The organism is Solidesulfovibrio carbinoliphilus subsp. oakridgensis (assembly GCF_000177215.2).
Classification (GTDB): Bacteria; Desulfobacterota; Desulfovibrionia; order Desulfovibrionales; family Desulfovibrionaceae; genus Solidesulfovibrio; species Solidesulfovibrio carbinoliphilus.
The window spans coordinates 3781888-3894591 of sequence record NZ_CM001368.1 but is presented as its reverse complement, the minus strand read 5'-3'; the positions used below and the strand labels follow the sequence as shown (position 1 = coordinate 3894591).

Annotated in this window: 106 protein-coding genes, 1 tRNA gene and 1 pseudogene (1 of these 108 only partly in view); 51 read left to right on the top strand and 57 right to left on the bottom strand. The window is 67.0% G+C overall.

All coding sequences use genetic code 11. The annotated features are described in order from the left end of the window. Positions 1 to 315: 315 nt before the first annotated feature. The 13 genes from DFW101_RS17075 to DFW101_RS17015 form a co-directional block, all read right to left on the bottom strand. The gene (locus DFW101_RS17075; protein WP_009182765.1) at positions 316 to 843 is read right to left on the bottom strand and encodes a 4Fe-4S binding protein; all 528 of its coding nucleotides are present in this window, start codon (positions 841 to 843) and stop codon (positions 316 to 318) included. Between the two features lies 1 nt (position 844). Then, entirely contained in the window at positions 845 to 1834 is a 990-nt protein-coding gene (gene nuoH, locus DFW101_RS17070; RefSeq protein WP_009182764.1) for an NADH-quinone oxidoreductase subunit NuoH, read from the bottom strand. After that, the gene (locus DFW101_RS17065; protein WP_009182763.1) at positions 1831 to 2988 is read right to left on the bottom strand and encodes an NADH-quinone oxidoreductase subunit D; all 1158 of its coding nucleotides are present in this window, start codon (positions 2986 to 2988) and stop codon (positions 1831 to 1833) included. The genes nuoH and DFW101_RS17065 overlap by 4 nt, the downstream gene beginning before the upstream one ends. A 9-nt stretch (positions 2989 to 2997) precedes the next feature. Then, positions 2998 to 3546, bottom strand: coding sequence for an NADH-quinone oxidoreductase subunit C (locus DFW101_RS17060; RefSeq protein ID WP_009182762.1), 549 nt, complete (start codon positions 3544 to 3546; stop codon positions 2998 to 3000). Continuing rightward, the gene (locus DFW101_RS17055; protein WP_009182761.1) at positions 3543 to 4073 is read right to left on the bottom strand and encodes an NADH-quinone oxidoreductase subunit B; all 531 of its coding nucleotides are present in this window, start codon (positions 4071 to 4073) and stop codon (positions 3543 to 3545) included. Before DFW101_RS17055 ends, DFW101_RS17060 begins: the two co-directional genes overlap by 4 nt. Continuing rightward, a complete protein-coding gene (locus DFW101_RS17050) occupies positions 4037 to 4429 on the bottom strand; it encodes an NADH-quinone oxidoreductase subunit A (protein WP_009182760.1) in 393 nt (130 codons plus the stop codon). Before DFW101_RS17050 ends, DFW101_RS17055 begins: the two co-directional genes overlap by 37 nt. A gap of 55 nt (positions 4430 to 4484) precedes the next feature. Continuing rightward, complete coding sequence (locus tag DFW101_RS17045) at positions 4485 to 5888, bottom strand: NADH-quinone oxidoreductase subunit N (protein WP_009182759.1); 1404 nt, start codon at positions 5886 to 5888, stop codon at positions 4485 to 4487. After that, a complete protein-coding gene (locus DFW101_RS17040; RefSeq protein WP_009182758.1) occupies positions 5885 to 7465 on the bottom strand; it encodes a complex I subunit 4 family protein in 1581 nt (526 codons plus the stop codon). The genes DFW101_RS17045 and DFW101_RS17040 overlap by 4 nt, the downstream gene beginning before the upstream one ends. Before the next feature lie 27 nt (positions 7466 to 7492). Then, a complete protein-coding gene (locus tag DFW101_RS17035) occupies positions 7493 to 9307 on the bottom strand; it encodes a Na(+)/H(+) antiporter subunit D (protein ID WP_009182757.1) in 1815 nt (604 codons plus the stop codon). Then, on the bottom strand, positions 9294 to 9560 hold the full coding sequence (locus tag DFW101_RS17030) for a hypothetical protein (protein WP_009110114.1): 267 nt from the start codon (positions 9558 to 9560) through the stop codon (positions 9294 to 9296). The genes DFW101_RS17035 and DFW101_RS17030 overlap by 14 nt, the downstream gene beginning before the upstream one ends. 105 nt (positions 9561 to 9665) lie before the next feature. After that, positions 9666 to 11159 (bottom strand): monovalent cation/H+ antiporter subunit D family protein, encoded by a 1494-nt coding sequence (locus DFW101_RS17025; protein ID WP_009182756.1) that lies wholly within the window; start codon positions 11157 to 11159, stop codon positions 9666 to 9668. A gap of 3 nt (positions 11160 to 11162) precedes the next feature. Beyond that, positions 11163 to 11471, bottom strand: coding sequence for an NADH-quinone oxidoreductase subunit NuoK (gene nuoK / locus DFW101_RS17020; RefSeq protein WP_009110116.1), 309 nt, complete (start codon positions 11469 to 11471; stop codon positions 11163 to 11165). Then, positions 11468 to 11983, bottom strand: a complete 516-nt coding sequence (locus tag DFW101_RS17015; RefSeq protein WP_009182755.1) for an NADH-quinone oxidoreductase subunit J family protein — start codon at positions 11981 to 11983, stop codon at positions 11468 to 11470. Before DFW101_RS17015 ends, nuoK begins: the two co-directional genes overlap by 4 nt. A gap of 1455 nt (positions 11984 to 13438) precedes the next feature. Between DFW101_RS17015 and DFW101_RS17010 the strand changes: the two genes are divergently transcribed. Beyond that, entirely contained in the window at positions 13439 to 14563 is a 1125-nt protein-coding gene (locus DFW101_RS17010; protein WP_009182753.1) for an NAD(P)H-dependent flavin oxidoreductase, read from the top strand. A gap of 354 nt (positions 14564 to 14917) precedes the next feature. Here the strand turns inward: DFW101_RS17010 and DFW101_RS17005 are convergent, their stop codons facing one another. After that, on the bottom strand, positions 14918 to 15547 hold the full coding sequence (locus tag DFW101_RS17005; RefSeq protein ID WP_009182752.1) for a class I SAM-dependent methyltransferase: 630 nt from the start codon (positions 15545 to 15547) through the stop codon (positions 14918 to 14920). After that, complete coding sequence (locus DFW101_RS17000) at positions 15544 to 16713, bottom strand: BtaA family protein (protein ID WP_009182751.1); 1170 nt, start codon at positions 16711 to 16713, stop codon at positions 15544 to 15546. Before DFW101_RS17000 ends, DFW101_RS17005 begins: the two co-directional genes overlap by 4 nt. A 242-nt stretch (positions 16714 to 16955) precedes the next feature. Between DFW101_RS17000 and DFW101_RS16995 the strand changes: the two genes are divergently transcribed. Beyond that, entirely contained in the window at positions 16956 to 17648 is a 693-nt protein-coding gene (locus tag DFW101_RS16995; RefSeq protein ID WP_009182750.1) for a TerC family protein, read from the top strand. Between the two features lie 73 nt (positions 17649 to 17721). Here DFW101_RS16995 and DFW101_RS16990 read toward each other — a convergent pair whose 3' ends face one another. Next, positions 17722 to 19176, bottom strand: a complete 1455-nt coding sequence (locus DFW101_RS16990; RefSeq protein ID WP_009182749.1) for an NAD-dependent succinate-semialdehyde dehydrogenase — start codon at positions 19174 to 19176, stop codon at positions 17722 to 17724. Between the two features lie 393 nt (positions 19177 to 19569). Here DFW101_RS16990 and nifE point away from each other — a divergent pair, with 393 nt between their 5' ends. The 19 genes from nifE (at position 19570) to DFW101_RS16895 (ending at position 39879) form a co-directional block, all read left to right on the top strand. After that, positions 19570 to 20958 (top strand): nitrogenase iron-molybdenum cofactor biosynthesis protein NifE, encoded by a 1389-nt coding sequence (gene nifE / locus DFW101_RS16985; protein WP_009182748.1) that lies wholly within the window; start codon positions 19570 to 19572, stop codon positions 20956 to 20958. Then, positions 20955 to 22310 (top strand): nitrogenase component 1, encoded by a 1356-nt coding sequence (locus tag DFW101_RS16980; RefSeq protein WP_009182747.1) that lies wholly within the window; start codon positions 20955 to 20957, stop codon positions 22308 to 22310. The genes nifE and DFW101_RS16980 overlap by 4 nt, the downstream gene beginning before the upstream one ends. An 11-nt stretch (positions 22311 to 22321) precedes the next feature. Then, positions 22322 to 23602, top strand: a complete 1281-nt coding sequence (locus DFW101_RS16975; protein ID WP_009182746.1) for a radical SAM protein — start codon at positions 22322 to 22324, stop codon at positions 23600 to 23602. Between the two features lie 236 nt (positions 23603 to 23838). Further along, positions 23839 to 24723 carry a tetratricopeptide repeat protein gene (locus DFW101_RS16970; RefSeq protein WP_009182745.1) on the top strand — a complete coding sequence of 295 codons (885 nt, stop codon included), beginning with the start codon at positions 23839 to 23841 and terminating at the stop codon, positions 24721 to 24723. Next, positions 24720 to 25370 carry a flagellar brake domain-containing protein gene (locus tag DFW101_RS16965; protein WP_009182744.1) on the top strand — a complete coding sequence of 217 codons (651 nt, stop codon included), beginning with the start codon at positions 24720 to 24722 and terminating at the stop codon, positions 25368 to 25370. Before DFW101_RS16970 ends, DFW101_RS16965 begins: the two co-directional genes overlap by 4 nt. Before the next feature lie 627 nt (positions 25371 to 25997). Next, positions 25998 to 26666: a molybdate ABC transporter permease subunit gene (modB, locus tag DFW101_RS16960; protein WP_009182742.1), complete on the top strand. Its 669-nt coding sequence runs from the start codon at positions 25998 to 26000 to the stop codon at positions 26664 to 26666. A gap of 19 nt (positions 26667 to 26685) precedes the next feature. Beyond that, positions 26686 to 27432: a molybdate ABC transporter substrate-binding protein gene (modA, locus tag DFW101_RS16955; RefSeq protein ID WP_009182741.1), complete on the top strand. Its 747-nt coding sequence runs from the start codon at positions 26686 to 26688 to the stop codon at positions 27430 to 27432. 82 nt (positions 27433 to 27514) lie between these two features. Continuing rightward, complete coding sequence (locus tag DFW101_RS16950) at positions 27515 to 28222, top strand: ABC transporter ATP-binding protein (RefSeq protein ID WP_009182740.1); 708 nt, start codon at positions 27515 to 27517, stop codon at positions 28220 to 28222. 206 nt (positions 28223 to 28428) lie between these two features. Continuing rightward, positions 28429 to 29277 carry an alpha/beta hydrolase family protein gene (locus DFW101_RS16945; RefSeq protein WP_009182739.1) on the top strand — a complete coding sequence of 283 codons (849 nt, stop codon included), beginning with the start codon at positions 28429 to 28431 and terminating at the stop codon, positions 29275 to 29277. A 198-nt stretch (positions 29278 to 29475) separates the two neighbouring features. Then, a complete protein-coding gene (locus DFW101_RS20230; RefSeq protein WP_009182738.1) occupies positions 29476 to 30174 on the top strand; it encodes a FadR/GntR family transcriptional regulator in 699 nt (232 codons plus the stop codon). A 155-nt stretch (positions 30175 to 30329) separates the two neighbouring features. Beyond that, positions 30330 to 30698 carry a hypothetical protein gene (locus DFW101_RS16935; RefSeq protein ID WP_009182737.1) on the top strand — a complete coding sequence of 123 codons (369 nt, stop codon included), beginning with the start codon at positions 30330 to 30332 and terminating at the stop codon, positions 30696 to 30698. Positions 30699 to 30867: 169 nt separating this feature from the next. Continuing rightward, complete coding sequence (gene hrcA, locus DFW101_RS16930) at positions 30868 to 31905, top strand: heat-inducible transcriptional repressor HrcA (RefSeq protein ID WP_009182736.1); 1038 nt, start codon at positions 30868 to 30870, stop codon at positions 31903 to 31905. 79 nt (positions 31906 to 31984) lie between these two features. After that, positions 31985 to 32512 (top strand): nucleotide exchange factor GrpE, encoded by a 528-nt coding sequence (locus DFW101_RS16925; protein ID WP_009182735.1) that lies wholly within the window; start codon positions 31985 to 31987, stop codon positions 32510 to 32512. A 137-nt stretch (positions 32513 to 32649) separates the two neighbouring features. Then, positions 32650 to 34563 carry a molecular chaperone DnaK gene (dnaK, locus tag DFW101_RS16920; RefSeq protein ID WP_009182734.1) on the top strand — a complete coding sequence of 638 codons (1914 nt, stop codon included), beginning with the start codon at positions 32650 to 32652 and terminating at the stop codon, positions 34561 to 34563. Between the two features lie 156 nt (positions 34564 to 34719). Continuing rightward, positions 34720 to 36195, top strand: a complete 1476-nt coding sequence (locus DFW101_RS16915) for a penicillin-binding protein activator (RefSeq protein WP_232286103.1) — start codon at positions 34720 to 34722, stop codon at positions 36193 to 36195. Positions 36196 to 36218: 23 nt separating this feature from the next. Then, positions 36219 to 36503 carry an Asp-tRNA(Asn)/Glu-tRNA(Gln) amidotransferase subunit GatC gene (gatC, locus tag DFW101_RS16910; protein WP_009182732.1) on the top strand — a complete coding sequence of 95 codons (285 nt, stop codon included), beginning with the start codon at positions 36219 to 36221 and terminating at the stop codon, positions 36501 to 36503. Positions 36504 to 36602: 99 nt separating this feature from the next. Then, positions 36603 to 38069: an Asp-tRNA(Asn)/Glu-tRNA(Gln) amidotransferase subunit GatA gene (gene gatA / locus DFW101_RS16905; RefSeq protein WP_009182731.1), complete on the top strand. Its 1467-nt coding sequence runs from the start codon at positions 36603 to 36605 to the stop codon at positions 38067 to 38069. 111 nt (positions 38070 to 38180) lie between these two features. Continuing rightward, the gene (locus DFW101_RS16900; RefSeq protein WP_009182730.1) at positions 38181 to 39254 is read left to right on the top strand and encodes a tRNA-specific 2-thiouridylase; all 1074 of its coding nucleotides are present in this window, start codon (positions 38181 to 38183) and stop codon (positions 39252 to 39254) included. Between the two features lie 7 nt (positions 39255 to 39261). Next, positions 39262 to 39879, top strand: a complete 618-nt coding sequence (locus DFW101_RS16895) for a D-glycero-alpha-D-manno-heptose-1,7-bisphosphate 7-phosphatase (protein ID WP_009182729.1) — start codon at positions 39262 to 39264, stop codon at positions 39877 to 39879. A gap of 162 nt (positions 39880 to 40041) precedes the next feature. Here DFW101_RS16895 and DFW101_RS16890 read toward each other — a convergent pair whose 3' ends face one another. The 6 genes from DFW101_RS16890 to DFW101_RS16865 form a co-directional block, all read right to left on the bottom strand. Then, positions 40042 to 40218, bottom strand: coding sequence for a Flp family type IVb pilin (locus tag DFW101_RS16890; protein ID WP_009182728.1), 177 nt, complete (start codon positions 40216 to 40218; stop codon positions 40042 to 40044). 206 nt (positions 40219 to 40424) lie between these two features. Beyond that, positions 40425 to 40931, bottom strand: coding sequence for a hypothetical protein (locus DFW101_RS16885; RefSeq protein WP_009182727.1), 507 nt, complete (start codon positions 40929 to 40931; stop codon positions 40425 to 40427). After that, complete coding sequence (locus tag DFW101_RS16880; protein WP_009182726.1) at positions 40928 to 41695, bottom strand: hypothetical protein; 768 nt, start codon at positions 41693 to 41695, stop codon at positions 40928 to 40930. The genes DFW101_RS16885 and DFW101_RS16880 overlap by 4 nt, the downstream gene beginning before the upstream one ends. 385 nt (positions 41696 to 42080) lie before the next feature. After that, a complete protein-coding gene (locus tag DFW101_RS16875) occupies positions 42081 to 42986 on the bottom strand; it encodes a ChaN family lipoprotein (protein ID WP_232286101.1) in 906 nt (301 codons plus the stop codon). Between the two features lie 60 nt (positions 42987 to 43046). Next, positions 43047 to 44072, bottom strand: coding sequence for a DUF362 domain-containing protein (locus DFW101_RS16870; RefSeq protein ID WP_009182724.1), 1026 nt, complete (start codon positions 44070 to 44072; stop codon positions 43047 to 43049). Next, positions 44059 to 44967 carry a prenyltransferase/squalene oxidase repeat-containing protein gene (locus DFW101_RS16865; protein ID WP_009182723.1) on the bottom strand — a complete coding sequence of 303 codons (909 nt, stop codon included), beginning with the start codon at positions 44965 to 44967 and terminating at the stop codon, positions 44059 to 44061. Before DFW101_RS16865 ends, DFW101_RS16870 begins: the two co-directional genes overlap by 14 nt. A gap of 394 nt (positions 44968 to 45361) precedes the next feature. Between DFW101_RS16865 and DFW101_RS16860 the strand changes: the two genes are divergently transcribed. The 9 genes from DFW101_RS16860 to DFW101_RS16820 all read left to right on the top strand — a co-directional run bounded on the left by DFW101_RS16860 (position 45362) and on the right by DFW101_RS16820 (position 55884). After that, complete coding sequence (locus DFW101_RS16860) at positions 45362 to 46156, top strand: response regulator (protein WP_009182722.1); 795 nt, start codon at positions 45362 to 45364, stop codon at positions 46154 to 46156. Positions 46157 to 46169: 13 nt separating this feature from the next. Next, positions 46170 to 47612: a sigma-54-dependent transcriptional regulator gene (locus tag DFW101_RS16855; protein ID WP_009182721.1), complete on the top strand. Its 1443-nt coding sequence runs from the start codon at positions 46170 to 46172 to the stop codon at positions 47610 to 47612. Between the two features lie 465 nt (positions 47613 to 48077). Then, positions 48078 to 49100, top strand: a complete 1023-nt coding sequence (gene msrB, locus DFW101_RS16850; RefSeq protein WP_009182720.1) for a peptide-methionine (R)-S-oxide reductase MsrB — start codon at positions 48078 to 48080, stop codon at positions 49098 to 49100. A 207-nt stretch (positions 49101 to 49307) separates the two neighbouring features. After that, on the top strand, positions 49308 to 51131 hold the full coding sequence (locus DFW101_RS16845) for a sensor histidine kinase (RefSeq protein ID WP_232286099.1): 1824 nt from the start codon (positions 49308 to 49310) through the stop codon (positions 51129 to 51131). 81 nt (positions 51132 to 51212) lie between these two features. Next, positions 51213 to 52865, top strand: coding sequence for a sensor histidine kinase (locus tag DFW101_RS16840; protein WP_009182718.1), 1653 nt, complete (start codon positions 51213 to 51215; stop codon positions 52863 to 52865). 68 nt (positions 52866 to 52933) lie between these two features. After that, positions 52934 to 53326, top strand: coding sequence for a response regulator (locus DFW101_RS16835; RefSeq protein ID WP_009182717.1), 393 nt, complete (start codon positions 52934 to 52936; stop codon positions 53324 to 53326). Beyond that, entirely contained in the window at positions 53304 to 54224 is a 921-nt protein-coding gene (locus tag DFW101_RS16830) for a sensor histidine kinase (protein WP_009182716.1), read from the top strand. Before DFW101_RS16835 ends, DFW101_RS16830 begins: the two co-directional genes overlap by 23 nt. A gap of 22 nt (positions 54225 to 54246) precedes the next feature. Then, positions 54247 to 54636 (top strand): response regulator, encoded by a 390-nt coding sequence (locus DFW101_RS16825; protein WP_009182715.1) that lies wholly within the window; start codon positions 54247 to 54249, stop codon positions 54634 to 54636. Between the two features lie 339 nt (positions 54637 to 54975). Continuing rightward, a complete protein-coding gene (locus tag DFW101_RS16820; protein ID WP_009182714.1) occupies positions 54976 to 55884 on the top strand; it encodes a PP-loop family protein in 909 nt (302 codons plus the stop codon). A gap of 187 nt (positions 55885 to 56071) precedes the next feature. Here DFW101_RS16820 and DFW101_RS19240 read toward each other — a convergent pair whose 3' ends face one another. Further along, positions 56072 to 57244, bottom strand: coding sequence for an integrase core domain-containing protein (locus tag DFW101_RS19240; RefSeq protein ID WP_009179523.1), 1173 nt, complete (start codon positions 57242 to 57244; stop codon positions 56072 to 56074). 120 nt (positions 57245 to 57364) lie between these two features. Further along, positions 57365 to 58498, bottom strand: coding sequence for a pyridoxal-phosphate-dependent aminotransferase family protein (locus tag DFW101_RS16815; RefSeq protein WP_009182713.1), 1134 nt, complete (start codon positions 58496 to 58498; stop codon positions 57365 to 57367). Between the two features lie 143 nt (positions 58499 to 58641). On the opposite strand from DFW101_RS16815, the gene DFW101_RS16810 reads away from it, so the two are divergent. Next, the gene (locus DFW101_RS16810) at positions 58642 to 58833 is read left to right on the top strand and encodes a hypothetical protein (protein WP_009182712.1); all 192 of its coding nucleotides are present in this window, start codon (positions 58642 to 58644) and stop codon (positions 58831 to 58833) included. 116 nt (positions 58834 to 58949) lie between these two features. Beyond that, on the top strand, positions 58950 to 61520 hold the full coding sequence (locus tag DFW101_RS16805; protein ID WP_009182711.1) for a molybdopterin-dependent oxidoreductase: 2571 nt from the start codon (positions 58950 to 58952) through the stop codon (positions 61518 to 61520). Positions 61521 to 61747: 227 nt separating this feature from the next. On the opposite strand, the gene DFW101_RS16800 is transcribed toward DFW101_RS16805, so the two are convergent. Beyond that, entirely contained in the window at positions 61748 to 61978 is a 231-nt protein-coding gene (locus tag DFW101_RS16800; RefSeq protein ID WP_009182710.1) for a hypothetical protein, read from the bottom strand. A 188-nt stretch (positions 61979 to 62166) separates the two neighbouring features. Continuing rightward, on the bottom strand, positions 62167 to 62676 hold the full coding sequence (locus DFW101_RS16795; RefSeq protein WP_009182709.1) for a hypothetical protein: 510 nt from the start codon (positions 62674 to 62676) through the stop codon (positions 62167 to 62169). A 164-nt stretch (positions 62677 to 62840) separates the two neighbouring features. Between DFW101_RS16795 and serB the strand changes: the two genes are divergently transcribed. The 10 genes from serB to DFW101_RS16745 all read left to right on the top strand — a co-directional run bounded on the left by serB (position 62841) and on the right by DFW101_RS16745 (position 71530). Further along, positions 62841 to 64061 (top strand): phosphoserine phosphatase SerB, encoded by a 1221-nt coding sequence (gene serB / locus DFW101_RS16790; protein WP_009182708.1) that lies wholly within the window; start codon positions 62841 to 62843, stop codon positions 64059 to 64061. 170 nt (positions 64062 to 64231) lie between these two features. After that, on the top strand, positions 64232 to 64909 hold the full coding sequence (gene phoU / locus DFW101_RS16785; protein WP_009182707.1) for a phosphate signaling complex protein PhoU: 678 nt from the start codon (positions 64232 to 64234) through the stop codon (positions 64907 to 64909). Between the two features lie 431 nt (positions 64910 to 65340). Beyond that, positions 65341 to 66132, top strand: a complete 792-nt coding sequence (locus DFW101_RS16780; RefSeq protein WP_009182706.1) for a prepilin peptidase — start codon at positions 65341 to 65343, stop codon at positions 66130 to 66132. Positions 66133 to 66241: 109 nt separating this feature from the next. Further along, positions 66242 to 66583, top strand: coding sequence for a hypothetical protein (locus DFW101_RS16775; RefSeq protein WP_009182705.1), 342 nt, complete (start codon positions 66242 to 66244; stop codon positions 66581 to 66583). 272 nt (positions 66584 to 66855) lie between these two features. Then, positions 66856 to 67194, top strand: coding sequence for a hypothetical protein (locus DFW101_RS16770; RefSeq protein WP_009182704.1), 339 nt, complete (start codon positions 66856 to 66858; stop codon positions 67192 to 67194). A gap of 210 nt (positions 67195 to 67404) precedes the next feature. After that, positions 67405 to 67746, top strand: coding sequence for a hypothetical protein (locus DFW101_RS16765; protein WP_009182703.1), 342 nt, complete (start codon positions 67405 to 67407; stop codon positions 67744 to 67746). A 200-nt stretch (positions 67747 to 67946) separates the two neighbouring features. Continuing rightward, positions 67947 to 69104: an MlaE family ABC transporter permease gene (locus tag DFW101_RS16760; protein ID WP_009182702.1), complete on the top strand. Its 1158-nt coding sequence runs from the start codon at positions 67947 to 67949 to the stop codon at positions 69102 to 69104. Positions 69105 to 69111: 7 nt separating this feature from the next. Beyond that, complete coding sequence (locus DFW101_RS16755) at positions 69112 to 69888, top strand: ABC transporter ATP-binding protein (RefSeq protein WP_009182701.1); 777 nt, start codon at positions 69112 to 69114, stop codon at positions 69886 to 69888. A 35-nt stretch (positions 69889 to 69923) separates the two neighbouring features. Next, the gene (locus DFW101_RS16750) at positions 69924 to 70934 is read left to right on the top strand and encodes an MlaD family protein (protein WP_009182700.1); all 1011 of its coding nucleotides are present in this window, start codon (positions 69924 to 69926) and stop codon (positions 70932 to 70934) included. Then, on the top strand, positions 70931 to 71530 hold the full coding sequence (locus DFW101_RS16745) for a PqiC family protein (RefSeq protein ID WP_009182699.1): 600 nt from the start codon (positions 70931 to 70933) through the stop codon (positions 71528 to 71530). Before DFW101_RS16750 ends, DFW101_RS16745 begins: the two co-directional genes overlap by 4 nt. Positions 71531 to 71812: 282 nt before the next feature. Here DFW101_RS16745 and hydG read toward each other — a convergent pair whose 3' ends face one another. Together hydG and DFW101_RS16735 are read right to left on the bottom strand one after the other, a co-directional pair. Then, positions 71813 to 73249: a [FeFe] hydrogenase H-cluster radical SAM maturase HydG gene (gene hydG, locus DFW101_RS16740; RefSeq protein ID WP_009182698.1), complete on the bottom strand. Its 1437-nt coding sequence runs from the start codon at positions 73247 to 73249 to the stop codon at positions 71813 to 71815. After that, the gene (locus DFW101_RS16735) at positions 73242 to 73517 is read right to left on the bottom strand and encodes a TM1266 family iron-only hydrogenase system putative regulator (RefSeq protein ID WP_009182697.1); all 276 of its coding nucleotides are present in this window, start codon (positions 73515 to 73517) and stop codon (positions 73242 to 73244) included. Before DFW101_RS16735 ends, hydG begins: the two co-directional genes overlap by 8 nt. Before the next feature lie 592 nt (positions 73518 to 74109). Here DFW101_RS16735 and DFW101_RS16730 point away from each other — a divergent pair. Further along, positions 74110 to 74577 (top strand): response regulator, encoded by a 468-nt coding sequence (locus tag DFW101_RS16730; RefSeq protein WP_009182696.1) that lies wholly within the window; start codon positions 74110 to 74112, stop codon positions 74575 to 74577. Between the two features lie 368 nt (positions 74578 to 74945). Here the strand turns inward: DFW101_RS16730 and DFW101_RS16725 are convergent, their stop codons facing one another. The 11 genes from DFW101_RS16725 to DFW101_RS16675 all read right to left on the bottom strand — a co-directional run bounded on the left by DFW101_RS16725 (position 74946) and on the right by DFW101_RS16675 (position 89470). Next, positions 74946 to 76757 carry a carbon starvation CstA family protein gene (locus DFW101_RS16725; RefSeq protein WP_009182695.1) on the bottom strand — a complete coding sequence of 604 codons (1812 nt, stop codon included), beginning with the start codon at positions 76755 to 76757 and terminating at the stop codon, positions 74946 to 74948. A gap of 135 nt (positions 76758 to 76892) precedes the next feature. Continuing rightward, positions 76893 to 78644: a LytS/YhcK type 5TM receptor domain-containing protein gene (locus DFW101_RS16720; protein ID WP_009182694.1), complete on the bottom strand. Its 1752-nt coding sequence runs from the start codon at positions 78642 to 78644 to the stop codon at positions 76893 to 76895. Positions 78645 to 78654: 10 nt separating this feature from the next. Beyond that, entirely contained in the window at positions 78655 to 79422 is a 768-nt protein-coding gene (locus DFW101_RS16715) for a LytR/AlgR family response regulator transcription factor (RefSeq protein WP_009182693.1), read from the bottom strand. A gap of 46 nt (positions 79423 to 79468) precedes the next feature. Continuing rightward, on the bottom strand, positions 79469 to 80467 hold the full coding sequence (locus DFW101_RS16710; RefSeq protein WP_009182692.1) for a cation diffusion facilitator family transporter: 999 nt from the start codon (positions 80465 to 80467) through the stop codon (positions 79469 to 79471). A gap of 76 nt (positions 80468 to 80543) precedes the next feature. Beyond that, entirely contained in the window at positions 80544 to 81893 is a 1350-nt protein-coding gene (locus DFW101_RS16705; RefSeq protein WP_009182691.1) for a sigma-54-dependent transcriptional regulator, read from the bottom strand. Beyond that, complete coding sequence (locus DFW101_RS16700; protein ID WP_009182690.1) at positions 81890 to 83344, bottom strand: sensor histidine kinase; 1455 nt, start codon at positions 83342 to 83344, stop codon at positions 81890 to 81892. Before DFW101_RS16700 ends, DFW101_RS16705 begins: the two co-directional genes overlap by 4 nt. Before the next feature lie 213 nt (positions 83345 to 83557). Next, a complete protein-coding gene (locus DFW101_RS16695; protein WP_009182689.1) occupies positions 83558 to 84781 on the bottom strand; it encodes an aldo/keto reductase in 1224 nt (407 codons plus the stop codon). Between the two features lie 228 nt (positions 84782 to 85009). Further along, positions 85010 to 86740: a 4Fe-4S binding protein gene (locus tag DFW101_RS16690; protein ID WP_009182688.1), complete on the bottom strand. Its 1731-nt coding sequence runs from the start codon at positions 86738 to 86740 to the stop codon at positions 85010 to 85012. Positions 86741 to 86748: 8 nt separating this feature from the next. Next, positions 86749 to 87801 carry a DUF362 domain-containing protein gene (locus tag DFW101_RS16685; protein WP_009182687.1) on the bottom strand — a complete coding sequence of 351 codons (1053 nt, stop codon included), beginning with the start codon at positions 87799 to 87801 and terminating at the stop codon, positions 86749 to 86751. Further along, positions 87801 to 88838, bottom strand: a complete 1038-nt coding sequence (locus tag DFW101_RS16680; RefSeq protein WP_009182686.1) for a DUF6599 family protein — start codon at positions 88836 to 88838, stop codon at positions 87801 to 87803. The genes DFW101_RS16685 and DFW101_RS16680 overlap by 1 nt, the downstream gene beginning before the upstream one ends. Positions 88839 to 88855: 17 nt before the next feature. Beyond that, on the bottom strand, positions 88856 to 89470 hold the full coding sequence (locus DFW101_RS16675) for a hypothetical protein (protein ID WP_009182685.1): 615 nt from the start codon (positions 89468 to 89470) through the stop codon (positions 88856 to 88858). Between the two features lie 252 nt (positions 89471 to 89722). Between DFW101_RS16675 and DFW101_RS16670 the strand changes: the two genes are divergently transcribed. Next, positions 89723 to 90247, top strand: coding sequence for a YchJ family protein (locus DFW101_RS16670; RefSeq protein WP_009182684.1), 525 nt, complete (start codon positions 89723 to 89725; stop codon positions 90245 to 90247). Positions 90248 to 90314: 67 nt separating this feature from the next. On the opposite strand, the gene DFW101_RS20055 is transcribed toward DFW101_RS16670, so the two are convergent. The 7 genes and pseudogenes from DFW101_RS20055 to DFW101_RS16635 form a co-directional block, all read right to left on the bottom strand. Next, positions 90315 to 91328, bottom strand: coding sequence for an autotransporter outer membrane beta-barrel domain-containing protein (locus DFW101_RS20055; protein WP_083838522.1), 1014 nt, complete (start codon positions 91326 to 91328; stop codon positions 90315 to 90317). 71 nt (positions 91329 to 91399) lie between these two features. Continuing rightward, positions 91400 to 91573 (bottom strand): annotated as a pseudogene (locus DFW101_RS20210) (hypothetical protein); the annotation flags it as partial. A gap of 30 nt (positions 91574 to 91603) precedes the next feature. After that, positions 91604 to 92695, bottom strand: a complete 1092-nt coding sequence (locus tag DFW101_RS16655; protein ID WP_157137662.1) for a S8 family peptidase — start codon at positions 92693 to 92695, stop codon at positions 91604 to 91606. Between the two features lie 435 nt (positions 92696 to 93130). Continuing rightward, complete coding sequence (locus tag DFW101_RS16650) at positions 93131 to 93757, bottom strand: calcium-binding protein (protein ID WP_009182683.1); 627 nt, start codon at positions 93755 to 93757, stop codon at positions 93131 to 93133. A gap of 455 nt (positions 93758 to 94212) precedes the next feature. Then, a complete protein-coding gene (locus DFW101_RS16645) occupies positions 94213 to 94455 on the bottom strand; it encodes a hypothetical protein (protein ID WP_009182682.1) in 243 nt (80 codons plus the stop codon). Between the two features lie 388 nt (positions 94456 to 94843). Next, positions 94844 to 95140, bottom strand: a complete 297-nt coding sequence (locus tag DFW101_RS16640) for an RNA recognition motif domain-containing protein (RefSeq protein WP_009109279.1) — start codon at positions 95138 to 95140, stop codon at positions 94844 to 94846. 373 nt (positions 95141 to 95513) lie between these two features. Next, a tRNA-Phe gene (locus DFW101_RS16635) sits at positions 95514 to 95589 on the bottom strand. Positions 95590 to 95735: 146 nt separating this feature from the next. Between DFW101_RS16635 and DFW101_RS16630 the strand changes: the two genes are divergently transcribed. After that, positions 95736 to 96170, top strand: a complete 435-nt coding sequence (locus tag DFW101_RS16630; RefSeq protein ID WP_009182681.1) for a hypothetical protein — start codon at positions 95736 to 95738, stop codon at positions 96168 to 96170. 32 nt (positions 96171 to 96202) lie between these two features. Here DFW101_RS16630 and DFW101_RS16625 read toward each other — a convergent pair whose 3' ends face one another. From DFW101_RS16625 to DFW101_RS16575, 10 genes are all read right to left on the bottom strand, one after another. Beyond that, a complete protein-coding gene (locus tag DFW101_RS16625; RefSeq protein ID WP_009182680.1) occupies positions 96203 to 96607 on the bottom strand; it encodes a YraN family protein in 405 nt (134 codons plus the stop codon). A 130-nt stretch (positions 96608 to 96737) separates the two neighbouring features. After that, on the bottom strand, positions 96738 to 97373 hold the full coding sequence (locus tag DFW101_RS16620; protein ID WP_009182679.1) for a ribonuclease HII: 636 nt from the start codon (positions 97371 to 97373) through the stop codon (positions 96738 to 96740). Between the two features lie 99 nt (positions 97374 to 97472). Beyond that, a complete protein-coding gene (rplS, locus tag DFW101_RS16615; protein WP_009182678.1) occupies positions 97473 to 97826 on the bottom strand; it encodes a 50S ribosomal protein L19 in 354 nt (117 codons plus the stop codon). A gap of 78 nt (positions 97827 to 97904) precedes the next feature. Further along, entirely contained in the window at positions 97905 to 99182 is a 1278-nt protein-coding gene (trmD, locus tag DFW101_RS16610) for a tRNA (guanosine(37)-N1)-methyltransferase TrmD (RefSeq protein ID WP_009182677.1), read from the bottom strand. A gap of 390 nt (positions 99183 to 99572) precedes the next feature. Then, the gene (rimM, locus tag DFW101_RS16600) at positions 99573 to 100166 is read right to left on the bottom strand and encodes a ribosome maturation factor RimM (RefSeq protein WP_009182676.1); all 594 of its coding nucleotides are present in this window, start codon (positions 100164 to 100166) and stop codon (positions 99573 to 99575) included. Between the two features lie 44 nt (positions 100167 to 100210). Next, entirely contained in the window at positions 100211 to 100444 is a 234-nt protein-coding gene (locus DFW101_RS16595; RefSeq protein ID WP_006922264.1) for a KH domain-containing protein, read from the bottom strand. Between the two features lie 150 nt (positions 100445 to 100594). Next, positions 100595 to 100834: a 30S ribosomal protein S16 gene (gene rpsP, locus DFW101_RS16590; protein ID WP_009182675.1), complete on the bottom strand. Its 240-nt coding sequence runs from the start codon at positions 100832 to 100834 to the stop codon at positions 100595 to 100597. Positions 100835 to 100894: 60 nt separating this feature from the next. Further along, positions 100895 to 102385 carry a signal recognition particle protein gene (ffh, locus tag DFW101_RS16585; protein ID WP_009182674.1) on the bottom strand — a complete coding sequence of 497 codons (1491 nt, stop codon included), beginning with the start codon at positions 102383 to 102385 and terminating at the stop codon, positions 100895 to 100897. 159 nt (positions 102386 to 102544) lie between these two features. Continuing rightward, positions 102545 to 102841 carry an RNA recognition motif domain-containing protein gene (locus tag DFW101_RS16580; RefSeq protein WP_009109300.1) on the bottom strand — a complete coding sequence of 99 codons (297 nt, stop codon included), beginning with the start codon at positions 102839 to 102841 and terminating at the stop codon, positions 102545 to 102547. Positions 102842 to 103094: 253 nt separating this feature from the next. Continuing rightward, positions 103095 to 104279: a pyridoxal phosphate-dependent aminotransferase gene (locus DFW101_RS16575; RefSeq protein ID WP_009182673.1), complete on the bottom strand. Its 1185-nt coding sequence runs from the start codon at positions 104277 to 104279 to the stop codon at positions 103095 to 103097. A 242-nt stretch (positions 104280 to 104521) separates the two neighbouring features. On the opposite strand from DFW101_RS16575, the gene DFW101_RS16570 reads away from it, so the two are divergent. The 6 genes from DFW101_RS16570 (at position 104522) to DFW101_RS16550 (ending at position 111255) form a co-directional block, all read left to right on the top strand. Further along, positions 104522 to 106504 carry a peptidase U32 family protein gene (locus tag DFW101_RS16570; RefSeq protein WP_009182672.1) on the top strand — a complete coding sequence of 661 codons (1983 nt, stop codon included), beginning with the start codon at positions 104522 to 104524 and terminating at the stop codon, positions 106502 to 106504. Beyond that, positions 106504 to 107721 (top strand): bifunctional nucleoside/nucleotide kinase/histidine phosphatase family protein, encoded by a 1218-nt coding sequence (locus tag DFW101_RS16565; RefSeq protein WP_009182671.1) that lies wholly within the window; start codon positions 106504 to 106506, stop codon positions 107719 to 107721. Before DFW101_RS16570 ends, DFW101_RS16565 begins: the two co-directional genes overlap by 1 nt. Positions 107722 to 107781: 60 nt before the next feature. Next, on the top strand, positions 107782 to 108516 hold the full coding sequence (locus DFW101_RS19625; protein WP_009182670.1) for a hypothetical protein: 735 nt from the start codon (positions 107782 to 107784) through the stop codon (positions 108514 to 108516). 263 nt (positions 108517 to 108779) lie between these two features. Continuing rightward, the gene (locus tag DFW101_RS16560; RefSeq protein ID WP_009182669.1) at positions 108780 to 109979 is read left to right on the top strand and encodes an iron-containing alcohol dehydrogenase; all 1200 of its coding nucleotides are present in this window, start codon (positions 108780 to 108782) and stop codon (positions 109977 to 109979) included. A gap of 329 nt (positions 109980 to 110308) precedes the next feature. Continuing rightward, positions 110309 to 110746: a hypothetical protein gene (locus DFW101_RS16555; RefSeq protein WP_009182668.1), complete on the top strand. Its 438-nt coding sequence runs from the start codon at positions 110309 to 110311 to the stop codon at positions 110744 to 110746. Positions 110747 to 110748: 2 nt separating this feature from the next. After that, entirely contained in the window at positions 110749 to 111255 is a 507-nt protein-coding gene (locus DFW101_RS16550; RefSeq protein WP_009182667.1) for a hypothetical protein, read from the top strand. Positions 111256 to 111688: 433 nt separating this feature from the next. Here the strand turns inward: DFW101_RS16550 and DFW101_RS16545 are convergent, their stop codons facing one another. After that, positions 111689 to 112704: the 3' portion of an oxidoreductase gene (locus DFW101_RS16545; protein WP_009182666.1), read on the bottom strand. Its footprint extends 130 nt past the window's final position; only the last 1016 of its 1146 coding nucleotides appear in the window; its start codon lies off the right edge, out of view; it ends in the stop codon at positions 111689 to 111691.

Here is a 112704-nt window from a genome sequence, read left to right as displayed (position 1 = left end):
GCGCTGCCCCAGACCCCGCCAGGGCGCCGCCCTGGACCCGCCGGGGGGGATCATCCCCCCGGGCCCCCCGAACGGGGTGGACGGAAATGGGGAAAGTGGGTGGAGCGATGATCGTTGGCGGGATCGCGCCGGTGTGGCCCGTCGCCCCGAGGACGGGGCGAGGAAGAAGTTCTCTTTCCTGGATACTCACGTTTGTGGGCCGCATTTCCCCGGCGGGCTTTGCAGCCGGGGAAATGCGGCCCACAGGACGGGAGGGTCCGGGAGGGGGTGACCCCCTCCCGGCCGCCGGAGGCATTCTTTCTTCTTCTATTCTTCTTATTCTTCTGCCTTTCCCTGCTCCTCGTCGTGGGCCAGACGGCGCAGGCGGGCCATCAGATCGATCTTGAAGGCCTTCCTGTCAAAGGCCACCATGTAGGGATTGTCCGAGAACTTGAGCGAATCGACCGGGCAGGTCTTGGCGCATTGGCCGCACAGGCTGCACAGCGAGAAATCCACGATGACCACGGCCGGGCTCTTGCAGCCCTTCTGGGGGGCCGGACCCATCTTGGCCTCGGCCCCGGCCTCGTCCCCTTCCTTGGCCGGAACCGGACACAGGACGGTCAGGCAGTTGGACGGGCAGGCCTTGACGCAGGCCCCGCAGGCCACGCAGCGCGGCACGTCCGGGGCGTCGTCCTTGCCGATGAGCTCCACATGGCCCCGGAACGAGGCCAGGTTGTCAACCTCTTCCCTGGGATAGATGACCGTGATGCCGGGCTGGCAGATGGCCCGGCCGGTGACGCCAAGGCCGATGACCAGACTTTTGAGCCCGGTGTAGGCTTCCTGGAAAAGCTCCGAAACAGACATGTCAGCCTCCGAATCCGGCCACGATCACGGCCAGGGCAAGGTCGAGCAGGGCCAAGGGCGTCAGCCACTTCCAGCTGAGGTTTAAAAGCTGGTCGAAACGCACGCGGGGGTAGGTCCAGCGCAGCCAGATGATGAAAAAGAGGATGCAGTAGATCTTGACCAGAAACCACATGATCCCGGGCAAAAACGGCCCCTGCCAGCCGCCGAGGAAAAGCGCGGCGGCCACGCCCGAGACCACGATCATGTTGGCGTATTCGGCCAGGAAGAAAAGGCCGAAGCCCATGCCCGAATATTCGGTGTGAAACCCGGCGGTGAGTTCGGATTCGGCTTCCGGCAGGTCGAAGGGGGCGCGGTTGGTCTCGGCCACGGCGCAAACCAGAAAGATGAAAAAGGCCAGCGGATTCTTGACCCCGTACCACTGCCAGGGCCAAGCGCCCTGCTGGGCCGAGATCTGGTAGAGATCGAGGGACCCGGCCGTGATGGCCACGGCCATGACCGACAGGAGCAGCGGCACCTCGTAGGCCACGGACTGGGCCACGGCCCGGGCCGCGCCGAGCAGGCCCCATTTGTTGTTCGATCCCCAGCCGGCCAGACACAGGGACAGGACGCCAAGGCCCGAGAAGGCCAGGATCAGGACCAGCCCGAGGTTCATGCGGATGGGCGCGAGGTCCGGGTCGAAAGGCAGGGGCAGGAAGCAGACCGTCACCGGGGCGAAGGCCAGAAGCGGCGCGGCCCAGTAGAGGATCTTGTCGCTGCCGGACGGGGCGACCAACTGCTTGCCGATGAGTTTGACCGCGTCCACGATGGGCTGCAGGAGGCCGTAGGGCCCGACGTGCAGGGGCCCCGGGCGCAGCTGGGCGAACCCGGCCACCTTGCGCTCGACCCAGACCAGGACGAGGCCGTTTAAGCCCACGAAGGCGAAGATGCACAGGAGGCCGATCACCAGTCGGGTGAGCGGATAGTCGAGGCTGAGTAAAAGATCGAGGTTCATCGGTCTATCTCCGGGATGACGAGGTCAAGGCTGCCCAGGATGGACACGGCGTCGGCAAGGAGCGTGCCGCGCGACAGTTCACTGAAAAGGCTCAGGTTGGAAAACCCGGGAGCCCGCAGCTTCACCCGGTAGGGTTTGGGACCGCCGTCGGAGCGGACGTGGACCAGGATCTTGCCCCGGGCCCCTTCCACGGCATAGCAGGCCTCGCCCTTGGGGGGCTTGACGGTCTTGCCGACCTTGGCCTGGATCGGGCCTTCGGGCAGTCCCTGCACGGCCTGGTCGATGATGTCGCAGCTCGTCGTCAGTTCGTCCATGCGCACCATGTAGCGGGCCATGGCGTCGCCCTCGTTGTAGGCCGGGATGCGGAAGTCGAAGCGGTTGTAGACGCCGTAGGGCTCGGCCCGGCGGGTGTCGACCGGGGCGCCGGAACCCCGGAGGACCGGTCCCGTGGCCCCGTACTTGCGGGCCAGCTCCACGTTCATCTCGCCGATGCCCTCGCAGCGGCCGCGAAGGATCACGTTGTCCGTGACCAGATCGCGGTACATGGGCAGGCGCGAGCGCAGGTGGCGGGTGAATTCCAGGCACCGCGAGGCGAAGTCCGACGGCACGTCGCCGTAGACGCCGCCGAAGGTGAAGTAGGAATAGGTCAGGCGCGAGCCGGTCACGTCCTGGAGGATGTCGAGGATCCGTTCCCGGTCGTCGAAGGCGTACATGATGGGGGTGAAGGCCCCGAGGTCCAAGAGATAGGCCCCCCACCAGAGCAGGTGGGAGCTTATGCGGTTGAGTTCGGTGACGGCCACGCGGATGTACTCGGCCCGCTCCGGAACCTGGACGCCGAGCAGGCGCTCCACGGCGCCGGCATAGGCCCAGTTCCAGGCCATGGCGTGCAGGTAGTCCACCCGGCCCATGTTGGGCATGAACTGCATGTAGGTTTTCTGCTCGGCCATCCATTCGTGCATGCGGTGGACGTAGCCGAGGATGGGCTCGGCGCGCAGGATGTACTCGCCGTCGAGTTCGAGCATGATGCGTAGCACACCGTGGGTGGACGGGTGCTGGGGCCCCATGCTCAAAATGAGTTTGTCGTCGGTCGGCCCCGGCTCGAACCGCATGGACGCGAGGTCGCCCCGGAGTGCCGTCGGATCGAAGGCTTGCATGATTCCTCCTTAGCCCTTGGCGTCTTTTTGGACGGCTTTTGCGGCCGGGGCGGGTTTGGCTTTGGGCTCGGGCTCGGGTTCGGCCAGGCCGCAGTCCACGAGGTAGGACAGGGGCACCAGGTCCGGCAGGGACTTCCTGGCCGAAGCCGCCTTTCGCAGCGGATGCTCGGTGGTGTCCTCGGGCAAAAGCAGGAAGTAGAGGTTCGGGTGTCCGGCGAACCGGATGCCGTAGAAGTCGAAGCACTCCCGCTCGTGCCAGTCCGCGCCCGGATAGATGTCGCTTATGGTCGGCACTTCGGGGGCGTCGTGGGGCACGGTCAGGCGCAGGACGATGCGGTTGGCGCCGTCGAGCAGGCTCAGGTGATAGGCCACCTCGTAGCCTTCCTGCAGATCGGAAGCCATCACGTCTTCGAGCAGGTAGCCTTCCTTGTCGCAGACGGCCACGGCGGCGCGGAGGGTGTCCGCGGCGAGGGTCACGGACAGGGAACAGCCGGTTGTGGCGAAGTCCATGGGCGCCATGCAGACGGCGCCGAGTTTGGCGGCAAAATCGGGAATCATTCTTCGCCTCCCTGGGGCACCTGCCACCAGCGGCGGCCGGTGATCTTCTGTTGGATGGCGAAGAGGCCTTCCAGCAGGGCTTCGGGCCGGGGCGGACAGCCGGGCACGTAGACGTCGACCGGAATGAGGGTGTCGACGCCCTGGACCACGTTGTACTGGCCCTCGATGTTGAAGGGGCCGCCGGAGATGGCGCAGTTGCCAAGGGCCATGACGTAGCGCGGGGCCGGCATCTGCTCAAAGAGGCGCACGACGGCCGGGGCGATCTTCTTGTTGACCGTGCCGGCCACGATCATGAGGTCGGACTGGCGCGGCGACGGGCGGAAGACTTCCGCGCCGTAGCGGGCGATGTCGAAGCGGGCCATGCCGACGGCCATCATTTCGATGGCGCAACAGGCCAGACCGAAGGTCATGGGCCAGATGGACATGGCCCGGCAGACGTCCACGAGTTTCTGGACCGCGGGCGTGCTGATGAGCGCCGGATCGACCGTGTCTACGGCCTGGGCGCAACCTGGATTCTGCGGGGCCATGTGAACACTCCCTTGCGCATGAAGTAGATGATGGCGGCGCCAAGCACCGCGAGAAACACCAACAGTTTGACAGCCGCTTCCATCCCCTGGGGCCTGGCGTACAGGGCCGCGATGGGAAAGAGGTAGAGGATGTCCACCTCGAAGGCCAAGAAGATCAGGGCGTAGAAGTAGTAGTTGATGCCGAACTTGACCCAGGAGCTGCCGTGGGTGGGCACGCCGCACTCGTAGGCCTCGGCCATGGCCCCGCCCTTGGCCTTGGGGGCCAGGACCAGCGATCCCAGGAGCGGACCCGCGGCAAAAAGCACGCCGCCCAGGAAAAAGATCAGTATCGCCGCTTGAAACCAGGTAAAGACCATGCGCCTTTCCCTCCTCTTCCAGTTCTAATGACCGTGCCGCATGAAAACGGCCGTCCTAGGGATGCAGCTGCGTCCCGGCCATGGCCGCCAGATCGTAGAGCGGCGCCGGCATCATGCCGAGCAGCAGCACCAAGGCCGCCAGGACCCCGCCAAAGACCAGCGAACTCCTGGGTATGGCCAGGGCCGGGGCGTCGGATTCGCCGGTGTAGGCGTGCCGGACCATGCCCAGATAGTAGTAGATGGAGATGGCGGTGTTGAGCACGGCCACGATGACCAGCCAGTGGTAGCCCTGGTCCCAGGCGGCCGAGAGCAGGAAGAGCTTGCCCGTGAACCCGGCGGTCGGCGGCAGGCCGACCAGGGCAAAGGCGGCCACGGCCAGGATCATGGCCAGGGCCGGGGCCCGCTTGTACAGGCCGTCGAGGTCGTCGAGGCTCGGGTTCTCGCCCTTTGGCGACATGGCGCACACGACGTAGAAGGCGGCCAGGTTCATGAGGATGTAGGCCAGGCTGTAGAAGGCCGCGGCCGAGAGCCCGGCGGCCGATCCGGCGGCCAGACCGAGCATGACGTAGCCGGCGTGGGCCACGGAGGAGAAGCCGAGCAGGCGTTTCAAATCCCGCTGGACCAGGGCGGCCAGGTTGCCGAACGTCATGGAGGCGGCCCCGAGGATGGCCAGGATGTTGGTCAGTTCCATGTGGGGCGCGAAAAAGGCGGCCAGCCGGACCAGGACCACCACGGCCCCGAGCTTGGGGATGGTGGCCACGTAGGCGGCCGTCTCGTTTTTCGTGCCCTGGTAGACGTCCGGACACCAGAAGTGGAACGGGAAGAGCGCCAGCTTGTAGAAGAAACCGGCCAGAAAGAGCGTCAGCCCAAGGACGGCCAGGGGCGCTTCGCTAAAGCTCCAGGGCGTGGCGGCCAGGGCGGCGATGGAGGTCGTGTGCTTGGCGGCCATGATGTAGGACAGGCCGAAAAGGGCCAGCGCCGTCACGGCCGCGCCAAAAAGGATGTACTTGATGCCGGCCTCGGCCGCCCGCCGGTCCTGGCCGCGCAGCGGAATCAGGGCGTAGAGGCTGTAGGAGGACAGCTCCAGGGCCAGGTACAGGGTGACCAGCTCCACGCACGAGGCCAAGAGCATGAGTCCCCAGGCCGAGAGCCCGAGCAACATGAAGTAGTCCGGCGTCAGGTCGGCGTTGTCCTCTTTCTTGCCGGCCGAGATGCCGGTCACCACGGCGAAGCCGAAGGCAATCACCAGCTTGAAGAACTGGGACAGGGCGTCGAGCTTGTAGGTGCCGTAGAGGATGTCGCCCCGGGCCGACAGTCCGGCCATGGCGACCAGGACGCCGACGCCGGCCGCGGCGGGCAGCCAGGCCATGACGGACTTTTTGCCGCGCACGCTTGCGACGAACAGGGCGCAGACAAGGCCCAAGAGCCACAGTTCCGGCAACAGCGTGAAGATGGTCATGGAAGCTCCTTGCTGGGGGCGTCCGTGGCGCTGGCCACGGCCAGGGATGCGGGCAGTTTCATGCGATCGGCCAGCGGCATGTCATCGGTCAGCCCCATGGCCTGGTTCTTGGCGTGCAAGGCACTGAGCGTCCGCTCGATGGACGGCTCGATGGTGGTGATGGCCAGGGCCGGGGCCAGGCCGATGTAGAAGACCAGGAGCGCCAGGGGGGCGAGGGTCAGCCACTCCCGGACGCCGAGATCCCGCCAGCTCCCCTTCTTGAACGAGGACGGCTCGCCCCAGGTCACCCGCTGCAAAAGCCGCAGCATGTAGGCGGCGGCCAGCATGGCCCCGGGCACGGCCGCGAAGCCAATCCAGGGGTTGCCGGCGAAGGCGCCGATCAGGACCAGGATCTCGCCGACAAAACTGTTGGTGCCGGGAAAAGCCAGGGAGGAGAAGGAGAAGAGGCCGAAAAGGAACATGAAGGCCGGCATGAACTTGCCAAGGCCCTGGTTGTCCACGATCTCCCGGCTGTGGCTGCGCTCGTAGAGAAGGCCGACCATCATGAAGAGGCCGCCGGTGGTGATGCCGTGGTTTAACATCTGGAGGATGGCGCCGGAAACGCCCTTGACGCTGAGTAAGAAGATGCCGAGCGTCACAAAGCCCATGTGCCCGACCGACGAGTAGGCGATCAACTTCTTGATGTCCGTCTGGCCGAGGGCGATGCAGCCGCCGTAGAGGATCGAGGCCACCGAGATGGCGATCATGATCGGCGCGGCCGTGACCGAGGCGGCCGGGGTCAAGGGCAGGCAGAAGCGCAGGAAGCCGTAAGTGCCCATCTTGAGGAGAATGGCGGCCAGGAGCACACTGCCCGCGGCCGGGGCCTCGACGTGGGCGGCCGGCAGCCAGGTGTGGAACGGGAACATCGGCACCTTGATGGCAAAGGCCAGGGCCATGGCCAAAAAGGCCCAGATCTGGAACTTGAAGGAATAGCTCTTTTCCATCAGCTCGGGGATGGAGAAGGTGCCGCCCACCTGCCGGAAGGCCACGATGGCGGCCAAAAGGAGGGTCGAGCCGGCGAGCGTGTAGAGGAAGAACTTGATGGAGGCATACCGCCGCCGGGGGCCGCCCCAGACCGCGATCAAGAGGTACATGGGGACGAGCATGGCCTCCCAGAAGACGTAGAAGAGGACGAAGTCCAGGGCCGCAAACACGCCGATGCAGGCCGAGGTCATAAGCAGCAGGCAGAAGTGGAACTCGGTCACGCGTTTGCTGATGTAGGTCCAGGACCCGAGCACGCAAAGGGGCAGCATGAGCGCGGTCAGGAGAACCATGTAGAGGCTCAACCCGTCCAGGCCCAGGTGGTAGGTCATGCCCATGGCCGGCAGCCACTGGGCCTTTTCCACGAACTGGAAGGCCGGGCCGCTTGGCGAATAAGATAACAGCGGCAGGGCCAGCAGGCATTCGAGAATGCCCGTGGCCAGCGTCACCACCCGCGTGGTCCACTCGTCCCGCCGCCAGACCAGCAAGACGAGGGCGGCGATGAGCGGCAGGACAATGAGCCCCGTCACCACCGGAAATCCGTTTTGCGTCATCATGAAAAGCTCCCTTTGTCGCCTTGGTGGTTAGCCCAGATACCAGACGGCCGCGAAGATCAGCAGTCCCACGGCCACGGCGGCGGCGAGATAGTCCTGGAGCCGGCCGGTCTGGCTGCGGGCCATGGCCGCGCCGCCGACTTCGCGCACTCCCCGGGCCGAGCCGTCGAGCACGCCGTCGATGACCTTGCCGTCAAAGACGTTGGTGCCGAAGGCGGCCACGATCAGGCCCCGGAGTCCCACCTTCTCGTACACATCGGTCCAGACGTTATCGATGGCCGCCGCAGGAACGCTGACCACCTTGACGAATCCCCGGCCGATCCAGCGGTAGAGGAAGTCGAAGTCCAGGTTGCGGCTCGGATGCGGCGGAATGATCTTGCGCATGAGGTAGAAGCCAAGGCCGGTAAAGCCGAGGATGAGGCAGGACTGGAGCACGTGCCAGGGCGTGTAGGGCACGTAATCCGTGGGAAAGGGCAGCAGCGAATAGAGGGTCTGGGGGAAAAGCCCGATGCCGAGGCACAGGATCGAGGAGATGCCCATGCCGAGGTACATGTTCCAGGGAATGGGCTTGAGTTCCACCTCGCTCTTGGGCTTGGCCCAGAAGGCGAAGTACGGGAGCTTGATGCCGACGGAAAGGAAGGTGCCGACGGCGGCCAGCTCCATGCCGAGGGCCAGCCAGGTCCGGTGGGCCTCGGCCGCGCCGGCGATGGTCATGGTCTTGCTGACGAAGCCGTTGAAAAGCGGCATGCCCGAGATGGAGACCGCTCCGACCATGTAGCCGATCATGACCAGCGGCAGGCGCGAGGCCAGGCCGCCGAGCTCGGTCAGCTTGGCCGTACCGGCCGAGTACAGGAGGCAGCCCGCGCCCATGAAGAGCAGGCCCTTGTACAGGATGTGGGCGTAGGCGTGGGCGCAGGCCCCGTCCACGGTCATGGCCGTGCCGATGCCGATGCCGCAGACCATGTACCCGACCTGGGACACGATGTGATACGACAGGATGCGGCGGGCGTTGTTCTCGATGGTCGCGTAAAAGACGCCGTAGAGGCACATGACGCAGCCGCCGATGGCCAGGACCTCGAACCCGGCGTAGCCCCGGGCCAGGACGTAGACGGCGGTCTTGGTGGTAAAGGCGCTCATGAAGACCGCGCCCGTGATCGTGGCTTCGGGGTAGGCGTCGGGCAGCCAGGCGTGGAGCGGCACGAAGGCGGCGTTGACCAGGAAGCCGATCAGGATGATGTAGTCGAAGTAGCGGGCGGCGTCCGGCGCCACGGCCGTGAAGGCGAAGGTGCCGATGGCCCCGTAGCGCAACAGCAGGCCGGCCAGCAGAAAGAGCCCGCCGAAGATGTGGAACAGGAAGTAGCGGAAGCCGGCGGCCGTGGCCTGCTCCGTGCCCCGCAGCCAGATCAGGAAGACCGAGCCGATGCTCATGATCTCCCAGAAAATGAACAGCGTGATGTAGTCGCCGGCAAAGACGCAGCCGAACCCGCCGGCCACGTACAGGCAGGCGGCCATGTGCTGGCCCCGGTCCTCGACGTGCAGGGCGTAGATGAAGCCTATAAGCGCCTGGATGGAGAAGACGCTGGCAAAGACCAGGGCCAGGGCGTCCACCCGGCCCAACTGCAGGGTCTGGCCGAGATAGTGGAGGGTGGCCAGGTCACGGGCGCCGTCCGGTCCCATGGTCAGGGCCGCCACCGAGGCGATGGCCACCACCGGCGGCGCCAAAAGCAGCCAGCGCCAGGCCATGTAGTGCTCGTTTTTCAGGAAGGCCATGACCAGGGCCAGGGCCAGAAAACCGATGGACGGGTGCAGGAAGTGGATGCCTGCGATCTGTTCAAGGCCGGCCATTGTCATCCTCCGGGCGGGCAAGCATGGGATAGACGATCTTTTTGAGCACCACGACCATGACCACGGCGGCGGCCAGGGAGAAGACGGCCCAGAACCCGGGCAGCCCCTCGCCCGCGAAATGCGGGTGGTGGTTGGTGATGACGAAATTGAGGGCCACAAGCGCGGCCAGGACGATAAAAAGGGCTTTCTTCCAGGCCTGGGCGTTGGCCCTGGCCCTCTCCAGCCAGGCCCCAAGCGTTTGCGGTTCCCGCATGGCGTCCTCCTTCCTTCCCTTTGCCCGGGACCGGGCCGTTACGGCCGGGTGCGGGCTTTCCTTCATTGTCAGGACCATTCGTCCGTCAGGGCCCGGCGGCCCAGGCTAGAACTTGCCGAAAGCATCCACGAACTGGGCGAAGATGCCGGGGAAAAGGCCCAGGGTGACCGAAATGAGCGCCGTCAGGCAAAGGGGCACCACCATGACCAGCGGGGCCTCCTTGAAGTGGGAATGGTCCACGCCTGGGGCCGGGGGCCGGAAAAAGGCCCGGTAGATGACCGGCACGAAGTAGCCGGCATTGAGCAGCGTGGAGGCCAGAAGCGCCAGCAAGAGGATGTCCTGGTGGATGGAGATCGCGCCGTTGGCCAGATACCACTTGGTCACGAAGCCGGAAACCGGGGGCACGCCGATCATGGACAGCGAGGCCACGGCAAAGGCGCCGAAGGTGAAGGGAAGCCGGCGGCCGATGCCGTCCATGAGCGGGATCTGCTTGAGGTGCGTGGCCACGTAGATGGCGCCGGCCGCGAAAAAGAGCGTGATCTTGGCAAAGGCGTGGTGGGCGATGTGGAGAAGCCCGCCCTTGACGGCCAGGGGCGAGAGCATGGCCACGCCGATGATGATGTAGGAGAGCTGGCTGACCGTGGAATAGGCCAGCCGGGCCTTGAGGTCCTGCTTGGTCAGCGCGATGATCGAGGCCACGACAATGGTGAAGGCGGCCAGATAGGCGGTGATGAGGCCAAGGCTCAGGTTGGCGAGCAGATCCACGCCGAAGCACGAGAGCATGATGCGCGAGACCGAGAAGACGCCGGCCTTGACCACGGCCACGGCGTGCAGCAGGGCCGAGACCGGGGTCGGGGCGACCATGGCCGAGGGCAGCCAGTTGTGCAGCGGCATGATGGCCGCCTTGGCCAGGCCGAAGAGAAAGAGGAAGTAGGTGATGGTCACCAGCTTCGGATCGGCCCCGGGGGGGAACATGCCGTGGCTGATGTCGGCCAGGTTGAAGTCCAGGGTGCCGCACTGCACGTAGGTCAGGATCATGGCCGGCAGCAGGAAGAGCTTGCTCGTGCCCATGAGGTAGACCAGGTACTTGCGTGCCCCGTGGTAGCCCTCCGCGTCCTGGTGGTGGGCGACCAGCGGATAGGTGAAGACCGTGATGACCTCATAGAAGAGGTAGAGGGTGGCGATGGTGCCGGAAAAAGCCACGCCGACCGCGCCGAAGATGGCTACGGCGAAGCAGAAGTAGTACCGGGTCTGGGCGTGCTCGTTTAGGGAGCGCATGTAGCCGATGTTGTAGCTGGTGGCGAAAAACCACAGGAACGTGGCCACGATGGCGAAGATCAGGGACAGCCCGTCCACGGCGAAGATGATGGAGACGCCGGGAAAGAACGTGACCAGATGGTAGGTCCACACGGCTCCGTCCAGGACGGCCGGCACCATGGACACGACCGCGGCAAAGGCCATGGCCGCGGCGGCAAAGGACACGCCTTCGCGCAGGTCCTGGTTCTTGCGCAAAAACCACAGGGCAAACGGAGCCAGCAAGGTGATGACCAGGGGCGCAAGCACCCGGGCGCTTTCGATGGTGTGAGCGGCGACGGCCATGGACTACCCCTTGAGTTCGCTCGGGGTGTCGGACGCGGCATCCCCGAAGCGTTTGGAAACCACCAGGACAATGGCCAGCACCAGCGTGGCCTCGGCGGCGGCCAGCCCCATGACGAGGAGCGCGCCGAGCTGGCCGAGCACCCCGTCCATGGGGGTGAGTTGGGCGGCGGCCACGATGGACAGGCCCGCGCCGTTTAGCATCAGCTCCACGCCGATGAGCATGCCAATGAGCGTTCGCCGGGCCACCAGGGCATAAAGCCCCAGGCACAGGAGCAGCACGGCCACCACCTGATAGGAAAGCAGCGGATTCATCGGGCGCCTCGCTTTTCAAAGGCCAAAAGGACGGCTCCGGCCATGGCGGCCAAAAGCACCACGGAGATGAGCTCGAACGGCAGGGTGTAGGGTCCGAGCAGCCCGGCCCCGAGCTGGTCGGGACTGACGTTTTTGGGAGTGGCAAAGCCGGGCGTGCCGTGGACGGCGAGAAACGGCACCAGGATGCCGGCCGGCACGAGGAAGGCGGGGATGGCGCGCAGGATGCCGGCGAATCCGGGCCCTTCGGCCTCGCCGCCGTCGGCCGAGGCCCGCGTCAGCATGATGGCGAAGAACATGAGGATGGTGACGGCGCCGACATAGATCAGGATCTGCATGAGGGCCACGAAGTCGGCCAGAAGCAGGAGATAGAGCCCGGCCACGCCGAAAAGCGAAACCACGAGCCCGAGCATGGCCCTGACCAGACCCTGGGCCCCGACGGCGAGCAGGCCGCCAGCCAGGATGATCAGGGTGTAGAAGGCGAAGGCGAACTGGCCAAGATACATTTCATTCATAAGCGCCCCGCTTTTCTCCGCATCACACGGAATCCGTTTACAAGCCGACCCAAATGACAGAATACGACGAAGTTCTTTCTCGAATGCCCAGCAAATCCCGACAAAGACACAGCACAAATCTTCTCAATACCATTCAAACAAGAATTTCAAGACAGACAATGAGCAGAAAAATCAAAAAAGACACAAAAGAAACAAGCTATTCTCTTTTTGTCTTCAGACAAAATACGTCTTACCGACTTTCTTTTACTGCAATTTTCATTTCAAACACGCTATTCTGCAGAGTGCCATTGCGATTGAAACGCATTCTTCACAAAGCAACAGTCACAATGAGGCTGCAGCAAAGACTTCTTCCCGTCAACCCATGACCTATTTTTCACAAAATGCATTGCAGGCAGAGCGGCACTGCAGCGAACATCTTGTATCATGACAATTCTTTCAAGGAGCAGAGGCGCTGGACGTGTTATGTTTCTGCGAAACCGTGCCACGTCAGGCGGGAAGCTTATAAACCCCTTTTCTCGTGCCAGTCAAGAGAGAAAAAGTTACCTTATTGTAGCAGACCCCCCGGCCGGCCGCCAGACCATTACGTCCCCAAACACGCCCACCGCACCCGGCCGCCAGCGTTTCATCTGCCGCAACCCACCAAAACGACAGCGCATCCTCCGCAGGAAACAAAACGTGAAAAATTCCCCCGCGCCGGGGGCGACAAAATGGTCATCGAACCGATGCAGTAAGGAATGCCCGGCGGGCCGGCCGCCGCAAGACTGCCGGACGGCCGGTGGAGGCAGGCAGGTTGACCGGAAAAAGGCAATGGCGCAAAAAAAGCCGCCAGGTGGCGGCGCACGCGAAGGCGGCTGGGAAGGCCATCGGCCGGCCGGGAGAGGGATTGCGAACGCGCCGTTGCCGGAAGCCGGCCCGCACGCCCCGGCCCAGGCGCCCCGCTCCGGGACCGGGGCCAAAAAAGAACGCGCCTCCAGCCCTTGCCCCGCCTCGGCCGCTCGTGCCATAGGCACTCTCGCGCGCGGGCGCGGGCGAAGTCTCGAGAAGGAGGGCGTCCGGCAACGGGCCCACCCTCTCGGCAATCTCGCGGACGGGCCCGGACGAAGCCGCTGCCGGGCGGCCGGGCCAGGGCTTCCCGAACAGTCGGTCCGGCCCGGCGCCTGAAAACAGGCCATTGCCAAAAGGCCTGTCTGGCGTTATGGTAGAGTATTGTTTTATGCAGAAGAAAGGCGCTCCCGCTTTTTTCGCACAACACTCGCCCGACATGGGCGCGCCCTGTTTCCGGACAGGCCCCGGGCCACGCGGGCTGGCCCCTCCCCGAGGGAGCTCGGATCTTTGCCCTCGAGCCGGGGAACGCCGCCTCCCGGGCGTCGGAAGGAAGCCTGGACCACGCGTTGCGACCGTCCTTCCCCTGGGAAGACAGGCAATCCCGCCGCATTTTCAACCTTCGGAGCCCTCTTGTCGTTTCCATCCTTAACCATCGGCGACCTGCTCATTCCAAGGGCCGTCATACAGGGCGGCATGGGCGTAGGCATCTCCCTTTCCGGCCTGGCTTCCGCCGTGGCCGCATGCGGAGGTTTCGGCGTCATATCCGCAGCCGGCATCGGCATGAACGAGCCGGATTTCTCCTCCAATTACATATCCGCCAATAACAGGACTTTGACAAGGGAAATACGGGCCGCACGGGCCGCAACCACCGGGGCCCTCGGCGTCAACATCATGGTGGCCATGGCCAACTTCGCGGACCTGGTCAAAACGGCCATCAAGGAAAATGTGGACGCCATCTTTTCCGGAGCCGGACTGCCGCTCGACCTGCCAAGCTACCTGACCGAAGGCTCGAAGACCAAACTCGTGCCCATCGTGTCCTCGGCCCGGGCCGCCGTCATCCTCTGCAAGAAATGGCTGTCCCGCTTCGACCGCACCCCCGATGCCTTCGTGGTCGAAGGCCCCATGGCCGGCGGACACCTCGGCTTCAAGGCCGAGCAGATCGACGACCCCGACTTCTCCCTGGAGAAAATCGTGGCCGAGGTGGTCGCAGGGGTCAAACCCTACACCGCCCCCAACGGCCGGCCCATCCCGATCATCGCCGCCGGCGGCGTCTACACCGGCGCGGACATCCGACGCTTCATCAAGCTCGGCGCGGCCGGCGTCCAGATGGGCACCCGCTTCGTGGCCACCGACGAATGCGACGCCGACGACCGGTTCAAGCAAAGCTACATCGATGCCACCGAACAAGACGTGGTCATCATCAAAAGCCCGGTCGGCATGCCCGGACGGGCCATCCACAACGACTTCCTGACCAAGGCCGCCGAGGGTGAAAAAACACCTTCCTGCTGCCCCTATCGCTGCATCCACACCTGCGACTACACCAAAGCGCCCTACTGCATCACCCTGGCCCTGGCCAATGCCAAGAAAGGACGCTTCAACTACGGCTTCGCCTTTGCCGGCAAAAACGCCTGGCGCATCGACCGCGTCATGCCCGTGGCCGAACTCATGGACAGCCTCGTGGCCGAATACGAAGCCGCCGAAGCGCTGGACGCCACGGCGGCCCCGGCACCGGCCAAGGCCGTCGTACCCGCATAAATAAAACAAGAATGCCTCCGGCGGCCGGGGGGGATTTCCCCCCGGCCGCCCTGAGCGGGCCCTGCGGCCTCTTCTTGAAAATCCTGTCCGTAAAATTCCTTTAAACTCGCCCCGTCCCCGGGGCGACGGGCCTGTGTGGCCGGAATCGGGTTGGCGTGCTAGCTGGCTTTGCAGCCAGTGTCGCCAACCCGATTCCGGCCACACCGACGCACATCCGCCAACGCCCCCCACCCGCTTCCCACACTCCCGCCCACCCCGTTCGGGGGGTCCGGGGGGCGTGACGCCCCCCGGCCGCCGGAGGCATCTTTCCTTCCCCCCTTCCTTCTCCCTCTCCCCCTCCATCCCTCTTCTCCCTCAGCGCACGCGCCCCAGGTAGCAGAAGTACTGCCACAGGCCGCCGTAGGCCGGGCGGACCTCCTGGCGGACGGTGTCGAACCGGGCGGCCAGGACCGGGAGCAGGTGGCCGTCCAGGCGCACGTGGTTGACGCCCATCCAGGACCGGAACCAGCCGGCCCGGGTGTCGTGGAAATCGGCCACGGCCAGGAGGCCGCCCGGGGCGAGGTGGCGGGCGGCGGCATCGAGGGCGGCGTCCCAGCCGGGGTTGAACATGGTCAGCGCATAGGAAAAGACGATGCAGTCGGTCGCGGCCGGAGGCAGGCTGTCCGGGCCGTAGGCGGCGCAGACGAGGCAGGTGCGCGGGCTGGCCTTGGCGGTGGCCCGGCGCAGCATGGGCGGGCAGAGATCGATGCCGGTGAGGGCGGCCTCGGGGAGAAGCCGGGCCAGGGCGGCCAGATTGCGGCCCGTGCCGCAGCCGATTTCGGCGATGCGGGGGGCGGTGCGGACGGGAGCGGCCTGGAGGGCCGCGGCGGCCTGGCCAAGCAGCCGGTCGCGGCCGAAGAGAAAGCTCCAGCGGGTGGCGTCGTAGATACGGGCGTGCAGCCGGTAGTAGCGCTCCAGGGGATGGGGGGTGGCGGCGGCCGTCATGCCACCACCGCCAAGTGCTGGCTGCCGTAGGTGCCGACCCGGTCGGCGGCGTGGAGCGGCTCGGTCAGTTCCGGGAAAAACCGCAGCCTGGACCTGGCGGCCTGGGGCACGAAGGCGACGTCGAGGCCGGCCGTGCGCATGAGGATCTTGGTCCCGGGCGCGGCGCAGGAAAGGATGCGGTCCCATTCCTCGGCCAGGGCGGCCGGGGCGTGGCTGGCCAGCCAGTCCTGGTGGTCGAGGAGGACGAAGTGGGTGTAGGGGCCGGGATTCTTGGCGAGAAAGCCGGTCAGGGTGTCGGTGTGGGCGGCGAGAAGCGGCAGGCGGTCGCGGATGGCCGCAAAGCGGCTTTCCTTCAGGTATTCTGGGCAGCAGCGGCGGGTGTAGCGGCCGGTCAGGTAGACGCGCCAGAAGTAGTTCTCGGCCATGGGCGGGCCGGTGAAGACGTGGCGGACCTTGTCGCGGACGAAGCCTTCGAGGCCCCCCGGGTGGGAGTGGCGGATGAGGTCGATCTGGGGGCGCGGCACGCCAAGGAGGGCCATGGTCTCGGGCCGGCCGACCAGCCAGCGGCTCAGCCGGTCCCAGAAAACGGGCTCGATGGCGGCGAAGACCCGGCGCTGTTCTTCCGGGCTGCCGGCTTCGAGGAGCCGGGGGATGTTGCGGCGAAGGCCGGGCTTGAGCGCGCTTATGAGCCTGGAGAAGACGAAGGCGGCCAGGCCGGACGCGCCGTGGTAGTAGAAGGACCGCGACAGCCGGCCGGCCCGGAAGTAGCCGATGTGGCGGTCCCAGAAGGCGGCGGCGTAGGCCGGCAGGGTGTGGCGGATGCGGGCGTAGATGCCGGCGCAGGCCGGTCCCCCGCCCTCGCCGAAAAAGGCGTAGAGTTCCTCGAACGTCGCGTGGGCGAAGAGGGCCCGCTTGAGTTCCAGGAGGGCGTTTTGCCGGAAGTTGACGTCCACGCAGTCGACCCGGGCCGGACCGTCCAGGAGGTAGTCCAGGGCGTTGTCCCCGGCCGAGGTGATGACCACCACCCGGGAGTCGGGACCGAGGCCGAGGAGCCGCCGGTCCAGACGCGGGTCTTCCCAGCAGGTGTTGTAGACGAGGCTTTGGCCGTGGATGCTGCCGAAAAGGGCGTCCTGGACGCGGGTGGCGATTTTTTTTGTCATGGGCATGGGGGCGCGGGTTGGTTGGAAGAGGTGATTTTTGCCTGCCGCTTATACGGAAGCCGTGGCTGGAAACGGCGTCGGTCGGGTGACGGGAAGGCGACATTCCCCCTGCCGGCGGCTGCCCCGGCTCCGGCCATTGCCCCGGCCGGCCGCCTCTGGTAGAGCCGGCCCGGCGGCGGCGCGGGCGGACGCGCCGCGAACCCTGGCTGGGGCGGGGCGGCCCGATGGCCGATCGGGCGGGAGCGGACATGCTTGATCTTCTGAACGGATTTGCTTTTTCCCTGGATTTTTTCACGGCGCTCGTCAGCATCGTGGCCATCGACGTGGTCCTGGCCGGCGACAACGCCGTGGTCATCGCCCTGGCCGTGCGCAACCTTCCGCCACGGACCCGGGCCCGGGGCATCCTGCTCGGGGCCGGCGCGGCGGTCATCCTGCGGGTGGCCCTGACCTTTTTCGCGGCCAAGCTCCTGGACCTGCCGTACCTGAAGCTGGTCGGGGGCGGGCTTATCGCCTGGATCGCGGTGAAGCTTTTGACGGATGCGGCGGATGCGAAGGAAGGCAAGGCCTGCACCACGTTTTTCCAGGCCATGATCACCATCGTGGTGGCGGACCTGGTCATGTCCACGGACAACATCCTGGCCGTGGCCGGAGCGTCCCAGGGGAACCTGGCCCTTCTGATCTTCGGGCTCGGACTTTCGATCCCGTTCGTGGTCTTCGCCTCGAACGCCCTGTCCCGGATCATGGACCGCTATCCGGTCATCGTGGTGGTCGGCGCGGCCGTGCTCGGCAAGGTGGCGGCGGAGATGGTGCTGACCGACCCGTGGCTGGCCCCGCACCTGTCGCTTGGCCGCCCGGGCCTCTACGCCGGCGAGATCGTCGGCGCGGCGGGCGTGGTGGCGGTCGGCTGGCTGTGGCACCGGGCCGCCGCCAAGGGCTGCTGACCCCCTTTCGGGTGGGTCCGGGAGGGGGTGACCCCCTCCCGGCCGCCGGAGGCATCTTCGTCCGCCTCCTTCCCTACTCCCCAAGGCCGCCGATGCAGGTGTATTTGAGCACCGCGTACTCGTCGATGCCGTAGCGCGAGCCCTCGCGGCCAAGGCCGCTCTCCTTGACCCCGCCAAAGGGGGCCTCGGTGTTGGAAATGAGGCTCTCGTTGACGCCGACCATGCCGTATTCCAGGGCCCGGGACACCCGAAACGACCGGCCGAGGTCCCGGGTGTAGAAATAGGCGGCCAGGCCGTATTCGGTGTCGTTGGCCAGGGCCACGGCCTCGGCCTCGGTGTCGAACCGGAAGACCGGGGCGATGGGCCCGAAGATCTCCTCGCGGGCAAAGGCCATGTCCTGGGTGGCCCCGGCGATGACCGTCGGCTCGAAGAAGTTGCCGCCAAGGGCGTGGGGCCCCCCGCCGCAGACCACCCGGCCGCCCTTGGCCGTGGCGTCGGCCACCAGCGCCTGCATGTGCGCCAGCGCCTTGCCGTCGATGAGCGGGCCCTGGGTCACGCCCGGCGCCTGGCCGTCGCCGACCGTAAGGCCGGCCACGGCCTCGGCCAGCTTGGCCACGAAGGCGTCGTGGATGCCGGCCTGGACGTAGAAGCGGTTGGCGCAGATGCAGGTCTGGCCGGAGTTGCGGTACTTGGTGGCCATGGCCCCGGCCACGGCCGCGTCCAGGTCCGCGTCGTCAAAGACCAGGAACGGCGCGTTGCCGCCGAGTTCCATGGAGACCTTCTTGACCGTGCCGGCGCACTTGGCCAAAAGCTTCTTGCCGATCTCGGTGGACCCGGTGAAGGAGAGCTTGCGCACGACGGGATTCTCGGTCAGCTCGTCGCCGATGGCCCGGGAGTCGCCGGTCAGGATGTTGACCACGCCGGCCGGGATGCCGGCCCTGCCCGCCAGTTCGCCGAGGGCCAGGGCGGAAAAGGGCGTCATGGAGGCCGGCTTGACCACCACCGGGCAGCCGATGGCCAGCGCCGGGCCGACCTTGCGGGCGATCATGGCCGTGGGGAAGTTCCAGGGGGTGACGATGCCGCACACGCCGACCGGCTCCCGGGTGACCAGGATCCGGCGTCCGGCCCAGGGGGCCGGCACCACGTCGCCGTAGGCCCGGCGGGCCTCCTCGGCGAACCACCGGATGAAGCTCGCGCTGTAGGCGATCTCCCCGGCCGCTTCGGCCAGGGGCTTGCCCTGCTCCAGGGTCATGAGCCGGGCCAGGTCGTCCTTGGCGGCCAGGATCAGGTCGTGCCAGCGCAAAAGCGCGTTGGCCCGCTCCAGGGCGGTCAGGGCCCGCCAGGCCGGCCAGGCCTTCCCCGCCGCCTCGATGGCCCGGGCCGTTTCGGCCCGGCCGCATTTGGGCACCTGGCCTATGGTCTGGCCCGTGGCCGGGTTGTCCACCGCGATTTTTCCGCCGCCGTCGGCCTGGACCCACTGCCCGCCGATCAGACAGGCCTCTCTCCAAAGCTCCGTATCCTGCAACATGCGTTTCCTCCTTGCCCCTCCCGCGTCCCTTTCCGGCTGGCGGAGAGGCGGTGGCTTCCTGTATTCACGAACCTGCCGTGTGTCAAAAAAGGCACAACAAAGTCCGCCAAAGCTTTTTGCGGCCCAAACGGGGCAAAAGGCCCTTTTCCGGGGCCCAGGCCGTCCCGGCTGCGGTTTTGCAGGCTCCCGGGCTCCGGCCTGGCCGTTGAAAAAAAAATTTCCCCGGGCCGGGAGAGGCTCCTTCTACAATTCTGTCGGCGGCCTCCCTACAATTTTGTCTTCGGGTACTTTCCCTTTTCAAAAAGACGTGGAGATTCAGGCTCTTTCCCGCTGGCCCGGACTTTGCTTAGTCCCGCTGTGCCCGACAATTGGTGACCGGATAAAAGGAGCGTTATGGAACAGGCCATTTTCGAGGAACGGCGTGACCAGATCCACCGCACGGGCGAGGGGCCTTTCGAGCTGGCCTGCAACCGGGACAGCCTGGCCGGGGCCGTTTCCCAGCGGGCCTGCGTGTTCTGCGGCTCGCGGGTGGTCCTCTACCCCATCGCCGACGCCCTGCACCTGGTGCACGGCCCCATCGGCTGCGCGGTCTACACCTGGGACATCCGGGGCGCCCTGTCGTCGGGCCCCGAGCTCCACCGCCTGAGCTTTTCCACCGACCTCCAGGAAAAAGACGTCATCTTCGGCGGCGAGAAAAAGCTCAAGGCCGCCCTGCTGGAACTGATCGAGCGCCACAAGCCCAACGCCGCCTTTGTCTACGCCACCTGCATCGTCGGCATCATCGGCGACGACGTGGCCGCCATCTGCCGCGACGTGGCCGCGACCACCGGCATCCCGGTCATCCCGGTCCAGTCCGAAGGGTTCAAGGGCAACAAGCGCGAAGGCTACGCCGCGGCCTGCAAGGCCATGTTCACCCTGGCCGGCACCGGCGACACCTCGGCCATAAGCCCCCTGTCCCTCAATATTTTGGGCGACTTCAACCTGGCCGGCGAGATCTGGATCATCCGGGAATATTTCGAGAAGATGGGCATCGAGGTGGTGGCCAACATCACGGGCGACGGCCGGGTGGCCGACATCAAGCGCTGCCACGGCGCGGCCCTCAATGTGGTCCAGTGCTCCGGGGCCACCATGGAACTGGCCCAGATGATGAAAGAGAAGTTCGGCACGCCGTTTCTGCGGGTCTCCTACCTCGGCATCGAGGACATGGCCGACTCGCTCTACGCCGTGGCCGACCACTTCAAGCACCTCGATCCGGCCATCGTCGAGCGGACCCAGAAGCTGGTGCGCGAGGAACTGTCCGAGCTTTTGCCGAAGCTTTGCGAATACCGCAAGGATCTGGAAGGCAAGAAGGTGGCCATCTACGTCGGCGGCGCCTTCAAGGCCTTCTCGCTGATAAAGGCCTTCCGCCACCTCGGCATGCAGGTGGTCCTGGTCGGGTCCCAGACCGGCACCAAGGAAGACTACGAGGAGCTGGCCGCCATCTGCGACCCGGGCACGGTCATCGTGGACGACTCCAACCCGCTGGAACTGTCCAAGTATGTCCGGGAGCTCGACGTGGACCTCTTCGTCGGCGGGGTCAAGGAACGGCCCATCGCCCACAAGCTCGGGGTCGGCTTTTGCGACCACAACCACGAGCGCAAGGAAGCCCTCGAAGGCTTTGTCGGCATGCTCAATTTCGCCAGGGAAGTCCACGCTTCGGCCACCAGCCCCATCTGGCGCTTCGTGCCCCGGCGCGAGGCCCTGGCCAAGGCCGCGGCCAACGCCATGGGAGAAAGCAAATGAGCGATTCGCCCTACGTCTCCACCACCAACGCCTGCAAGCTCTGCACACCCCTTGGCGCGGCCATCGCCTTCCGGGGCGTGGAGGGGGCCATTCCCTTCCTCCACGGCTCCCAGGGCTGCGCCACCTACATGCGCCGCTACATCATCAGCCATTTCCGCGAGCCCATGGACATCGCCTCCTCGGCCCTCGGCGAGAAGCAGGCCGTCTTTGGCGGCGGCCCGAACCTCAAAAAGGGCATCTTAAACGTCATGTCCAAGTACGGGGCCACGGTGGTCGGCGTGGCCTCGACCTGCCTGACCGAGACCATCGGCGACGACGTGCCGCGCCTTCTGGCCGAATTCAAAAAGGAATTCGCCGACCTGCCCCTGCCGGAAATCGTCCATGTCTCCACCCCGAGCTACTCCGGCACCCACATGGAAGGCTGGCATGCGGCCGTGGCCGCCCTGGCCGGCCAGCTGGTGCGGGAAAAGGCTCCGGCCGAACGGCGGGTGAACCTCATCCCCGGCTTCGTCTCCCCGGCCGACCTGCGCTATTTCAAGGAGATCCTGGCCGACTACGGCTTGGCCGCGACCGTCCTGCCGGACATCTCCGAGACCCTCGACCGGCCGGCGCTCCTGGACTACGAAAAGCTGCCGGCCGGCGGCACGAAGCTCGCCGACATCCAGGCCATGTCCGGGGCCTTGGGCACCATCGAGTGCGGCCGGGCCGACCACCTGGCCGAGACCGCCGGGGCGGGCCTGGCCCGCCGGTTTGGCGTCCCCAACCACCGCCTCGGCATCCCCATCGGCATCCGCGAGACCGACGCCTTTTTCGAGGCCCTGGAGCAGATCACCGGCACCCCCATGCCGGCCAAGTACGCCGACGAGCGCGGCCGGCTGGTCGACGCCTACGTGGACGGCCACAAGTACGTGGCCGGGAAACGGGCCATCGTCTACGGCGAAGAGGACTTCGTCATTGCCATGGTGGCCTTCCTGGCCGAAATCGGGGTCAAGCCCATCCTGGCCGCCACCGGCGCCACCTGCAAGAATTTCAAGGCCGCCCTGGCCGCAGTGACGGCCGGCATTCTGCCCGAACCGCCCGAGGCCCGGGAAGGCGTCGATTTCTTTGATATCGCCGAACAGGCCGAGCACCTGGCCCCGGACCTCCTCGTCGGGCACAGCAAGGGCTACCGCTACGCCAAATCCATGAACGTGCCGCTCATGCGGGTCGGCTTCCCCATCCACGACCGCTTCGGCGGCCAGCGGATGCTCCACGTCGGCTACCGGGGCACCCAGGCCCTCTTCGACCTTCTGGTCAACACTCTCTTGGAACGCAAGCAGGAAGACAGCGCCGTGGGCTACGGCTATCTCTAAAGGAGCGAGACATGACCACCACCAAGGACCTCTCCAAGCACCCCTGCTTCAACAGGGAATCCGCCGGCTCCTGCGGCCGGGTCCACCTGCCCGTGGCCCCCAAGTGCAACATCATGTGCAACTTCTGCAACCGCAAATACGATTGCGTCAGCGAATCGCGCCCGGGCGTCACCAGCGCCGTGCTGACCCCGGAGCAGGCCGTCCTCTACATGGACAAGGTCCTTGAAAAAGAGCCGCGCATCACCGTCTGCGGCATTGCCGGCCCGGGCGACCCCATGGCCAATCCCGAGGCTCTGGAGACGGTGCGGCTTTTGAAAGACAAGTACCCGCAGATGCTTTTCTGCCTGTCCACCAACGGCCTGGCCCTGCCGGCCCATGCCGCCGAACTGGCCGAACTCGGCGTCACCCACGTGACCGTGACCGTCAATGCCGTGGACCCGAAGATCGGCGCGAAAATCTACTCCTGGGCCCGGGACGGCAAGGTCATCCACCGGGGCGAGGCCGCGGCCAGGCTCCTGCTCGAACGCCAGATCGAGGGCATAAAGATCCTCAAGGCGAAGGGTGTGATCGTCAAATCGAACACCATCGTCATCCCGGGCGTCAACGACCACCACGTGCTCGAAGTGTCCAAGGTCCTCTCGGAACTGGGGGTGGACATCCAGAACATCATGCCGATCTTCCCGGTGGCCGACACGCCCTTTGCCGAGGTGGAGGCGCCCTCCTCCGAGATGATAAAAGACCTGCGGGAAAAGGCCGGCGGCCTCGTGCCCCAGATGAGCCATTGCCGGCGGTGCCGGGCCGACGCGGTCGGGCTTCTCTGCAACGACCGGTCGGGCGAGCTGGCCCCGCTGCTCGGCGAATGTTCCCGCACCGCGCCCGGCGCGGACCTGGAGAAGCGGCCCTACGTGGCCGTGGCCACCCGGGAGGGCATGCTCGTCAACATGCACCTCGGCGAAGCCCACAAGTTCCAGATCTGGAAGCAGGAGGCCGTCGGGTTCTCGTTCGTCGAGGACCGGTGGGCCCCGGACCCGGGCGCCGGTCCCAAGCGGTGGGAGGAGCTGGCCAAGGTCCTGTCCGACTGCCGGGCCGTGCTGGTCGCCGCCTACGGCGAGACGCCGCGCAAGGTCCTGTCCGCCTCCGGCATCCTGCCCTACGAATGCTCGGGCTTCCTGGAAACCGCCCTGGCCGAGGTCTACGGCTCCGGCGACCTGTCGCTTTTAAAAAGCCGCAAGAAGGGCCTCGGCAAGGCCTGCTGCGGCAGCGGGGGCGGCGGCGGCGAAGGCTGCGGCTGATCCCCGTCCCTCCCCTTCCGGCAGACCGGCCCGGGCGCGACGCTGCCACGCCGCGCCCGGGCCGGTTCCCTTTTTTTGACACGCCAGCCGGCACGGTGTAGGCTTGCGGCCAATCGCGCAGCATCACCCTCGCTCCTGGCACGCGGCCGCCTTCCATCCGCACGGGCCGCGCCACGAAGAAACTCCAAGCCCATCGATCCACGCTTGTCTTCGTTGATCGACGAGACGGCGCAGCCATGGGAAACGCTCCCTCAGACACGGCTTCCACGGAAGGCGGGCGGCAGCCGACGCTCCAGGCCGCTCCACCGGAACCCTGCCGCATCCTCGGCGTCTACGTCCTGACCAAGGCCGCCCAGACCGGCCACGGCGCGACCGCCCGGACCTACGCCCAGGAAACCCGCTGGTTCGTGCGGCGCATGGGCGACGAAGACTACAGCCTCCAGGCCTTAAACGCCAATTCCATCCCCTCCGGGCCGACCACGACCATCACCAAGGGCGAGCTGGCCCGAAACTACCGGCCCGAACCCGGGTACTACGAAAAACGGTGCCTGCCGTTTATCGAATCGCTCAAAAAGAAGATCGCCCTGGCCGAGAAGCACCTGTCCGAGGACGACCTGGACGGTGCGGAAAAGGAATTCTGCAAGGCGCTTTTGCTCGACGAGAAAAATCCCGAGGCCAACATCGCACTCGGCAAGATCCACCTCCAGAAAGGCGACGGCAGGAAGCTGGCCGCGGCCCTGCGGCGCATCTTCGACATCGACGCCCTGTTCCAGGAGGAGGAGCGCCACCTTTTTAACGACTTCGGCATGCGCCTGCGCAAGGAAGGCCACTTCACCGAGGCCATGGCCTTTTACGGCAAGGCCGTGGAGCGAAACGGGGCCGACCCGCACCTGCACTTCAACATCGCCCGGGTCCTGGCCGACGCCGGGGACACGGACGCGGCCAGGACCCATCTGGAAGAGGCCCTGGCCCTTTCCCCGGACTTCACCGAAGCCAGGCGTTTTCTGGCTCACCTCGGGGACGGCGGGACCGGGCCGGTCGCTGGCGACGCAAAAACCGCCGACACCCACGACGACGCGCCCCTGCCCGACATCACGGCCAAGGGCCGGGTCGGGTCATGACCGCCCCCCTGGCCGCCGGATTCCACTGTCCGCCCGGCACCAAGATGCTCCTCGAAGTGGCCGGCTACGGGGACAAGCTGGCCACGGCCTGCGTGGGCCATGCCCGGGGCCGGTTCGTGGTGGTGCAGATGCCGGGGCAGGCCGACTCCGGCCGCGACGCCCTCTACCAGATGCTCGCCCCGGACAACGCCGCCATCGTCCGCTACCTGCACGAGGGCACGGTGGTCGGTTTCTCCGCCCGGATCATCAAATGGATCCAGGTGCCTTTTCCGCTGGTCTTCCTGACCTATCCGGCCCGGCTCGAATCCCACGACCTGCGCCGCCACCCGCGCGTCTCCTGCTGCCTGCCGGGCAAGGCCGGCCTCGGCGGCGCGGCCGTCGCCGGCATGATCCTCGACCTCAGCCTGTCGGGGTGCCAGTTCTCGGTCCTTCACGACGAAAAGACGCCGGCCGTGGCCATCGACGACAAGGTCGGGCTTTCCTGCGCCCTGTTCGGGGCGCCGTCGCCGGAGTTGTCCTGTTCGGTCAAGCGGGTCGCCCTGTCCGGCCGGCGGCTCGAGATCGGACTCAAGTTCCTGGACGTGCCGGCCCAGACCCGGGACGCGTTGACCCTGTACCTGCAGACCGCCCTGTCCGTGCTCGGCTAGTGCCGCGTTCTCGAAATTCGTGCCTGCGAATTTCGAGAATAACATATTTAAATGCTTATTTTTTAGCGAATGCCACCCTCGGCCCGCCCCGGCTTGCGACAAAAACGTGGCAAGACCCTTCGTTTTTTGCGCTCCGCAGCCGCAGCCTCCCTGGCGTCCGAAAATTTCCCTGCAATTCAAAGCCGTAAGCATGGCATCCCTTTTGCTCTACCTCCCGCAAACCAGCCGGAGGTCCCCATGTTCGCCACCCTGGCCCTGATGCCCCTGACGCTGCTCGCCGTGTCCTTTTGTCTCTGTGTCGTCCCCGTTCCCTGCCCCCTGTCCCGTGACGTGGCGTGGCGGCAACGGGATCGGCCCTGGAGCCGGCCCTGCCCCCAGCCGGGCCACTCTCACTTGAAATTGAAAAGGGGTAACAGCAAAATCGGCAGTCCTGACTGCAATGGGAGGACGGTCCAACGCAATCCATGCGGCCAGACAGGCAAGTGACACCGCTTTCCGGAAAAACGTGAGCCTCTATACATTGCACCATCCTTTCCCTATCCTTGCCAAACGATCGAACGATGCGGACGGCTACGCGCGCCACGAAACCGGACACCGCACGCCCCGCGCCACGAGAGAACAAACCGCATGCTCGACGCCAATGCCCTGCCGCCGCTCCTCCTGACCCTCAAGGTCGCCACCCTGGCCACGGCCCTGGCCACCGTGCCGGCCGTGGCCCTGGCCCGGTTCGCCCAGATCCGGGACTTCCCCGGCCGCGACCTGGCCGACGCCGTCCTGACCCTGCCCATGGTACTGCCGCCGACCGTGCTCGGCTACTACATCATCGTGCTGCTCGGCCGGCGGGGCGTCTTTGGCGCCTACCTGTGGGAGACCTTCGGGGTGTCGATCATGTTCACCTGGGAGGGCGCGGTCATCGCCGCCGCGGTGGTGGCCTTTCCCCTGGTCTACCGGTCGGCCCGGGCGGCCTTCGAGGGCGTGGACGGCAACCTGGAGAACGCGGCCAGGACCCTTGGGGCCACGGAAATCGCCATCTTTTTCCGGGTGTCCCTGCCGCTGGCCCTGCGGGGCCTCATTGCCGGGGTCATGCTGGCCCTGGCCCGGGCCATGGGCGAATTCGGGGCCACCCTCATGGTGGCCGGCAACCTGCCCGGCAAGACCCAGACCCTGTCGCTGGCCGTCTACAGCGCCACCCAGGCCGGCAACGACGGGCTGGCCAACGAACTGGTGCTCCTTATTTCCGTGGTCTGCGTGGCCCTGCTCGTGATCGTGGCCAAGATCGTCAAACCCAAAGCCTGAAGGAAGGAGGATGTCTGCGATGCGTAAACTGCTGCTCACCCTGGCCCTGGTCCTGGCCCTGGCCGTGCCCGCCCGGGCCGCCGACCTGACCGTGTCCGCGGCCGCCAGCCTGACCGACGCCTTCAATGAATTGAAACCGCTTTTTGCCAAGGACCACCCGGGCGTGAACGTGGTCTTCAACTTCGCCGCCTCCGGCACGCTCCTGTCCCAGATGGAGCAGGGCGCCCCGGTCGACGTCTTCGCCTCGGCCGACCAGAAGACCATGGACCAGGCCGTGGAGAAAAAGCTCATCGACACGGCCACCCGGGCCAACTTCGCCCAGAACGCCCTGGTCCTTGGCGTGCCGGCCGGCAATCCGGCCAAGGTCAAGGACCTGGCCTCGCTTGCCACGCCCGGCGTCAGGCACATCGCCGTCGGCAACCCCGACTCCGTGCCCGTCGGCCGCTACACCAAGGCCGCCCTGTCCAAGGCCGGCGCCTGGGACGGCATCGTCCCCAAGCTGGTTTTGGCCGAATCCGTGCGCCAGGTCCTCGACTACCTCTCGCGGGGCGAGGTCGACGCCGGCTTCGTCTACGCCACCGACGCCAAGCAGGGCGGGGACAAGGTCAAGGTCGTGGCCGAGGTGCCGGTGGAGACGCCGGTCAGCTACCCCATCGCGGTCCTGGCCGGCTCGGCCGACAGGAAGGACGCCGCCGCCTTCGTGGCCTTTGTCAAAGGCCCCAAGGGCCAGGAAATCCTGGCCAAGTACGGTTTCAAAAAGCCTTAACCCCCACGGTTCCCCCGGCGGCCCGGCCGCCGGGGGAACCCGGCCACCCGGCCGAAAACCGGCCCGGCCCCGGAGACGCCCCATGCGCATCACCGTCGCCATCCACAAAGCCTACCACGCGGCCAGCCGGGACTTTCACCTGGACGCCTCCTTTGCCACCACCGACAACCGGGTGGTCCTGTTCGGTCCGTCCGGCTCGGGCAAGACCCTGACACTTCGGGCCATTGCCGGGCTCATGCGCCCGGACGCCGGCTCCATCAGCCTGGACGGCCGGGTCCTTTGCGACACGGACAAGCGGCTTTGCCTGCCGCCGCGCGAACGCAACATCGGCTACGTCTTCCAGGACTACGCCCTTTTTCCCCACCTGACCGTGCGCCAGAACGTGGCCTTCGGCCTGACCCCGCTTTTCGGACGGCTCTCCCGGGAAGCCGCCGACCGGGTGGCCTCGACCATGGACCTCTTCGGCATCGCCTCCCTGGCCGAGGTCCGGCCGTCGCGGATCTCCGGCGGCCAGCGCCAGCGCGTGGCCCTGGCCCGGGCCCTGGTCGGCGAGCCCAGGGCACTCCTCCTCGACGAACCGTTTTCCGCCCTGGACATCCCGTTGCGCCAGCGGGTCCGGGTCGAGCTGGCCGGCATCCTCAATCGCCTGGACATTCCGCTGGTCATGGTCACCCACGACCCGGCCGACGTGGCCTTTTTCGGCGGCGACGTGGTCCGCTACGCCGACGGCAAGGTCCTCGACATGCAGCCCGCCGAAGCCATGCGCCGCTCCATGGTCCGCGTGGCCTGAGGCGGAAGAAAAGGACGCGGAAGGACGGGGAGATGGCCCCGGCGGCCAAAGGGCTCTCGCCCTTTGGAATCCCGGGAGGGGAAGACCGGAATGGCGGAAGCCCTTCCCTTGAGTGTGACGCTTGAGGAAACGGACCGCGTTGACGGGTGGGCGGGGGAGGCGTAACCAGCCTGCAATGAACACCCACCCCAACAGCAGGGCGTCTTATGCCTAATTTCAACGACCTCGCCGCGACGTATACCCCGATCACCACCTCCAACCTGGATGCCGTCCTGGCCGTGGTGTCCGACGCCGCCTACCGCGACGGCGCCTCCCTGGTCACGGGCCTCACGGCAAGCGGCCTTGGCCAGCTCGACCTGACCGGGAGCGGCACCGGCACCTACGTGGCCGGCAACGCCGCCTTCGACGCCTGGACCACGACCGTCAACGGCGAGCCCGCCGCCATCATCGCCTTCCGGGGCACGGACGACGTCGACGCCGCCAGCGGAACCAGCGCCGCCCTCGGCAGCGCCGACGCCGCCTACTGGCTGGACACCACCGGCTATTACGACCTGCTCGCCACCGGCGTCGCGGCCTTCGACGCCACGGTCTCCTCCCTTGGCATCGACCAGGTCTACGTCACCGGCCACAGCCTCGGCGGCGCGGCCGCCCAGGCCTACATGGCCGACCACGCCGACACGGCCCAGGCCGACTACCAAGCCGTGGTCTACGGGTCGCTCGGCCTGTCCGGCGGCGACGGGACCTGGGACACGGATGCGCGCGTGACAGCCTTTGCCGCTCCCTCGGACGTCTCCACCGCCCTTGGCGTCCAGACCGCCGGCCTGACGCTTACCGTGGAGACCGGGACATCGAGCGTCGGCTCCGGCCCGGACCTGTCGGCGCTTTTGAGCGACCCGTCGGCGTTTCTGGCCGCCCATTCCATCAGCCTCTACGCCGACGACGCCGCCCGCTACGACGCCATGCTGGCCGGCATCCCGGCGACCGACGTCACCACCTTCGTCTCGGCCACCGCCAGCCTCGACGGCCTGACCCTGACCGTGTCCCCGCTCGGCTAGGCCTTTTCCACCCGCTCCCGGGGCCTTCGGCCAAAGCCGATGGCCCCTTCCGGGCAGGCGGACCATCCCGCCAAGCCCGCTTCCGGCAAGTCCACTTCGTCGGGGCCCGGCCGGCGACGGAGAGCCGGCCTCTTGACAGGACGCTTTTTGCGCCCTATGGAGGGGCGTCCCGTGGACAGATGAGGAGATCATCAGACGATGCCTTCCCGACTGACCCCCGTGCGTTCGCGAAAACTCGGCGACCTCGTCATCCAGCAGATCCAGGAGAAGATCTCCCTTGGCATCTTTGCGCCCGGGGCGAAGATTCCGACCGAACCCACGCTCATGGCCCAGCTCGGCGTGGGGCGCTCCACGGTCCGCGAGGCCATCCGGGTCCTGGTCAGCGCCGGGCTGCTCGAAGTCCGGCAGGGCGACGGCACCTACGTTCTCGACCGGACGACCGGCCACGAGCCCCTCGAATACCGCCTGCGCCGGTCCACGGCCGAGGAGATCCGCGAAGTCCGCCGCATCATCGAGGTGGAGACGGCCCGGCTCGCGGCCCAGAACCGCACCCCGGCCGACATCGACACCATGCGCGAGGCCCTGGAAAAAAAGCGTACGGCCCGGGCGGCCGGCGATTCCCACGGCTATGTGACGGCCGACATCGCCTTCCATACCGCCGTGGCCGCGGCCAGCGGCAACGGGCTCCTGGCCGATCTCTACCGCAGCTTTTCCATGGTTTTTCAGGACTTCCTCGACATCCTCATCGCCGACCGGGGCGTCAACCAATACCAGGACCGCATCCACCACGGCCTGCTCGATGCCATCGCCGACAAGGACCCGGACAAGGCGGTTTCCTTTGCCATGGAAGCCCTCGACCGCACCACCAGCGACGCCAAGGCCCTGGAGGATCGCTGAGGGGTGGACCGGTTGCCGCTTTTTTTGACGGATAAACATCAGATGATCTGATAGCAAGGCCAGACCTGGGCCCGGGCAGGTTTGGCGCGGGCTCTCGGAACGTCGCAACCGGCGGACAGGCCCTCGCGGCCGGCCGCCCCAGACCGGAGTCGTCCATGCGTGTTTCCAAGTCGTTTTTGATGGTGCTGTTCCCGGCTTTCCTCGTCTACTATGTGGCCGTGGCCGACGCCGCCCTGCAGGGCCACCGCCTGTCCGCCCGGCCGGCCGGCCTGGCCGGGATGGGCCGGCTCATCCCGCGCCTGCCCGAGTCGGTGACCGACTCCCTGCGCACGGCCATGGACGGCCTGCGCCAGAAGGTCCTGGCCTCCGGGCTCATGACCGACACCCGGCCAAGCCCCGAACAGGCGCGCCGGGACTTCGCCGCCCTGTGGGCCGATTTGGAAGGCCCCCGGCCGGCCGTGGCCGTCCCGTCCCGGCCGGCGGAGAACCCGGGCTATCCGGTGCTGGAGCCCGGCCAGGACTAGGCCCGGCGCCGCTTGGGCCAAAGCCTCTCCACCCGGCTGGACCTCTTTGGAAGAAATCTTCTATTCCAGCGAGATAGCTTCGATTTTCGGCCTCGTCCCTTGACACCCCCCCTTTCGGTTGTTACCCGTTTGGCACTCTATTCCACCGAGTGCCAAACGGGGATGCGCCATGCCGCTTCTGGAACGCGAACGGGAAGTCCTGACCACCATCATCGAGGCCTACATCGCAACGGCCTCGCCCGTGGGCTCGCGCGCCGTGTCCAAGCAGAGTCCGCTGCGCCTTTCCCCGGCCACCATCCGCAACATCATGGCCGACCTGACCGAGGCCGGCTACCTGGCCCAGCCCCACACCTCGGCCGGCCGGGTGCCCACGGCCCGGGCCTTCCGGTTCTACCTCGACGAGGTCATGCGGCTTCGCCCCCTGGCCGAGACCGACCAGCGCCGCATCACCGACAACCTGGCCACCGCCGGCCTCGAGGTCGGGGAACTGTTGCGCCGGGCCTCGCGGCTCCTTTCCGGGCTCTCGTTGCAGGTGGCCATGGTCATCACCCCCAACCAGGCTGCGGCCCGGTGGAAGCGGCTCGACTTTTCGCTTTTGAATCCCGGGCTGGTCATGGTGCTGCTCGTCCTGCAGGGCGGACTGGTCCGGACCCGGGTCATCGAGGCCGACCCCGGGGTCACGGCCGACGACCTGGTCAGCTACGCCAATTACCTGAACCATCTTTTCACCGACCGGACCGTGACCGAGGTCCGGGCCAGGCTCGTGCGCGAACTCGACGAGGCCACCCGCACCCTGGACGCCTTGTGCCGGCAGGCCCTGACCCTGGCCCGGACCGCCTTTGACCACGAGCGCGAACCCGCAAGCGAAGTCATCGTGGACGGCACTCCCAACATCCTGGGCCAGCCCGAATTCACCGACGCCGGCCACATGCGCGAGCTCATGTGCGTGCTCGAAGAGCGCACCGTCCTGCTCGAACTGCTGGACAAAACCGCAAACGAACTTAAAACGGTGATTACGATCGGCGGCGAGTCGGATCTGGCCGCCCTGGCCGACCTCGGCGTCATCACCGCCCCCTACGGCATGGGGGCCATGTCCCTGGGCGCCATCGGCCTCATCGGCCCTTTGCGCATGGACTACGCCAAGCTGGTGCCGGTGGTGGACTACACCGCCCGCACCCTGACCCGGCTCCTGGACCGGCACCTGTAACCGATACGACACCCTGCGCCAGGCGCGGCCGGCCCTGTCCGGCCTTTTGCCGCGTCCGGCGCTGCATATGGGAGGATCCATGGCCCCTGACGAAAAGCTTTCCGAGGCACAGGCCACGCCCGAAGGCGCGGCCGACACCCCCGCGCCGACCCTCGAGGAAGAGGTCGCGGCCCTTCGCGCCGCCCTGGCCGCCGAGTCCGACCGCCGGCTGCGCAGCCTGGCCGAGACCGAGAACCTCAAGAAGCGGCTCCTCAAGGAAAAGGAAGAGTTCCAGAAGTACGCCACCGAATCCCTCGTGGCCGAACTCGTCCCCGTCCTTGACCACCTCGATCTGGCCCTGGCCCACGGCCGGGGCAACGACGCCTGCAAGGACTTCGTCGTCGGCGTGGACATGACCCGAAAGGCTTTCCTTGACATCCTCGGCCGCCACGGCGTGGCCGAATTCGGCCGGACGGGCGAGCCCTTCAACCCCGAAACCCACGAGGCCCTCGGCATGGCCAGCCTGCCCGATCTGCCGGCCGACACCGTGGCCCAGGTGGTCCAGAAGGGCTACACGCTGCGCGGCCGGCTCCTGCGGCCGGCCAAGGTCATGGTCAACAAGATCTGACCGCGTCCGGGGGCACTTTTTCGCCAATCCCCCCCTTTACTCGAAAAATACGGACCTTATATACCTGCCTGTCTCTCGGAAAAAATCCGTCGCCAGACGGAAGACCATACAGGAACCAACAAGGAGGAAAGGCTATCATGGGTAAAATAATCGGGATCGACCTCGGGACCACCAACTCCTGCGTCTATGTCATGGAGGGCAAGGACCCGAAGTGCGTCACCAACCCCGAGGGCGGCCGCACCACCCCGTCCATCGTGGCCTTCACCAAGGAGCGGCTGGTCGGCGAAATCGCCAAGCGCCAGGCCGTCACCAATCCCGAGCGCACCATCTTCGCCATCAAGCGCCTCATGGGCCGTCGTTTCGACGCCCCGGAAGTCACCAAGTGGCTGGCGCACTGCCCCTATAAAATCGTCGAGGGCACGGGCGGCGACGCCTACATCGAGGTCGAGGGCAAGAAGTACAGCCCCTCGGAGATCTCGGCCATCATCCTCGGCAAGCTCAAGAAGGACGCCGAAGCCTACCTCGGCGAACCCGTGACCGAAGCCGTCATCACCGTGCCGGCCTACTTCAACGACGCCCAGCGCCAGGCCACCAAGGACGCCGGCCGCATCGCCGGCCTCGAAGTCAAGCGCATCATCAACGAGCCGACAGCCGCCTCCCTGGCCTACGGCTTCGACAAGAAGTCCAACGAGAAGATCGCGGTCTTCGACCTTGGCGGCGGCACCTTTGATATCTCCATCCTGGAAGTCGGCGACAACGTCGTCGAGGTCCGGGCCACCAACGGCGACACCTTCCTTGGCGGCGAAGACTTCGACCATCGCGTCATCACCTTCCTGGTCGAGGAATTCAAGAAAGAGACCGGCATCGACCTGTCCCAGGACCGCATGGCCCTGCAGCGCCTGAAGGAAGCCGGCGAAAAGGCCAAGAAGGAACTGTCCACGGCCATGGAGACCGAGGTCAACCTGCCTTTTATCACGGCCGACGCCTCCGGTCCCAAGCACATGATGGTCAAGCTGACGCGCGGCAAGCTCGAATCCCTGGTCCATGACCTGGTCCAGCGGACCGTGGAGCCGTGCCGCAAGGCCCTGGCCGACGCCGGCCTCAAGACCACCGACATCGACGAGGTCGTGCTGGTCGGCGGCATGACCCGCATGCCGCTGGTGCAAAAGGCCGTGCAGGAGTTCTTCGGCAAGGAGCCCAACCGCTCGGTCAACCCGGACGAGGTCGTGGCCATGGGCGCGGCCATCCAGGGCGGCATCCTGGCCGGCGACGTGAAAGACGTGCTCCTTTTGGACGTCACGCCGCTGTCGCTTGGCATCGAGACCCTGGGCGGGGTGTTCACCAAGCTCATCGACCGCAACACCACCATTCCGACCCGCAAAAGCCAGGTGTTCACCACGGCCGCCGACAACCAGCCGTCCGTGTCCATCCACGTGCTCCAGGGCGAGCGGCCCATGGCCGGCGACAACATGACCCTTGGCCGCTTCGAGCTGACCGGCCTTCCCCCGGCGGCCCGCGGCATCCCGCAGATCGAGGTCACCTTCGACATCGACGCCAACGGCATCGTCAACGTCTCGGCCAAGGACACCGGCACCGGCAAGGAGCAGTCGATCCGCATCACCGCCTCCTCGGGCCTGTCGGAATCCGACATCCAAAAGCTCATCAAGGATGCCGAGAGCCACGCCGAGGACGACAAGAAGAAGCAGGCCCTGATCGAGATCAGAAACCAGGCCGACACCCTGGTCTACACCACGGAGAAATCCCTGGCCGAGCTTGGCGACAAGGTCGACGCGGCCACCCGCGGCGAGATCGAGTCCAAGCTCAACCACGTCAAGGAAGTGCTCAAGGGCGAGGATTCCGACGCCATAAAGCGCGCCACCGACGACCTGTCCCAGGCCTCGCACAAGCTGGCGGAAAAGCTCTACCAGCAGAAAGCCGAGGCCGGCGGCCAGCCCGGCGGCCCCGAAGCCGGCGCGGCCGGACCCCAGGCCGGCAAGGCCGGCGGCGCGGACGAGGACGTGGTCGACGCCGACTATACCGAAGTGAAGTAAGGCCCGCGTCCGCGCGGACTTGCCTTCGCGCCCCATTGCGCGTATCGGAAAGCCTGACTCGTCCCCCGGACGGGTCAGGCTTTTTCGTATTGTCCGACGTGCACGGCGGCTCGGCCGCCAAACCCCGGTTCGCCCATGAACGCCAAGGCCATTCCCATGACACCGCGTCTTTTTCCCCGCCTCGCCGCGGGTTTCCTGTTGTGCCTGGTTCTTGCCGCCCTGACCGGTTGCGGCGGCCTCTTCACCCAGCCCGCGCCGCCGCCCCCGCCGCCGGTGGCGCCCCCCGCGCCCGTGGCCCCGACGCCGCCACCCCAGCCCGTGGCCGTCAACCGGGTGGCCGTGCTCCTGCCCCTTGGCGGGCCGTTCCGGGAGCTCGGCGGCAAGGTGCAAAAAGGCATCAAGGCCGCTCAGGACGCCCTGGCCGCCGCCGGCACGCCGCTCGACGTCATCGTCATCGACGCCACCCAGCCCGGCTGGGCCGACAGCGTGCGCGCCTTGCCGCCCGAGGTCACCCTCGTCGGCGGTCCCATGCATCCCCTGACGCTCAAGGAGCTCCAGTCCACGGGGCTGCTCCAGAGCCGGGTCTTCCTGGCCTTCCTCTCGACCCTCGGCGAGGCCCGCGAAGGCATCGACGCCTGGCGGTTTTTCCCGAGCGCCGAGGACGAGATCGACGCCCTCCTGCGCCTGTCTTTGACCGACTACGGCATCACCCAGTTCGGCATCCTGCGCCCCGGCGACCGCTACGGCCAGTCCATGGGCGAGGCCTTCGCCCTGGCCACCACGCGCCTTGGCGGCCAGGTCACGGCCACGGGCGTCTACTCGGCCCAGGATCCGTCCAGCTGGGACGGCACCGTGGCGGAAATGCTCAAGACCGGCGGCGGCCGGCCCGGCTTCGGGGCCGTGTTCGTGCCCGACGAATGGGCCCGGGCCGACAAGGTGCTGCCCGCCTTTTTCCGCAACAAGGTCGAGGACCTGCTGATCCTCGGACCGCAGCTCTGGACCGAGGCCCTCTACCGGGCCGCGGCCTCCAAGACGCAGATCAACATCCAGAACTACCGTCTGGCCGTCTGTCCGGGCGCCTGGTGGCCGGAAAACCAGGGCAAGGCCACCCAGGCCCTGCTTGCCGCCATGCGGGCCGCCGGCGAGGACCATGCCGACCTGTGGGAGGCCGTGGGCTTCGACTTCGCCCGCCTGGCCGCCAGACTCGGCCGTATGCCCCAGGGCGCGGCACCCCAGGAAGTCAGCTCGCGTCTGGCCCAGGCCGCCTCGGGCATGGATTTCAGTATGGCCCCCCTGTCCTACGGCCCGGACGGCAAGGCCCACGTGGCCATGTACCTGTTTCGGCCTTCGGTGGCCGGTCCGGTCCTGCTCGATCCCGAGGGCTTCCGCCAGCGCCTGAACGCCATCCGGCAAAAGGCCCTGGAAAATCCGGCCCCCGAGACCGAGCAGTCCTACGCCCCGGCCCAGGCCCCGGGCGCCGCAGCCCCGGCCGCCGTTCCCCAGCCGCCAGCCCAGCCCGGCACCCTGCCGCCGGCCGCTCCGGCCCGGCCCGTCGTCCAGCCGGCCGTCCCGGCGCCGGCCGAGCCCCAGGCCCCGGTGCCGGCCCACCGGCAGGCCATTCCGGCATCCTGAGACATCCCAAGGAAGACCTTCCCATGAAGATACGCCCCGATGAAGTGGCCAAGGTGGCCAAGCTGGCCCGGCTGCGCCTGGACGACGACAGCCTCGAAGCCTTTGCCGGCCAGATGGACGGCATCCTGGCCTACATGGAAACCCTTGGCGCGGTCGATACCGACGGCGTCGAGCCCCTCTACAGCCCGGTGCTCCACGAGACCCCGCTGCGCGCCGACGTCGCCACCAAGGCCTGCGCCCGCGACCGGATCCTGGCCAACGCCCCGGCCACGGACGGCCAGTTCTTTATCGTTCCGAAAATTGTTTAAGAATGAACGGGGCTCCGCCCCGAGCCCCGCCGGGGGGAATCATTTCCCCCGGACCCCCTCGCTTTGGGGAAAGGGGGATGAGCCAGAAAGGGATTCGTCATGTCCGAGATCGTTCGTCTGTCCCTGACCGAGGTCCGCGACACGCTGGCCGCCACGGAAATAAAGGCCGAAGAGGCGGTGGCCGCCTGTCTGGCCCGCATCGAAGCCACCGAGCCGAAGCTTCGGGCCATCCTGCACCTTGGGGCCGAGTCGGCCCTGGAAAAGGCCCGAGCCATGGACGCCGCCGGTCCGGATCCGGCCAAACGCCTGTGGGGCGTGCCGGTTCTCATAAAGGACGCCATCTGCGTGGCCGACGCCCCGACCACCTGCGCCTCCAAGATCCTCGAGAATTTCGTGCCCTTCTACGACGCCACCTGCGTGGAGAAGTTGAAGGCCGCCGGCGCCATCCTTCTTGGCAAGGCCAACATGGACGAGTTCGCCATGGGCTCCTCCACCGAGAATTCCGCCTACGCCGTGACCGCCAACCCCTGGGACACCAGCCGGGTCCCGGGCGGATCGAGCGGCGGCTCGGCTGCGGCCGTGTCCGCCGGCCAGTGTTTCGCCGCGCTCGGCACCGACACCGGCGGCTCCATCCGCCAGCCGGCCGCCTTTTGCGGCACCGTCGGCATCAAGCCCACCTACGGCCGGGTGTCGCGCTACGGTCTGGTCGCCTACGGATCGAGCCTGGACCAGATCGGACCGCTTACCCGCACCGCCGACGACGCCGCCGCCATGCTGACCGTCATTTCCGGCCACGATCCCAGGGATTCCACCTCGGCCCCGCGCCCGGCCCCGGACTTCGAGGCCCTTCTCGCCGGCGCGGGTGATCTGCGCGGCCTGACCATTGGCTTGCCGGACGAGTACTGGGGCGAGGGCGTGGACGACGAGGTCCGGGCAGGCTGCCAGGAGGCCGTGGACGCGGCCAAGGCCCTTGGCGCCACCGTCGTGCCGGTCTCCCTGCCCCACACGCCCTACGCCGTCGCCACCTACTACATCGTGGCCATGGCCGAAGCCTCCTCCAACCTGGCCCGGTTCGACGGCGTGCGCTACGGCTACCGCGCCCCCGAAGCCGTCACCCTGGAAGAGCTCTACGAGCTGTCCCGGTCCAAGGGCTTTGGCCCGGAAGTCCGCCGCCGCATCGTCATCGGCACCTACGTCCTCTCGGCCGGCTACTACGACGCCTACTACCGCAAGGCCGCGCAAGTCCGCCGGCTGATCCGCCAGGACTTCCTGGACGCCTTCGCCAAATGCGACGTCATCTGCGGCCCGACCTCGCCCTTTGCCGCCTTCCCCATCGGCCAGATGTCCGGCGATCCGCTCCAGATGTACCTGAGCGACATCTTCACCATCTCCCTGAACCTCGCCGGCCTGCCCGGCCTGTCCATGCCCGTCGGCCTCGGCAAGGACTCCGGGCTCCCCATCGGCATGCAGCTCTTCGGCCCGGCCTTCGACGAAGCCGCCATCCTGCGCACCGCCAAGGTGCTGGGGAACGCGCTGCCGCAGCTGCCGCAGCCGAGTGGAATCTAGGAATGAAGATGCCTCCGGCGGCCGGGGGGGATCATCCCCCCGGACCCCCTGAAAGGGAAAAGGGGGGGCCATGGCGCTGCGACCGAAGCTCGTACGCTTACAGGAAAAGAGATGCGGCTGGCCGTTGCCGTAAGCGGCGGTGCGGACAGCCTGCTGTCGCTTGGCCTGCTGCGGGCCGAAGGCCACGATGTGGTGGCCGTGCATGCCCATTTCCTGCCGCCGGACATGAAAGGGCAGGAGTTGGCCCGGGCCATCGAGACCCAGTGCGGCCGGCTCGGCGTGCCCTTTGCCGCCGTGGACCTGTCGCGGGAGTTTGGCCGGCAGGTCGTAGCCCCCTTCATCGCGGCCTACGCCGCCGGCCAGACGCCCAATCCCTGCGCCGCCTGCAACCGGGACATGAAATTCGGCCTGCTCATGGAGGCGGCCCGGGAACTCGGGGCGGACAAGCTGGCCACCGGCCACTTTGCCCGGCTGCAGGAAACCGACCGCGGGCCGGCCCTTTTCCGGGGGGCCGACGACTCCCGCGACCAGAGCTATTTCCTGTCCCTGGTGCCGCGAGACGCCCTGGCCCGGGCCGTCTTTCCCCTGGCCCGCCGGCGCAAGGCCGACCATCCGGCCGCCCTGGCCGCCCTTGGCCTGGCCCCCCCGCTCCCCAAGGAATCGCGCGAGGTCTGCTTCGTGCCCGGCGACGACTACCGGGCCTTTCTCGAAGCAAGCGGCGCGGCCCTGACCGGACCCGGGCCCATCGTCCTGACGGACGGCACCCGACTCGGCACCCACCAGGGCCTGTGGCGGCACACCATCGGCCAGCGCAAGGGCCTTGGCATCGCCTACGCCGACCCCCTCTACGTCCTTGGCAAGGACACGGCCGCCAATACGCTTGTGGTCGGCGTCCGGGCCGATCTCGACGCCACCGCCTGCCGCACCGGCCCGGCCAACCTCCTGGCCGATCCGGCCGGCTGGCCGGCCACCGCCACCGTCCTGGCCCAGACCTGCTACCGCATGCGCCCGCGCCCGGCCCGGGCGGTCCTCGGCCCGGACGGCGGCCTGGCCCTCACTTTTGACGCCCCCGTGGCCCGACCCACCCCCGGCCAGGTGGCGACGGTCTACGACGCGGCCGGCCGGGTCCTGGCCGGCGGCGTCCTTGTGCCGGACACCCTGCCGTCCCCGCCAGACCGGACCTGACAAGCCCATGGCCCCGACCATCCGCAACGTGCTCCTGGACCGCGACGGCACCATCATCGAAGACCGGCACTATCTTTCCAACCCGGACGGCGTGGTCCTGGTTCCGGGCGCGGGCGAGGCCCTTGGCCGCCTGACCCGGGCCGGGGCCCGGCTTTTTTGCGTCACCAACCAGTCCGGCCTCGGCCGGGGCTATTTCAAACAATCGGATTTCGAGGCCGTCCAGGCCCGGCTGCTGGCCCTGCTCGAACCACATGGCGCGGTCCTTGCAGACACGGCCTTTTGCCCCCACGGCCCGGACGACGGTTGTCCCTGCCGCAAACCCGCCATCGGCCTCTTCGCGGCCCTGGCCGGCCGGTACGGCCTCGTGCCGGCGGAAACGGCAGTCATCGGCGACAAGGCCTCGGACATCCATTTCGGCCTGGCCCTCGGCTCGCCGCTGACCATCCTGGTCGCCACCGGCCACGGAACCGAGCAAGCCGCCGCCTGCGGCCTGCCGGGGCTTGAGGCCCCCCTGCTCGTCCTCGCCGACCGACGGCCCGGCTGGCCCCACGTCCTGGCCCGGGACCTGCCGGCGGCGGCCGCCTACCTGCTGGACGAAGGGTTTCTTCCGGCCGCCCTCCCGTGAACCGGGGCCAAATGGCCCCCCCTGCGCCAGACCGGCCCCGCCTCCGTCAGAGGAAGGACTCACGGCCGGACGGCCGCTCCAGCGCCGGCCGGCCTGCCCCTTTTCGCCCCGGGCAAGACATTCACCCGCTCTTTCGACAAAAAACTCCATAAAGATTCGGTTCTAGCCGCCACCCCCGGGAAATGCGTCCTGGGCCTTTTGGAAAAGGGCCCTGACCGAGAGGCCGAAACCGGTCACCACGGCCACGGCCACGCCGGCGACGAGGCTGGCCAGGATGGCGTATTCCGAGCTGGTGGCCCCGGATTCGTCGTTTAAAAACCGCAGGATACGGTCTGCCATGAAGCACCTCGCAAAGTCGGTGTTTCGCGCAAACGGGCGGAAGGATTCGGAGCGGGACAAAGCGGAAAGGCCGGACGACGGTCTGGTCATCCGGGCGAAGGGGGTGAAGAGACGGTAGCGGGGGAGGCCGCCCCTGTAAAGGGCCTTTGGGAAACCGACTCCGGCCGGGACAGGCGTCCCGGCCGGGGCCGGTCAGAGGACGCGGCTCAGTTGGCCTTGCCCCGGGCGGCCTTGTAGGCCTCGGCCTTTTGCCAGCTGTCCTGGCGGCGTTTTTCCTCGACCATGGCCAGGCGGCGGCAGACATCGGCGGCCAGGTCGCCGCCGCCCTCGCCGGCCGGCAGGTTCACGGCAGCCAGATCCTCGGCCATCTGCTTTTCCATGCGCTCGGATTCGAGAAACATCACGTAGGCCAGCGCCAGGGCGGCCTCGTTCTCCTCGGTGCCGTCGCAAAGCATCTCGATCTGGGGCAGCGGCACGGTCTCGAAAAGCCTGTCCACGAACAGGCCAATCCACTTTTCCGTCAGCGACGGCAAAAGGCGCGGCGTGGTCTCGGCCACCACCCGGACCGCCTCGGCCCCGAGATCCGGCCGGGCCATGCCGACAAAGGCGGCCAGGGCCTCGGCCCGGCCGGCGTCGTCGGTGCGGGCCACCCGCCGCAACAAGGCGTTTTTGGCCTGCTCCCAAAGGGCGGCCGTTCTCTGGTCGTCGGTCATGAGACATCCTTGTCCGTGTCGGACTCCCCGGGCGGCAGCACGTCGATGATGCGGCCGGGCAGGGCGTTTTGCGCGCCGAGGGTCCGGCCGTCGGCGGCGATGTGCTTGCGGCCGTCCACGATCACGATGCCCGTGCGTTCGAGCACCTCGCGGCGGAAGGCGTATTCCTCCTGCATGCGCCGGGTCTTGTAGAGAAACCACATGCGCACGAGGTAGCTCAGGCACCAGGCCGCCACCAGCCCGAGCATCACCCACGGGGCGATGACCTCCACGTGGTCCCCGATGCGCAGCAGCATCTGGATGACCGCGTCGAGGTAGTAGAGCGCCGCGCCGAGAAGGATCATGCCGCCAAGGAGGATGATGGTCGGCAGCCCCCGCGACAGGCTGATCAGCCGGCGCAGCCGCTCCGGCATGTAGCGCATGTGCTCTTCGTCCATGGCCGGCTCGCCCTTGAAAAAGCGGGTGAACCCCATGCCGATGATGTTGACCACGAACATGATGGCCACCGGGGCCAGGATCAGGGCCACGGCGTAGGGAATCCAGGGGAAGCGGAACTGGATGGTGCCGTCGGGCAGTTTCTGGGAATTGATGATGCCGTAGCACACGGCGGCGATGGTGACGGCGAATTCCACCAGGATGACCCCGATGGAGAGGAAGGTCAGCAGGTTCTTTTTTTCCCTGTCGGAAAGGGCCATGCCGAAGCCGCCGAGAACGGACGGGCCGGCCTTGGCTTCGGTGGCATCGTTGTCTTGCGGGGTATCCATAGAGTCTTTTCTACCTTGCCGGGCAAGCGGGCCGGCGTGCCATACTCAAACCGCCCCGTGGCGCCCGGCAAGCGGGGGCCACGGGGACGTCGGGCAACGTCGGGGACGAGGTTGCGGGGAAGACCGGGATGGTGACCACTCCTGGCCGCCGGCCCGGCCGCTGCCGGCGGGCGGCGTCCCGAGCGGTTGGCCTGCGCCGATTCGAACGAATGCCGGGAAACGTTTCGCCGTCCACGACGCCCCGAAAGACGCCGTCCGGCAAGGCCTCCCGCCACGGGGAGCCCTCTTCTTTCCCGACATCCCGGCCACGTCATCAGGTAAGGGTAAACCGGCGATATGGCAAGTCCCTTCGGAGCGGTCCGACGGGGTATCCGCCTGCAATCCCTCAGGGAACGGCGGCCAAATAATCGCAGTCCCCAGGGCCCGCCGTGGCCGGCTCGATGCGGCCCGGAATCTCCGGCAGGATGACGCGCAGGGGCAGGTCCGGGGCCAGGCGCCGCACTTGATAGGGCATGCCCCGCTTCCAGGCGTGGGTCGTGCCGCAAAGGACGACCAGGACCCGGCCCGGGTGGGCGGCGAGGTAGTCCCGGGCGAAGACGGCCATGGCCGTGTCCCAGACCACCTGCGCCTCGCAGAAATACCGAAAATCCGTGCCTCCGGCATGGTCGCCGGCCACGCGCCGCAAAAACGCCTCGTAGTCCCGGTCCACCTGGCAGGCCACCAGGGGCAGCCCCCCCCGCTCCTCGGGGGTCAGGGCGGCGAATCCCTCCCGGGCCACCTTGCGGGTCAGGCCCCGGGGGACGTTCAGGCCGACGAGCGGGATGCCCGCCTGCCGGCAGGTCCGGAAGATGTCGCGGTAAAGGGCAAAGGTGTGGCCCCAGTAGGCCGCAAAGGCTTTTTCCAGGACCTCCTCGTCCACCCGCCCGAGGAGATACCCGTCCAGAAGCGCCTGCTCCCCGGCCGGAAACATCTCGAGGCCCACCGACACCCGGGCCCCGGTGGCGGCCACGGCCCGGATCACGTCCAGTTGCAGCCGGTGGTGGGCCGGATCGTCGTGGGTCTCGCCCACGGCCACCAGCCGGCAGCGGGCCAGGTCCTCGGCCACCCGGCCAAGCGGCAGCCAGGCCCCGGTGTGGACGTCGAGCAGGCTGTCCCCTCCCCGGGCGCAGGACCGGCCGGCCAGGAAGGCCGCCACGAGCAGGGCGGCGGCCGCAAAGAGGGAGACCGCCGTGACGAACGCCAGGGGCGCAAGCCGGGACCTCGATGCGGCCCGGCGCGAAAAAAGGGGCAAGGGGCGGCGCATCCCCCCACGCTACCACACCGCCCGGCCGATGCAACCGTCCAGGCGGCCCTACCGGGCCAGCCTGATCCCCTGCTGGGCCGGCACGTAATCGAGCAGGGCGAAATCGCGGCGCACGGCGGCCGGGTCCTCGCCCCGCTGTTCGAGGCGGCCGGCGGCGATGGGTCCGAGCCGGCCGGCCGCCTCGCGCAGGTAGCCCAGGCGGTCCGGGTCGATGCCCATGACCCGGCAACAGGTGGCGTCCACGGCCACGGCCGAGCGGCCCATGACCAGCACCCCGGCCGGGACCGGATCGCCCATGATGGGCCCGTCGCCCTCCATGCCGACGATGCCGTCCACAATGGCCAGGGCCGGACGGACCGTGGCGTTGATGTCCAGGATCGAGGGCTCGATGCCCGCGAAGTGCAGGGCGTTTTTGGGCCAGCCGTAGACCACGCCCGGCATGACGCCGAAAAGGTTTTTCATCGACAGCGTGGCCCCGGCCCAGTGGTGGGTCTTCATCTTGGCCAAAGACACCACCAGGTCCGCCTCGCCGAGGGCGTCCGGCAGCCACAGGTCGCCAAGCCTGCTCCAGCTGCCCTGGTTTTTCACCCGGTGGACGGGCCCGGTGTTGAGGTCCCGGAAGGCGAGCCGGTCCTCGGCCAGGACGTCGGCCAGGCCCGATTCCTCAAGCACCAGCCAGGCGTCGCGGCGGTGTCCGGCCCCCTCGGCCACCACCACCCCGGCCGCGCCCAGGGCCAGAAAGGCTTCGGCCGCGGCCCGGACCACCAGCGGATGGGTGTTGATGTGGCCGGCCCCGGCGTGGGGTTCGACCAGATTGGGCTTTAAAAGCACCCGCTTGCCGGCCACCTCCCCGGGCGTGACGCCGAGCTCCGCCAGGCCCCGGCGCAGGATGCCGCCAAGGTCCGCGCCGTAGTCGGACGCCTTGGCCACAAAGACCGGGGTCTTGGGCCGGCCGTCGACGGCGGTGTCGCAGCCAAGGCCCGCCCCGGCGGCCACGAGGCCGGAGGCGGCCAGCAGCTTGACGGCCTGCCGCCGGGAAAACCGGGGGCAGGCCGGTGTGTCAGGCCGTGTCATGCTTCCCTCCGCCCCACAGGGCCTCGAAACGGCCGCCGCTTCCGGCGGCGGCCAGGAGTTGGGCCAGAAGCGGCGTGTCGTACGGGCCGTAGCGGTCCTGGCGGGCCAGGGCCAGGCGCAGATTGCCGAGCACCTCCGGTCCGGCCTGGCCGTAGGCCCCGAGGCCAAAGGCCCGCCAGGCGGCGGCCAGGGGTGTGGCGGCCGCGCACTCCGGGCCGGCCAGGTAGGCCAGGCTCTTGGCCACGGCCTGCCGGGGCGGGCCGCCGGGCAGGACGGCCAGGGCGGCCAGGGCATGGCCCGTACACTCGGGAATGGGCAAAAGCGTATTCTGAAAGACCCTGGTGTTGCCGTAGTTCCAGCCGCCGTCCGGGAGCTGGCGGTCGAGGAGCATCCGGCCGGCTTCGGCCAGGGCCCCGGCCGGGGGTTCGGCCAGGGCGGACAGGGCCAGCATGGCTTGGGCCGTGGGCTCGACCCAGGAGTGCGTCCCGTCGATCCAGGACCAGCCCTTGAGGCTCGGGTCGTGCCCGAAAATGCCGCCTTCGCTTTTCGGCCAGGTCGCGCCCGGATGCCCGGCCAGCCAGGCGGCGGCGGACCGGACCGGTCCCGCCAAGGCCGGGTCGGGCCGCCAAGCGAGCAGGGCCAGGGCCGTGGGCCAGGCCGCTTCCGGGCGTTCGGCCAGAATCGGCACCCGGCCGTCCGGCCGCTGGGCCTCGGCCAGGGCCTTTCGGGCCCCGGCCACGGCGTCCGGCGCCCGTCCGGCGGCGTAAAGGGCCAGGGCCGCCCAGGCCGTGGCGTCCGGGCGCGCGGCCGCCCCCGGGGCCACGGCAAAGGAACCGTCCGGCAGGGCCCGGGCCAGCAGGGCCGCGTAGGCAGGGGCCAGGTCGTTTGTATCCATCCGGTCTCCGTTGGCTTGGCCCAAGCATAATGCCGCAAAGCTCCGGGGCAAGGGGCGGGGCGGCAAGGCGGGCCTGGCCCGAAGACCAAGCAGGAACCATGCCGGGGCCGCATCCTGGCCGGCCGCGGCCCGGCCCCCAGGGGGCAGGAAAGGTTTGGCCCACACTCTCGTAGCGCAAAAGGTTGGCCCCAGGCCGTTTCGGCCGGCCCGGTCTTCCCGACCGTGGGACCGTATTTTCCGGCCGGTCCGGGACGGCAGATTCCATTATTTATAGACGAGCGCATTCCGGACCATCGACCTTCCTCGCAGGACTTGATATTGGAACATTGTGTGTTACCTTCGGCAAGCCTCGTATGTTGAACCCTGGAATGCCTTTTTGCCCCAAGGAGCGGGTGTGCCCAAAGACGCTCATGGTCTGGATCAGGATTTGCCTTCCCTGGCCGTGCTGGTGGTTGACGACAATGATGTCAACCGGCTGTACATGCTGCATCTGCTGCGCAAGTTCGGCCACCGGCCGGCCACGGCCGGCAACGGCCGCGAGGCCCTGGACGCGCTTTCCCGCGAACCGTTCGACGTGGTCCTCATGGATGTCCAGCTCCCGGACATGGACGGCCTGGCCGTGACCAGGCTCGTCCGGGCCGGACAGTGCGGGACGGCCAATCCGACGCATATCCCCATCCTGGCCCTGACCGCGTTCGCCATGGCCGAGGACCGGGAGCGGTGCCTGGAGGCGGGCATGGACGACCATCTGGCCAAACCCGTCCGCGTGCCGGAGCTTCTGGCCGCCGTGGCCCGCGCCGTCGAACGGAGGCGGCCGGAACGCGACCCCCGATCCCCCGAACCGCCGGCGTTCGACCTGTCGGCCTTCACCCGGGAGAGCCGCAAGGAATTCGCCGCGGAAATGCTCGCCCTGTTTCTGGACCTGGCCGAGCCCAAGGGGAAGGACCTTGGCGAGGCCATCAAGGCGGGCGACATCGAGGCGGCCATGGCCCTGGCCCATGACCTGGCCGGCATGGCCGGACCGTTGCGGGCCAAGCGGTTGCACGAAACCATGAAAGCGCTCCAGGAGGCCTGCCTGACCGGCAACCTGTCCGCCTGCCGCGCCCACCATGCCCTGGCCGACCGGGAACTGGCCACGGTCCTTTGCGCCGTGCGAGCCCACCCCTACCTCTCCTGCGGGACGCCCTGACCGGGCCGACGCCATGGCGAACATCCTGGTCATCGACGATGACGCCTTTTTCCGGGAATTTCTGGCCCGGCTGCTGGCCGCCGAAGGGCACACCGCCGTGCGGGCCGCCACCATGGCCGAAGCGGCCGCCCGGGCCGGGGTCGAGGATTTCGACCTGATCTTCCTGGACGTGCGCCTGCCGGACGGTTCGGGCCTGGACCTCCTGCCCAGGCTTCGTGCCCTGCCGAGCGAGCCCGAGGTGGTCATCATCACCGGGGCCGGCGACCCGGACGGCGCGGAACTGGCCATTTTGAGCGGGGCCTGGGACTACATCGAGAAAAAAGCCAGCCAGGAGGCCCTGCGCCTGGCCTGCCTGCGGGCCCTGCGCTTTCGCGAAAAAAAGCAGGACTCCCTGCCCGTGCGCCGGGCCGGCATCATCGGCAGCGGCCCGGTCATGGAGCGGACCCTGCGCCAGATGGGCCGGGCGGCCAGGAGCCAGGCCAACGTGCTTCTCTTTGGCGAGACCGGCACGGGCAAGGAGCTTTTCGCCCGGGCCATCCACGAGAACAGCCCCCGGTCCGGGGCCGATTGCGTGGTCGTGGACTGCGCGGGCCTGACCGAGTCCATCATGGCCCGAGAGCTTTTCGGCCACCGCCGGGGGGCCTTCACCGGGGCCTCGGGCGACACCCCGGGCCTGCTGGCCCGGGCCCACGGGGGCACGCTTTTTCTCGACGAGGTCAGCGAGCTGTCCCTGGAGATGCAAAAGGGCTTTTTGCGGCTCCTCGAAAGCCACACCTACCGGCCGCTCGGGGAAAACCGCGAAATCCCTGTCGATTTCCGGCTGGTCTGCGCCAGCAACCGCGACCTGCTGGACATGGTCGCGGCCGGGACCTTTCGGGAGGACCTCTTCTACCGCATCCGGGCCGTCACGCTGCGCCTGCCCCCCCTGCGCGACATCCTGGACGAGCTGCCGGAACTGGCCGAGCACCACCTGACGCGCATCTGCCGCACGGCCAAGCTGCCGCTCAAGACCCTGGCCCCGGAACTCGTCGATCTGTTCACCCAGTACCACTGGCCGGGCAACGTGCGCGAGCTGGCCCACGTCCTTGACGCCCTGGTCGCGGCCGCGCCGCTCGAGTCCGAGCTTTTGCCCTCGCACCTGCCGCGCGACCTGCGGGTCCATTTCGTGCGGTCCAGGGTGGCGCGCGGCCAGCGGGAATACGACGCCGGCCAGCCGCCGGCCCAGGCCCTGCCCGAAACCGACGGCCCGGGCCAGGGGCCCGCCACCCTCGAGTGGAACGCCTACAAGCACGCGGCCCACGCCCGGGTGGAGCGGGTCTATCTCGAAACCCTGTCCCGGGCCTCTTCCGGCGACGTGCGCGCGGCCATGAACCTGTCGGGCCTGAGCCAGTCGCGCCTCTACGGACTTTTGCGCAAGCACGGCCTGCGTCTTAGCCTCTCGGGTGGCGTTCGCTGAAAAACATGTCGCTATTTTTCATGAAAAATTAGTTATTTAAATGTCTTATTCTCGAAATTCGTACGCACGAATTTCGAGAACGCGCCACGCGGCTTCTCCCGACACCCCGGCGACGCCACACCTCCCCCGCTTCTTCCGTTTCCTCCGGCCGCCACGGCCCGGCATCCACATTCCTGCCTGACGACTCCTATAAAAGAGGAATCACCAGGCCCTCCTTCGAGGGCTGCTCTTTTTTATCAAACAATACCGGAATATTAAAGAGGAGCCGCTTTGGCCCGGCTTTTGTAAAGAAGGCGCCACCGGGGCGCTGCCTCAAGGACCCCACGGAGCGAACGGTGCCAAGGCGGCTGCCCTCCGCCTCGCGCCCCGGTCACGACGCCAGGCGGACGGGCCGCTGCCGCGTCAAAGCGAAAACCACGGACCCAACCGCCAACCGGGCGGTTGGCCGGGACAAGGACGGAGACCATGCCGAACACCCAGGAAAATCTGTCGCAGGTGGCGACCCTCGCCGGCGGCTGTTTCTGGTGCGTGGAATCCGACCTGGCCAAACTCCCGGGCGTTGTCCGGGTGGTTTCCGGCTACACCGGCGGCACCGAGCCCCAACCCGACTACGAGCGGGTGTCCTCGGGCCGCACCGGCCACTACGAGGCGGTGCAGGTCTTTTTCGATCCCCGGCGGATCAGCTACCGCCAGGTCCTGGACGTCTTTTTGCGCCACATCGACCCGACCGACCCGGGCGGGCAGTTCGCGGACCGGGGCCGGCAGTACCGGCCGGCCGTCTTCTACCATACCGAGGCGCAAAAACGCGAAGCCGAGGCCGCCCTGGCCGGGCTCACCGCCTCCGGCACCTTTGACGAACCCCTGGCCGTGGCGGTCCTGCCCTTCGCCTTTTTCCAGGACGCCGAGGACTACCACCAGAATTACGCCAAGACCCACAAACTCCAGTACGAGACCTACCGGCGGTTTTCCGGCCGGGACCGGTTCCTCGAACAGGTCTGGGGCCCAAAGGCCCAGCCGGCCGCGACCTCCGGGACGAGCGGCGACTGGCGCAGGTTCGCCAAGCCCGATGCCGCCACCCTGCGCCAACGCCTGGCCCCCTTGGCCTACGACGTCACCCAGAAGGAAAAAACCGAACCGCCCTTTGAAAACGCCTACTGGGACAGCAAGGCCGAAGGGCTGTACGTGGACGTGGTGTCCGGGGAGCCGCTTTTCAGCTCCCGCGACAAATTCGATTCCGGCACGGGCTGGCCGAGCTTCACCAAGCCGCTGGTTCCGGAAAACATCGTGACGCGTGAGGACAAACGGTTTTTCTCCACGCGCACGGAAGTGCGCAGCCGCCACGGCGACTCGCACCTCGGGCACGTCTTCACGGACGGCCCGCCCCCTTCAGGGCTACGGTATTGCATGAATTCCGCCGCCTTGCGTTTCGTCCCCAAGGACGACCTCGAAAGCGCGGGCTACGGCGAATTCGGCAAGGACTTCCTATAACTCCGCTTTCCCTCCCCTCCATCCCCCGGTCCCGGGACGGCATCCGCCGTCCCGGGGCTCCCGCCTTTGCCGGCCCCGCCGGCATGTGAAACAGGGAACAAACCACTGGAAAACCCCGGATAGATGGGCTAGTTTTTCTCCGCACCGTGCCGCAAAAGCCCGGGCGGGCCGCCACCACGGCGCCGCCAGCACCGACCGACAGGAGACGTGCGTGCCCAACACCGGGGAACATCCGTGGCCATAAGCGTCAAACACAAGCTCTGGGCGCTTTTCGGCTGCATCCTGGCCGGATTCCTCCTGGTCTTCGCCGTCGACGTCTTCGAAGGCCGCCGCATCGAACGCACCCTCGAACTCGAACGCCTGGCCGTCACCGCCCAGATCGAGGCCCTCGGCATGCGCCGGCAGGAAAAAAACTACTTCCTGCGCCACGACCCGGCCGTGCTGGCCCTGGTCGGCCGCCACCAGCAGGCGGCCAGCCAGTCCATCCGGGCCATCCGCCACCTCGACCCCGAAAACGCCCAGGCCTGCGACGCGGCCTTGCGGCTGCTCGGCGCCTACCAGACCGGCTTTGAAGCCATGGCCGGCAATCCCGACGCCTCGGGCGTGGACGCGCCGGCGGCCCTCTTTCTCGAACGGTCCCAGGCCCTGGAACGGCTGGAGGCCGTCTCCCCGGACCTGCGCCGGGGGCTCGCGCGCCTTGGCCGCCTGGAAAAGCGGTGGCTGGCCGCCGACAACCCCGATTCCCTGCGGCGCCTGGAGGCCGAGGTCGCGGCCCTGCACCAACGGGCCGAGGACGGCGGCCCGGGCGACGCGGACACGGCCACGGCCCTGGCCGCCTACCGGGAGGCCCTTGGCGTCTACGCCGGCCGGCTCGAGGACCTCGGCTCCACCAGCGCCATCTTCGTGGCCGCGGCCAGGGACCTCGAACCCATGACCGAAGCCCTGCGCGCCCACTACGAAACCAGACGCCGGGACATCGCGGCCACGGCCACCCTGGCGGCCTGGAGCATCCAGGCCGCCATCGTCGCCCTGGTGGCCCTGGCCGCCTGGGCCGTGTTCCGGTCGGTCGCCACCCCCCTTTCCATCCTCGGCCGCCATGCCCGGCGGGTGGCCCGGGGCGAGGGAACCAACCTCGATCCGGCCGCCTTTTCCGGCGAGTTCCGGGCCCTGGCCGAAGACTTGAGCCGCATGGAAAGGCATCTGGTCGCCACCATCCTCGACGTGACCCGCAAGGAACGCGAGGCCGCCGAGGAGGCCCGGCGCGCCCGGGAAGCCCGCCGGCGGGCCGAGGACCTAAGCCGCGTCAAATCCAATTTCCTGAGCCTCGTCTCCCATGAACTGAAAACACCGCTGACCTCCATGGTCGGCTTCGCCCAGGTCATGATCCGGCGGCTCGAACGGGGCGTGTTGGCCGACTATGTCGCCAAAAACGCGGACGTGGCCGCTGAATGCGCCCGGTTCCACGAAAACCTGGCCATCATGCTCGAAGAGGGCCGGCGGCTGGCCAAGCTCATCGAAAACGTCCTGGAACTGGCGGCCCTCGAATCCGGGGCCGCCGCCCTGACCATGGGCCCGGTGGCCGTTTCCGACCTGGTGGACCGGGCCGTGGAGCCGTTTCTCGAACCCATGGCCCAAAAAGGTCTGCTGTTTCTGCGCGACATCGAGAGCGACCTGCCGCCGCTGCGCTGCGACCGGGAACGCATCGTCTACGTGCTGCGCCACCTCTTTTCCAATGCCGTCAAATTCACCGAGGCCGGGCAGATCGTCTGCCGGGCCAGGAGCGAGGACGGGATGGCCGTCATCAGCGTGGAAGACACCGGCCGGGGCATTCCCCGGGAAATGCGCGAGGCGGTCTTCGAGAAATTCCTGCAGCTCGGGGACAACCTGACCGGCAAAATGCCCGGACTCGGCATAGGCCTGGCCGCCTCCCGGGCCGTGGTCGAATTCCACGGCGGCCGCATCCGCATCGCCGGCGAGCCGGGGCGGGGCAGCGAAGTGTCTTTTACCGTGCCGCTGTCCCAAGCGGCCTGACGACCGGCGGGCGGGCCGCTTTGCTTCGCCGGAAGCCTTTGCTAGGGTGCGGCTGGCGATTTACAACATCGAGGCGATTCCATGATCCAGGACGAACTCGGCAAGCTGCGCCTGAAACTCGTCGCCATCACGTTGGCCTTCTCCTTCATTCCCCTGTTCAGCCTGGGCCTAGCCCTCTACGACCGCTTTTACGACACCTATTCCGATAAAGTGTACGGCAGCTTGAGCAACCTGGTGGAAAACAAGAAGGTCACCATCGACCTGTTCCTGGCCGAACGGATGGCCCAGCTTTCCACCCTGGCCCAGACCGAATCCTACCGGGAACTGTCCACCGATCCCTACCTGGAACACATCTTCGGCGTGCTCCAGCTGCACGGCAAATCCTTCCTCGACCTGCAGGTCATCGACCAGAACGGCATCTGCGTGTCCTACGTCGGCCCCTACAAGCTGCGCGGCATCGACTACAGCCACGAGGAATGGTTCCACCAGGTCATGGCCAAGGGCATCCACGTCAGCGACGTCTTCCTCGGGTTCCGCAAATACCCCCATTTCAACATCGCCGTCAGCCGCCGCGAGGGCGACAAAACCTGGGTCCTGCGGGCCGCCATCGACTCCGACATCTTCGACTCCCTGGTCCGGAGCATCCACCTCGGCAAGTCCGGCGACGCCTTCATCCTCTCCTCGGACCACGTGCTCCAGACCAAGCCGCGCTTCGGCCACGCCCTCTTCGACACCCTGATTTTTCCGGAGATCCCCCATTTTTCCGGCACCCGGGTGGAAAGCCTGACCATTGACGGCCAGACCTCGCTCTACGCCATGGCCTGGCTCAACCACAAAGACTGGCTGCTGATCATCAAGGACGACCCCCGCGAGGAGCTCCTGCCGGTCCTGCGTGCCCGGTGGCTCCTGATCCTGCTCCTCTCCGGGGGCACCCTGGTCATCATCGGCGGCGCGGTCTTCATCGCCAACGGCACGGTCCGGGAGCTCATCCGGGCCGAGCGGGAAAAGGCCACCCTGGACGCCTCCCTCACCCAGTCGAGCAAGATGGCCGCCCTTGGCAAGCTGGCCGCCGGCGTGGCCCACGAGGTCAACAATCCACTGGCCATCATCATGGAAAAGGCCGGCTGGATGCGCGACCTCTTAGGCGAAGAGGACATCAAGGCCAGTCCCAATTTCCAGGAGTTCGAGGACGCGGTGGCCAAGATCGAATTCCACGTCCGCCGGGCCAAGGACGTGACCCACCGGCTCCTCGGCTTCGCCCGGCGCATGGAGCCGACCCAGGAGGACATCGACGTCAACCTGCTCCTGGACCAGACCCGGTCGTTTCTGGAAAACGAGGCCAGCTTCCGGGGCATCACCTTTTTAAGCGACTACCAGAAAGACCTGCCCCGCATCGCCTCGGACACCTCCCAGCTCCAGCAGGTCTTTTTGAACATCATGGACAACGCCATCGACGCCATCGACAAGAACGGCTCCATCACCGTGACCACCCGGGCCGCGCCCGACGTCCCGGAAGTGGAAATCGTCATCGCCGACACCGGCAAGGGCATGTCCAAGGAAGCCATGGCCAAGATTTTCGACCCCTTCTTCACGACCAAAAAAGTGGGCGAGGGCACGGGATTGGGCCTTACCATCAGCTACAGCATCATCAAGAAGCTGGGGGGCCGCATCGAGGTGACCAGCGAGGAAGGCCGAGGCACGGCCTTCCACATCACCCTGCCGGTCGGCGCGTGAGGCCGGGGAGCGCCAAAACCGGCCCCGACTTGCGGCAATCCGACACCAACCCGCCCCGGGAGGCATGGATGGGACTTCGCGTACTGGCCGTGGACGACGAGGCCGACTTCATCGAGACCCTGGTCAAGCGGTTCACCTACCGCCAGATCCCGGTCACGGCCGCCGCGAGCGGGGCCGAGGCCCTGGCCCACCTGGACCGGCAAGACTTCGACGTGGTCATCCTCGACATGCGCATGCCGGGCATGGACGGCCTGACCGTGCTCAAGGAAATCAAAAAGCGCCACCCCCTGGTCGAGGTCATCATCCTGACCGGCCATGCCTCGGTCGAGGCCGGCATGCAGGGCATGTCGCTCGGGGCCTACGACTATGTGCTCAAACCCGTGGATTTCGGGGAACTGCTCGAAAAAGCCCGCAAAGCCTACGAGCGCAAACAACTCCATGAATCCCAGCGCAACGGCTGACGGCCGCACCCCGCCGCTTTGGCCCCACACGCTCCTCGCGCCGGCCCTGGCCGGCGCGGCGGTGCTCCTGGCCCTGGCCGCGCCGCCCCACGTCGGCGTCGGACTGGCCCTTTTCGCGGGCGCGGTCTGCATCGGGTCGGCCCTGGTCCTGGCCCGGCGGGTGCGGCGCGGCGAGCGGGAGGTCCACGAGCTGGACCTGCAACTCCTCCAGTCCCAGAAGCTGGCCGCCATCGGCGAGCTGTCCTCGGGCATCGCCCACGAGATCAACAATCCGCTGGCCATCATCACCCAGGAACTCGATCTGGTGCGCGAGATCGCCGGAGAGGGCCCGGACGTCACGGCCGCCGACCTGGCCGAGGCCCGGGACTCCCTGGCCGAGATCGGCAGGCAGGTGGACCGCTGCCGGCTCGTCACCCACAAGCTTCTCAATTTCGCCCGCAAGATGGAACCCGTGCTCCAGGAGGAGGCCCTCGACCAGGTCATCGAGGACATGGCCCTTTTGGCCGAGCGCGAGGCCGCGGGCCGGGGCCTTGCCATCGTGCGCGACTACGCCCCGGGCCTCCCGCCCATCCGCACCGACGTGCCGCTCCTGCGCCAGGTGATCCTGAACCTCCTGACCAACGCCCTGGCCGCCACGCCCAAAGGCGGCACCATCACCGTCTCCACCCGGCGGGACGAAAAAACCATCTGCATCGAGGTCCGCGACACCGGTTGCGGCATCCCGCCGGAAAACATGCAAAAAATCTTCAATCCTTTTTTCACCACCAAGGAACCTGGCAAGGGCACGGGCCTTGGCCTGTCCCTGGCCCACGGCATCGTCACCCGCCTGGGCGGAACCCTTGCCGCCGAAAGCCGGCCCGGCCAGGGCGCGGCCTTCACCGTCACCTTGCCCCTCTAACCACCCTACGGAGAACGAGACCATGGCCGATCCCATCCGCGTGCTGATCGTGGACGACGAGGAGCGGTTTCGCGACACCCTGGCCAAGCTCCTCACCCGCCACGGCTTTGCCGTGCGCACGGCCGGCGGCGGCCAGGAGGCGCTGGCCCTCCTTGGCGCCGCCCCGGCCGACGTCATCGTCCTTGACGTCAAGATGCCGGGCCTCTCCGGCCAGGAGGCCCTGCCGCTCCTGCGCGCCGCCTGCCCCGAAGCCGAAGTCCTCATCCTGACCGGACACGCCTCGGTCGACATCGCCTCGGCCATGATCGCCGGCGGCGCGGCCGATTATCTCCTCAAGCCCTGCCCCACCGACGAACTCGAAGGCGCCATCCGCGCCGTCTACGACCGCCGCCAGGCCACGCGGCCCAGGTAAGAGAGGAAGTAATTTAAGATGCCTCCGGCGGCTGGGGGGGATTTTCCACCCCCCCCGGACCCCCTGGACGGGAATAGGGAGAAGCGGACGCGGGAGGAAGGGCGGTCATTTGCGGACGCTCGTCGTCCGGGGGCGGGGCAGAGGGTTGGATTTTTCCCAGCGAAAGCGTAGGAATCCGACAGCGTTTTTTTATGTATCGGGCGCGGCTGCAAGACAAAGCGCCCCGCTCCACCCCTTGAAGAGTTTTTGGGGAGGGTGGGGGTTCGGGGGAGGGAACCCCTTTTTGCAAAAAGGGGTTCCCTCCCCCGATTCCTCTCCCCTCCTGCCAAGGATCTATCCATGAAGTGCAAGCGATGCGGCGAACTGGCGGCGGTGAAGCTGCCGAGCCACCACACCGGCTTTTGCCCGGACTGTTTCGAGCTTTTTTTCCGCAAGCAGGTGGAGACGGCCATCCGCCGCCACGCCATGATACAGCCCGGCGAGAAGGTGCTGGTGGCCGTGTCCGGGGGCAAGGATTCCCTGGCGCTGATGCGCGTCCTGTCCGACCTCGGCCACGACGTGGACGGCCTGCACGTGCACCTCGGCATCCCGGATTCGTCCGATCCGGTCTGCGAGCGCACGGAATCGTACTGCCGGGACAACGGCTTCAGGCTCCACGTGTTACGGACAGCCGAGGTGGGCCTGGCCATCCCCAAGGTCAAGGACGCGGTGCGCCGGCCCATCTGCGCCGTGTGCGGCAAGATCAAGCGCCACTACTTCAACCGTTTCGCCTACGAGAACGGCTACGCCGCCCTGGCCACGGGCCACAACCTGGACGACGAGGTGGCCCGGCTTTTCGCCAACGTCCTGCGCTGGGACGCGACCTATCTCGGCAGCCAGGGCCCGACGCTCCCGGCCGAGGGCAGGTTTGTCCGCAAGATCAAGCCCCTTTACCGCGTGACCGAGTTCGAGACGGCGGCCTACTGCTTTCTAAAGGGCATCGACCACTGGAAGGCGGCCTGCCCCTACAGCGGCGGGGCCAGCTTCACGGGCCACAAGAAGCTTTTCGCCGACCTGGAGGACCGGAGCCCCGGCCAGAAGACGGCCTTTTACGAAGCCTTTCTGGAAAAAGGGAGACCCCAGTTCACGGGCACGAGCCGCAACGGCATGGACACGCTCTACGCCTGTTCCGAGTGCGGCTATCCGTCGTCCGGCGAGGTCTGCGGCGTCTGCCGCATCCGGGCCCAGGTGGCGGCGGCCGGCGCCTGACGCAGAGAAGGCCTCCGGCGGCCGGGGGAACCTTTTTTGAAAAAAAGGTTCCCCCGGACCCCTTCCCAAAAACTTTTGATGGGCTCCGCAAAGGGCGCGGGGATCTGGCCCCCTTCCAGGGGGTCCGGGGGGGTGTGCAACCGGGAACATCGTTGACAGTTTGGACCGGGTACATCCCTGACACTTTTTAGCTGATCAGGGATCGAACCGGAACCACCCGTTTGGGGTCTTTGGGGCAAAACCCGCCGAGCAGGTGCTCTCCAAGATAAACCAGCCAACGATCATCATAATTTCTGGTCAGGCCGATGCGACATTTCGCAAATGCCTCGCCGAGAAAAATCTGCCTGCCTTCCCAGTTGAACATCCCATCCCGGCGAACCGTCCGACTTTCGAAAGAGGAGGGATACTCAAAGCATGGTTCGTTTCGAGGCAGCCGCCGGGACGAAGGCCGGTAGATTGAAGCCGGCGTGGCCTGATCAAGTGCTTCATGGGGACGATGGCTATTAAATCGCTCCCGCCAGGACTCCAATCGTTCTTGTTGCTCCCGCAGATTCGCCGAAGGCGGGATAGTGGCTTCCAGTTTCAAGGTCCGATGCATTCTTTCGTGGCAGCCATTTTGCTCGGGCTTTCCAGGCGCGATGAAGTCCACGACAATACCCAGCTGGAGCCACCAGACGCTTAAGCCGGTCAAACCTGCGATCCCGGTCGAACCAAACGGAGTCCCATTGTCCACGCGGATGGCGCGTGGCAGGCCGTATCGCATAAACACCCGCCGCATCGCCTCTTTTGTTCGTTCAAGCGTCTGCGTAGGAAAGACGTAACACCCTAAGACATAGCGGCTAAAGATGTCACTGATTGTCAAAGGATGGCAAATGCTCCTGTCCTCCAGGCGAAACCAGCCCTTGTAATCCGCACTCCAAACATCATTTGCCTGTTTGGGCTGCCGGAGATCCTCTCGCCGCAACCGGCCTCCTGACTGACGGCGCTTTGCTTTTGTGGCGGTGATCAATCCGTGCCGTTTCAAAATGTCGCCGGCTGTACTTTTGGCCGGTGGGTACTCTATGCCGTGCACATCTTGCAGAAGCCTGACGAGCTTTTTGGGACCCCAGTAGGGATTCTCCTGTCGCAATGCGAGTAATAACGTGACGACTGCATCAGGTGTTTTGTGCGGGCAATGCCGGGCAACGCGGCTTCGTTCCCCAAGCCCTTCCCCTGCCTGATAGCGGCGCAGCCACTTGTAACCCGTTTCGCGACTGATCCCATACTTGCGGCACAAGGCTGCAAATGATTCCCGTCGCTGCGACAACTCCACAATGAACCGGGCGCGTTCTTCCATCGGATTGACCTTTTTCCAGGGCATTGGAGCTTCCTCCTCTGCCCAAAAGTGTCAACCATGTACCCGGTCCGTTCTGTCAATCATGTACCCGGTTCATACCGGGATGATCCCCCCCGGCCGCCGGAGGCATCTTCCCTCTTCTCTCTAACTTAAAAGCACCTCGCGCAGGACGCAGAGGTAGGCGCCGAGCATGTCCGGGCTGATGTCGCCCATGTGGCCGATGCGGAAGATCGGCTGGCGACCGGCCGCCTCCAGGGCTTCGTTGAGCTTCCCGTAGCCGGGATCGAACAGGTAGCCCCGGGCCCGCATCCGTTCCTTGACGGTCTTGAGGTCGGCATGGGTCATGCCCTGCGGCACCAGGGCCGTGGTCACGGTGGGCGAACGGAAGCCGGCCGGGGCAAAGGGCTCGAACCCGGGCAACGACTCCACAAAGGCCACGGCCGTGTCCCGCATGGCCGCATGGCGGGCGAACCGGGCCTCGATCCCCTCTTTTTTCACGATATATTCGAGCTGCACGTACATCTGATTGCCCAGGGCGCCGTTGGGCGTCGACTGGGTCTGGAACTTGGCCGCGGGGCCGAGGTGCGCGAGGATGTCGGTCGCGTGGCCCCGGGCCGTGACGTGGCCGGCCTTGTCGATGGCCGCCGGGCTGACGAAGCCGATGCCGAAGCCGGCGTGGAGCCCAAGCGACTTCTGGGTGGCCGTGCAGTACATGTCACAGCCGGAGGCCGCGATGTCGCTCGGGGCCCCGCCGAAGATGCTGACGCCATCGACCAGGGCCAGGGCCCCGTGGGCCTTGGCCACCCGGCACAGGGCCACGATGTCGGCCGTAACACCGGTCGAGGTCTCGTTGTGGGTGATGGCGACCACGGCCGGCCGGTGCTCGGCCATGGCCGCCTCAAGGGTCGCCGCGTCCGGAGCCTGGCCCGGGGCGACGGACAAAAGGGCCGCCTTCTTGCCGTTTTCGAGCGAAATCTTGTGCCACAGGTCGCCGAACGCGCCGCAGGACACGTGGAGCACGGTCTCATCCGATCCTACCAGCGACCGGATGGCCGCCTCCATGGCCGTGGAGCCCGAGCCCAGAAAGAGGATGGTCCTGTAGTCGTCCGGCAGGTCGGCGATGCGGCCGAGGTCCTCGAAGATGGGCCGGAACCGCTTGGCGTTTTCGCTGTCGCGGTGGCCGAATTCGGCCAGGGCCCCGGCCGCGCGCACCTCGGGCCGGATGTAGGTCGGGCCGGTGATGAAGAGTTTGAGTTCCGGAAAAGGCGCGTCGGTCATGGCAGGATTCCCCCTGTTTGCGGTGAGGCCGGGACTTTACGGCAAAGCGGGGTGGCGGGCAATCCGGTCCTGGCCGGCCGGCGGGCATGGAATCTGCAACATTGCCGTGGGCCGGAAAAATCGGCCAGAAAGGAGATCCGGCCATGCCGCGCACCATTGCCCTTGTCCTTGCCGCCTTTGCCGCCCTGGCGTCCCTGGCCGCCTGCGCCCCCGTGGGCACGGGCGAGCTCGAACGGCTCTATAACCGGGAGAACAACGACCGTCTGACCCAGATCGCGGGCCGGCAGGATTTTCGCACCTTCCGGCAGAAAACGCCGTCCTTCCTGCTGCCCTAAGCCCGCGCCGCACCGTCACGCGCCCCGGTGGCGCCGTGACTCCGCTTGACCTGCCCCGGGCGACCTCCTAGGGGAGATACTGCAGGGTATCTCTATTTTTTCCTATGGAGGCTCCCATGATCGCAGTGACCATAAATGGCCATCGCCACGACCTGGACGTGCCGGACGACATGCCCATGCTGTGGGTCTTGCGCGACGTCCTCGGCATCACCGGCCCGAAATTCGGCTGCGGCATCGGCCAGTGCTGGGGCTGCACCGTGCTGGTCGACGGCAAGCCCCGCCCGTCCTGCGGGCTCCCGGCCAAGGCTGCGGCCGGAACCACTATTGTCACCATCGAGGGCATCCCGGAGGACCATCCGGTCAAGGCGGCCTGGCGGGAAGCGCAAGTCCCCCAGTGCGGCTACTGCCAGCCCGGACAGATCCTGCGGGCCGTGGCCCTTCTGGACGAAACCCCGCGCCCGTCCGAGGCGGACATCGCCAAGGCCATGCGCCGCCACATCTGCCGGTGCGGCACCTACCAGCGGATCAAGGCCGCCATCCTCCTGGCCGCGTCCATCAAGGCCGGCGAACGTCCCGCCCCGCCGCCCTGGCCAACCCCGGCCGAGGCCGACACCCCGGCCGAGACCTTTGCCCTGAACCCGTTCGTTTCCGTGGCCACGGACGGCACCGTGACCGTCCTTTCCAAGCACCTGGAGACCGGCCAGGGCGTGCTGACGGGCCTGGCCACGCTGGTGGCCGAGGAGCTCGGAGCCGACTGGGGCCAGATCCGGGCCGCCCATGCCCCGGCCGACGAGCGGGTCTACAACAATCTCGTGTTCGGCCCCATGCAGGGCACGGGCGGCAGCACGGCCATTGCCAATTCCTACACCCAGTACCGCCAGGCCGGGGCCGGGGCCCGGGCCATGCTGCTGGCGGCGGCGGCCGACCATCTGGACGCGCCGGCCGGGGAGCTGCGGGTGGAAAAGGGCGTCATCCGGCACGAGGCCTCGGGCAGACAGGCCACGTTTGGCGAACTGGCCGCCCGGGCGGCAACCGTCGCCCCGCCGGCCGATCCGCCCCTGACCCCGGCCTCGGCTTTCACCCTGATCGGCACCTCGCCGCCCCGGCTCGACATTGCCGAGAAGGTGTCGGGCGCGGCCCGTTTCGCCCTGGACGTCCGCCTGCCGGGCATGAAGACGGCCGTGGTGGCCCGGCCGCCGCGCTTTGGCGGCAAGGTCGCCTCTTTTGACAAGGCCCCGGCCCTGGCCGTCTCCGGCGTGACCGACGTGGTGGAGATCCCCTCCGGGGTGGCCGTGGTGGCGGAAAACACCTGGGCGGCCCTGGAGGGCCGGCGCGCCCTCACCGTCCAGTGGGACGACGCCGGGGCCGAGACCCGGGGCACGGCCGACCTGCGCCGGGAGTACCTCGCCCTGCTTGACACCCCGGGGGGGGCCGTGCGCCGCGACGGCGACGTGGAGGCCGCCCTGTCCGGCGCGGCCACGCGGCTTTCCGCCGTGTACGAGGCCCCGTTCCTGGCCCACGCCCCGCTCGAACCGCTCAACTGCGTGGCCCGGTTCACCGAGAACGGGCTCGAAATCTACGCCGGCGACCAGTTCCAGACCGTGGACCAGGAAAACGCGGCCCAGGCGGCGGGCCTGGCCGACAAGCGGACCGTCACCATCCACACCCTCTATTCCGGCGGCAGCTTCGGCCGTCGGGCCAACCCCGGTTCGGACTACATCGTCGAGGCCGTGCACGTGGCCAAGGCCCTCGGCAAGAAGGTGCCCATCCATCTGGTCTGGGACCGGGGCGACGACCTGCGCGGCGGCCGCTACCGGCCGATGATGCTCCACAAGGTCGAGGCCGGCCTCGACACCGACGGCAGGCTTGCGGCCTGGCAACACCGGATCGCCGGCCAGTCCATCAACGTCAATACGCCCTTCGAGGGGGCCCTCATCAAGGACGGGGTGGACGTGACCTCGGTCGAGGGCGTTTCGGACATGGCCTACGCCATCCCCAACCTGGCCGTGGAACTCCACACCACGACCGCCAAGGTGCCGGTCCTCTGGTGGCGCTCGGTCGGCCACTCCCACACCGCCTTTGCCGTGGAATCGTTCGTGGACGAGGCGGCCCATGCCGCCGGGCGCGATCCCCTGGACTACCGACGGGAGCTCCTGGCCGGCGATCCGAGGCGGCTGGCCGTCCTCGACGCCGCGGCCAAGGCCGCCGGCTGGGGCGCGCCCCTGCCAGACGGCCACGGCCGGGGCCTGGCCGTGCACCGGTCCTTCGACACCTACGTGGCCCATGTGGCCGAAGTGGCGGCGCAAAAGGACGGCACCTTTGCCGTCACGCGGGTGACTTGCGCCGTGGACTGCGGGGTGGTGGTCAATCCGGACATCGTGGCCGCCCAGATGGAAGGCGGCATCGCCCTTGGGCTGTCGGCCGTGCTGGAGGAGGCCCTGGTCCTTGAGAACGGCGGCGCCGTGCCCGAGAACTTCAACCGCTATCCCATCCTGCGCTTCGACCGGATGCCGACAGTGGACGTGGTCATCCTGCCGTCGGACGCTCCGCCGACCGGCGTCGGCGAACCCGGAGTGCCGCCGCTGGCCCCGGCCGTGGCCAATGCGCTGTTCGCGGCCACGGGCCGACGGCTGCGGCGGCTGCCGCTGCTGGGGGAACAGCCCTCGGACGCACGTTCGGGCGGATAGTCGGAAGCGGGAAGGAACGGGGGCTGCCGGACCGGCCTTGCGGCCGGCGGCCTCCGTGGCGGCGTGTCTGGCCCGATTCGGCCCGGCTGGCCTGGTCGGCCGGGCCGGGCGCGACGCCGCCGTCGCCTGGCGATGGGCGACGGGGCGGCGTTGGTCGCGCTCTCGGAATCCGCAGGGCCGGTTTTCGAGACACTCCGCACGGAAAGCGGCAACGGTCGGGATGCGGTCTAGGGAGCGGGTTTCTCGGCCGGCTCGGAATCCCCGGCCGTCGTGGCGTCGTTTTCGCCGTCGGGAGCCGGCTGTCCTTCGGGGTAGACGATCTGGCCCGTGGCTTCGTCGAAGTACGGCCCTTCCTCGTTGTCCCCGCGCGCGGTCTTGCGCTGGACTTTTTCTTCCTTCTTTTTCTTCTTGGCCAACTCCTTGGCGCGCTTTGCGAAAGTGTAGGCGTTTTTGGCCACTGGTCCTCCAGGTTGGGGGTAGAGGGGCAGGCGGGACGAGCGCCGTCGGCCACGCCCCGGTGAAACGAAAGGAAACGGCGGACTCGAAGCGAAGCCGTTTCTTTTTCAGAATAGCCGAAATCAGCCTTGGGGAAAAGGAAAATCCGCGCAAAAAAAGGGCCGCCCGTTCCGCAGCCGCCGGTCGGCCCTCACTTCACGGCAAACGACTTGATGACCCGGCCGATGACGGACTCGAACAGGGCCCGGGCGGCCGGGTCGTAGGTGAAGGACACCGTGAAAAACACGTCCCCCCGGGCCAGCGTTTTCTCATAATAGACCTTGCCGCCGACGATCCCGGACACCACGAACCAGTCCTCCCGGAAAAGGGTGTAGACCGGCCGCACGCCCAGGGCCGCCAGGCTCTCCTGGTAGCGCCCGCGAAAGGGCGTCTCAAGAGCATTGTAGGCCGCGTACACCCGCATCTCCCCGGCTCCGCCCGGGGCCAGGAACACCTGCCCGTCCCCGGCGTCGGCCTCGCCCTGGGGAGAAAACGCCTTGGGATAGTCGATGGCATAGCCGTATTTGGCGTTGGCGTAGCGGCCCATGGCCGGCGGCTCGCCGGCCCGGACGGCCGGGGGGCAGGCGGCGAGGCAGGCAAGGAGCGCCAGGCAAAACGCCGCCCTGGGCCAGACGGAACCGGGTCGGGCAAAAGGTCTCATGGCCCGAGTCTAGCCGGCCCGGCGGCAAAGGGAAAGGGGGGCGGGCCGGCCGCCGGGGCCCTCCCCGTCTCGCACCGCGTCCGCGCGTCCGGTCCCTGCGTCTTGCCCCCGGATGTGGCCGCCGCCATCTTGCCGGCCGGCCGACCCGGCGCTATAGGCTCCCCATGCACGAGCCCGAAATCATCCTCATCCGCGTCTCCGGCGACGACAAGCCCGGCCTCACCGCCGCCGTCACCGCCGAACTGGCCAGGCACAAGGCTGATGTCCTGGACATCGGACAGTCCGTCATCCACGACACCCTGTCCCTTGGCATCCTGGTCAAGGTCCCGACCGAGGCCGAATCCACGCCCTTTTTAAAAGACCTGCTCTTTTGCGGCCACAAGCTCGGCGTCAACCTGACCTTCACCCCCGTAGCCTCCGAGCACTACGCCTCCTGGGTCGACGCCCAGGGCAAGGAGCGCCGCATCGTGACGCTCCTGGCCCGGCGCCTAAACGCCCAACACATCGCGGCCGTCACCGGCGTCATCGCCCGAAACGGGCTCAATATCGACGTCATCACGAGGCTCTCCGGCCGGGCCGCCCTGGACGAGGCCGATTCCCCCCGCATGGCCTGCGTGGAATTTTCCGTGCGCGGCACCCCGGACGACCTGACCGCCATCAAAAGCGAATTCCTGGCCATTTCCGCCGAACTCGGCGTCGACATCGCCATCCAGGAAGACAATGCCTTTCGCCGCAACCGGCGGCTGGTCGCCTTTGACATGGACTCGACCCTCATTGCCGCCGAAGTCATCGACGAGCTGGCCAAGACCGCCGGCGTCGGAGCCCAGGTCTCGGCCATCACCGAACTGGCCATGCGTGGCGAGATCGACTTCAAGGAGAGCCTGCGCCGCCGGCTGCGCCTGCTGCGGGGACTTCCGGCCGACAACCTCGAAACCGTGGCCAGGCGGATTCCCCTCAACGACGGGGCCGAGCGCCTCATCGCCAACCTCAAGCGCTTCGGCTACAAGATCGCCATCATCTCCGGCGGCTTCACCTACTTCGGCCTGCGACTCAAGGAACGCCTCGGCATCGATTACGTCTTTGCCAACGAACTGGAAATCAAGGACGGCAAACTGACCGGCGAGGTGGTGGGGGAAATCGTAGACGCCGCCAAAAAAGCCGAGATCCTCCGGATGATCGCCGAAAAGGAAGGCCTGTCCCTGCAGCAGGTCATCGCCGTGGGCGACGGGGCCAACGACCTGCCCATGCTCGGCATGGCCGGCCTCGGCATCGCCTACCACGCCAAGCCCGTGGTCAAAAAAGGCGCGGGCCAGGCCATCTCCACCCTCGGCCTCGACAGCATCCTCTATCTGGTCGGCGTGCGCGACCGCGACACGCTTTCGTAACCTGTTCGCCCCGCTCCCGGGCGGAGCCGACAGGACCGGGCCGCGATTGACAGCCCCACGCTGAATTGTCACAGTTCCGGCATGAGTCCGCCACCCCAAACGGTTCGTGACAAGGGTTAACGTCATGGTGCCACGGGACGCAAAGCCCGCGGCAAACCCGGGAGCCTCTCGTGGAAACCCCCCTCGACAACGCCATCCACAAACTCAAGGTGGATGTGCTCCAGATGATGCACCTAGCCCAGGACGCGGTCCGCAAGGCCGTGGCCAGCCTGCTCGAACACAACGCCGGCAAGGCCCGCGAAGTCATCGACGCGGACCGCGAAATAAACGACCTCGAATGCCGGGTGGACTCCGAAAGCCTGAAAATCCTGGCCCTGCACCACCCGGTGGCCAAGGACCTGCGCTTCATCGTCGGGTCCATGCGCATGCTCGTCAACATCGAACGCCTTGGCGACGAAGCCGTCAACATCGCCGAACGCGTCCTCGTCCTCACCACCGAGCCCCGCCAGCCCGTCCACGGCAACCTGCGCCACCTGGCCGACCTGGCCCTCGAACTCACCCGCGCCTGCGTCGGCTGCTACATGGACCTCGACGACGAGGCGGCCCTGCGCATCATCCAGCAAAACGCCGACGCCCTCGACCTCAACGTCCGCATCTTCCGCGACGTGACCAGCGAAATGATCCGCGAAGCCAAACCCGTCGAACGGGCCGTGCAGCAATCCTTCGTGGCCCACAGCCTCAAACGCATCTGCGACCAGTGCGCCAACATCGCCGAATCCACCATCTTCATCCGCAAGGCCATCGACTACAAGCACAAGTGCGGCCTGCCCCAGCCGGGCGGCGTGTAGAAAAAATGCCTCCGGCGGCCGGGGGGATCATCCCCCCGGACCCCTGGATAGGGCGTGCGGGAGCGGGGAGGGCGACGGCCGGGCCGCGTTGCTGGTGGGCGGCGCTTTTTTTTGAATGTCCGGAATGTAAAATTCCTTTAAACTCGCCCCGTCCCCGGGGCGACGGGCCTGTTTGGCCGGAATCGGGCCGGCGTGCTGGCCGGCTTTGCGGCCTGCGTCGCCGGTCCGATTCCGGCCAAACCGACGCACACCCGCCAACGACCACCAGTCCACCCGCCTCCCCATCCCCCGCCCCCCCCGTGCGGGGGGTCCGGGGGGCGTCGACGGCCCCCGGCCGCCGGAGGCATCTCCCCTCCCTCCTCCACCCCTCCCTCTCCCACCCCTCTCCTACCCACCCTTGACGCCGCGCGCCGGGCGCGACACAAGGCGGGATGCCGTCAAACATCCCACTTTCCCTTTTCCCGTATTTTTTCCCGGCGGTTGCGGCCGTGCTGGGGCTGGTGCTCGGCAGCTTCTATTCGGTGTGCGTGTCGCGCGGCATTGCCGGCACGTCGATCGTGCGGCCGGCGTCGCACTGTCCGCGCTGCGGGCGTGGGCTTTCGTGGTGGGAGCTGTTGCCGGTTGTCAGTTATGTGCTGCTGCGGGGGCGCTGCGCCGGGTGCGGGGAGCGGATCTCGCTCCTCTATCCGCTGATCGAACTGACGTCCGGGCTCTGGGCCTGCCTCCTGGCCGTGCAGTTCGGGCCGACGCCGTGGTTCGCGGCGTTTCTGGCCCTGGGCGGGCTTTACATCGTGGCCTCGGGCATCGATTTCCAGGTCTACCTGCTACCGAATTTCCTGACCTATCCGGCAGCGGTGCTCGGCATCGGCATCGGGGCGTTGCATCCGGCGGTCGGGCCGTGGTCGGCGGCCGTTGGCGCGGCGGCGGGCTTCGGGGTGTTCTGGCTTTTGGCCACGGGCTACCGGCTGGCCAAGGGCGTGGACGGCCTGGGCGGTGGGGATGTGAAACTGATGCTGTCCATCGGCGGAGCCCTCGGGGTGCTGGGACTGCCGTATTCCGTGCTGCTTGGCAGCATAGCGGCGCTTGTGGCCAGTCCTTTTTACGTGCGGGGGCAGGGCAAGGGCCGCTCGATGCCTATTCCTTTCGGCCCGTTTTTGTGTTTCGGGGCCATGGTGCAGATCCTCTATGGTCCGGCCCTGTTCCGTCTGCTGGCGGGACGATAGTTTTTGCCCCAAAAAACGACTTCAGGCTGGCTCTTTCCGTTTGTGACGTGGTAGGCAGGAGGCGATGGCCCCTCGACTGTCGCCCAACCTACAGCAAACGGAGGAACCCATGCACGGTTCTCTTGGCCAGGCCCTGCTGCTCGTCGTCTTTTGCCTGATGGCCGGCGGCTGCACGGCCCATCCCCAGCCGTATTCGCCCGACGCGTTTTACGGCGACTGCCTCACCTGGAAAGGCACGGCGCCCTGCGAGGCCGGAAACAAGATCTGCCAGTCCTACCAGGACGTGATCGTGGCCAAGCATCCTTCGGCCGCCGCCTGCCGCGAGGCCTGCAAAAAGGCCCATGACGACCTCTTTTCCGAGCAGACCTCGCTTCAGGCCTGCAGCGTCATCGTCGAGCACGGCAGCGACCTGTGCGAACAGCAGTGCCTGCGCCAGTATCCGGGCCAGTAGCCGGGGGAGCGGAGCCGGCGTAGGCGGCGCCAGCCCCGCGCACCTGACGGCATGGAAGACCCGGTGCCTGCCCAGCCCGTCGGCCCGTTCCCGGGTTTCGGGCCCTGGTGCGGCCAAGGGACGGGAAGGGCCATGGCCCTTTCCGTCTGGCGGCCAGACGTTAAAATTTTCCCGAAAATCTCCGTCGCGCTGGATTTTTCCGAGGGCGGCATGGTAGACGACCGATGTTGGGCCATCTGTTGTCGCCGCACCCCCCGCACATGGAGGATTCGATGCATCACTTTTCTGCCTGCCTTCTGGCCGTGGCTGTCCTTTGCATTTCATCCAACGGTTACGCCCAACCCAGGCTCGACCGTTCCACCCAGTTCATGGGCAACTGCACGGCGGGGTCGAATGTCGAACAATGCGACTCCAGGGAAGAGATCTGCCGGCGTTTCGTGAACGCCTTCAGCCAACCTCGGGCCTCCCTGGCCGCGTGCCGCAAGGCCTGCAAAAAGCTCGGCTACAGGCTCCCCCAGCGCTATGCCTCGCTTCGCAATTGCGGCAACATCATCACCCACGGCGCCGCCCTGTGCGAACAGGAATGCTATCGCAAGTATCGGAAGCAGTAGCCGGGTCCGGGGCCGGAAGGCCTTCTGGCAATCGAATCGCGAAAACGGCTTGGCCAGGATCCATTCCGGCTCCCGCCGCTTCCTTCCCGGTTTCCCTTCCTTCCTCCGCCGGGCGGCCGTCAAGATTCTAGCCTTGAGCGGCCGTTTGATGGTACGTCATTCCGGTCGCGCGCAAGCCTGCCCACAGCCTCGCATCAGACGGAGGAACCCATGCACCGCTCTTGCGTCCACGCTCTGGCCCTGGCCGTCCTCTGCCTGATGGCGGCCGGCTGCGGTCCGATCAAGCCCGCCTCGCCCTCCATCTTTTTCGGCAACTGCATCACCCCGCCCGGTCCGGACCCCTGCGATTCGGACATGGACATCTGCCGGGTCTACCAGGACGTCATCGAGCAGCAATACGCCTCGGCCGCGCCCTGCCGCGCCGCCTGCAACCAAGCCTACACCAACCTGTACGCCCAGAACTACCAGCTGCGAAACTGCGGCTACATGCTGACGCGCGGCACGGACCTGTGCGAGCAGGAGTGCCTGCGCCAGTATCCGGCCGGGAAATAGGTCCCGGGCGCCAAGCGGGCCGGCCCCTGACGGCGCGCTGCGATCCGGGAGACCGGCCGCCGGGAAAGCGGCTTTGCGTCGCGAGCCTGCCCGAATGTTCGGCCCTCGCCGGTTGCATCGGCATTGTCCCTTGACAGCCGCCGCATTCCATTCGATGGAGAGGGGATCGGACACCACATGATCCCGCGACACGCCTTTTCATGACACATTCCTTCGGCACCACGCCAAAGGCCGACAACCCGGCCCGCGACATCACCTTGGCCAACGGGATCCTGACCCTGACCCTGTCCGGGGTCTGGCGTCTGGACCGGCCGTTCCCGCCGCTGGCTCCGGTGAAAGACGCCCTGGCCACGTCGCCCGCGCCGCGAAAGCTCGTGTTCGCGGCCACGGCCGTGACCGGCTGGGACAGCCGGTTTCTGGCCGATTGCCGGGCTGTCCTGGTCCTGGCCCGGGAACGCGGCGTGGAAGTGGAGGTTTCGGGCCTGCCTGAGGGCGCGGCCTCCCTGCTCGACCTGGCCGCCAAAGTGCCCGAACGGCAAGGCGCGGCCCGAAAGACCAGCCATGCCGCGTTTTTGGAAAGCATGGGCGACCTGGGGCTCGGTTTCGCCCAGGGCGTGGTCAACCTCCTGGAATTCCTGGGCGAGGTCACCCTGGCCTGCCTGGCCCTCCTGCGGGGACGCGCGGTCTTTCAGCGCTCCAACCTCGTCACCCTCATCTACCAGGCCGGGGTCGAGGCCCTGCCCATCGTCTCGCTCATAAGCCTCCTCGTCGGGCTCATCCTGGCCTTTGTCGGCGCCATCCAGCTGTCGCAGTTCGGGGCCCAGATCTACGTCTCCACCATCGTCGGCATCGCCATGGTCCGGGTCATGGGCGCGATCATGACCGGCATCATCATGGCCGGCCGCACCGGCGCGGCCTACGCCGCCGAGCTCGGCACCATGCAGGTCAACGAGGAGATCGACGCGCTCAAGACCTTCGGCTTCTCCCCGACCCAGTTCCTGGTCCTGCCGCGCATGATCGCCCTTGTGCTCATGCTGCCGCTTTTGTGCGTCTACGCCGACCTCATGGGCATCTTGGGCGGATTCATCGTCGGGGTCTTCATGCTCCACATCAACCCCATCCAGTACCTGACCCACACCTGGCAATCGGTCCCGCTGGCCAATTTCTGGATCGGGCTGGTCCACAGCACGGTCTTCGGCGTGCTCGTGGCCATGGCCGGCTGCTACCGGGGCATGCGCTGCGGCAGAAGCGCCCTGGCCGTGGGCCAGGCCGCCACCTCGGCCGTGGTCACCGGCATCCTGGCCATCATCATCGCCACGGCCATCATCACCGTGGCCTGCAACATCATCGGCGTGTGAGGCCCCCGTGGACGTCCAGGCACCCGCTTCCGAGCAAAACGCGCCCGCCATCCGCGTCGAAGGCCTGACCATGGCCTACGGCGACTTCGTCATCATGCGCGACCTCGATTTCACGGTGAACAGGGGCGACATCTTCATCATCATGGGCGGCAGCGGTTGCGGCAAGTCCACCCTGCTGCGGGTCCTGGTCGGCCTCAAGGAGCCGGCAGCCGGCAAGGTCCTCTACCAGGAGGGCAGCCTCTGGGACGCGACCCCGGAAAAACGCCACGCCATCCTGCGCCGCACCGGCATCCTCTACCAGAGCGGGGCCCTGTTCAGCTCCATGACCCTGGCCGAGAACATCTCCCTGCCGCTGTCCCAGTACACGCCGCTTAAGCCGAAAGAAATCCGCGAACTGGCTTCGCTCAAGCTCGCCTTGGTCGGCCTGGCCGGATTCGAGGACTTCTATCCCTCGGAAATAAGCGGCGGCATGGCCAAGCGGGCCGGCCTGGCCCGGGCCATGGCCCTTGATCCGGACATCCTCTTTTTCGACGAGCCCTCGGCCGGCCTCGACCCCATAAGCGCCCACCTGCTCGACGAACTGATTCTCGAACTGCGCGACAGCCTGAAAGCCACTTTCGTGGTCGTCACCCACGAGCTGGCCAGCATCTTCGCCATCGGCAACAACTCCGTCTTTTTAAACGTCGACACCCGGACCATGAGCGCGAGCGGAAACCCCAACGAACTGCTCGCCCATTCCACGGACCAGGGCCTTCGCCACTTCCTCACCCGGGGCAAGGAATAGCCCGACATGCGCGGCACCGGAAAAAAGGACCCTCCATGAGCGCCAAAACCAACAAAACCATGATCGGCGCCTTTGTTCTCGGCGCGCTGGTCCTGGCCGTGGGAGCCATCGTGGCCCTCGGCTCGGGCATGTTTTTCACCAAGAAATTCCACTGCATCATGTTTTTCCCCAACTCCGTCAGCGGCCTCGAGGTCGGGGCGCCCGTTGTCTTTCGCGGCGTGCCCATCGGCTCGGTCACGGAGATCAGCATCGAGGCCGACGCCTCGCGCCTGCACTTCTACATCCCGGTGGTGATCGAAATCCTCGACGGCAAGATCACGCTGGCCTCGGACAAGCAGAAGAAATCCAAGGAAACCCTGGTCCAGGTCCGCAAGGAAAGCCCGGACGACCTGCTGACCCAGCTCATCGACAAGGGCCTGCGGGCCCAGCTCGTCACCCAGAGCTTCGTCACCGGCCAGCTCGCCGTCTCCCTGGACCTCATGCCCGACACGCCCGTGCGCCTGGTCGGAGAATCCAATCTGCCGGAAATCCCGACCGTGCCCTCCACCTTCGAAAAGCTGACCGAAACCATCAAGCAGCTGCCGCTCCAGGAACTGGTCGACCGGCTGATCGGCGCGGTCACCGGCATCGAAAAGCTCGTCAACTCGCCGGAACTGGCCCGCATGCCCGGCAAGATCGACTCCGCCCTCAATACCGGCACCGACCTCCTGAACGAGATCAAGAGCAAGGTCGCGCCCCTGGCCCAGAACCTCGACGAGGCCGTGCAGAACTACTCCGAACTGGCCAAGCACCTCGACCGCCGCACCGAGGGCATCAGCTCCTCGGCCAAGGGCGCCCTGGACTCCTTTGACCTCACCCTCAAGGACAGCCGGGTGGCCATCGGCAACTTCCAGAAAATCGTCAACTCCAACTCCCCGACCGTCACGGACCTCAACCGGGCCCTCGGCGAAATCGCCAACGCCGCCCGGGCCATCCGCGAACTTTCGAGCTACCTCGAGCGCCACCCCGAAGCGCTCATCCAGGGCAAGGGAGGCCCCCAGCGATGAAAACCGCACCCCGTTTCCTCGCCGCCTGCATCGCCGCGGCGGCCTGCAGCCTGCCGCTCCTGGCCGGGTGCGGCAAATCCGCGCCCACCCATTTCTATTCCTTGAGCGCCCCGCCGCCCAAAACCGCCGAGGCTCCGGCCGGACCCTGCCTGTCGCTCGGCATCGGACCGGTCGACTTCCCGGCCTACCTCGACCGGTCCCAGATCGTCACCCGCCTCGGCCAGAACCAGATGCATCTGGCCGACTTCGAGCAGTGGATCGAACCGTTGCGCGAGAATTTCCAGCGCGCCCTGACCGATAACCTGGCCGCCCTGGTCTGCGCCAAGCCGCTTGTCACCTACCCCTGGCCCGCCGGCGGACACCCCGACCGGCAGGTCGTCATCCAGGTGGCCAGCTTCGACGGCAGCCTCGGCCAGGAAGCCTGGCTCAAAGCCAGCTGGTCCGTCCTCGACGCTGACGGCAAGTCGCTCACCTGGCGCACCGCCGAATACCGCGAAGCCGCCGCCGGCCCCGACTACGCCGCCCTGGCCGCCGCCCAGAGCCGGCTCGTGGAGAAATTCGCCAAGGACGTCGCCGAGTCGTTGCGCGCGCAGTAGCCAATGCCTCCGGCGGCCAGGAGAGGCTCTGCCCCTCCTGGACCTCTCCGCCGGGGGGGATCATCCCCCCCGGAACCCCCGAACGGGGTGGGCGGGGGATGGGGAAGCGGGTGCGGGGTTGGTCGTGGCCGGGTGTGCGACGTGTGGCCCGTCGCCCGGGGGACCGGGCGAGTTTGGACGTTGCCGTCTCCTCCCCCGCATGCCCCTTTCGGGGGGTCCGGGGGGCGTGACGCCCCCCGGCCGCTGGAGGCCTCTTCGCTTCTCTCTCCTCGCCCCCTCTCCTTAAAAGAACAGGTCCCTCCTGCCGCATTCGATGTCATGGAGCCGTTCGATGGTCAGGTCGCGGATGCCTTCCTTGGGGATGGTCTCCAGGGCTTCCGCAATGCGCTTCTCGCCCACGGCCTTGGTGGCCGGGTCGGCGTAGTCGATCAGGTATTCCTTGAAGGTCAACAGGGCGTTGGGCAGGCAGACGTTCTGGATGGTGCCGTCCTTGGCCAGGCTCATGAAGCGGTCGCCGGTGCGGCCCTGGCGGTAGCAGGCGGTGCAGTAGCTCGGGACGTAGCCGCGCTGGCAGAGCATGCGGATGATTTCGTTGGGCGAGCGCTGGTCGCTCGGTTCGAACTGCTGGCCGTTGTTGGTGTTGCTGGTCGATTCGTGCTCCTCGTGGACCTTCTGGTAGCCGCCGACGCCGGTGCAGGAGCCGGCGCTGATCTGGGAGATGCCGCAGTCGATGAGCGTGTCGCGGAAGTCCGGGTCTTCGCGGGTGGAAAGGATCATGCCGGTGTAGGGCACGGCCAGCCGGATGGTGGCGATGATCTTTTTGAAGGCCTCGTCCGGGACCAGATAGGGGAAGGTGTCGAGGCTGACGGCCCCGGCCGGGCGCATGCGCGGCACGGAGATGGTGTGGGGGCCGACGCCGAAGGTTTTCTCCAGGTGTTCGGCATGGAGGAACATGGCCACGGTCTCGTATTTCCAGTCGTAGAGGCCGTAGAGGACGCCGATGCCCACGTCGTCGATGCCGGCTTTCATGGCCCGGTCCATGGCGGTGGTGTGCCAGTTGTAGTCGTGCTTGGGTCCGGACGGGTGGAGCTTGGCGTACATGTCGCGCTTGTAGGTTTCCTGGAAGAGGATGTAGGTGCCGATGCCCACGTCCTTGAGCTTTTTGTAGTCTTCGATGGTGGTGGCGGCGATGTTGACGTTGGCCCGACGGATGGAACCGTTGCCGTCCTTGACGCTGTAGATGGCCCGGATGGCGTCGGTGACGTATTCGATGGGGCAGTTGACGGGATCTTCGCCGGCTTCCACGGCCAGGCGCTTGTGCCCAAGCGATTCCAGTATCTCGATTTCGTGCCGGATCTCGTCCATGGTCAGACGTTTGCGAAGCTGCTCCTTGTTGCTGCGCTTGTAGCCGCAGTAGACGCAGTTGTTGACGCAAAAGCTCGACAGGTAAAGCGGCGCGAAAAGGACGATCCGTTTGCCGTAGATGGCCTCCTTGACCCGCCGGGCGGCGGCGTACATGGCTTCGAGGAGCGCGGGATCCTCGACTTCGAGGAGCACGGCCACTTCCTCGGCGGTAAGGCCCTTGTATTCGAGGGCCTTGGCGATGATGCCGGATACGGTGTCGGCGTCGCCGGCCTTGGCCTTGGCCGTGGCCAGGGCGGCGGCAATGCGGGCATCGTCTATGAACGCGTCGGTTGTTCGCTGGATATCGTCAATCATGGTCTTGCTCCTTCTGCAAGGTCTTGGTCGTGAGCGCGGATTTGACCGTCACTCCGGGAATATTCCCAAGCCTTCCGGTTAACGAACCGATCTCATCGGTTGTGCCCTCGATAATGAGCGACACCACGCCGACCTGGTATTCCGGCCGGGGGATGCCCATGCGGCCGAGCACGATGTCCCCGTGCTGGCTGATGATGGCATTGACCTTCTCGGAAACGAGCCTGGGCTCTTCGATCACGATGCCGATCACGCCGATGCGCCTGTTCATGGATGCCGCTCCTTGGCCATAAAAAAAGCCCCCTCGCGTCCAAGGCGCAAGAAGGCATGGCGGGTGTCGTTGTACATGGCCTCATCCTCGGCGCGGGGGCGGCCCCTTGCCAGCAGACTTCGGGAGATTCGTTTTCGCCTTCACGTCAGGACGGGTCCCACCGTGGCAGCGGTCAAACCATAGGCCCTTTTCCGGCCTCCCGCCAGTTTTTCGCATAAAAATTTTTTATCATACTGTATTTATTAATTTTTAAATAAAAACATTCCGGCTGTCCGCCTCCGGCGCGGACAAGGCCCGACTTGGGATACCGGCGCCGGCATGGCTGGCCCGGCGTGGGACGCAGTGCGCGCCCGGCCGCCCAAGGATTCCGGCCCGGGCCAAAGGCGGCGGGCTGTCGGGCCACCCGGCCTGTTGCCGGACTCCGGGCACAAGGGATGCGGTCCGGCGGACTGGCCGCGACAGCCGGGCGCCTTGTTGCGGCTGGGGGCGGAATGCCGTAGCGTGCCTGGACGACGCGTGTCGCGAAGCTGCATCTTGTTCACGCACACACCATGAGTCACACCTTTTTATTGCCTGCCGCTGGGCTCCGCCCATGAACCGTCCTTCCGCACTGATGGACGGCGATCCTCCGACCGCCGCCGCGCCGCCGCCTTCCCGGCGACGCCGTTTGCTCCTGGCCGAGGACTCCGAATCCAACCGCGCCCTGATCGGGCTCTTCTTGAAAAACGAACCCTACGACATCGCCATGGCCGGTACGGGCCGGGAGGCGGTGGCCCTTTTCGCGGCCGGTCCCTTCGATCTGGTCCTCATGGACATGGAGATGCCCGAGATGGACGGCTACGCGGCCACCGAAGCCATCCGCCGCCTGGAAGCGGCGACCGGCGCGGCCCCGACGCCCGTGCTCATGCTCTCGGCCCACACCTTCCGGGAGTACGAGGCACGCGGCCGCCGGGCCGGGTGCGACGGCTTCCTGGCCAAGCCCATCAACAAGGCCACGCTCGTGCGGATCCTGGCCGACCTCCTAGCCGCCCGCCCGCCGGCCGGACCCGGCCGCGGCTGACCGGCGACGGCTGTCCATGACGGCCCCAGCCTCTCCGCAGTTGTCCGCCTTTGGCCGCACCGTGGCCTCCGACCGCCTCCCGCCCTCGACCGAGTTTCCCCTCCTTTGCCCGCATTTGGCCGCCCCGCCCGCTCCGGCGGCAGCCCCTCTCTCTGCCCGCTTGAACGCAACAGGCCGCCCAACCGCCGTGCGGCTCCCCCGAACGCAAAAACGGCCGGGACGGTGGCGCCGTCCCGGCCGGATACTCGCAATCGCTTCTTCCCCGCACCACGCTCCCGGCTCCGGCCGAGGGGGTCCGGGGGGGACATGGTTCCATGCTCCCCCGGCGGGGTTCGGGGCAGCGCCCCGATTTCTTCTCTTCCGTCCCGCTATTCCGGGACCGCTTCCAGCACCTTTTCGCCGTAGGCGTCGGTGACGGTCTTGTCCACGGCCAGGAGTTCCCGCCAGCGAAGGACCGTGCCGACGATGACGAAGGCCATGAGCACGAGGACGATCACGGCCAGCGAGGCCAGCAGGTAGAGCCCCTTGGGCAGGTAGTTGTCCATGATCTGCAGGTACCCGGCCCAGACCGTGATGCCGACCATGGCCAGACCCGGCACGGCCGTCATCCAGGCGTAGCGGGCCCGGCCCATGCGGATGATCATGGTGGTGCCGATCAAAAGGCCGACGGCGGCCAAAAGCTGGTTGGACATGCCGAAAAGCGGCCAGATGGTCGAGATGTCGCCGGTGTAGACCAGGTAGCCCCAGGCGAAGGTGAAGATGGCCGAGGTGGAGAGGATGCCCGGCATCCAGTGCTTTTCCTGGAACTTGGGGATGACCTGTCCGATCATCTCCTGGAGGAAGAACCGGCCGACGCGGGTGCCGGTGTCCACGGCCGTCAGGATGAAGACGGCCTCGAACATGATGGCGAAATGGTACCAGTAGTCCATGAGGTGGCTCATGAACGGGATCGACGAGAAGATGTGGGCCATGCCGACGGCCAGCGACACCGCGCCGCCGGGCCGGCCCTGGATGTTCTCGCCGACGGCGGCGGCCAGGGCGTTTAAGTCCACGGTCTGCATGCCGAGCTTGGCGAAGACGGCCGGGGCGGCGTTGATGGCGAAGTAGTCGGCCGGGACCAGGACGCAGGCGGCAATCAGCGCCATCATGGCCACGAAGCCTTCGACCAGCATGGCCCCGAAGCCGACGAAGAGCAGGTTGTGCTCGCTGTCGAGCATCTTCGGCGTGGTGCCGGTGCCGATGATGGCGTGGAACCCGGACAGGGCGCCGCAGGCGATGGTGATGAAAAGGAACGGGAAGACCGCGCCGCCGATGATGGGGCCGCCGCCGTGGACGAACTGGGTCAGGGCCGGCATTTGCAGGTCGGGATGGACCCAGAAGATGCCGATGGTCAGCATGGCGATGGTGCCGATCTTGAGATAGGTCGACAGGTAGTCGCGCGGACACAAAAGCAGCCAGACCGGCAGGACCGAGGCCAAAAACCCGTACACGGGGATGGTCAGCGCGATGGTCGGGCGCGACATGTTGAAAAGCGGGGCGAAGGTCGGGCTCTTGGCGATGTAGGGGCCGACCAGGATGGCCGCGGCCAGGAGCGCCACGCCGATGATCGAGGCCCCGAGCACGTCGCCGTCGCGCCACTTGTGGAGGTAGACGCCCATAACAAGCGCGATGGGGATGGTGGCGAAAACCGTGAACGTGCCCCAGGCGCTGTCGTGCATGGCGTTGACCACGGCGATGGAAAGTCCCGCGAGCGTCAGGATGAGGATGAAGAGCACGGCCACCGAGGCCACGGCGCCGGTGGTCTTGCCGACCTCCCGGGTGGCGATGTAGGCCAGCGACCGGCCCTTGTGGCGCACCGAGGCGAAGAGCACCACCGTGTCGTGGACGCAGCCGGCCAGCACGCAGCCGATGAGGATCCAAAGCGTCCCGGGCAGGTAGCCGAACTGGGCGGACAAGACCGGCCCAAGGAGCGGTCCGGCCGCGGCGATGGCCGCGAAGTGGTGGCCGAAAAGCACGTATTTGTTGGTTTTGACGTAGTCGTGCCCGTCCGCCATCTTCACCGCCGGGGTCAGGCGGGCGTCGTTCACGCCAAGCACCTTTTGGGCGAAGAACAGCCCGTAGAAACGGTACCCGATGGCGAAGATGCATAGGGCGGCAAAGACCAGGGTCAGGGCGTTCATGCCAGCCTCCCGTGTTTGGCCGGGGGGAAGATCCGCCCGGCCGGTTGCCGATTGCGATTCCGGCCTGCCACGGGAACGGGCGGGCCACAATGGGGCTGGCGTCAAAGGGATGTTTTGGGGGCCAAAAGGCCTTTTTCAGGGGCTGACGGACACGGCCGGCCGGGAGCCCGAGGCGGGCGGCACCAGGAAGGAAATCCGGCTGCCCCGGCCGGGCGCGGAGTCGATGCAAAGGCCGTACTGCGGGCCGAAGAGCTGGACCAGCCGCTGGTTGGAATTGCGGGCCCCGATGCCCTCGCTCATGGACTCGACCGTGGCCGGCGACAGGATGACGCCGACGACCTCCGGAGCCATGCCGAGGCCGTCGTCCTCCACCTCCACGCGCAGATGCCCGTTTTCCCGCCTCGCCGCCACCCGGACCCGGCCCCCCTCCTCCCGGCCCTGAAGACCGTGACGGACGCTGTTTTCCACCAGGGGCTGGATAAGAAGCGGCGGCACGAGCCAGTCGCCGCAGCCGTCCTCCAGGTCGATCTCGCTTCGGATCCGTTCGCCGAACCGGGCCTGCTCGATGGAGAGGTACGAGCGGACCTGCTCCATCTCCTCGGACAAGCGCACGAGGCCCCGGGAACTGTCGAGGTTTCGGCGCATGTAGCGGGCCAGATCGAGCAGCAGCTCCCGGGCCTGGGCCGGGGCGGTGCGGCAGAAGGAGGCGATGGTGTTTAACGAATTGAACAGGAAATGGGGGTTGATCTGGGCCTGGAGCCGCCGGATCTCGGCATGGGCCAGGAGCTGGTTGGTGATGCCGATGTCCTCCAGTTCGAGCTGGGTGGAGAAAAGGTCGGCCAGCCCCTTGGCCAGTTCGAACAGCGGCTGGGTCAGCGGCCGGTCCTTGGTGCCGTAGATCTTGAGGCAGCCCCGGATGGCCGCGCCCTTGCGCAGCGGCACGATGATGGCCTCGCGAAGGGCGCAGTCGGGCTTGGAGCAGCCGATGCTGCCCGGGTCGCGCAGGAAAAGGGCCGTCCCGCTCTCGAAGGCCAGACGGGTACCCCGGGTCCGCCAGGGCTGGCCGGCCTGGTGATGGTCCTCCCCGGCCCCGACATGGGCCAGGATGGTGGTGGCGTCGGTCACGGCCACGGCCGCCACCCCGGTCTCGGCCAGGATGATGCCGGCCGTGGCCCGGGCCGACAGGGCGGTCAGCCCGGCCCGCAGGTGGGGCACGGTCTGGCTGGCGATGGACAGGATGCGCCGGGCTTCGGACGAGTCGCGCTGGTCGCGCAGCGTCCGCTGCAGGCGCAGGGCCTTGACGAAGATGGCCGCGCCCATGGCGTTGATGACGATCATGGGCGCGCCGATGAGCCCGACCAGGTCCACGGCCTCGTCAAAAGGCCGGGACAGGGCCAGGACCAGGCCCATGTGCACGGTCTCGCCGGCCATGCCGAGGGCCATGGCCACGCCCCAGTCCAGGGACTGGCCCGGAAACCGCCGGGCGACCAGCCCCGCCGCCGTGCCTTCCAGAAAGGTGGCCAGGGCGCAGGGCACGGCGCTAAATCCCCCCACGTCGATCAGGTAGCGGTGGCCGCCGGCGATGAGCCCGGCCCCGATGCCGACCGCCGGCCCGCCGAAAAGCCCGGCCGTAATGACGCCGATGGCCCGCAGGTTGGCGTAGGAATGGAAGACGTAGTTGCCGGTGTAGGTGCCGAGGATGCCGAAGAGGCCGAAAAGGATGGTCACGGCCACGGTGGTCCAGACCGGCCGCTGCCGGCCCATGTCCATGCGCTCGAAGGGGGCCAGCGTCATGATGGCGAAGCCGCCGGCCAAAAGCAGCCCGAACCGCTGGGACAGGTTGACGAAGAGTTCCGGAACGGCCGGGATAAAAAGCCCGAGGTCCATCACGCCCTCCTCACAGCCCGAGCCGGTCCTTGAACTCCCGGACCCGGTTGCGGCTGACCGTGACCTCGGTGCGGTCCCGGTCGTCCATGACCAGCAGGTACTTGCCGCCGACCCAGGGCGAAAGCTCGGCGATCCGCTCCAGGTTGACGAGAACGGCCCGGTTGGCCCGGAAAAACGGCTGCCCGGCCAGACGCTCCTCGGCCCGGGTCAGGCTCGGCAGGCCGTGGCACGGCAGCCGGCCCTGGTCGGTCACGGCCGAAACGCCCCTGTCGTCGGCCTCGATCAGAAGGACCTCTCCGGCCGGCACCAGGGCGATGCGGCCGTGGCGTTCCACCGCCACCCGGGCCGGCTGGCCCCCCCGGCCAAGGCCGGCCAGGAGCGTGCCCAGGGCGTCGGGAATCCCGCCCCGCCCTTCGGCCAGCCGGCGGCGGGCCCGGTCGAGGCTTACGGCCAGCCGCTCCGGGGACACGGGCTTGAGCAGATAATCCACGGCGTTTTGCTCGAAGGCGGCGATGGCGTACTGGTCGTAGGCGGTGACGAAAATGAAAAGCGGCACATGGGCCAAGGCCGTGGCCTGCCCAAGGACCGCGAAGCCGTCGGCGCCGGGCATGCGGATGTCGAGCAGGACCAGGTCCGGTTTCTCGGCCTCCATGGCGGCCAGGGCGCGGGTGGCGCAGTCGGCCTGCCCGGCCTCGATGTCGGGATGGGCGCGCAGGAGATAGGCCAGCTCGTCGCGAGCCGGCTTCTCGTCGTCGACGATCAGGGCGCGAAGGACCATGGCCGAGTCCTAGCCCGCCCGTCCCGGCCTGTAAAGCGCCGGCCGCTTAGTCTTTTTGCGTGGGGTCGCCGGTGGTGGCCGGCGACCAGACCGGCGTGGCCACCGTGTCCGACCGGCGCAGGTCGCAGGGGTCGGCATCGCAGACCGGGCACCGGACATTGCTGCACGGATCGGCATGGATCATGACGTCGGCCGAGGCCCCGAGCCGCGACCGCACCAGCGCCTCCATGGCCTCGACCTGCCCGTGGGCCTCGGCCAGGGACATGTCGCGCGGCAAAATGAGGTGCAGGTCCACGTGGATCTGCCGGCCGGCCTTGATGACCCGCAGCCGGTGGATGTCGATCCAGGACGGATGGCGGTTTTCCCGCAGCACGGCGCAGATGGCCTCCAAAAGGGCCGGGTCCGACTCGATCATGAACCCGGACACCGACCGGCGCACCAGCCCCACCCCGGCCCAGGCGATGTTGACCCCGACCAGACAGGCGACCAGCCCGTCGAGCCACAGCCAGCCCGTGGCCCAGACGAGGCCGAGCCCGACGAAGACGCCGGCCGAGGTCCAGACGTCGGTCAGCACGTGCCGGCCGTCGGCTTCAAGCGTCAGCGAGCCGGACCGCCGGCCCTGGCGCAAAAGCCGCAGCCCCAGCCACAGGTTGGCCGCCCCGGCCCCGACCAGCAGGGCCAGGCCGGCGCCGAGATGCGGCATGGCCTCGGGATGGAAGATCTTGTCCCAGGACTCCCAGAAGATGCCGATGGAGGCGAGCAGGATCAGCGTCCCTTCCAGCCAGGCCGCGTAATACTCGATGTTGCCGTGGCCGTAGGGATGGCGCTCGTCCGGCGGCGTCTCGGCCACGGACACGCTTACGACCGCGAATCCGGCCGCCACCACGTTGATGATGGACTCGAGCGCGTCGGACAGGATGGCCGCCGAACCGGTGAGAAACCAGGCCAGTCCCTTGACGCCAAGTAGCACCACGGCCACGGCCAGGGACAACCGGGCCGCCCGGACTTCGGGCGAGGCTTTTTTCCGTGTGGAGTCTGTCTGCATGGCGCGCCTGTCGCCCGTCGGGGCGGTCGGTGTCAATGGGAAAGAAAGAAAACGCCGGCCCGTTGCCGTTTCCCGCTCACTCCAGGCTGTAGCGCTTGAGCTTTCGCCACAACGACACCCGGTCGATGCCAAGGACCCGGGCGGCCTTGGACTTGTTGCCCTCGACCTCTTCGAGCACGTCGCGGATGTAGGCCTTTTCGTGCTCCTCCAGGGTGGGCCAGCTCTTGCGGGTGCCGCGCGTCGGGCGCACACGCTGGTCGCGCAGGTCGGCCAGCAGATGCCGGGACTCGATCACGTCCCCGTCGCACACGGCCAGGGCCTTTTGCACGATGTTTTCGAGTTCCCGGACGTTGCCCGGGTATTCGTAGAGAAGGAGGCTGTCGAGGACCTCGGGCGAAAGCCGGACGTTGCGGCCGGCCTCGGAGGCGTGGCGGGCCAGGAAGTGGCGGGCCAGGAGCGGGATGTCCTCCCGGCGCTCGGACAGGGGGGGGACGTGCAGGGTGATGACGTCCAGGCGGTAGAAGAGGTCCTGGCGAAAGGCCCCGGCCTCGGCCTCTTTTTTCAGGTCCTTGTTGGTGGCCGACAGGACCCGGGCGTCCATGGGGGCCTCCTCGGTGCCGCCGACCCGCAAAAACGTCCGCTCCTGGAGGACGCGCAGGAGCTTGACCTGCATGGACAGCGGCAATTCGCCGATCTCGTCCAGGAAAAGCGTGCCCCCGGCCGCGGCCTCGATCAGGCCCTTGCGCCTGGCCCCGGCCCCGGTGAAGGCCTCGCGCTCGTGGCCAAAGAGTTCGTTGCTGATGAGCTCCTCGGAAAACGCGCCGCAGTTGACGGCCATGAACCGGCCCCTGGCCCGGGCGGAGAGGTCGTGAATGGTCCGGGCCACCAGCTCCTTGCCTGTGCCGGTCTCGCCGGTGACGAGCACGTTGCACTCGAGCCGGGCCACCTGGACGATGGATTCGCGAAGGGCCTCCATGGTGGCGCTCTGGCCGATCAGGCGCGACAGGCCCGAGGCCGGATCGGCCCGGCGGCGCAGGCTGGCCAGCTCCCGGCGCATGGCGTTTTTCTCGAGCGCCTTGGCCGTCTGGGCCAGGACCTCCTCCACATGCACCGGCTTGGCCACGTAGGTGAAGGCCCCAAGGCCCATGGCCGCCACAGCCGTGTCCACGGCGGCATGGCCCGTGACCACGATGACCTCCACCTCCGGGAACCGGCGCTTGAGCCCGGCCAAGAGCTCCAGGCCGTCCATGCCGGGCATGCGCAGGTCGGTCAAGACCAGATCGAAGGGCTCCTCGGCCAGGGCGGCCAGGGCCTCGCGGCCGTCGGCCGCGGCGCTCGCCCGGTGGCCGGCCCGGGTCAGGACGTGGACGAGATTTTCCCGGGCAATGGCCTCGTCGTCCACGACCAGGATGCGGGCCCGGCTCATGGGGTGGCGTCCATCTTGGGCCCGGTCCGCTCGGTCAGGGGCAGGCGGATGTGAAACGCGGCCCCCTGGCCGGGTTCGCTCTCCACGGTGACGGAGCCGGCGTGCTTTTCCACGATGCCGTAGACGATGGAAAGCCCGAGCCCCGTGCCCTTGCCCTCTTCCTTGGTGGTGTAGAAGGGATCGAAGATGCGGCCCCGGATGTCGGCCGGGATGCCGGGGCCGGTGTCGGACACGGTGATGACGGCCTCGTCGGCGTCCGGATCGCGCCGGGCGGCAAGCCGCACCTCGCCCTGGCCGCCGACGGCCTGGATGGCGTTTATGAGCAGGTTCAAAAGCGCTTCCTGGAGCCTCGAGGCGTCGGCCGGCACGGACAGGTCTTCCGGCACGTCGAGAGCCAGGCGCACGCCCGAGGAGGCCTGGCTCGACACCAGCCGCACGGTGCGCCGGGCCAGCTCGGCCAGGGAGACGAGGCGCAGGGAGAATTCCCGGACCCGGGAAAATTCCAGGAGCCCCTGGACGATGTCCCGGGCCCGCAGGGTTTCCTGGTGGATGTTGCCAAGGAGCTTTTTCAAGAAGGCCGGATCGGCGGTCTCCAGCTCCTCCAGGGCGATCTGGCTGGAGGTCGAGATGTTGTTAAGCGGATTGTTGAGCTGGTGGGCCACGCCGGCGGTCAGGGTGCCGATGGAGGAGAGTTTTTTGGACTGCACCAGCTGGTCCTGCCGGCGTTCGATCTCGGCCACCATCCTGTTTATGGCCGCCATGACCTGCTCGATCTCGTCGCTGGTGTTGGCGACCGGGATCTCCTTGAACCGGCCCCGGGCGATGTCCAGGGTGGCGGCCCGAATGACGCCGAGCGGCTTGAAGATCTTTCGAAACATCAAAAGCGGCAGGGCGACGCCGAGGGCCGCGGCCACGGCCACGGCCCCCAAAAGCTGGATGCCGAGCAACCGCAGCAGGTCGCGAATGCGGTTGCGCTCGAAATCGACCACCCCGTCGGCGGCGTCGGCCAGCCCCTTGCCGATCTCCCGCAGCCGCAGGGCCGCCTCGCCGTCCCGGGCGTCCTGGCCGCCCCCGGCCGCAGCCAGGTCGTCCAGGGCCTTCTGGTAGTCGCGCAAGAGCCCGTCCAGGGCGTCGAGCTGGGGCGAGACCTTGAGGTCGCGGACTTCGGCCGTCAGCACGGCCAGGGTCTGAAAAGACGTTTCAAGGTAGCGCCGGTCCTCTTCCAGATCCTCGGGCAGGCCGTAGAGGAGGTAGTTCTTCTCGTAGCGCCGCACTTCCAGGATGGTGTTGGCGATGACGTGCCCGAGGCGCATGAATTCGAGCTTGTCCTCCATGGTCCGCAGGTCCTCGTAGGAGATGAGGGCCATGGCTCCGATGCCAAGGACATAGAGAACCAAAATGGCGACAATCTTCTGGCGAAGGCTCAAGGAAGCGGAGGCGAAGTGGGCCATGGAGACTCCCGGCTGGGCGGATTGGGCGGCAGGGCCGGGAGTCTTCTTTACACCGGGCCGGTCACGGGAACAAGGGGCGCACAAAGAGCCGCCCCACGCAGGCGCGGCTCTCCTTCCCTGATCCTGTGGACCGGATACGGTCTTGTCCTGTTCCGGCCGGTTTTGGCCGCCGGCCGGAACAGGGCGTCGGAAACACGAACCGTTGCCGCCCGCCTAGGCGAGAAGTGTCGCGGCCTCGGCCGCGATGGCGGCGATGGCGAGCCCCCGGGGGCAGGCGGCCTCGGCCCGGGAGAAGTCGAGCGAACCCGGAGCCTCGCGCAGGGCGGCCGGCAGGCTGGCGTAGAGCTCCCGGGCAAGCTGGGTTTCGCCGTAGTCCTTGTAGTACATCATGGCCCGCATGACGTCGGCCACGGGCAGCACCCCGCCCATGGCCGGGCCGCAGACCGAGGCGCAGCCGGCGCAGTAGTCGCTCTTGGTGGCCTCGGCAAAGCGGGTCAAGGTCTCGAAGTCCTCCCGGGCCAGGGCCGTCACGTCCCGGGCCGCGGCCACGTTGGCGGCCAGGATGGTCAGGTTCGGCATCTGGGAACAGACCGAGGCGATGTCCGGATTGGCCCAGACGGCCTTGAGCTTGGCCTGCTTGTCGGTGAACCCCTTTTCCAGGAACCGGCCGGCCATGTCGAGCTCGGCCTGGCTGCCGGATTTGACCGGGCCGCCGCCTTGCGTCTTCATGGCCACCAGCCCGATGCCGGCCTTGACGCAGGCGGCCAGGGCCTCCTGCATTTTCGGCTCGTGCATGAGCCGGAAGTTGTAGGACACCATGGCGGCGTCGATCCAGTCGAGCTTGGCCGCGCCAAGCAGGCAGTCCTCCATGTTGTTGTGGGTGCTGAAGCCGATGCACTTGATCTTGCCGGCTTTTTTCTTGGCTTCGGCCCAGTCCCGGGCGTGGCCGTCCATTTCGCTTATGCTTGAGATGCCGTGCAGGTAGAAGAGGTCCACGTAGTCGGTCTTGAGGCGCGACAGGGCCGCGTCCAGGCGCTCGTCGAACCTGCCCTCCTTGGGCACGACCTTGGTGGTGACCACGATCTGTTTGCGGGCCTCGGGGTTTCTGGCGAAAAAGCGGCCGTAGCCCTCTTCGGACAGGCCGTTGCCGTAGGCTTCGGCCGTGTCCCAGAAGTTGATGCCCCAGGCGAGGGCCTGCTTGAGCAGGAGCTGGTTGTTTATGGTGTCGAACATGCCGCCGAGGTTCAGGATCGAGACCTCAAGCCCGGTCTTGCCGAGGGTGCGCCGGGGCATGACGCCCGGCGCGTCCTTGGCCGGCTCGCCGGCGGCGGCCCGGATCGGGGCCGGCAGGCCGAGCCCGGCCACGGCCAGGCCGCCCAGGCCCAGGGTCTTCATGAGAGTACGCCGGGAAAGGCCTGTGCGTTTTTCTTCCGCCATAACCGTTCTCCTTGGACTGCCGTCCGGTGTGATGTGCGTTTGACAGCAGGTTTTTTATGCCGTCGGCGACCAAAGGGCTTGGCCCTTTGGAAACCCTTTTCTTGTCCTCGCCGCGCTTCTCCGTGGCACGGCAGCCAAGTGGCCCCCTCCGGGGATTCCAAAGGGCGCCAGCCCTTTGGCCGCCGGAGGCTTTCCCCCGACTCGTTCCCGTTCCTCCCCGGCCTCACCTCAGGCCAGCATCCGGCCCGGACCGGAACGGGATTCGTTTTCGCTCGTGACGCGTATGGCTCGCAAGCCCGACACCGGGCACTCGTGTTCGCACATGCCGCAGCCGATGCACTTGCCCGGGTCCACGTGGGGCTGCTGCAACCGGACCAGGATGTCCGCCTCCCGGCCCTGGCCGAGGTCGGGCAGGGGCCGCTCCAGGGTCAGCTCCGTGGCCGTAAGTCCCGCGATGCGAAGGGGCCTGGCCCCGGGAATGCCGGAGGGGCGCAGGTAATAGTCGCCGCTGCCGAGGTTCCGGTCGGCCGCGAAAGGGGCGGCCAGGGACAGCACCGCCCCCCTGGCGTCGGCAAGGGCCAGCCGGCCGCCCCGGACCGGCTCGAAGACCTCTTGGGTGTAAATGGCCTTGGGGCTGACCGGGCAGACCTCCTGGCAGACGATGCACGGCCGGCCCATGGCCCAGGGCAGGCACCGGGTGCGGTCCACGAAGGCCGTGCCCAGGCGAATGGGGCCGGTTGCCGCGAAGTCGCCTATGCCAAGCTTCTCGTCGATGCCAAGCGGCCGGATGGCGGCGGTCGGACAGACCTGGCCGCAGGCAATGCAGTTTTGCAGGCAGCCGGCCCGGCCCAGGCGGTAATTGAGGGTCGGCGTCCATATCCCGGCCGCCCCGGCCACGGTCACGGCCGGCTGGATGATGTTCGACGGACAGACCCGCATGCACTGGCCGCAGCGGATGCAGCGGGCGAGAAACCGCTCCTCGTCGAGCGCCCCCGGCGGCCGCAGAAGCGACGGATCGCGTCCGGCCCCCATGGCCCCGCCGACCCGCCACAAGGGCACGGTGAGAGCCCCGACGGCCAGGACAGCCACGGCCCCGCGCCGGGACACGTCGGGCAAGGCCCGCTCTCCGGCCACGGACGGGCGGCCGGCAAAGCCGATGCGGCCGGTCGGGCAGGCGTCCAGGCAGTTGCAGCAAAGAACGCACTCGCTTTGGAGGATCTCGCCGGAGGGCCGGCAGCCGCCCTCGCAGTATTCCTCGCACAGGTGGCAGTTGCCGCAGGATTTCTCGGACCGCTTGCCGATCCGCCAGGGGGCCAGCCGGGTGGCAAGGCCGAAAAGCGCCCCCAGCGGACAGAGGAACCGGCAGAAAAAACGCGGCCGCAGGAAATTGAGAGCCAGGATCGCCACGAAGACCGCGCCGAAGACCCAGGCCCCGTCGTAGAACCGGGCGTCGTGGTGGATCACGCCCCGGCCGGGATCGACCAGTGGCAGGAGGGCCAGACTGACGCTCCGGTAGACCAGGGGCAGCGGATCGAGGAGCCCGGTCTGGACGCTGCCAAGGGCCGCCGCGGTCAGGAAAAAGACCAGCCCATAGTACTTGAGGGCCTGCCAGCGGCTCGGCCGGTTGGCCTCGATCCGGGCCGCCCGGCCGGTATGGCGGCGGCTCAGGTACCCGGCCAGGTGCTGGAGCGTGCCGAGCGGACAGGCGAAGCCGCAGAAAAACCGGCCCACGAAAAAGGTCAGGGCAAAGACGGCCACGGCCCAGAGAAGCGGCGCGAAAAGCGTGCGCGTGGCCAGGGTGGTGGCCAGGGCGGTCAGGGGATCGAGCCAGAGGAGCCAGTTCACGGGCCAGCCGCGCAACTGCCAGAACCGGTCCCCGACCGTGGCCACCACGCAGAACCAGAGGAACAGAACCAGGAAAAAGCCCTGGCTGATGCGACGGGCGGTGACGATGCGCATGGCTCTCCCTACCCTGCCGCCGGTTCGGTGTGGACGGTGACGGGAAAAAGCGAGGCCACGTCCGTGGTGCCGACCCCGGCCGCCGCGGCCAGCCGCAGATAGGGCAGGTCGGCCGGGGCCCGGGAAAGAAGCGTCACCCCGACCGTGTCCGCCGCCACCGGGTCGGCGGACAGGATCATGGTGCCCGTGGCCTTGAGGTCGGACAGCGACCCGCCGGTCGGGCCGTTGGTCATCATGCTGGAGGTCCCGTCGAGGACACACAGGGTCGGGCGCAGAAGCCGCCCCAGTTCGGCGATGACGCCGTTGATGTCCTGGTGGAAGATGTTTCGCCGGCCGCCGAGCAGGCCGTAGAAGTTCTTGAGGCTCATGGAGGCGCCGGCCCGCTGGTGGTCCTTGACCGGGGCCAGGGCGATGACCTTGGTCACGCCGGCAAAGGCGCCGGCAAGGACCGGCCAGTCGGTCAGGAGCTTTCCCCCGGGCAGGGTCAGGGGCGAAAAAAGGGCCGGCCGGGGAAGGACGATGTCCGCGCCGCCGGCCCGGGCCGCGCCCGAGAGACCCGAGACCTCGAAACAGCTGTCCGGATTGTTGATCGGGTTGTCCGTGACCAGGATCCTGGCCGCCCCGGCCTCCCGGCAGGCCGTGGCCACGGCCGCGAGCAGGTCCGGGTGGGTGGTGGCCCCCAAAAGCGGCGGCGAGGCAAAGGCGGCGTTGACTTTTAAAAGCACCACATCGCCCCGGGAGACGAAGGCCTCCATGCCGCCAAGGCTTTTGACCCCGGCCGCGAACATGGCCCGGCGGTCCGTGCCGTGGACCTCGGCCAGACGCGGCTTGCCCGCGGCCGGGGCCGGCACGGAGAAATCCCCGAGCGTGTTCAGCACCTTGCCGCCGACCCCGGCGGCCGGCCCCTTGGCGTCGTACAGGGCCAGGCCGAGCCCCCCGGCCGCCACGGCCACGGCCGAGGCCCCGGCCAGGCGGCGCAGAAAGTCCCGGCGGTTGAGGCGTTCCCCGGTTTCCCGGTCTTCCGGAAACGGGGCACTCTGCCCGGCATCGTAATCGCGCATCACTTCACGTCCTTGAAATCAGGGAGACTGGCCGCCAGCCGGGTCGCCAGGGCCAGGGCCGCCTCCCGGCTGACCGCGTCGTGGACCCCGGCCACAAGCGTTCCTTTGGCCCACACGATCTCGTAGGAGCCGTCGGCGACGAGGAGCGTTGCGCCGTCCGGCAGTCCCGGGGCGGTTTCGGGGACGTAGCCGTTTTGGGCGATGAATCCGGCAAAGGTTTTGGCGTCCCGGGCCGCCTCGGCCGGGGTGGCCCGCCGGGCCAGGAAGGCCGTGGCCGCGCCCTGGGGCAGGGCGTATTCGGCCGTGTAGACGTTGGAGAATCCGGCCAGGCCCATGGCGTCCGAGGCGGCCAGCCTGATACTCTGGAGGTCCAGGCCGTCCTTGGGGAAAAGCGTCTTCTCGTCCACCGGGCCGGGGTGCCCGGCCACGGCCGGGCCGTCGCCGGGGAGCGCGGCGGCCAGGGCCGCGCCCAGGGCGGCGAGGCCCTGGCCGGTGGCGGCGTCGTCCCGGTCGGCCACTAGCTCCACGTACAGGTTGCCCTTGGTGAAGTAGACGGCGTTTTCCGTGGCATAGGCGTCCGGCGAGAGCGGGCTCGGCCGGGCCCCGGCCCGGCGCTGGCCGCTTAGGACGGCAAAGGCGCCGGAGGGGCTGGTCTGGGCGTAGATCCAGGCATCGACCCGGGCCCCGCCGGCAAGCCGGTAGGCCCGGGTGGACATCTCCTTGAAGCCGGCGGCCAGATACAGTTCCGCCTTGCCGTCGATGCGGTCGGACAGGGTGTCCGGGTCGTAGCTTGCGACGGGCGTGGCCGGCACGGCTCCGGGCAGATCGCCCAGGTAGCCGGCCGTAGCCAAGACCCGGCCCCCGGCCGCGCCCGCCACGGTGCCGACCGGCCGCGGCGGGGCCAGGGCCACGGCCACGGCCGGGCTCAGCCGGGACTGGGCCAGGCCGATCCAGACCGCCGCCGCCACCAAAAGCGCCAGCACCGTCCAGGCGGCCGTGCGCTCGCCGCGCCCGATCCGGGACCGTTTCGGACCCATGTCGCCTCCCCGCCGGTTCAGTTGACCGGCACCCCTTGGGCGCAGTCGTAGCGCGGCGGACAGGAAAGGCCCGAGGGCAGGAGCTTTTCGAGCGAGCCGGGACTGAGTTCGCCGTTTACAAGCATGAAGCGCAGTTCGCCTGTGACCGGAAAGCCGCCCGCGATGGCCGTCTCCAGCCGCTTGACCGTGTCGGCGTATTCGGGTTCGGCCTTGTTCTTGTGAAACTGCCGCCGCCACTCGATCCACTGTTTCGGATTCATGGCGCTCTGGTCGAGGAAGACGAAGTGCGTGACCGCGTCAGGGCAGTCCTGCTCGAGGAAGAGCGTGTACTCGAAGACCGGATTTTTCGGATCGCGGCGGGACATCCGCTCCTTTTCCGCGTCTTCGATCAGCCAGGCGACGGGACAGGTCCGGGAGCGGGCGAAAAGGCCCACCGGGCCATAGAGAAAGGCCGGCTGGGACTCGTCGGCGATGAAATAGCCGTCCAGAAAAGCCTGGGGCGGGGTTATGGGCGAAAGGCCCATGGACTGCCGCAACGCCGCGGCCTTGGCGCTCTGGGCCAGGGCCCCGGGAACGGCCAGGAGGAGAAAAAACGCCGCCGACACCAGACAAGCCGCCAGCCCGCGCTGCATGGACGCCTCCCACCGGACGCCAGGAGGTCCGGTACATACTTGTCAAAATACCAGCCCCCCGTGGGGATGGCAAGACGGCCCGATACAGATGGACGGGATGTCATGCCTGCGAAACAGTTTCCCAACCCAGGGCCGTTTCCGCCACGCTCCCCCCGGCGGCGGCCGTTGACCGGCCAAGGGGCCTGTGAAATCATGCCGCCCGCCGCGCCGACCCGGGCCCGGCCACATCCCTGCCGACAAAAAGGAAACTCCATGACCGACCCCTGCCCCTGCGGTTCCGGCGAACCCTTCGCCCGGTGCTGCGGCCCGTTTCTCTCGCGGGAAAAACCCGCGCCCACGGCCGAGGCCCTCATGCGCTCCCGGTACACGGCCTATGCCCGAAGCGACGTCGGCTACCTGCAGGCCACGCTCCTGCCGCGAAAGCGCGACACGTTCAACCCGCAAGCCACCCTGGCCTGGAACGCCGACGTCGCCTGGACCGGCCTCGCTATCCGGGCGACCCGGGACGGCGGGCCCGGGGACGACACGGGCGTGGTGGAATTCACGGCTGCGTTCGTGAAGGCCGGGACCGCGGACGCGATCCACGAGATCAGCCGGTTCCGGAAAAAAGGCGGCCAGTGGTTCTACGTCGACGGCCGACCCGGCGAGGCGGGGGAACAAGACGGCGAGGCCGGGCCGGAGGCCACCACGCCGAAAGCCGCGACCACGCCCAAGGTCGGGCGCAACGCCCCCTGCCCCTGCGGCTCCGGCCGGAAATACAAGCACTGCTGCGCCTGAAGCCGGGGCGGGCCGCCCCGCCGCCTTTGCCCGGAACTTTTCCGGCAAAGGCGGTGGCCGGCCGGGATCACCAGCTGAGGCGCAGGCCCACGGTGCCCTGGTGGGCGGAGGCGTTCCGGCGGAATTCGCCCGTATACGAGGCAAAAAAGGCCACGTTGCCCGCCCGCCAGGCCTCCACGTCCAGGGAGGCCACGGCCGCGTCCCGCCCGGGATCGGCGGCGGTAAGGGTGAAGCCCTGGCCCAGGAGCGCCGCCTTGGTCGTAAGGCCCCGGTCCCCGAAATCGTGGGTCCACGAGAGCTTCAGCCGGGGCTGGATGGTGGTGCCCCAGACGGTGAAAAGGCTCTCGGCCCGGAGGCCCACTTCGCTTCGCAGCCTGGAAAACCGCTCGTCCGGGAACCCGAGCCCGAGGCCCGTGGTTTCGGCAAAGGCCTGGCGCTGGAAGTTCTGGACGGTCAGGCCGCCAGAGGGGGTCACCGTGGCGCCGGGCAGGTCGAAGCGGTAGCCGGCATCGCCGGCCGCGAGCAGGCCCCAGCCCTGGGACCGGCCCGAGACCGAGGCGGGTTGGTCCGAAAAAAGGAAGGAGCGGGACGTGGCCGTGTTGGAAGGGCCGGCGGCCAGCCGGCCGTCGAAGACCAGCCGGCCCGGCGTCCAGGTCGCGTAGAGCGCGGCCGCGTAGGTGTCGGCCGTGGCCTTGACCGTGGAACTCTCGACCCCGCTTCGCGTGTAGCCGACCGCGCCGCCGGCGGCGAAATCGTGTTGTTGCCGCCTGGGATGTCGCGCAGGACGGGCGTCAGGACGCCGCCGGCCACGAACACGTGGCCGGTGCCATCGACGACGAGCCGGTCGTAGGTCCCGGGCCCGCCCGGGACCTGCAAGGCGCCGTCCAGGTCCACGCGGGTGGTGGCCGTGGCCGAAAGGGCCACGTCGCCGTCGAAGGTCAGGGTGCCGGGCGAGGTGCCGACGAGCGGGATGCCGGCCGGCAACGTGCCGCCGTTGTTGGCGATGAGATCCGCGTAATTGGGCAGCTGGCCGGCGCCAAGGACGCCGTTTACCGTCGTGTCGCCGCGTATCGTGCCGAATCCGGCCAGGGTGGCGCCTGGGGCCACGTCCAGGCGGGTGCCGAGCGTCAGGGTGCCGTCCACGGCCAGGGCCCCTTCCCGCACCAGGACGTCGCCGGTGGCGGTGGTGCGGCCGGCCACGGTCAGGGTTCCGTCCCCGGTCTTGGTGAAGCCGCCGTCCGTGACCAGCGGCCGGCTCCAATAGACCGTCTGCGGATCCCGGACATCGACCGCCCTCCCGGCGGCCAGGGAGGCGGGCCCGGCCACGGCCCGGTCGGGCCGGACCAGGCCGTAGCCCTAGATCCCGTTGACGGCCGGCTGTCCGCCGATGTTTTCGGCCGTGGCGAAAAGGACGTGGGCCAGATCCTGGGCGTCGTAGCCCGGGAAGGCCTGTTCGAGCAGGGCAATGGAGCCGGACACGGCGGGCGCGGCCTCGGAAGTGCCCACGTTGAAGCCGTAACTGCCGTCGGCGACAGGGAAGGTGGAATAAATCCCGGGCGTTGTGGCCGGATCGTTGCCCCCGGCCATGGCCGGATTCCCGCCCGGGGCACTCAGGCCCCAGCTGGCAGTGACGCCCAGGGAGTTGGCGTAGGTGGCGATGGTCTTGTCGGCGCCCACGGCCGTCACGGCGATAATGAGCCCGCTTTGGCGCTGCAGGGCGGAGAAGTCGTAGTTGGCCCCGCCGTCGTCGTAGACCCCGGCCTGGGCGTTGGCCGGCTGGATGAAGGGAAAAAGCGCGATGCCCCGGGGATTGCGGCCGGCCACCGGGCTCAAGACTTCGTGGCGGTCGTTGCCCACGGCGGCCACAATGATCTTGCCGTTGGCCACGGCCTCGAGGGCGGCCTGGGCCTGGACCGGATTGATGGAGTAGGCGGGCCAGACGCTGAGCCCGGTCTCATTGAGTTGGAGCGCATAGCTCGAACTGAGCACCCTGACGTTGTCGAGGGAGGCGAAATACCCGATGGAAGCCGCCACCGAATCGTCCAGGCCGGGCGCGTTGCACCAGTCGACACCGCGCAGGACGACGATACGGGCGTCGTAGGCGATGCCCGGCGCGTCGCTGCTGCCCGAGGCCAGGGCGACACCGGCGGTGTGGGTGCCGTGCGGGACCATGTTCGTGATGTTCGTCGGGACATAGACTTCGTCCTCGGAGGCCAAGGCGAAGTTGTAGCTGCGGGAATCGACCTTGCCGGCAAAGGCCGGGTGCGTGATGTCAAGGCCGGTGTCGACCATGGCGATGGTGACGCCCGCCCCGGTAGAGCCGGCGGCCCAGACGGCCGGCGCGCCGATGAGCCCGGGCCCGTATTGGAGCGGATTGGGGGAAACCTGGCTCTCGGCAGCGGCCGGCGCCTGCATGGCCAGCAGCGTGGCCAGGACGACCCACGCCATGCAGCGGGCCGGCCGCCCGACCCCTGGCCGACGCAACCGACGCTCCAGCCAAAAGCCGAAGCCCGGGACGCAACCCGGAGACAGGAAAAGCGTCAGGGCGGAAAACGGCCAGGACCACGGGGAAGCGTTGCGCAGTCGGACAGGCATAGGCAGTCCTCACGCCTTATCGATTTTGCGGAACGGATATGGGAAGTATTGTAACGACCCAGTCTCACACTGGCAAGTGTGGAGCACGCCCAGAGCGGAGGGAAAAGCCGGGCCAACAGGATGGCAAGCTTCCTCCGCCGGCCTGGGCGGTTGGTGGAATCGTCCCGGCCTGCCGGGTCCGGGCCGCGCCGGGCCGGTTGGCGGCCCTGGCAACAAAAGGGCCGGCCCTTGCATCTCTCGTGAAAGAACCGGCCCCGGGCGCGCCTGTCGCCGCAGTCTGCAATCGGTCTAGATGGAGTTGGTCGAAGCCAGGGTCGAAAGGCTGACCGTGGTGCCCGAAGCGACAAACGTGACGTTCTCCACCGAGCTGTCGATAAAGCCGTAGTTGGCTCCGGTGAAGGTGTCCACGGCGGCGTAGCCGGTCAGCACGGAGGTCGTGCTGGTCGTCGGATCCGTGTAAACGATGCTGGTGGCGCACAGATTCACAGCGCCACTGCTCGACGGCAGGAGGATCGTATCCGTGCCGTCGCCGCCGATATAAATCCCCGGCGTGGTGCCGGCATAGAGCGTGTCGTTGTCCGTGCCGCCATCCAGGATGTTGCTGCCGAACACGCCGCCGAGACTGTCGTTCCCGCCTTCCCCATACACGATGTTGCAGGTCAAGCCGCCGGACAGCACGTCATTGGCATCGCCGCCCACCAGCTCCCAGGGCGAAGCAACGGAAGCCCGGATGACCGCATTCTGGGAGGCCAGCAGATTCATGACGGAAATGACCGCAGCCTCGCTCGAGGACAGGGGTTGGCCGATGAAGTAGCTGTTGCCGTTGGCGTCCTCGATGGGGCCACCGACAAGACCCGTGCCCTCGGCGGCATCGGAGACAACATCGGAATCGGTCAGATCAACAAACGTCAGCATTTTCTCCTCCTTACGAGCTAAAACGCAGACACGCCCGGCTCTCCGTTGGGCCCTCTGCGGAAAACGACGTGGATACGAACGCGTACACGCCTTTCCATCCGCCAAGAGGCGCTTCCATTTGCAATGCTGCAATGGGCAGGCTTCAAGAACCCCGGGCACTTCGCCGCCCTGCGGGGGGATGCCGGCTCCTGGCGGTTGCGGACGCCGGACGCCTTTCCCCCATCCCTGCGTGACCGGCTCCAGGCAGGTCACGGTTTCCATGGAACGCCGCCAGCTCAGTCGCCCGGCCGCCACGGCGCGTTACGGGGCCAGCCGAAAATTTCTCCGGGGTCCTGCCCCCCGCTCAAGACAGGCGTTCCGGGCGGGCCGAAAGAAAGTCCGCCACGATGCCCGTCTGGCGGCAGGCACGACAGCGCCCGTTCGACGGCCGCCTGTCCGAGCCTCGCCCGACGATCCTACCGTGTCGCCGCTTCGATGATTTTAAGCGCCTCGCTTTTGCGCGATTCCAGGATAAGCAAAAAAACGTCCGCCCCCTTTTGTCGTCGCTCCCACCATTCCGGTTCGGCCAGGGCCATGATCGCGTCGGCCACGGAATCCCGCTTTTCCCGTGGCACCGCGCGCAGGCGGGCGAGGCACAATTCTTTGGCGTCGGCCATTTTGGCCGCCACGGACAGCCGCTTTGTGTCATCGATCCTCATGGAGAAGTCCTTTCCCTTTTCTTCGTCGTGAAGCGCACCAGCCAGGGCTCTGGCGCCCACGGCAAGGGTGACGGCGATGACCGTCCCATGGCGGGTTGGTAGCAGGGCAGGCGGCGGTTGTCACCGGACCTGCCAACGAGGCCCGTGGCGCCGCGCTGCGGCCTCCGGGAGGTCGGCTGGGAATGCGGCTGAACGGGGGTTGCGTCGATCGTGTGCCGCTTGCGGGAGTGACCGGCGGGAACGCTACGGACCGGCCCGCACTTGCGGGCGGCCCACGGTGCGAGGCCATTCGAATTTCCCCCTTGTGGCGAGGGGGAAATTCCATAAACAAAGGGCCAGGAATTTATCCTGGCCCTTTGTGGTCGGAATGCTTGCGGAGGCTTTTGGCCTACCAGCTGCGATTGCCGCGGCCACCGCCGCCACCACCGCCGCCGGAGCGGGGCTTATCTTCGGCTTCGTTGACTTTCAGATTGCGGCCGCCGAAATCCTTGCCGTCCATGCCCTGGATGGCAGCCCGGGCGCCTTCCTCGTCCATCTCGACGAAACCGAAGCCGCGAAGACGGCCGGTTTCCCTGTCGGTGATGAGGTTGACGCTGATGACTTCGCCGAAGGTGGCGAACTGGGTACGGATGTCATCCTCAGTGGAATTGAAGGAAAGGTTCCCGACGTAAAGTTTCTTAGACAAGGGCTTTTGCTCCAGTTTTTGGCATTGCTTTTCGCATGACTTGGAACTGCGCAACGGAAGGCCCAAGATCCAAAAAAGTATGCTCGTTGAAAAGGCTCATTCGTTATTTATACGCATGGCCCGCCGAATGTAAAGGTGGACCCCAGCAAAAAGTACAAAATAAATTCTGATTTTTTTTGCAGTGGCCTTCTCGGCGCCAGGAGGGCCAGTTCCAGTCCTGCTTCCCGGATCTTTGAGGCCAGGGTGAACGTGTATCTTTTCGGGCCACGAAGCCCCCCTATCCCGGGCTCCCGATGGCGGCCCCGGGGCGGCATGGAAATGAACCACAAGAAAAAAGGCCCCCAGTCTTGCAACTGAAGGCCTTTGATTTCTATGGTGCCGAGGGACAGAATCGAACTGCCGACACGGGGATTTTCAGTCCCCTGCTCTACCGACTGAGCTACCTCGGCGGCGGCGAGAGACGGTATTTATCCCAAGGCCCATACCTTGGCAACCCTTTTTTTTGGAGAAACCATGCCCAGAAGCGATTTTGTTTTCTCACTAATCGGGCTATCCTTCTACCTGCTCGTCCTTTTCTACCTTTAGGAGATCCGAAATGACCGAACTCGATACTTTCCTCGATGCCTGGACCGACGATCCGAAGGGCGTCAAAAAGGCCTTCCTACGCCTCAAATCCGTGCTCGAAGGCCTCGGCGAGGCAACCGTCACCTTCGTGCCCCGGCCGCCGGCCAGCTACAGCCTGCGGGCCGAACCGCCGCGCGGCCGGCCGGTCATCACCATGGTCGACGTGGCCACCTTTGACGGCGAAAAATTCCTGTCCGTCTGCTTCTACGCCGACACCATCACCGACCCCGAGGAACGCGGCGACCTGATCCCGGAAGGCCTCCTGTCCAAGGACGGCTACTGCTTCGACCTCGATTCCGATGACGACGACGCGGTCAGCTACGTGGAAGCCCGGATCTTCGAGGCCGCCGCCGCCTTCTCCCTGACCGAGGACGGCCCGTGCACCGAGGTCGACGACGACGATTAGCCGATGCCGGGGCCCGGCCTGCCCCGGGCACCCTACCCCGGCTGGTAGAACCGTCCGATTCCCGAGGCGTCCTCCAGGCCGAAGGCATCGGGCAGATGGGTGGCCGTGCGGCGTCCGCCATGGACCGACACGGCCACCACGTCAAACCGGCAGGGCCGGTCCCACCAGGCCCGCTCGGACAAAAAGGCCGCAGCCGCCCGTGCGATCCGCCCCCGCTTGGCCGGGGTCACGGCCTCCTCCGGCCGATCAAGGAGGCTCCCCGGCCCCCGGGCCTTGACCTCCACGAAGACCACCGTGTCGCCGTCCAGGCAAATGAGATCCACCTCCCCGCCCCGCGTCCGGTAATTGCGGACCTCGACCCGGAACCCCGCGCCGACGAGCAACGCCTCGGCCACGGCCTCGCCTTCGCGGCCCAGGAGAAGGTGGGGGGAAGTCATGGGAGGGATGCCTCCGGCGGCCAGGAGAGGCTCTGCCTCTCCTGGACCTCTCCGCCGGGGGGGATCATCCCCCCCGGACCCCCTGGAAGGGGAAGCGTCGGCGTGTGGGATGCGGGAACAAACATGGCGATCAGAGGCCGGGCAGGCCGAGCTGGCGGGACGTTTCGGGCAGGACGCCCCGGAAGGTCAGGCGGTGGATGCGGCACGGGCCAAGTTGGCGCAGGGCGGCCAGATGGGCGGCCACGCCGTAGCCCTTGTGGCCCTCGAAGCCGTAGCCGGGGAATTGGCGGGCAAAGACCGTCATCATCCGGTCGCGGCTGGTCTTGGCCAGGATGGAGGCGGCGGAAATGGCGGGCACGGTCAGGTCGCCGCCGATGATGGCTTCCTGCACCGGGGCCTCGTCCAGAAAATTCAGGTAGGCGGCGGGAATCCGCTTGTCGCCGTCGATGCGCAGCACCGTCGGTGCGGCGCGCATGGCCCGCACGGCCCGGGCCATGGCCGCGAAGGTGGCCTGCAGGATGTTTATGCGGTCGACCTCGGCCGGCCAGGCCACGCCCAGGCCCCAGGCAACGGCCTGGACTTTGATGGCCGGCGCCAGGCGGTCCCGCTTGGTCGCGGAAAGCTTTTTGGAATCGGTCAGGCCCGGCAGCTGGCAGGCCTCGGGCAGGACCACGGCCGCGGCCACCACCGGCCCGGCCAGGCAGCCCCGGCCGGCCTCGTCGATGCCGACCACGAGGGGGCCGCAGGTGGCGGAGGTCAGACGCATAGGCGCAAAAAGCCGCGCCTGTCCGGCCGAAAGATCGGCACTGGACAGGCAACGGCCAAAAACGGGAGCCCGGAGCGGTCCACGGCGAAACGCCGAGGCCTAGGATTCCCAGCTGGTCTTCGTCTTGATGCGGGCGGCCTTGCCGCGAAGGGCGCGCAGGTAGTACAGGCGGCTGCGACGCACCTTGCCCTGGGAAACCACTTCCACCCGCTCGATAAACGGGGAGTGCATGGGAAAAATACGCTCGACACCGATGCCGTCGGACACCTTGCGCACGGTGAAGGTGGAATCCACGGAGCCCTTGCGCAGGCGCAGCACGGCACCCTGGAAAACCTGGATGCGCTCTTTTTCACCCTCAAGAATACGCAGGTGCACTTTCACGGTGTCGCCCGGGCGAAACGCCGGGATATCCATGCGCAACTGTTCCCGCTCGATCTGGTTGATCACGTTCATGACGCTTTCTCCTCGGTAAAGCCGCCGGCGCGCACGCCGTCCCGGCCTTGGAATGTCGTTGTGGTTGCCGGCCGCGCCTCAGGAGGCGTCGCCAAGCAGCCTGTCGGTAAGGATGCCGGCCGCGGCCCGCACCGACAGATGATTATAGTCCGAAAACGGCCGCAGCGGCGGCAAGACCCCTTCGGCCCGGGCCAGCACTTCCTCGGCCAACCCATGTCCGGTGCCAAGCACCACCAGCACCGGACGCGCACGGATCATTTCCCGGGCTGCCGCGAACGACAGCGTGGCCGGACCCTTGGCGCTGGTGGCGACAAGCGCCGCCTCCCGGCCGTGGTCGGCGGCAACCGCCGCCAGGGCCGCGTCCAGCCCCTCGTGCAGCCGCACCAGGGACAGGGCCTCGCCCCGGTCCGGATTGGCCCGGGAGCCCGGACCCGTGCGCCAGTGGTCCACGATGCGCCCGGCCAGGGTCAGCTGGTCCCTGAGCGGGGACACCACTTCGAACCCGCCCAGACCGTAGGTACGGGAAACGCGCGCTATATCGTGGACGTCGAGATTTGTCAAAGAGACCGTGCCGACTTTCCCGTCCTTGAGCACCACCGGACCGTGCACCAGGCCCAGGTGCATGTTGCGCCCTGACCGCGTCCGGGGCCGGCTCCGCAAAAAATCGGCGTCCGCCACGCCGATGGCGGTCTGGTCGAAAAGATCGGGCCGCAGGCCAAGCGTCGTCTCAAGCGACCGCCTTCTCCGCCAGTCGGCAATGGCCGCGTGGTGGCCGGACAGGAGCTCCGGCGGCACGGGCAGGCCCTCGAACACTTCCGGTCGGGTGTAGTGCGGATACTCCAGAAGCCCGGAGGAAAAGCTCTCCTCGTCGGCCGAGGCGTCCTTGCCCATGAATCCCGGCACCAGCCGGGCCACGGCCTCCATCAGGCAGGCGGCGGCCGATTCCCCCCCGGACAGGACGAAATCCCCCACCGACACCGGCGTGATGTCAAAGAGATCGAAAATCCGGGCGTCGATGCCCTCGTACCGGCCGCACAAAAGCGTCAGTGCCTCTTCCCCGGCCAGCTCCCCGGCCATCTGCTGGGTCAGCGGTTTCCCGGCCGGCGACAGCATCAAGAGCTTTCCCGGACGCGGCAGGGACCGCAACGCCGCCGCCATCGTCGGCAGGCCCATCACCATGCCCGGGCCGCCGCCATACGGCCGGTCGTCCACGGTATGGTGCCGGTCCAGGGCGAAATCGCGGGGGTTCACCCGGTCCACGGCCACCACGCCAGCCTCCACCGCCTTGGCCATCAGCCCGCAGGAAAGGAAGGAATCGAAAAATTCCGGGAAGAGACTGACGATGGTGAACTGCACGATGGAAAGATGCCTCCGGCGGCCGGGAGGGGGTAACCCCCTCCCGGACCCTCCCTGGCTGTGGGCGGCGACCGGCCGACTGCAAAGCCAGTCGGCCGGTCGCCGCCCACAAGGCAGGAATAGTCAGAACGGCGAGATGCACCCGCAAACTTCCGACTTCTTCAAAAATTCTTCCTACGGCGTTTCGCCGCTGGCGCACCTTGTTGGCGGAAAGGGGCCGGCGTGCTGGCTGGCCTTGCAGCCAGTGTCGCCGGCCCCTTTCCGCCAACAAACGTCGATGCTCCGCCGCTCGTCCCATCACGACCGCGCGGCCGCACGCCCCGTTCGGGGGGTCCGGGGGGCGCGACGCCCCCCGGCCGCCGGAGGCATCCTCGCCTTTCCCTGCTCCGACTACTCGCTTTCGCCCTTGCCCTTTCCCTCGCCTTCACCTGCGTCATCGACCTGATACAGCTCCAGCAGCCCGGGTGGCGGGTCGATGACGGCGATGCGGGCCTCGAGGTCGAGATCCGGCACCAGTTCGTCGGCGGCGGGAAAGAGGATTTCGCGACCCTTGGCGTCGCGGATGATCCAGAGTTCGGCTCCGCCGGAATCGCGGACGTCTTCGAGGACGCCGAGGTCGGGGTCGGCGGGCTGGGCCCCGGCCAGGCGCACGCGAAGCCCCAGCAGTTCGTGGAGAAAGACTTCGCCCGGATCGGGCGGATCGAGTTTCGAGACAGGAACGCACACGGCCAGTCCGCGCAGGGCCTCGGCGGCGTTGCGGTCCGAAACGCCGTCCAGGGTGACGAGGATGCGGCCCTGGTGGGGCCGGGCGGCGCGCACGACATAGTCCTTGCCGCGCCCGGGGTCGGCCGGCGGCGACAGGCGCAGAAGGGCTCCCCGGGCGAAGTAGGAAGGGGAGTCGGCATGGCTGTTGATGCCAAGCTCCCCTCGGATGCCGTGGGGACGACCGACGTCTCCCACAATGATGTATTTGTCTGCGGCCATGGTGCCTTGTCGGTGCGGGGCGCGGGCCGATCGCGCCGGCCGGGTTATTCGAGGATCTCCAGGACGGAGCGTTTGCGGGCCTTGGTCGACGCCGCGCCGAGGATGGTGCGCATGGCGCGGGCGGTGCGGCCTTGTTTGCCGATCACCTTGCCGAGGTCTTCCTTGGCCACCTTGAGTTCGATGACCGAGGTCTGCTCGCCTTCTATCTCCGACACGTGCACCTGATCCGGGTTATCCACCAAGGATTTGGCCACATACTCAATCAAGTCCTTCAACATACGCACCTCCTGAGGTAACCGTAAGAGCAAGCGAAGGACTTCCGCCTCCGTTTCCGTGAGTCCCCCGGGCCGTACCCGGGGGCGAACGCGGCGGCGTCGCGGCTTTTGGCCCGGACCACGCCTTTCAAGAGGTTGCGTTGCCGGGTGGGCCTAGACGCCAGCCTTCTGCAGCAGGGCGCGTACGGTATCCGAGGGCTTGGCGCCGCGCTCAAGCCAGGACCGCACTTTGGCACTATCCACTTTTATTTCCGCCGGGTCAACCATCGGATTGTAATACCCCAGGTACTCCAGGGCGCGGCCGTCGCGGCGGGTCTTGGAATCCATGGCGACGATGCGGTAAAACGGACGCTTTTTGCAGCCCATACGGGTCAGTCGCAGTTTCATGGCCATAACGTGTTCCCCCTTCGTGGTGGACGATTGATGTTGTGGAAGTCCGCCGCCTCGCCGAGGCTAGCGTTTTTTCCGTTTTTTCCGCTGTTCTTTCTTCTTCTTGGCCGCCACCTTGGCCGCGGCCCGGGCGGCCTTGACGGCCTCGGGATCCACGGGCATGGCCGGCGCGCCTTCGGGCATCCCGGGCATGCCCCCGCCCATGCCGGCGGGCATCTTCATGCCGGGCGGCATCTTGGGCATGGACGGCATGCCCTTGCCGCCCATCATGCGCTGCATCATTTTTTGCATCTGCGTGAAATTTTTAAGCAGTTGGCTGACTTCGAGGACCGTGGTGCCAGATCCCCTGGCGATGCGTTCCCGGCGGCTGGTGTTGATGAGCTTGGGCGTCGCCCGCTCGGCCTTGGTCATGGAGTTGATGATGGCCTCGACGCGGCCCATCTCCTTCTCCGGCATCTGGACTTCGCCCAGCTGCTTTCTGACCTGGGACATGCCGGGGATGAGCTTCAGGAGCCCTTCCAGGGAGCCGAGCTTTTTCACCCGGCGCATCTGGGTCCGGAAATCCTCCAGGGTGAACTCGGCCTTTCTGAGCTTGCGCTCCATGGCCGCGGCCTCGTCGGCGTCCACGTCGGTCTGGGCTTTTTCGATCAGCGTCAGGATGTCGCCCATGCCGAGGATGCGCGAGGCGGCCCGGTCGGGGTGGAAGACTTCGAGGTCGGCGACTTTTTCGCCCGTGCCCACGAACTTGATGGCCTTGCCCGTGACCTGCCGGACGGACAGGGCCGCGCCGCCCCGGGCGTCGCCGTCCATCTTGGTCAGCACGATGCCGGACACGTCCAGGCGCTCGTTGAAGGCCGCGGCCACGGTCACGGCGTCCTGGCCGGTCATGGCGTCGGCCACGAACAGGATCTCGCCCGGATTGGTCCCGGCCTTGATGGCGGCCAGCTCGTCCATGAGGGTCTGATCGATGTGGAGCCGGCCGGCGGTGTCGAGGAGCACCACGTCGTGTCCGCTGCGCCTGGCCTCTTCCAGGGCGGCCAGGCAGATGTCCACCGGATTCTGGTCCGGGGTGGACGGAAAGGCCGGGATGTCGAGCTGGGAGGCCAGCTTGTGGAGCTGGTCGATGGCGGCCGGACGGTAGACGTCGGCCGGCACGAGGTAGGGCTTGCGCTTGAATTCGCGCCGCAGCTTGAGCGCCAGCTTGGCGCAGGTGGTGGTCTTGCCCGAGCCTTGCAGCCCGACGACCATGATGACGGCGGGAGAGGCCTTGAGGTCGAGTTCCTGGGCCTGGCCGCCGAGGAGCTCGATCATCTCCTCGTGGACGATCTTGACCACCTGCTGGCCCGGGGTCAGGCTTTTCAAGACATCCTGGCCCATGGCCCGCTCGCGGACCCGTTCGACGAAATCCTTGACGACCTTGAAGTTGACGTCGGCCTCAAGCAGGGCGAGCCGCACTTCGCGAAGCGCCGTCTGGACGTTTTCCTCGGTCAGTCGGGCATGCCCCCTGATCTTGCGGAAGACGTCGTCGAGTCTGTCGGTAAGGCTGTCGAACATGGTCCTGGCGTACCTCGGTAAAGGGCAAAGTTTGACTTCTTAACCGCCCCTGGCCCAGGCGTCAAGAAGACGATCGGCCCCGGACGGCGGAGCCGGAAAAAAAAGCCCCGTCCGCTGCCGGACGGGGCCATGGCGTCTATTTCGCCGGCAGTCCCGGGACTACCAGTTGTTGCGGCGCGGGGCGCCCGAGCCGCCCATGCCCTGGCGGGGCTGGCGCTCCTGGGCTTCGTTGATGCGCAGGTCGCGGCCGCCGAAGGCCTTGCCGTTCAAGGCTTCCATGGCGGCATCAGCGCCTTCGGTGGTCATCTCGACGAAGCCGAAGCCGCGCAGGCGGCCGGTCTCGCGGTCAACGATCAGGTTGACGGACTGCACTTCGCCGTAGGCGGAGAACATGTCGCGGATTTCGTCTTCGTTGGTGGAAAAAGGCAGATTGCCGACATAGAGTTTCTTGGACATTTGCTGAGCTCCAGACTGTTTGGGGCTAATTCTTCAAGGTCGACGGGAGCTCGGCAGATGCGAAGATCCTCGGAGACGGTTAAAAAGACTTAGCCAATGTTGTGAATACGTCAGGATTAAGCCCGGGGTGGCACCTTGTCAACACCTATTTCGCTGGCCAGGGTCCGGGCCAGGACGGGCACGGGGCCAAAGGCCGCGTGGCGCGGGGGCGCCGCCGCCCTCCCCGCGCCGCCGCCGCAACGGGCCGGCCGGATCAGCCGGCGATGGCCCGGGCAAACCCCGGTTCGGACCGGTCGATGACCGCCTCGTCCACGCAAAAGGCCAGCCGGAAGTAGCCCGGCAGGCCGAATCCCCGGCCGGGCACGGCCAGGACCCGCTCGGCCGCCAGCCGCTCGACAAAGGCCACCTCGTCCGGGTCCGGGGACTTGGGGAAGAAATAAAACGCCCCGCGCGGCATGAAAAACTCGTACCCGGCCTCGGTCAGCACCCGGGCCATGGCCGCCCGCCGCCGCTCGTAGACCGTGCGGTCGACCTCGTGGCCAAGGGCGCGAAGGAGCAGGGCCTGCCCCACGGCCGGGGCGTTGACAAAGCCCATGATGCGGTTGGCGAAGACCATGCCGGCCACCAGCCGCTCCCGGCCGGGCATGTCCGGCGAGACCACCACGAAGCCGATCCGCTCGCCCGGCAGGGACAGGTTTTTGGAAAACGAGCCGATGACCAGGGAATACGGATAGAGCGGCAGGACCGACGGCACGGCCACCCCGTCGTAGGCCAGAAACCGGTAAGGCTCGTCGGCCAACAGATAAATGGGCCGGTCGCGGCCGGCGCTTTGGCGCGTCAGCATGGCGGCCAATTCCATGAGCGTTTCCCGGCCGTAGACCTGGCCCGTGGGGTTATTGGGCGAGTTGATCATGACCACCCGGGTCCGGGGGGTGATGGCCGCCTCCAGGGCCGCGATGTCGAGGTCGAAGGTATCGGGCCTGGTTGGCGCCGGCACCAGCGTGGCCCCATGGTTGGCGGCGTAAAAGCCGTATTCCACGAAATAGGGGCTGGGGCAGACGACCTCGTCGCCGGGCGTCAGCACGGCCCGGAAAAAGACGTTGATGCCGCCGGCCGCGCCGCAAGTAAGAAGCAGGTCGGCGGCGGTGACGGCCACGCCCTGTTCGGCCGAAAGGTGTTCGGCCAGGGCGGCCCGCACGGCCGGGTAGCCGGGATTGGGCATGTAGCCGAAGGCAAAGGGCCGGTCGGCCTGGCCGGCCAGCTCGGCCAGACACTCGCCGACCACGGCCGGGGGCGGCAGGTCGGGGTTGCCGAGCGAGAAATCGCACACGGCCTCTTCGCCGTAGCGTTTTTTGAGTTCGAGCCCCTGCTCGAAGATTTTTCGAATCCAGGCCCCGCCCGACAAGTATTGCTCCATCTGCTCGGTCACCAGCTTCACGGCCACCCCTCCAGGCAAAAGTGTATCCCGCGACCTTGGCACCAAAGCGGGTGCGTTGCAATACGGTGACGGCAAAGGGGCCGCACAATGGGCCGGCCTTGGCGGGCCGGCGGCCGGGGAAGCCGTTTCCCGATAAGGCTTGTCGGAAAAGGAACGGAAAAAAGGTTCCCTCCCGGGGCGTTCTGTCCTATCCTACTGCCTCGCGGCGATTCGCCCGACAATCCCTTCAAAAGAGAATCCCTATGACCGAGGCGAAAAAGCCTGAGATTTTAGCCCCCGCGGGCGACCCTTATTCCTTTATGGCGGCCGTGGCCGCCGGCGCGGACGCCGTCTACGCCGGGCTCAAACATTTTTCCGCCCGCATGCTGGCCCGCAACTTCTCCATTTCGGAGCTGGCCGCCCTGGCCGCCGTGGCCCGGGCCAGGAACGTGCGCACCTATGTCGCCATCAACACGCTTTTAAAGCCCGACGAGGCCGACAAGGCCGGCCGGCTGGTCCTGCGCCTGGCCGAGGACGTGGGTCCGGACGCGCTCATCGTCCAGGACCTCGGCGTGGCCGCCATCGCCCGGCAGGCCGGGTTCAAGGGCGAGCTGCACCTCTCGACCCTGGCCAACGTGTCGAGCCCGACCGGCCTTTCCATGATGCCGTCCCTGTCCGTTTCCCGGGTGGTCCTGCCGCGCGAACTGTCCATCGACGAGATGCGCGAGATGGCCGAGGCCGCGCCGGAAGGCCTGTCTCTCGAGGCCTTTGTCCACGGGGCCCTCTGCTACAACGTGTCGGGCCGCTGCTACTGGAGCAGTTTCCTTGGCGGCAAATCCGGCCTTCGCGGCCGGTGCGTCCAGCCCTGCCGCCGGGTCTACGAGCACCGGGGCCAGAAGGGCCGGTATTTCTCCTGCCAGGACCTGAGCCTCGATGTCCTGACCAAGGCCTTGCTCACCATCCCGCAGATCACGGCCTGGAAGATCGAGGGCAGAAAGAAAGGCCCCCACTACGTCTACCACACCGTGGCCGCCTACAAGCTCTTGCGCGACGCCCCGGACGACGCCTCGGCCAAGAAGATGGCCACCAGCTACCTGGAGCAGGCCCTTGGCCGGGCCGTCACCAACTACAACTTCCTGCCCCAGCGCCCCAAAAATCCGGTGGACACCAAGGAGCGCACGGGTTCGGGCCTGCCGGCCGGCAAGATCACCCGCGGCATCAAAAGCGGCCAGTGGAACCTGTCGGCCCGGGTGGCCCTTTTGCCGGGGGATCTCCTGCGCATCGGCTCCGAGGACGAGCCCGGCCACCGGGTGGTCAAGGTGACCCGGTCCGTGCCCAAGAGCGGCCGGCTGACCCTGACCTTCACCGACGCCCCGCGCCCGGAATCCGGGGCCCCGGTCTTTTTGATCGACCGGCGCGAGCCGGCGCTCATGGAAAAGCTGCGGCCCCTCGAAGCCGAGGCGGCCAAGATTCCCGAACGCGAGGCAAAGCCCGTGGAATTCACGGCCAAGCTGCCCAAACCCCGCAAGCCCGCCCGGGCCATCGAACCGCTTTTCTACAGCGTCTGGCGCCATCCGGACATGCGCAAGGAGAAGGGGCCGTTCGGGGTCTGGGTCTCGACCAAGCGGGCCCACAACCTGCCCCTTGGCCGGGCGGCCTCGGTGTGGTGGTGGCTGCCGCCGGTCATCTGGCCGGACGAGGAGAGCGAGTTCGTAAGCCTCATCGCGGCCATCGTGTCGCGCGGCGGCAAGCGGTTCGTGCTCGGGGCGCCGTGGCAGACGAGCCTTTTCCCCAAGGCGGCCAAGGGTGTGGATTTCTGGGCCGGCCCCTTTTGCAACATCGCCAACCAGGTGGCCCTCGGCGAGCTGGCCCGGCTCGGCTTTGCCGGATCCTTCGTTTCGCCGGAGCTTTCGGGCGAGGACCTCCTCTCCCTGCCGGCCCTGTCGCCCCTGCCCCTTGGGCTCGTGCACAAGGGCGCCTGGCCCCTCGGGCTGTCCCGGGTCCTCTCCGGCGAGGTCAAGACCTGCCTGCCCGTCATCAGCCCCAAGGAAGAGGGCCTGTGGGCCGTCAAGTACGACCGGACCTACTGGCTCTACGCCAACTGGGAAGTGGACCTCTACAAGCACCGGGACGAGCTGGTGAAAGCCGGGTACGTGGTCTTCGCCGACATGCGCGAGCCCCTGCCCCGGGACGTGGCCCGAAAGGACCGCACCAGCCACTTCAACTGGGAAGTCGGGTTGCTGTAATGGCGCGGCCGGCCAAGCTCTACATCGCCATGGTGGGGCTGCCGGCCATGGGCAAGTCCACCATCGCGGCCAAGATCAAGGAAAACCTGGAAAAAGACGACATCCGGGTCGGCATCTTCAACAACGGCGACGTGCGCCGCCGCATGGTCCCGGGCAACACGTCCCATTCCGGCTTCTACGACCCGGACAACAGCCAGGCCGTCGGGCTCCGGGAGCGGATCGCGGCCGTCAACTTCGCCGAGGCCAAGGCCTTTCTCTCGGCCGAAGGGCAGGTCGCCATCCTCGACGCCACCAACGTCTCCCGCAAGCGGCGGGAGACGTTGCGCCGGCACCTGCCGAACCACCCGCTCCTCTTTGTCGAGTGCATAAACGACGACCCGGAGCTCCTCGCCCTGTCCGTGGCCCGCAAGGCCAAGCTGCCGGAATTCGCCCACCTGACCGAGGCCGAGGCCAAGGAAAGCTTCGTCACCCGCATCGGCTACTACCGCCACATCTACGAGCCCCCGGACGAGGTCCGCGACCTGGTGCGCCTGGACACCCTCAACAACCGCATCCTGGCCGAGCGGGTCTCGGCGGAGTTGCCCTATTACGGCCGGGTCCGCGACCTGCTCATGTCGGACTGGATCAAAAACCTCTTTCTCGTGCGCCACGCCGAAAGCGTCTACAACGTGCGCGACCGGATCGGCGGGGATTCGGGCCTGACGGACAAGGGACGCAACCAGGCCTGGGCCCTGTCCCGGCGTTTCATCGGCACCCCGCTCCCCTACATCTTCACGAGCACGCTGCGGCGCACCCTGGAGATGGCCGAGCCGCTCCTGGAAACGCGTCGGGGCCAGACCATCCACCACGCCTTTTCGGAGTTCGACGAGATAAACGTCGGCGAGTGCGAGGGCCTGTCCTACGCGGATATCGAGCGGACCCGGCCGGAACTGTTCGCGGCCCGGTCGCGCAACAAGTACAACTTCGTCTATCCCGGCGGCGAGGGCTACGCCACCATGGCCGGCCGGGTCTACCGGGGGGTCAAGAAAGCCATCTATCTGAGCGGCAATTCCGAATACATCATGATTATCGGCCACCAGGCGGTCAACCGCATGATCCTCTCGGACTTCCTCTTCCGCCGGGCCGAGGACGTGCCCTACATCTTCATCCCCCAGGACAAGTACTTCCACATCGTCTCGACCCAGAGCAAAAAGCTCTTCGAATTAAGGAAATATTAGCAACTCAAAGCTCTTTTGTAATTATCTTTCTTTTTTAATCTAGTTCGCAATTGATAAAACATGGGAAAATTACTTCAAAAAACTCTCCAGAGCATAGATCATTTTTTTGAACGTTTTTTTTCACAAACTCTCAATCGTTTCTCCTTTGTCAATCCAGAAAAATTATACAGCCGAGCAATAGTTCTATTATTATTGTCCATATTATTTCTAAGCATACTATTATTTGCATCGTCTAATGACAAAATATCTAATATTATTTCTAGCCTAATAAGCACATGTTTTGATGTAATCGTCTTTTTGTTTGGCCTCGGTTTTATTGAATTAAAACGAAAAGAAAGAAACGATAAAGTCAAAATTTATTTTCTAGTCCATCAACACATAGTTTCAACCCTTACCCCCCTTTCTACCGTCTTTTTCTTATCACAATGCAGGCTTGAGAATAAGTATCAGAAAAAACCTACACTCGGACTAAACCTAGATATGTGCTTATATTTAGAAGAGAATTTCAACGAGATATTCACTTCCAAGCATGACATTTACGACATTGATAGAATAATTGAAGGGCTAAAAACTAATCCGCTGGATAAAAAATTCTCAGAAAAGTTTGCGGGAGACTATGAACATTTTAATATACACCTTGCACTATTTTGGTATCACGAATCCATCGACAATCTTATTGTAGCAAAAGATTCCAACGAAAAAATTAAAAATCTTCGCAATGTGATATCCTCCCTATATAAAGTTTTTAAAGCTGTCGATATCGAATTTCTTCGCGAGCAAAAGCAATCTAAATAACACAATACTTCTTAAACTCTTCGCACAGCCCCCGCGACAATTAGCTCCCCGCGCATTCCCGACTCTTTCCCTCTGCAAACAGCCTGTTGCACGCATAGTGTGGCAATATGTCCCTTGCGTTCCAGGCGCGGGATGCTATCGTTTCCCAAACCTATTGTTTGCACCATAACGATGAAGGAGGACAACGCGGCCCGCTTCGGCGAGCGTCGCAGGGGCTCGGCCGCGCTCTGGCTGTGTAACAAGGCTACACAAGGAGGGACGTCATGGCCCAGTGGGAAAAGAAGATCGACATCCACAAGGTCTTTGTGCTCCAACCGACCCGGCCGACCACCTATTTCGGCGTCGGCGCCGTGAAAAAGATCGACGACATCCTGGCCGGCATGGCCGCTGCGGGAACGGACCGGTTCCTGGTGGTCACCGACGCCATCGCCTACCAGGCCAGCGGCGCCTGGAGCACCGTGGAACCGGCGCTCAAAAAACACGTCGCCTTCGAGCACTACGACAAGGTGCGCCCCAACCCCACCTATGCCAACTGCGAGGAAGCCGCGGCCATGGGCCAGTCCTTCGGCGCCAAGGCCATCCTGGCCATCGGCGGCGGCAGCGCCATGGACACAGCCAAGACGGCGGCGGTCCTCATGAAGCACCCGGGACAGAAGTCCGTGGATTTCTACGAGAAAGGGGCGGCCATCACCGGCGCCATGCCGCTGGTCCTCATAAACACCTCCCACGGCACGGGCTCGGAGTGCGACGCCTTCGCCGTGGCCCAGTCCGACGGCGAGGACAAGCCGGCCATCAATTCGCCCCACATCTACGCCACCTACACCATCGAAGATCCGGCCCTGACCGCCACCATGCCCCGCAAGCAGACCATTTCCACCTCCATCGACGCGGTCAACCACGCGCTGGAGGCCGCGACCACCATCACCACCACGCCCTACTCCATAGGCCTGGCCCGCGACGCCATCCGGCTGGTGGCCACCTACCTGCCGACCGCCATCGTCGAGCCCGGCAACCTGACCGCCCGCTACTGGCTCCTGTACGCCTCGGCCATCGCCGGCATCAGCTTCGACCTCGGCCTGCTCCACATCACCCACGCCATGGAGCATGCCATGAGCACGCTCAATGCCGGCGTCACCCACGGCGACGGGCTGGGCATCCTCATGCCGGCCATGGTCAAGGAAATCTACCCGGCCGTGCCCGAGGTGGTGGCGGATCTTTTCGCGCCGATCATCCCGGGCCTGGTCGGCGAGCCGCGCGAGACGGATTTCGTGGTGGAGAAGCTGCGCTGCTGGTGCCACGGGGTCGGCCAGCCGACCACCATGGCCGGCTACTACACCGAGGCCGACATCCCGGCCCTGGTCAAGACGTCCATGGCCTCCTCCCTGTCCAAGATGCTCTTCCCCCTGGCCCCCATTCCCGTGGACGAGGCCGTGGTGGAGCGCATCTTCCGCAACTCCCTGTAGGCTCCGGCCGCCCCCGCCCCACTCCCGCTCCGGAGGCGGGGGCGGCCCCACCCCGCCGTGTTTGAGCTTTTTGTCAAAAATTCCCCCCGGCTTGACGAATCCCGACCTTTTCACTAGCAGCCAGGACATGACCGACGGAAACAGGGACACGGCCCCTGCGGCCTTTCCCTTTCCTCCGGCGGCACCAAGCGCATGATGCATCCCCGTTTTTTTGCCGCCGCCGCGCGCCCGCACCGCTTCTTCCGCCCCCTCGCCCCCTCCCCGGGCCGCCGGCCGGTGCGGCCAACCTTCTGTCCCGGGCCGGACACGCCGCCGGCCGCCTGACGCCCATGGCTCCACATCCCGCAGAAACGTCCCTGGTCTTTTTCTCTTTTTCCGTGGTCGCCCTGTATGCCCCGGCCTTGCTGCTCGGCTTTCTCGGCTTCCTCTTTTTCTCCCGCAAAAAGACCCGGCTGGAGCGCAAGCTGCAAAAACACCGGCGCATCCGGGACGACATCGCGGCCCGGGGCCAGGCCCGGCGCAAGAAGCTGGCCGTGCGCCACCAGCGCAAAAACATCCGCGAGCTGGCCGAGCTGGTGCGGACCCAACTCGAGGAAAAAAAGCCGGACATGACGCCCTATCTCCACCAGCGGACGTCGGTCTTCATTGAAAAGGCGGTCACGACCATCGACTTTGACCGACTCTATGCCCTGCACACCTTTTTCGCGGGCACTCGGGAAAAGCAGCTTTCCCCGGTCATGGAACTCTTTTTCGAGCAGGTGAGGTAAGCATGTCGATTCCGGAAAACATCGGGAAATTCATTTCCAAGCTGATCCATACCGTCAAAAGCGAATCCGCGGACTGGCAAAAGGCCAACCAGGCCGACCTCGACCGGCTCAAGGAAGAAAAGCAGGTGGCCGAGGCCGAACTCAGGCAGCGCCTGGAACTCATGGACATCCGGTTCAAGGAGGAGTGCCGCCGCACCCGAATGGAAGAGGAGCGGCAGACCGAGCAGTTCGGGGAATTTCTGGCCAGCATCGACGAGATGAAGGCCAACATGCTCGAATACTACGGCACCATGCCAAAGCCCCTGGCCCTCATGATCCACCACCACGCGGCCGAGCTGCTCAAAGAGGCCTGGCACAGCCCCGACGCCCGGGAACGGCTGCAAAAGCAGACCCGGTTCACGAGCCTCATGCTGACCATCACCGAGGATCTCTCCGACCTCGGCAGCGGCGGGGCCCCAAAGGCCCTGCCGGAAAAGACCATCGCCTTTATTCAGAACAAGCTGGAATAGGCCGCGCCTCCGAGCGCAGCCGGGCCGGCGCCGGCTGCGAATCCGGCCAGGGGGAACGCGCCCGGGCCTCCGGCCGGAACCCACAGGGCGGAAGGTTTGACACGGCGGGGGCTTAAAAAAAGAAACCGGCAGACCGCCGGCAGGTTCTTCCGCGTAACCCCCGCCGTCATTTCCGACAGCAGGGCGGCCACGGATCAGATCTTCAGCTTTCGGATGACGAAAACCAGGAAGCAGACGGCCAAAACGGCCTTGATCACAAAATACAGCATGCCAAGGCCCGTTCTCCTTCCCGGGAGTGCCGCGTCCGCCTGTTAGGCAAAAGTGGAGCCCGTGCTTGCAAATCTCCGGGGTGCTCCTTCCCGGGAGTGCCGCGGCCACCTTTTAGGGGTTTCCAAAGGGCCAAGCCCTTTGGCCGCCGGAGGCTTCCTCCCTGCTAAATCCTGGCTTCCTGGGCCTGGCCGGCGCGCTTTTTTTCCCGCAGCTCCGTCAGACAGGACACGCCCTCGCCCCGGCGCAGGGGCACGAAACACAGGTTGTCGCTCACGCAGGCCGATGGCGCGTCCTGCCCGCCCTTCCACCGGGCCACAAGCCCCGGCTCGCGGATAAGCGGCCGGGACAGGGCCACCATGTCGGCCGCGCCCGAGGCGACCAGATCCTCGGCCGTCGGAAGGCTCCGGATGCCGCCGACCAGGAGGACGGGGATAGGCAGGCCCTCGGCCTTCACGGCCCGGGCCGCCTCGCGGTAATAGGCCTCGCCGTCCGGAAGGGCGATCCGGCCGGGCCGGATCGGCGACAGCCTGCCGGAGTCGAAGGTGCCGCCGGACAGCTCCACCGCGTCCGCTCCGGCCCCGGCCAGCCAGTGGACGACCTGCCGGCTCTCCTCGGCCGAGAGGCCGCCCTCGATGAAATCGTCGCTGTTGAGCTTGACCAGCACCGGGTAGTCCGGGCCGACCCGGCCCCGGATGGCCCAGATGACTTCGAGCAGAAGCCGGGCCCGGTTGGCCAGGGACCCGCCGTAGGCCCCCAGGCGGCGGTTGGTGCGCGGGGAGAGGAATTGGCTCAGGCCATAGCCGTGGGCCGCGTGGATCTGCACGCCGTCGGCCCCGGCCTCCCGGCACAGGGCCGCGGCCGTGCCAAAGGCGGCTTCCAGCCGGGCCAGGTCCTCGGCCTCCATGGGCCGGCACAAGGGGGCCTTCGGGTCCTCGGAACCGGCCAGGGCGGACGGCCCCACCGCCGGCTCGCCGGAATGTTCGGTCGCGGCCCGGCAACCGGCGTGGGCCAGCTGCACCACGAACCGCCCGCCATAGGCGTGGACGGCCCGGGCCAGCCGGGCGATGCCCGGCTCCATGTCCGGGGTGTGGACGCCGAGCTGCCAGGGGCCGGCCTGGCCGCGTTTCTCCACGTAGGCGTGGCCGGAGATGACAAGCCCCACCTCGCCCATGGCCAGGC

What these genes read in the sequence shown, in the direction of transcription:
- DFW101_RS17075 (WP_009182765.1), bottom strand. Translation starts at nt 843, where the DNA reads ATGTCTGTTTCGGAGCTTTTCCAGGAAGCCTACACCGGGCTCAAAAGT.
- nuoH (WP_009182764.1), bottom strand. Translation starts at nt 1,834, where the DNA reads ATGAACCTCGATCTTTTACTCAGCCTCGACTATCCGCTCACCCGACTG.
- DFW101_RS17065 (WP_009182763.1), bottom strand. Translation starts at nt 2,988, where the DNA reads ATGCAAGCCTTCGATCCGACGGCACTCCGGGGCGACCTCGCGTCCATG.
- DFW101_RS17060 (WP_009182762.1), bottom strand. Translation starts at nt 3,546, where the DNA reads ATGATTCCCGATTTTGCCGCCAAACTCGGCGCCGTCTGCATGGCGCCC.
- DFW101_RS17055 (WP_009182761.1), bottom strand. Translation starts at nt 4,073, where the DNA reads ATGGCCCCGCAGAATCCAGGTTGCGCCCAGGCCGTAGACACGGTCGAT.
- DFW101_RS17050 (WP_009182760.1), bottom strand. Translation starts at nt 4,429, where the DNA reads ATGGTCTTTACCTGGTTTCAAGCGGCGATACTGATCTTTTTCCTGGGC.
- DFW101_RS17045 (WP_009182759.1), bottom strand. Translation starts at nt 5,888, where the DNA reads ATGACCATCTTCACGCTGTTGCCGGAACTGTGGCTCTTGGGCCTTGTC.
- DFW101_RS17040 (WP_009182758.1), bottom strand. Translation starts at nt 7,465, where the DNA reads ATGATGACGCAAAACGGATTTCCGGTGGTGACGGGGCTCATTGTCCTG.
- DFW101_RS17035 (WP_009182757.1), bottom strand. Translation starts at nt 9,307, where the DNA reads ATGGCCGGCCTTGAACAGATCGCAGGCATCCACTTCCTGCACCCGTCC.
- DFW101_RS17030 (WP_009110114.1), bottom strand. Translation starts at nt 9,560, where the DNA reads ATGCGGGAACCGCAAACGCTTGGGGCCTGGCTGGAGAGGGCCAGGGCC.
- DFW101_RS17025 (WP_009182756.1), bottom strand. Translation starts at nt 11,159, where the DNA reads ATGGCCGTCGCCGCTCACACCATCGAAAGCGCCCGGGTGCTTGCGCCC.
- nuoK (WP_009110116.1), bottom strand. Translation starts at nt 11,471, where the DNA reads ATGAATCCGCTGCTTTCCTATCAGGTGGTGGCCGTGCTGCTCCTGTGC.
- DFW101_RS17015 (WP_009182755.1), bottom strand. Translation starts at nt 11,983, where the DNA reads ATGAATGAAATGTATCTTGGCCAGTTCGCCTTCGCCTTCTACACCCTG.
- DFW101_RS17005 (WP_009182752.1), bottom strand. Translation starts at nt 15,547, where the DNA reads ATGACGGCCGCCGCCACCCCCCATCCCCTGGAGCGCTACTACCGGCTG.
- DFW101_RS17000 (WP_009182751.1), bottom strand. Translation starts at nt 16,713, where the DNA reads ATGCCCATGACAAAAAAAATCGCCACCCGCGTCCAGGACGCCCTTTTC.
- DFW101_RS16995 (WP_009182750.1), top strand. Translation starts at nt 16,956, where the DNA reads ATGCTTGATCTTCTGAACGGATTTGCTTTTTCCCTGGATTTTTTCACG.
- DFW101_RS16990 (WP_009182749.1), bottom strand. Translation starts at nt 19,176, where the DNA reads ATGTTGCAGGATACGGAGCTTTGGAGAGAGGCCTGTCTGATCGGCGGG.
- nifE (WP_009182748.1), top strand. Translation starts at nt 19,570, where the DNA reads ATGGAACAGGCCATTTTCGAGGAACGGCGTGACCAGATCCACCGCACG.
- DFW101_RS16980 (WP_009182747.1), top strand. Translation starts at nt 20,955, where the DNA reads ATGAGCGATTCGCCCTACGTCTCCACCACCAACGCCTGCAAGCTCTGC.
- DFW101_RS16975 (WP_009182746.1), top strand. Translation starts at nt 22,322, where the DNA reads ATGACCACCACCAAGGACCTCTCCAAGCACCCCTGCTTCAACAGGGAA.
- DFW101_RS16970 (WP_009182745.1), top strand. Translation starts at nt 23,839, where the DNA reads ATGGGAAACGCTCCCTCAGACACGGCTTCCACGGAAGGCGGGCGGCAG.
- DFW101_RS16965 (WP_009182744.1), top strand. Translation starts at nt 24,720, where the DNA reads ATGACCGCCCCCCTGGCCGCCGGATTCCACTGTCCGCCCGGCACCAAG.
- modB (WP_009182742.1), top strand. Translation starts at nt 25,998, where the DNA reads ATGCTCGACGCCAATGCCCTGCCGCCGCTCCTCCTGACCCTCAAGGTC.
- modA (WP_009182741.1), top strand. Translation starts at nt 26,686, where the DNA reads ATGCGTAAACTGCTGCTCACCCTGGCCCTGGTCCTGGCCCTGGCCGTG.
- DFW101_RS16950 (WP_009182740.1), top strand. Translation starts at nt 27,515, where the DNA reads ATGCGCATCACCGTCGCCATCCACAAAGCCTACCACGCGGCCAGCCGG.
- DFW101_RS16945 (WP_009182739.1), top strand. Translation starts at nt 28,429, where the DNA reads ATGCCTAATTTCAACGACCTCGCCGCGACGTATACCCCGATCACCACC.
- DFW101_RS20230 (WP_009182738.1), top strand. Translation starts at nt 29,476, where the DNA reads ATGCCTTCCCGACTGACCCCCGTGCGTTCGCGAAAACTCGGCGACCTC.
- DFW101_RS16935 (WP_009182737.1), top strand. Translation starts at nt 30,330, where the DNA reads ATGCGTGTTTCCAAGTCGTTTTTGATGGTGCTGTTCCCGGCTTTCCTC.
- hrcA (WP_009182736.1), top strand. Translation starts at nt 30,868, where the DNA reads ATGCCGCTTCTGGAACGCGAACGGGAAGTCCTGACCACCATCATCGAG.
- DFW101_RS16925 (WP_009182735.1), top strand. Translation starts at nt 31,985, where the DNA reads ATGGCCCCTGACGAAAAGCTTTCCGAGGCACAGGCCACGCCCGAAGGC.
- dnaK (WP_009182734.1), top strand. Translation starts at nt 32,650, where the DNA reads ATGGGTAAAATAATCGGGATCGACCTCGGGACCACCAACTCCTGCGTC.
- DFW101_RS16915 (WP_232286103.1), top strand. Translation starts at nt 34,720, where the DNA reads ATGACACCGCGTCTTTTTCCCCGCCTCGCCGCGGGTTTCCTGTTGTGC.
- gatC (WP_009182732.1), top strand. Translation starts at nt 36,219, where the DNA reads ATGAAGATACGCCCCGATGAAGTGGCCAAGGTGGCCAAGCTGGCCCGG.
- gatA (WP_009182731.1), top strand. Translation starts at nt 36,603, where the DNA reads ATGTCCGAGATCGTTCGTCTGTCCCTGACCGAGGTCCGCGACACGCTG.
- DFW101_RS16900 (WP_009182730.1), top strand. Translation starts at nt 38,181, where the DNA reads ATGCGGCTGGCCGTTGCCGTAAGCGGCGGTGCGGACAGCCTGCTGTCG.
- DFW101_RS16895 (WP_009182729.1), top strand. Translation starts at nt 39,262, where the DNA reads ATGGCCCCGACCATCCGCAACGTGCTCCTGGACCGCGACGGCACCATC.
- DFW101_RS16890 (WP_009182728.1), bottom strand. Translation starts at nt 40,218, where the DNA reads ATGGCAGACCGTATCCTGCGGTTTTTAAACGACGAATCCGGGGCCACC.
- DFW101_RS16885 (WP_009182727.1), bottom strand. Translation starts at nt 40,931, where the DNA reads ATGACCGACGACCAGAGAACGGCCGCCCTTTGGGAGCAGGCCAAAAAC.
- DFW101_RS16880 (WP_009182726.1), bottom strand. Translation starts at nt 41,695, where the DNA reads ATGGATACCCCGCAAGACAACGATGCCACCGAAGCCAAGGCCGGCCCG.
- DFW101_RS16870 (WP_009182724.1), bottom strand. Translation starts at nt 44,072, where the DNA reads ATGACACGGCCTGACACACCGGCCTGCCCCCGGTTTTCCCGGCGGCAG.
- DFW101_RS16865 (WP_009182723.1), bottom strand. Translation starts at nt 44,967, where the DNA reads ATGGATACAAACGACCTGGCCCCTGCCTACGCGGCCCTGCTGGCCCGG.
- DFW101_RS16855 (WP_009182721.1), top strand. Translation starts at nt 46,170, where the DNA reads ATGGCGAACATCCTGGTCATCGACGATGACGCCTTTTTCCGGGAATTT.
- msrB (WP_009182720.1), top strand. Translation starts at nt 48,078, where the DNA reads ATGCCGAACACCCAGGAAAATCTGTCGCAGGTGGCGACCCTCGCCGGC.
- DFW101_RS16840 (WP_009182718.1), top strand. Translation starts at nt 51,213, where the DNA reads ATGATCCAGGACGAACTCGGCAAGCTGCGCCTGAAACTCGTCGCCATC.
- DFW101_RS16835 (WP_009182717.1), top strand. Translation starts at nt 52,934, where the DNA reads ATGGGACTTCGCGTACTGGCCGTGGACGACGAGGCCGACTTCATCGAG.
- DFW101_RS16830 (WP_009182716.1), top strand. Translation starts at nt 53,304, where the DNA reads ATGAATCCCAGCGCAACGGCTGACGGCCGCACCCCGCCGCTTTGGCCC.
- DFW101_RS16825 (WP_009182715.1), top strand. Translation starts at nt 54,247, where the DNA reads ATGGCCGATCCCATCCGCGTGCTGATCGTGGACGACGAGGAGCGGTTT.
- DFW101_RS16820 (WP_009182714.1), top strand. Translation starts at nt 54,976, where the DNA reads ATGAAGTGCAAGCGATGCGGCGAACTGGCGGCGGTGAAGCTGCCGAGC.
- DFW101_RS19240 (WP_009179523.1), bottom strand. Translation starts at nt 57,244, where the DNA reads ATGCCCTGGAAAAAGGTCAATCCGATGGAAGAACGCGCCCGGTTCATT.
- DFW101_RS16815 (WP_009182713.1), bottom strand. Translation starts at nt 58,498, where the DNA reads ATGACCGACGCGCCTTTTCCGGAACTCAAACTCTTCATCACCGGCCCG.
- DFW101_RS16810 (WP_009182712.1), top strand. Translation starts at nt 58,642, where the DNA reads ATGCCGCGCACCATTGCCCTTGTCCTTGCCGCCTTTGCCGCCCTGGCG.
- DFW101_RS16805 (WP_009182711.1), top strand. Translation starts at nt 58,950, where the DNA reads ATGATCGCAGTGACCATAAATGGCCATCGCCACGACCTGGACGTGCCG.
- DFW101_RS16795 (WP_009182709.1), bottom strand. Translation starts at nt 62,676, where the DNA reads ATGAGACCTTTTGCCCGACCCGGTTCCGTCTGGCCCAGGGCGGCGTTT.
- serB (WP_009182708.1), top strand. Translation starts at nt 62,841, where the DNA reads ATGCACGAGCCCGAAATCATCCTCATCCGCGTCTCCGGCGACGACAAG.
- DFW101_RS16780 (WP_009182706.1), top strand. Translation starts at nt 65,341, where the DNA reads ATGCCGTCAAACATCCCACTTTCCCTTTTCCCGTATTTTTTCCCGGCG.
- DFW101_RS16775 (WP_009182705.1), top strand. Translation starts at nt 66,242, where the DNA reads ATGCACGGTTCTCTTGGCCAGGCCCTGCTGCTCGTCGTCTTTTGCCTG.
- DFW101_RS16770 (WP_009182704.1), top strand. Translation starts at nt 66,856, where the DNA reads ATGCATCACTTTTCTGCCTGCCTTCTGGCCGTGGCTGTCCTTTGCATT.
- DFW101_RS16765 (WP_009182703.1), top strand. Translation starts at nt 67,405, where the DNA reads ATGCACCGCTCTTGCGTCCACGCTCTGGCCCTGGCCGTCCTCTGCCTG.
- DFW101_RS16760 (WP_009182702.1), top strand. Translation starts at nt 67,947, where the DNA reads ATGACACATTCCTTCGGCACCACGCCAAAGGCCGACAACCCGGCCCGC.
- DFW101_RS16750 (WP_009182700.1), top strand. Translation starts at nt 69,924, where the DNA reads ATGAGCGCCAAAACCAACAAAACCATGATCGGCGCCTTTGTTCTCGGC.
- DFW101_RS16745 (WP_009182699.1), top strand. Translation starts at nt 70,931, where the DNA reads ATGAAAACCGCACCCCGTTTCCTCGCCGCCTGCATCGCCGCGGCGGCC.
- hydG (WP_009182698.1), bottom strand. Translation starts at nt 73,249, where the DNA reads ATGATTGACGATATCCAGCGAACAACCGACGCGTTCATAGACGATGCC.
- DFW101_RS16735 (WP_009182697.1), bottom strand. Translation starts at nt 73,517, where the DNA reads ATGAACAGGCGCATCGGCGTGATCGGCATCGTGATCGAAGAGCCCAGG.
- DFW101_RS16730 (WP_009182696.1), top strand. Translation starts at nt 74,110, where the DNA reads ATGAACCGTCCTTCCGCACTGATGGACGGCGATCCTCCGACCGCCGCC.
- DFW101_RS16725 (WP_009182695.1), bottom strand. Translation starts at nt 76,757, where the DNA reads ATGAACGCCCTGACCCTGGTCTTTGCCGCCCTATGCATCTTCGCCATC.
- DFW101_RS16720 (WP_009182694.1), bottom strand. Translation starts at nt 78,644, where the DNA reads ATGGACCTCGGGCTTTTTATCCCGGCCGTTCCGGAACTCTTCGTCAAC.
- DFW101_RS16715 (WP_009182693.1), bottom strand. Translation starts at nt 79,422, where the DNA reads ATGGTCCTTCGCGCCCTGATCGTCGACGACGAGAAGCCGGCTCGCGAC.
- DFW101_RS16710 (WP_009182692.1), bottom strand. Translation starts at nt 80,467, where the DNA reads ATGCAGACAGACTCCACACGGAAAAAAGCCTCGCCCGAAGTCCGGGCG.
- DFW101_RS16705 (WP_009182691.1), bottom strand. Translation starts at nt 81,893, where the DNA reads ATGAGCCGGGCCCGCATCCTGGTCGTGGACGACGAGGCCATTGCCCGG.
- DFW101_RS16700 (WP_009182690.1), bottom strand. Translation starts at nt 83,344, where the DNA reads ATGGCCCACTTCGCCTCCGCTTCCTTGAGCCTTCGCCAGAAGATTGTC.
- DFW101_RS16695 (WP_009182689.1), bottom strand. Translation starts at nt 84,781, where the DNA reads ATGGCGGAAGAAAAACGCACAGGCCTTTCCCGGCGTACTCTCATGAAG.
- DFW101_RS16690 (WP_009182688.1), bottom strand. Translation starts at nt 86,740, where the DNA reads ATGCGCATCGTCACCGCCCGTCGCATCAGCCAGGGCTTTTTCCTGGTT.
- DFW101_RS16685 (WP_009182687.1), bottom strand. Translation starts at nt 87,801, where the DNA reads ATGCGCGATTACGATGCCGGGCAGAGTGCCCCGTTTCCGGAAGACCGG.
- DFW101_RS16680 (WP_009182686.1), bottom strand. Translation starts at nt 88,838, where the DNA reads ATGGGTCCGAAACGGTCCCGGATCGGGCGCGGCGAGCGCACGGCCGCC.
- DFW101_RS16675 (WP_009182685.1), bottom strand. Translation starts at nt 89,470, where the DNA reads ATGCAGCGCGGGCTGGCGGCTTGTCTGGTGTCGGCGGCGTTTTTTCTC.
- DFW101_RS16670 (WP_009182684.1), top strand. Translation starts at nt 89,723, where the DNA reads ATGACCGACCCCTGCCCCTGCGGTTCCGGCGAACCCTTCGCCCGGTGC.
- DFW101_RS16655 (WP_157137662.1), bottom strand. Translation starts at nt 92,695, where the DNA reads ATGGCGTGGGTCGTCCTGGCCACGCTGCTGGCCATGCAGGCGCCGGCC.
- DFW101_RS16650 (WP_009182683.1), bottom strand. Translation starts at nt 93,757, where the DNA reads ATGCTGACGTTTGTTGATCTGACCGATTCCGATGTTGTCTCCGATGCC.
- DFW101_RS16645 (WP_009182682.1), bottom strand. Translation starts at nt 94,455, where the DNA reads ATGAGGATCGATGACACAAAGCGGCTGTCCGTGGCGGCCAAAATGGCC.
- DFW101_RS16630 (WP_009182681.1), top strand. Translation starts at nt 95,736, where the DNA reads ATGACCGAACTCGATACTTTCCTCGATGCCTGGACCGACGATCCGAAG.
- DFW101_RS16625 (WP_009182680.1), bottom strand. Translation starts at nt 96,607, where the DNA reads ATGACTTCCCCCCACCTTCTCCTGGGCCGCGAAGGCGAGGCCGTGGCC.
- DFW101_RS16620 (WP_009182679.1), bottom strand. Translation starts at nt 97,373, where the DNA reads ATGCGTCTGACCTCCGCCACCTGCGGCCCCCTCGTGGTCGGCATCGAC.
- rplS (WP_009182678.1), bottom strand. Translation starts at nt 97,826, where the DNA reads ATGAACGTGATCAACCAGATCGAGCGGGAACAGTTGCGCATGGATATC.
- rimM (WP_009182676.1), bottom strand. Translation starts at nt 100,166, where the DNA reads ATGGCCGCAGACAAATACATCATTGTGGGAGACGTCGGTCGTCCCCAC.
- DFW101_RS16595 (WP_006922264.1), bottom strand. Translation starts at nt 100,444, where the DNA reads ATGTTGAAGGACTTGATTGAGTATGTGGCCAAATCCTTGGTGGATAAC.
- rpsP (WP_009182675.1), bottom strand. Translation starts at nt 100,834, where the DNA reads ATGGCCATGAAACTGCGACTGACCCGTATGGGCTGCAAAAAGCGTCCG.
- ffh (WP_009182674.1), bottom strand. Translation starts at nt 102,385, where the DNA reads ATGTTCGACAGCCTTACCGACAGACTCGACGACGTCTTCCGCAAGATC.
- DFW101_RS16580 (WP_009109300.1), bottom strand. Translation starts at nt 102,841, where the DNA reads ATGTCCAAGAAACTCTATGTCGGCAATCTGCCTTTTTCCACCAACGAA.
- DFW101_RS16570 (WP_009182672.1), top strand. Translation starts at nt 104,522, where the DNA reads ATGACCGAGGCGAAAAAGCCTGAGATTTTAGCCCCCGCGGGCGACCCT.
- DFW101_RS16565 (WP_009182671.1), top strand. Translation starts at nt 106,504, where the DNA reads ATGGCGCGGCCGGCCAAGCTCTACATCGCCATGGTGGGGCTGCCGGCC.
- DFW101_RS19625 (WP_009182670.1), top strand. Translation starts at nt 107,782, where the DNA reads ATGGGAAAATTACTTCAAAAAACTCTCCAGAGCATAGATCATTTTTTT.
- DFW101_RS16560 (WP_009182669.1), top strand. Translation starts at nt 108,780, where the DNA reads ATGGCCCAGTGGGAAAAGAAGATCGACATCCACAAGGTCTTTGTGCTC.
- DFW101_RS16555 (WP_009182668.1), top strand. Translation starts at nt 110,309, where the DNA reads ATGGCTCCACATCCCGCAGAAACGTCCCTGGTCTTTTTCTCTTTTTCC.
- DFW101_RS16550 (WP_009182667.1), top strand. Translation starts at nt 110,749, where the DNA reads ATGTCGATTCCGGAAAACATCGGGAAATTCATTTCCAAGCTGATCCAT.